The organism is Georgenia sp. G2120 (assembly GCF_055326485.1).
The window spans coordinates 1-115343 of the sequence record NZ_JBUZNL010000010.1 but is presented as its reverse complement, the minus strand read 5'-3'; the positions used below and the strand labels follow the sequence as shown (position 1 = coordinate 115343).

The 115343-nt window shown below is 73.1% G+C and carries 107 protein-coding genes and 2 tRNA genes (1 of these 109 running past the window's edge); 71 read left to right on the top strand and 38 right to left on the bottom strand.

What is annotated here, in order from left to right; genetic code table 11:
* The 7 genes from ACZLMO_RS12065 to ACZLMO_RS12035 all read right to left on the bottom strand — a co-directional run.
* Window positions 1–167: the 5' end (the start) of a DUF7507 domain-containing protein gene (locus tag ACZLMO_RS12065; RefSeq protein WP_425714218.1), read on the bottom strand. The gene continues 352 nt to the left of window position 1, outside the view; 167 of the gene's 519 nt are visible here — the first part of the coding sequence; it begins with the start codon at window positions 165–167; its stop codon lies off the left edge, out of view.
* A gap of 2 nt (window positions 168–169) precedes the next feature.
* On the bottom strand, window positions 170–1150 hold the full coding sequence (locus ACZLMO_RS12060; RefSeq protein ID WP_425714217.1) for a hypothetical protein: 981 nt from the start codon (window positions 1148–1150) through the stop codon (window positions 170–172).
* Window positions 1147–1935 (bottom strand): signal peptidase I, encoded by a 789-nt coding sequence (locus ACZLMO_RS12055; RefSeq protein ID WP_425714216.1) that lies wholly within the window; start codon window positions 1933–1935, stop codon window positions 1147–1149. The genes ACZLMO_RS12060 and ACZLMO_RS12055 overlap by 4 nt, the downstream gene beginning before the upstream one ends.
* The gene (locus ACZLMO_RS12050) at window positions 1932–2846 is read right to left on the bottom strand and encodes a hypothetical protein (RefSeq protein WP_425714215.1); all 915 of its coding nucleotides are present in this window, start codon (window positions 2844–2846) and stop codon (window positions 1932–1934) included. Before ACZLMO_RS12050 ends, ACZLMO_RS12055 begins: the two co-directional genes overlap by 4 nt.
* Window positions 2843–3454, bottom strand: a complete 612-nt coding sequence (locus ACZLMO_RS12045; protein WP_425714214.1) for a hypothetical protein — start codon at window positions 3452–3454, stop codon at window positions 2843–2845. Before ACZLMO_RS12045 ends, ACZLMO_RS12050 begins: the two co-directional genes overlap by 4 nt.
* A gap of 87 nt (window positions 3455–3541) precedes the next feature.
* Entirely contained in the window at window positions 3542–4216 is a 675-nt protein-coding gene (locus tag ACZLMO_RS12040; protein WP_463653888.1) for an alternate-type signal peptide domain-containing protein, read from the bottom strand.
* A 494-nt stretch (window positions 4217–4710) separates the two neighbouring features.
* Window positions 4711–5313: a nucleoside/nucleotide kinase family protein gene (locus tag ACZLMO_RS12035; protein WP_463653887.1), complete on the bottom strand. Its 603-nt coding sequence runs from the start codon at window positions 5311–5313 to the stop codon at window positions 4711–4713.
* Window positions 5314–5466: 153 nt separating this feature from the next.
* Here ACZLMO_RS12035 and hisF point away from each other — a divergent pair, with 153 nt between their 5' ends.
* The gene (hisF, locus tag ACZLMO_RS12030; RefSeq protein WP_463653886.1) at window positions 5467–6264 is read left to right on the top strand and encodes an imidazole glycerol phosphate synthase subunit HisF; all 798 of its coding nucleotides are present in this window, start codon (window positions 5467–5469) and stop codon (window positions 6262–6264) included.
* 16 nt (window positions 6265–6280) lie between these two features.
* Here hisF and ACZLMO_RS12025 read toward each other — a convergent pair whose 3' ends face one another.
* The 3 genes from ACZLMO_RS12025 to ACZLMO_RS12015 all read right to left on the bottom strand — a co-directional run bounded on the left by ACZLMO_RS12025 (window position 6281) and on the right by ACZLMO_RS12015 (window position 8854).
* Window positions 6281–7075, bottom strand: coding sequence for a ferritin-like domain-containing protein (locus ACZLMO_RS12025; RefSeq protein ID WP_463653885.1), 795 nt, complete (start codon window positions 7073–7075; stop codon window positions 6281–6283).
* 10 nt (window positions 7076–7085) lie between these two features.
* Window positions 7086–8057 carry a hypothetical protein gene (locus tag ACZLMO_RS12020; RefSeq protein ID WP_463653884.1) on the bottom strand — a complete coding sequence of 324 codons (972 nt, stop codon included), beginning with the start codon at window positions 8055–8057 and terminating at the stop codon, window positions 7086–7088.
* 89 nt (window positions 8058–8146) lie between these two features.
* Complete coding sequence (locus tag ACZLMO_RS12015) at window positions 8147–8854, bottom strand: TIGR03085 family metal-binding protein (RefSeq protein ID WP_425714208.1); 708 nt, start codon at window positions 8852–8854, stop codon at window positions 8147–8149.
* A 77-nt stretch (window positions 8855–8931) separates the two neighbouring features.
* On the opposite strand from ACZLMO_RS12015, the gene hisI reads away from it, so the two are divergent.
* The 13 genes from hisI to ACZLMO_RS11950 all read left to right on the top strand — a co-directional run bounded on the left by hisI (window position 8932) and on the right by ACZLMO_RS11950 (window position 25112).
* Window positions 8932–9363, top strand: coding sequence for a phosphoribosyl-AMP cyclohydrolase (hisI, locus tag ACZLMO_RS12010; protein ID WP_463653883.1), 432 nt, complete (start codon window positions 8932–8934; stop codon window positions 9361–9363).
* Window positions 9360–10964 carry an anthranilate synthase component I gene (locus ACZLMO_RS12005; protein WP_463653882.1) on the top strand — a complete coding sequence of 535 codons (1605 nt, stop codon included), beginning with the start codon at window positions 9360–9362 and terminating at the stop codon, window positions 10962–10964. The genes hisI and ACZLMO_RS12005 overlap by 4 nt, the downstream gene beginning before the upstream one ends.
* Window positions 10961–11776: a Trp biosynthesis-associated membrane protein gene (locus ACZLMO_RS12000; RefSeq protein ID WP_463653881.1), complete on the top strand. Its 816-nt coding sequence runs from the start codon at window positions 10961–10963 to the stop codon at window positions 11774–11776. Before ACZLMO_RS12005 ends, ACZLMO_RS12000 begins: the two co-directional genes overlap by 4 nt.
* Window positions 11777–11818: 42 nt before the next feature.
* On the top strand, window positions 11819–12181 hold the full coding sequence (locus tag ACZLMO_RS11995) for an HGxxPAAW family protein (RefSeq protein WP_425714204.1): 363 nt from the start codon (window positions 11819–11821) through the stop codon (window positions 12179–12181).
* Window positions 12178–12990: an indole-3-glycerol phosphate synthase TrpC gene (gene trpC, locus ACZLMO_RS11990; RefSeq protein ID WP_425714203.1), complete on the top strand. Its 813-nt coding sequence runs from the start codon at window positions 12178–12180 to the stop codon at window positions 12988–12990. The genes ACZLMO_RS11995 and trpC overlap by 4 nt, the downstream gene beginning before the upstream one ends.
* A gap of 107 nt (window positions 12991–13097) precedes the next feature.
* Complete coding sequence (gene trpB / locus ACZLMO_RS11985) at window positions 13098–14336, top strand: tryptophan synthase subunit beta (RefSeq protein ID WP_425714202.1); 1239 nt, start codon at window positions 13098–13100, stop codon at window positions 14334–14336.
* The gene (gene trpA / locus ACZLMO_RS11980; protein ID WP_425714201.1) at window positions 14333–15139 is read left to right on the top strand and encodes a tryptophan synthase subunit alpha; all 807 of its coding nucleotides are present in this window, start codon (window positions 14333–14335) and stop codon (window positions 15137–15139) included. Before trpB ends, trpA begins: the two co-directional genes overlap by 4 nt.
* Window positions 15136–16179: a prolipoprotein diacylglyceryl transferase gene (lgt, locus tag ACZLMO_RS11975; protein ID WP_425714200.1), complete on the top strand. Its 1044-nt coding sequence runs from the start codon at window positions 15136–15138 to the stop codon at window positions 16177–16179. The genes trpA and lgt overlap by 4 nt, the downstream gene beginning before the upstream one ends.
* 294 nt (window positions 16180–16473) lie before the next feature.
* Complete coding sequence (gene gltB / locus ACZLMO_RS11970) at window positions 16474–21012, top strand: glutamate synthase large subunit (RefSeq protein ID WP_463653880.1); 4539 nt, start codon at window positions 16474–16476, stop codon at window positions 21010–21012.
* Window positions 21005–22498 carry a glutamate synthase subunit beta gene (locus ACZLMO_RS11965; protein ID WP_463653879.1) on the top strand — a complete coding sequence of 498 codons (1494 nt, stop codon included), beginning with the start codon at window positions 21005–21007 and terminating at the stop codon, window positions 22496–22498. Before gltB ends, ACZLMO_RS11965 begins: the two co-directional genes overlap by 8 nt.
* Before the next feature lie 167 nt (window positions 22499–22665).
* Window positions 22666–24096: a pyruvate kinase gene (gene pyk / locus ACZLMO_RS11960; protein ID WP_463653878.1), complete on the top strand. Its 1431-nt coding sequence runs from the start codon at window positions 22666–22668 to the stop codon at window positions 24094–24096.
* Between the two features lie 94 nt (window positions 24097–24190).
* Window positions 24191–24272 (top strand) — tRNA-Leu (locus ACZLMO_RS11955).
* A gap of 210 nt (window positions 24273–24482) precedes the next feature.
* On the top strand, window positions 24483–25112 hold the full coding sequence (locus ACZLMO_RS11950; RefSeq protein WP_463653894.1) for an ANTAR domain-containing response regulator: 630 nt from the start codon (window positions 24483–24485) through the stop codon (window positions 25110–25112).
* A 78-nt stretch (window positions 25113–25190) separates the two neighbouring features.
* Here the strand turns inward: ACZLMO_RS11950 and ACZLMO_RS11945 are convergent, their stop codons facing one another.
* Complete coding sequence (locus ACZLMO_RS11945) at window positions 25191–25661, bottom strand: PaaI family thioesterase (protein ID WP_463653877.1); 471 nt, start codon at window positions 25659–25661, stop codon at window positions 25191–25193.
* Window positions 25658–27007: an MFS transporter gene (locus ACZLMO_RS11940; protein WP_463653876.1), complete on the bottom strand. Its 1350-nt coding sequence runs from the start codon at window positions 27005–27007 to the stop codon at window positions 25658–25660. Before ACZLMO_RS11940 ends, ACZLMO_RS11945 begins: the two co-directional genes overlap by 4 nt.
* Before the next feature lie 88 nt (window positions 27008–27095).
* On the opposite strand from ACZLMO_RS11940, the gene polA reads away from it, so the two are divergent.
* Window positions 27096–29804, top strand: coding sequence for a DNA polymerase I (gene polA / locus ACZLMO_RS11935; RefSeq protein ID WP_463653875.1), 2709 nt, complete (start codon window positions 27096–27098; stop codon window positions 29802–29804).
* A gap of 100 nt (window positions 29805–29904) precedes the next feature.
* Here polA and ACZLMO_RS11930 read toward each other — a convergent pair whose 3' ends face one another.
* Window positions 29905–30720, bottom strand: coding sequence for a class I SAM-dependent methyltransferase (locus ACZLMO_RS11930; protein WP_463653874.1), 816 nt, complete (start codon window positions 30718–30720; stop codon window positions 29905–29907).
* Window positions 30721–30842: 122 nt separating this feature from the next.
* On the opposite strand from ACZLMO_RS11930, the gene ACZLMO_RS11925 reads away from it, so the two are divergent.
* The 16 genes from ACZLMO_RS11925 to ACZLMO_RS11850 all read left to right on the top strand — a co-directional run bounded on the left by ACZLMO_RS11925 (window position 30843) and on the right by ACZLMO_RS11850 (window position 50058).
* Window positions 30843–31259, top strand: a complete 417-nt coding sequence (locus tag ACZLMO_RS11925) for a hypothetical protein (protein ID WP_463653873.1) — start codon at window positions 30843–30845, stop codon at window positions 31257–31259.
* Between the two features lie 7 nt (window positions 31260–31266).
* Window positions 31267–33003 carry a hypothetical protein gene (locus ACZLMO_RS11920; RefSeq protein ID WP_463653871.1) on the top strand — a complete coding sequence of 579 codons (1737 nt, stop codon included), beginning with the start codon at window positions 31267–31269 and terminating at the stop codon, window positions 33001–33003.
* Between the two features lie 231 nt (window positions 33004–33234).
* Complete coding sequence (gene rpsA / locus ACZLMO_RS11915) at window positions 33235–34719, top strand: 30S ribosomal protein S1 (protein WP_425714189.1); 1485 nt, start codon at window positions 33235–33237, stop codon at window positions 34717–34719.
* A 179-nt stretch (window positions 34720–34898) separates the two neighbouring features.
* A complete protein-coding gene (locus tag ACZLMO_RS11910; RefSeq protein ID WP_463653870.1) occupies window positions 34899–35522 on the top strand; it encodes a hypothetical protein in 624 nt (207 codons plus the stop codon).
* A gap of 74 nt (window positions 35523–35596) precedes the next feature.
* Complete coding sequence (locus ACZLMO_RS11905; protein WP_463653869.1) at window positions 35597–36196, top strand: pyroglutamyl-peptidase I; 600 nt, start codon at window positions 35597–35599, stop codon at window positions 36194–36196.
* A gap of 94 nt (window positions 36197–36290) precedes the next feature.
* On the top strand, window positions 36291–37562 hold the full coding sequence (coaE, locus tag ACZLMO_RS11900) for a dephospho-CoA kinase (protein ID WP_463653868.1): 1272 nt from the start codon (window positions 36291–36293) through the stop codon (window positions 37560–37562).
* Window positions 37563–37825: 263 nt separating this feature from the next.
* Window positions 37826–38719, top strand: coding sequence for a hypothetical protein (locus ACZLMO_RS11895; RefSeq protein WP_463653867.1), 894 nt, complete (start codon window positions 37826–37828; stop codon window positions 38717–38719).
* A 108-nt stretch (window positions 38720–38827) separates the two neighbouring features.
* Entirely contained in the window at window positions 38828–39565 is a 738-nt protein-coding gene (locus ACZLMO_RS11890) for a hypothetical protein (RefSeq protein WP_463653866.1), read from the top strand.
* A gap of 403 nt (window positions 39566–39968) precedes the next feature.
* Complete coding sequence (locus tag ACZLMO_RS11885; protein ID WP_463653865.1) at window positions 39969–40799, top strand: hypothetical protein; 831 nt, start codon at window positions 39969–39971, stop codon at window positions 40797–40799.
* Window positions 40800–40926: 127 nt separating this feature from the next.
* Complete coding sequence (uvrB, locus tag ACZLMO_RS11880) at window positions 40927–43026, top strand: excinuclease ABC subunit UvrB (RefSeq protein ID WP_463653864.1); 2100 nt, start codon at window positions 40927–40929, stop codon at window positions 43024–43026.
* A gap of 252 nt (window positions 43027–43278) precedes the next feature.
* A complete protein-coding gene (locus tag ACZLMO_RS11875; RefSeq protein ID WP_425714181.1) occupies window positions 43279–44295 on the top strand; it encodes a TerC family protein in 1017 nt (338 codons plus the stop codon).
* Between the two features lie 129 nt (window positions 44296–44424).
* Entirely contained in the window at window positions 44425–45129 is a 705-nt protein-coding gene (locus ACZLMO_RS11870; RefSeq protein ID WP_425714180.1) for a trimeric intracellular cation channel family protein, read from the top strand.
* Window positions 45130–45260: 131 nt separating this feature from the next.
* A complete protein-coding gene (gene uvrA / locus ACZLMO_RS11865; RefSeq protein ID WP_425714179.1) occupies window positions 45261–48119 on the top strand; it encodes an excinuclease ABC subunit UvrA in 2859 nt (952 codons plus the stop codon).
* A 198-nt stretch (window positions 48120–48317) separates the two neighbouring features.
* Window positions 48318–49274, top strand: a complete 957-nt coding sequence (locus ACZLMO_RS11860) for an immunity protein Imm33 domain-containing protein (protein ID WP_463653863.1) — start codon at window positions 48318–48320, stop codon at window positions 49272–49274.
* Window positions 49271–49738, top strand: a complete 468-nt coding sequence (locus tag ACZLMO_RS11855) for a hypothetical protein (RefSeq protein WP_463653862.1) — start codon at window positions 49271–49273, stop codon at window positions 49736–49738. Before ACZLMO_RS11860 ends, ACZLMO_RS11855 begins: the two co-directional genes overlap by 4 nt.
* Window positions 49735–50058, top strand: a complete 324-nt coding sequence (locus tag ACZLMO_RS11850; protein ID WP_425714176.1) for a type VII secretion target — start codon at window positions 49735–49737, stop codon at window positions 50056–50058. The genes ACZLMO_RS11855 and ACZLMO_RS11850 overlap by 4 nt, the downstream gene beginning before the upstream one ends.
* Window positions 50059–50451: 393 nt before the next feature.
* Here the strand turns inward: ACZLMO_RS11850 and ACZLMO_RS11845 are convergent, their stop codons facing one another.
* Window positions 50452–52116: a hypothetical protein gene (locus ACZLMO_RS11845; RefSeq protein ID WP_425714175.1), complete on the bottom strand. Its 1665-nt coding sequence runs from the start codon at window positions 52114–52116 to the stop codon at window positions 50452–50454.
* A gap of 334 nt (window positions 52117–52450) precedes the next feature.
* Here ACZLMO_RS11845 and ACZLMO_RS11840 point away from each other — a divergent pair, with 334 nt between their 5' ends.
* Genes ACZLMO_RS11840 through ACZLMO_RS11830 form a run of 3 tightly spaced genes read left to right on the top strand, consistent with a single transcriptional unit; the run spans window position 52451 to window position 54483 of the window.
* Complete coding sequence (locus tag ACZLMO_RS11840; protein ID WP_425714174.1) at window positions 52451–53455, top strand: polymorphic toxin type 15 domain-containing protein; 1005 nt, start codon at window positions 52451–52453, stop codon at window positions 53453–53455.
* Between the two features lie 58 nt (window positions 53456–53513).
* Complete coding sequence (locus tag ACZLMO_RS11835) at window positions 53514–53891, top strand: hypothetical protein (protein ID WP_425714173.1); 378 nt, start codon at window positions 53514–53516, stop codon at window positions 53889–53891.
* A gap of 58 nt (window positions 53892–53949) precedes the next feature.
* A complete protein-coding gene (locus ACZLMO_RS11830; RefSeq protein ID WP_425714172.1) occupies window positions 53950–54483 on the top strand; it encodes a hypothetical protein in 534 nt (177 codons plus the stop codon).
* A gap of 9 nt (window positions 54484–54492) precedes the next feature.
* Here the strand turns inward: ACZLMO_RS11830 and ACZLMO_RS11825 are convergent, their stop codons facing one another.
* Window positions 54493–55050, bottom strand: a complete 558-nt coding sequence (locus ACZLMO_RS11825; RefSeq protein WP_425714171.1) for a T6SS immunity protein Tdi1 domain-containing protein — start codon at window positions 55048–55050, stop codon at window positions 54493–54495.
* Between the two features lie 126 nt (window positions 55051–55176).
* Here ACZLMO_RS11825 and ACZLMO_RS11820 point away from each other — a divergent pair, with 126 nt between their 5' ends.
* From ACZLMO_RS11820 to ACZLMO_RS11775, 10 genes are all read left to right on the top strand, one after another.
* Window positions 55177–55662, top strand: a complete 486-nt coding sequence (locus ACZLMO_RS11820; RefSeq protein WP_425714170.1) for an OsmC family protein — start codon at window positions 55177–55179, stop codon at window positions 55660–55662.
* A gap of 51 nt (window positions 55663–55713) precedes the next feature.
* Complete coding sequence (gene uvrC, locus ACZLMO_RS11815; RefSeq protein ID WP_425714169.1) at window positions 55714–57891, top strand: excinuclease ABC subunit UvrC; 2178 nt, start codon at window positions 55714–55716, stop codon at window positions 57889–57891.
* Window positions 57892–57910: 19 nt separating this feature from the next.
* Window positions 57911–58852, top strand: a complete 942-nt coding sequence (gene rapZ / locus ACZLMO_RS11810; protein WP_425714168.1) for an RNase adapter RapZ — start codon at window positions 57911–57913, stop codon at window positions 58850–58852.
* Entirely contained in the window at window positions 58852–59895 is a 1044-nt protein-coding gene (locus ACZLMO_RS11805; protein ID WP_425714167.1) for a gluconeogenesis factor YvcK family protein, read from the top strand. Before rapZ ends, ACZLMO_RS11805 begins: the two co-directional genes overlap by 1 nt.
* Before the next feature lie 11 nt (window positions 59896–59906).
* On the top strand, window positions 59907–60887 hold the full coding sequence (whiA, locus tag ACZLMO_RS11800) for a DNA-binding protein WhiA (protein ID WP_425714166.1): 981 nt from the start codon (window positions 59907–59909) through the stop codon (window positions 60885–60887).
* 288 nt (window positions 60888–61175) lie between these two features.
* Window positions 61176–62183 carry a type I glyceraldehyde-3-phosphate dehydrogenase gene (gap, locus tag ACZLMO_RS11795; protein ID WP_425714165.1) on the top strand — a complete coding sequence of 336 codons (1008 nt, stop codon included), beginning with the start codon at window positions 61176–61178 and terminating at the stop codon, window positions 62181–62183.
* Window positions 62184–62297: 114 nt separating this feature from the next.
* Entirely contained in the window at window positions 62298–63494 is a 1197-nt protein-coding gene (locus ACZLMO_RS11790) for a phosphoglycerate kinase (protein WP_425714164.1), read from the top strand.
* The gene (gene tpiA / locus ACZLMO_RS11785; protein WP_425714163.1) at window positions 63491–64282 is read left to right on the top strand and encodes a triose-phosphate isomerase; all 792 of its coding nucleotides are present in this window, start codon (window positions 63491–63493) and stop codon (window positions 64280–64282) included. The genes ACZLMO_RS11790 and tpiA overlap by 4 nt, the downstream gene beginning before the upstream one ends.
* A gap of 266 nt (window positions 64283–64548) precedes the next feature.
* Window positions 64549–64794 (top strand): preprotein translocase subunit SecG, encoded by a 246-nt coding sequence (gene secG / locus ACZLMO_RS11780; RefSeq protein WP_463653860.1) that lies wholly within the window; start codon window positions 64549–64551, stop codon window positions 64792–64794.
* 1 nt (window position 64795) lies between these two features.
* Window positions 64796–65146, top strand: a complete 351-nt coding sequence (locus ACZLMO_RS11775; protein WP_463653859.1) for an RNA polymerase-binding protein RbpA — start codon at window positions 64796–64798, stop codon at window positions 65144–65146.
* Between the two features lie 190 nt (window positions 65147–65336).
* Here ACZLMO_RS11775 and tal read toward each other — a convergent pair whose 3' ends face one another.
* Together tal and tkt are read right to left on the bottom strand one after the other, a co-directional pair.
* Window positions 65337–66455, bottom strand: coding sequence for a transaldolase (tal, locus tag ACZLMO_RS11770; protein WP_463653858.1), 1119 nt, complete (start codon window positions 66453–66455; stop codon window positions 65337–65339).
* A gap of 82 nt (window positions 66456–66537) precedes the next feature.
* On the bottom strand, window positions 66538–68667 hold the full coding sequence (gene tkt / locus ACZLMO_RS11765; RefSeq protein ID WP_463653857.1) for a transketolase: 2130 nt from the start codon (window positions 68665–68667) through the stop codon (window positions 66538–66540).
* Between the two features lie 353 nt (window positions 68668–69020).
* Here tkt and ACZLMO_RS11760 point away from each other — a divergent pair, with 353 nt between their 5' ends.
* The 25 genes from ACZLMO_RS11760 (at window position 69021) to ACZLMO_RS11640 (ending at window position 94938) form a co-directional block, all read left to right on the top strand.
* Window positions 69021–69914, top strand: coding sequence for a heme o synthase (locus ACZLMO_RS11760; RefSeq protein ID WP_425714239.1), 894 nt, complete (start codon window positions 69021–69023; stop codon window positions 69912–69914).
* 97 nt (window positions 69915–70011) lie between these two features.
* Complete coding sequence (locus ACZLMO_RS11755) at window positions 70012–70956, top strand: site-specific tyrosine recombinase XerD (protein ID WP_463653856.1); 945 nt, start codon at window positions 70012–70014, stop codon at window positions 70954–70956.
* 150 nt (window positions 70957–71106) lie between these two features.
* Window positions 71107–72741, top strand: coding sequence for a glucose-6-phosphate isomerase (pgi, locus tag ACZLMO_RS11750; protein ID WP_463653855.1), 1635 nt, complete (start codon window positions 71107–71109; stop codon window positions 72739–72741).
* Between the two features lie 83 nt (window positions 72742–72824).
* Entirely contained in the window at window positions 72825–73706 is an 882-nt protein-coding gene (locus tag ACZLMO_RS11745; RefSeq protein WP_425714156.1) for a ParA family protein, read from the top strand.
* Complete coding sequence (locus ACZLMO_RS11740) at window positions 73696–74793, top strand: segregation and condensation protein A (RefSeq protein WP_463653854.1); 1098 nt, start codon at window positions 73696–73698, stop codon at window positions 74791–74793. The genes ACZLMO_RS11745 and ACZLMO_RS11740 overlap by 11 nt, the downstream gene beginning before the upstream one ends.
* A complete protein-coding gene (gene scpB / locus ACZLMO_RS11735) occupies window positions 74790–75461 on the top strand; it encodes an SMC-Scp complex subunit ScpB (protein WP_463653853.1) in 672 nt (223 codons plus the stop codon). Before ACZLMO_RS11740 ends, scpB begins: the two co-directional genes overlap by 4 nt.
* Window positions 75458–76201, top strand: a complete 744-nt coding sequence (locus tag ACZLMO_RS11730; protein WP_463653852.1) for a pseudouridine synthase — start codon at window positions 75458–75460, stop codon at window positions 76199–76201. The genes scpB and ACZLMO_RS11730 overlap by 4 nt, the downstream gene beginning before the upstream one ends.
* A 91-nt stretch (window positions 76202–76292) precedes the next feature.
* Window positions 76293–76946 carry a MarR family winged helix-turn-helix transcriptional regulator gene (locus ACZLMO_RS11725; protein ID WP_425714152.1) on the top strand — a complete coding sequence of 218 codons (654 nt, stop codon included), beginning with the start codon at window positions 76293–76295 and terminating at the stop codon, window positions 76944–76946.
* On the top strand, window positions 76943–78031 hold the full coding sequence (locus ACZLMO_RS11720; protein ID WP_463653851.1) for a polyprenyl synthetase family protein: 1089 nt from the start codon (window positions 76943–76945) through the stop codon (window positions 78029–78031). Before ACZLMO_RS11725 ends, ACZLMO_RS11720 begins: the two co-directional genes overlap by 4 nt.
* A complete protein-coding gene (locus tag ACZLMO_RS11715; protein WP_463653850.1) occupies window positions 78028–78903 on the top strand; it encodes a phytoene/squalene synthase family protein in 876 nt (291 codons plus the stop codon). Before ACZLMO_RS11720 ends, ACZLMO_RS11715 begins: the two co-directional genes overlap by 4 nt.
* Entirely contained in the window at window positions 78900–80603 is a 1704-nt protein-coding gene (gene crtI, locus ACZLMO_RS11710) for a phytoene desaturase family protein (RefSeq protein WP_463653849.1), read from the top strand. The genes ACZLMO_RS11715 and crtI overlap by 4 nt, the downstream gene beginning before the upstream one ends.
* The gene (locus tag ACZLMO_RS11705; protein ID WP_425714148.1) at window positions 80600–80953 is read left to right on the top strand and encodes a lycopene cyclase domain-containing protein; all 354 of its coding nucleotides are present in this window, start codon (window positions 80600–80602) and stop codon (window positions 80951–80953) included. The genes crtI and ACZLMO_RS11705 overlap by 4 nt, the downstream gene beginning before the upstream one ends.
* Window positions 80950–81294 (top strand): lycopene cyclase domain-containing protein, encoded by a 345-nt coding sequence (locus ACZLMO_RS11700; RefSeq protein WP_425714147.1) that lies wholly within the window; start codon window positions 80950–80952, stop codon window positions 81292–81294. Before ACZLMO_RS11705 ends, ACZLMO_RS11700 begins: the two co-directional genes overlap by 4 nt.
* Entirely contained in the window at window positions 81291–82226 is a 936-nt protein-coding gene (locus ACZLMO_RS11695) for a prenyltransferase (RefSeq protein WP_425714146.1), read from the top strand. The genes ACZLMO_RS11700 and ACZLMO_RS11695 overlap by 4 nt, the downstream gene beginning before the upstream one ends.
* A gap of 3 nt (window positions 82227–82229) precedes the next feature.
* Window positions 82230–83849 (top strand): SDR family oxidoreductase, encoded by a 1620-nt coding sequence (locus ACZLMO_RS11690; protein ID WP_463653848.1) that lies wholly within the window; start codon window positions 82230–82232, stop codon window positions 83847–83849.
* Complete coding sequence (locus ACZLMO_RS11685; protein ID WP_463653847.1) at window positions 83850–84338, top strand: pyrimidine dimer DNA glycosylase/endonuclease V; 489 nt, start codon at window positions 83850–83852, stop codon at window positions 84336–84338.
* Window positions 84313–85155 (top strand): TspO/MBR family protein, encoded by an 843-nt coding sequence (locus ACZLMO_RS11680; protein ID WP_463653846.1) that lies wholly within the window; start codon window positions 84313–84315, stop codon window positions 85153–85155. Before ACZLMO_RS11685 ends, ACZLMO_RS11680 begins: the two co-directional genes overlap by 26 nt.
* 41 nt (window positions 85156–85196) lie before the next feature.
* Window positions 85197–85883: an FMN-dependent NADH-azoreductase gene (locus ACZLMO_RS11675; protein WP_463653845.1), complete on the top strand. Its 687-nt coding sequence runs from the start codon at window positions 85197–85199 to the stop codon at window positions 85881–85883.
* Between the two features lie 77 nt (window positions 85884–85960).
* On the top strand, window positions 85961–87121 hold the full coding sequence (locus ACZLMO_RS11670) for a prephenate dehydrogenase (RefSeq protein WP_425714141.1): 1161 nt from the start codon (window positions 85961–85963) through the stop codon (window positions 87119–87121).
* Window positions 87118–87894: a (d)CMP kinase gene (gene cmk, locus ACZLMO_RS11665; RefSeq protein ID WP_425714140.1), complete on the top strand. Its 777-nt coding sequence runs from the start codon at window positions 87118–87120 to the stop codon at window positions 87892–87894. Before ACZLMO_RS11670 ends, cmk begins: the two co-directional genes overlap by 4 nt.
* Window positions 87891–88598, top strand: coding sequence for a lysophospholipid acyltransferase family protein (locus tag ACZLMO_RS11660; protein ID WP_425714139.1), 708 nt, complete (start codon window positions 87891–87893; stop codon window positions 88596–88598). The genes cmk and ACZLMO_RS11660 overlap by 4 nt, the downstream gene beginning before the upstream one ends.
* Window positions 88595–90151, top strand: coding sequence for a ribosome biogenesis GTPase Der (gene der / locus ACZLMO_RS11655; RefSeq protein ID WP_463653844.1), 1557 nt, complete (start codon window positions 88595–88597; stop codon window positions 90149–90151). Before ACZLMO_RS11660 ends, der begins: the two co-directional genes overlap by 4 nt.
* Window positions 90144–91667: an MFS transporter gene (locus tag ACZLMO_RS11650; RefSeq protein WP_463653843.1), complete on the top strand. Its 1524-nt coding sequence runs from the start codon at window positions 90144–90146 to the stop codon at window positions 91665–91667. Before der ends, ACZLMO_RS11650 begins: the two co-directional genes overlap by 8 nt.
* Window positions 91664–93766: a hypothetical protein gene (locus ACZLMO_RS11645; protein ID WP_463653841.1), complete on the top strand. Its 2103-nt coding sequence runs from the start codon at window positions 91664–91666 to the stop codon at window positions 93764–93766. The genes ACZLMO_RS11650 and ACZLMO_RS11645 overlap by 4 nt, the downstream gene beginning before the upstream one ends.
* On the top strand, window positions 93763–94938 hold the full coding sequence (locus ACZLMO_RS11640; RefSeq protein ID WP_463653840.1) for a glycoside hydrolase family 88 protein: 1176 nt from the start codon (window positions 93763–93765) through the stop codon (window positions 94936–94938). The genes ACZLMO_RS11645 and ACZLMO_RS11640 overlap by 4 nt, the downstream gene beginning before the upstream one ends.
* A gap of 91 nt (window positions 94939–95029) precedes the next feature.
* Here the strand turns inward: ACZLMO_RS11640 and ACZLMO_RS11635 are convergent, their stop codons facing one another.
* Together ACZLMO_RS11635 and ACZLMO_RS11630 are read right to left on the bottom strand one after the other, a co-directional pair.
* Window positions 95030–95446 carry a hypothetical protein gene (locus ACZLMO_RS11635; RefSeq protein WP_463653839.1) on the bottom strand — a complete coding sequence of 139 codons (417 nt, stop codon included), beginning with the start codon at window positions 95444–95446 and terminating at the stop codon, window positions 95030–95032.
* Window positions 95443–95829, bottom strand: coding sequence for a hypothetical protein (locus ACZLMO_RS11630; RefSeq protein ID WP_425714133.1), 387 nt, complete (start codon window positions 95827–95829; stop codon window positions 95443–95445). The genes ACZLMO_RS11635 and ACZLMO_RS11630 overlap by 4 nt, the downstream gene beginning before the upstream one ends.
* 577 nt (window positions 95830–96406) lie before the next feature.
* Here ACZLMO_RS11630 and ACZLMO_RS11625 point away from each other — a divergent pair.
* Window positions 96407–96480: transfer RNA gene (locus tag ACZLMO_RS11625), tRNA-Pro, on the top strand.
* A gap of 206 nt (window positions 96481–96686) precedes the next feature.
* On the opposite strand, the gene ACZLMO_RS11620 is transcribed toward ACZLMO_RS11625, so the two are convergent.
* From ACZLMO_RS11620 to ACZLMO_RS11600, 5 genes are all read right to left on the bottom strand, one after another.
* Window positions 96687–97838, bottom strand: a complete 1152-nt coding sequence (locus tag ACZLMO_RS11620) for a tyrosine-type recombinase/integrase (protein ID WP_463653838.1) — start codon at window positions 97836–97838, stop codon at window positions 96687–96689.
* A gap of 61 nt (window positions 97839–97899) precedes the next feature.
* A complete protein-coding gene (locus ACZLMO_RS11615) occupies window positions 97900–98115 on the bottom strand; it encodes a helix-turn-helix transcriptional regulator (protein ID WP_463653837.1) in 216 nt (71 codons plus the stop codon).
* A complete protein-coding gene (locus ACZLMO_RS11610) occupies window positions 98112–98696 on the bottom strand; it encodes a hypothetical protein (RefSeq protein WP_463653836.1) in 585 nt (194 codons plus the stop codon). Before ACZLMO_RS11610 ends, ACZLMO_RS11615 begins: the two co-directional genes overlap by 4 nt.
* An 84-nt stretch (window positions 98697–98780) precedes the next feature.
* Window positions 98781–100502 (bottom strand): type IV secretory system conjugative DNA transfer family protein, encoded by a 1722-nt coding sequence (locus ACZLMO_RS11605; protein WP_463653893.1) that lies wholly within the window; start codon window positions 100500–100502, stop codon window positions 98781–98783.
* Between the two features lie 53 nt (window positions 100503–100555).
* Window positions 100556–101068 (bottom strand): hypothetical protein, encoded by a 513-nt coding sequence (locus ACZLMO_RS11600; protein WP_463653835.1) that lies wholly within the window; start codon window positions 101066–101068, stop codon window positions 100556–100558.
* Window positions 101069–101191: 123 nt separating this feature from the next.
* On the opposite strand from ACZLMO_RS11600, the gene ACZLMO_RS11595 reads away from it, so the two are divergent.
* Complete coding sequence (locus ACZLMO_RS11595) at window positions 101192–101560, top strand: DUF4440 domain-containing protein (RefSeq protein ID WP_463653834.1); 369 nt, start codon at window positions 101192–101194, stop codon at window positions 101558–101560.
* Between the two features lie 131 nt (window positions 101561–101691).
* Here the strand turns inward: ACZLMO_RS11595 and ACZLMO_RS11590 are convergent, their stop codons facing one another.
* From ACZLMO_RS11590 to ACZLMO_RS11525, 14 genes are all read right to left on the bottom strand, one after another.
* Complete coding sequence (locus tag ACZLMO_RS11590) at window positions 101692–103176, bottom strand: ATP-binding protein (RefSeq protein ID WP_463653832.1); 1485 nt, start codon at window positions 103174–103176, stop codon at window positions 101692–101694.
* Window positions 103173–103964 carry a hypothetical protein gene (locus tag ACZLMO_RS11585; protein WP_463653831.1) on the bottom strand — a complete coding sequence of 264 codons (792 nt, stop codon included), beginning with the start codon at window positions 103962–103964 and terminating at the stop codon, window positions 103173–103175. Before ACZLMO_RS11585 ends, ACZLMO_RS11590 begins: the two co-directional genes overlap by 4 nt.
* A 54-nt stretch (window positions 103965–104018) precedes the next feature.
* Window positions 104019–105485: an SCO6880 family protein gene (locus tag ACZLMO_RS11580; protein ID WP_463653830.1), complete on the bottom strand. Its 1467-nt coding sequence runs from the start codon at window positions 105483–105485 to the stop codon at window positions 104019–104021.
* Window positions 105486–105488: 3 nt separating this feature from the next.
* Window positions 105489–106835, bottom strand: coding sequence for a conjugal transfer protein TrbL (locus tag ACZLMO_RS11575; RefSeq protein WP_463653829.1), 1347 nt, complete (start codon window positions 106833–106835; stop codon window positions 105489–105491).
* A 28-nt stretch (window positions 106836–106863) separates the two neighbouring features.
* A complete protein-coding gene (locus ACZLMO_RS11570; RefSeq protein WP_463653828.1) occupies window positions 106864–107133 on the bottom strand; it encodes a DUF6112 family protein in 270 nt (89 codons plus the stop codon).
* 86 nt (window positions 107134–107219) lie between these two features.
* Complete coding sequence (locus tag ACZLMO_RS11565) at window positions 107220–107486, bottom strand: DUF6112 family protein (protein ID WP_463653827.1); 267 nt, start codon at window positions 107484–107486, stop codon at window positions 107220–107222.
* Window positions 107486–109114: a M23 family metallopeptidase gene (locus ACZLMO_RS11560; RefSeq protein ID WP_463653826.1), complete on the bottom strand. Its 1629-nt coding sequence runs from the start codon at window positions 109112–109114 to the stop codon at window positions 107486–107488. Before ACZLMO_RS11560 ends, ACZLMO_RS11565 begins: the two co-directional genes overlap by 1 nt.
* Window positions 109115–109128: 14 nt before the next feature.
* Window positions 109129–109818, bottom strand: a complete 690-nt coding sequence (locus ACZLMO_RS11555; RefSeq protein ID WP_463653825.1) for a hypothetical protein — start codon at window positions 109816–109818, stop codon at window positions 109129–109131.
* 43 nt (window positions 109819–109861) lie between these two features.
* The gene (locus ACZLMO_RS11550; RefSeq protein WP_463653824.1) at window positions 109862–110872 is read right to left on the bottom strand and encodes a ParB N-terminal domain-containing protein; all 1011 of its coding nucleotides are present in this window, start codon (window positions 110870–110872) and stop codon (window positions 109862–109864) included.
* Window positions 110869–111771, bottom strand: a complete 903-nt coding sequence (locus ACZLMO_RS11545; protein ID WP_463653823.1) for a hypothetical protein — start codon at window positions 111769–111771, stop codon at window positions 110869–110871. The genes ACZLMO_RS11550 and ACZLMO_RS11545 overlap by 4 nt, the downstream gene beginning before the upstream one ends.
* Window positions 111772–111862: 91 nt before the next feature.
* Window positions 111863–112279, bottom strand: a complete 417-nt coding sequence (locus ACZLMO_RS11540; RefSeq protein WP_463653822.1) for a hypothetical protein — start codon at window positions 112277–112279, stop codon at window positions 111863–111865.
* Complete coding sequence (locus ACZLMO_RS11535) at window positions 112276–112974, bottom strand: DUF2637 domain-containing protein (RefSeq protein ID WP_463653821.1); 699 nt, start codon at window positions 112972–112974, stop codon at window positions 112276–112278. The genes ACZLMO_RS11540 and ACZLMO_RS11535 overlap by 4 nt, the downstream gene beginning before the upstream one ends.
* Window positions 112971–113903, bottom strand: coding sequence for a bifunctional DNA primase/polymerase (locus tag ACZLMO_RS11530; RefSeq protein ID WP_463653892.1), 933 nt, complete (start codon window positions 113901–113903; stop codon window positions 112971–112973). Before ACZLMO_RS11530 ends, ACZLMO_RS11535 begins: the two co-directional genes overlap by 4 nt.
* The gene (locus tag ACZLMO_RS11525; RefSeq protein WP_463653820.1) at window positions 113903–114970 is read right to left on the bottom strand and encodes an ImmA/IrrE family metallo-endopeptidase; all 1068 of its coding nucleotides are present in this window, start codon (window positions 114968–114970) and stop codon (window positions 113903–113905) included. Before ACZLMO_RS11525 ends, ACZLMO_RS11530 begins: the two co-directional genes overlap by 1 nt.
* Between the last annotated feature and the right edge of the window lie 373 nt (window positions 114971–115343).

Sequence of the window (115343 nt, the reverse complement as noted above, 5' to 3'; positions counted from 1 at the left end):
GCGCCGGAACCCCCGGGAACGGGCGCCGGCGCCGGATCGGGGGCGACGACCGAGCCGTCGCCGGGGGAGTCGCCGGTGTCGGCGACGGCGGGCGGGGCCACGCCCCACGCGAGCAGGGCGGCCGCGGCGAGGAACCCGCCGGCGGTCAGCGTGCGTGCGGAGCGCATGGTCACTCACCCGTCCCGTCGGTGTCGGCGTGAGCCGCGGTGGCCCGGCGATGGGCGGCGCGGGCGAGCGCGCCGGCGCCGACCAGTCCGGCAGCGAGGGCGATGGCGGTGCCGAGGTCGGGGCCGGTCTGAGGCAGTGCGACCGGTCCGGCGGCGCGGGGGCCCGCGACCGGCATGCGCGACTGTGTCGTGCCGCCGGTGACCCCGCCGGTCGGACGAGGTGCGGAGGTATCGGTCGGCGTCGGCACGGTTCCGTCCGGGCATGTCGTCCCGGCGGTGGTCGCCGCCTCGCCGGCGTCCGTGTCGGTCGCTGCACGGTCCTGGGTCTCCGCGCCGGTCGTCGTCGCGGCGGCGGTGGCCGCCTCGCCGGCGTTCGTGTCGGTCGCTGCACGTTCCTCGGTCTCCGCACCGGTCGTCGTCGCGGCCCGGTGCGCCGTCGGGACGGCGTCGGGACAGGTGGTGACCGTGCTGCCGGTGTCGCCCCGCATCGTCACGCGGACCGCCAGGTTCGCCGCGCGGCGGCCCACCTCGGAGTAGTTTCCCGACGTGGCCTCGACGGGGAAGTCGAGCTCGAGGGGGACCGTGACGATCTCGCCGCGGGCGATCTCCGTCTCCAGCAGCGAGGTGTCGGTGCCCGCGAGCACGGCGAGCGGCATCTCGTTGACGGTGACGTCGTCGAAGAACTGGTCGAGCTCACCGTCGAGGTTGACGTCGACGACGTCGATCGTCATCGTCGCGTCGGTCGGACCGTCGTTGCGGACCCGGAACGCGCGCTGGATCGCGTCACCCGGGACGATCACCTCGTCGAACATCCGCACGGTCACCTCGGGCGCGAACCCGGTGCCGACGTCGATGACGATCGGATCGGTCCCGGTGCTGGGCTCGTCGGCGCCGGCCGGTGTGCTCACGACCAGACCCACGGTGAGTGCCAGCGTGCCGAGCGCGGCGGCGCGGGTACGCAGCCCTGTGCGGAGGGCGCTCACGTCGTCACTGCCTCGGTGCGACGGCGGGACCGCCGCGAGGTCGACGGGAGGGGGGAGTTTCCTGCGGGGGTCGCGGTGCCGGTCAGGTCGTCCGAGGTGTCGGCGCCGGGCGCGGGGGCGTCGTCCGGCTCGTCGGACGCGTCGGCGGAGGGTGCGGGGGCGTCGTCCTCTCCTCGGTCGTCCGTGCCGGCGTCGTCCGCCGGTCCCGGTGCGGGCGTCCCGAGCTCGGCGTCGTCGTCGCCCTTCTTCCGGCCGCCGAGGACGGACGAGAGCACGATCCAGGCGAGGACGGCAATGGCCGCCCCGCCGAGCCACGGCCGGACCTCGGGCTGCGTGAGGTGGCCGACCCACGGCACCCCGTAGATCACGCGGCCTTGGATCTGCTCCATCGTCACCGGGTCGTCGACCGAGCCGTTGGCGTCGCCCTGGGTGGTCACGCCCATCGTCCCGTCCTGGCCGATGGTCACGCCGATGATGCGGTGGGTGACGAGGGTCGGGTCGCCGGACACTGGCTGGATGGTGACGACGTCGCCGACCACCGGGTCGGTGTAGTCCGGGTCGACGACCACGACGTCGCCCGGGGAGTAGGTGGGCTCCATCGAGCCGGAGAGGATCGTCAGCGGGACCCAGCCCATAAACCTCGGGACGATGAACGCGGCGGCCGCGACCGTGACGGCGAGGACGGCGACGACCGCGACGAACCCACGCACGATCCCGGACCACAGCTCTCGGTTGCTCGAGCGGGTGCCGACGGCGTCGCGGGTGCTGGGACGGGTGGTGTTCATGGCGTGACCTCGATGACGGGGGTGAGGACGACGTCGACGTCGTCGCGGGTGAGGGTCTCGTGGGCGGTGACGGTCCACGGCGTGCTGACGGCGAGGTCCCCGCCGTCCGAGGTGCCGGTCGCCGTCACGTCGCCCGTGTGATCGGTCGTGACGGTTTCGATCTCGAGGCAGAACAGCTCAGCGGTGCCGGGCAGCTCGATCGGGGTGCCGTCGTCGACCGGGAGGACGGCGTCGCTCTCGGCGCACCGCTCGGGCGCATCGACAGTGCGCGCCTGGACCCGGAGCACGAGCCCGGGAACGGCGGACTCGAGGGTGAGCTCGACCGCTGCGAGGTCGTGGGGTGAGAGGTCGTTGGCGACGACGGCCGCCCCGCGACCGTCGAACCTGATCTGGTCGACGAGCTCCTGGGGGAGCGGGACGACGACAGGGTCGATCTCGATCTCGGGCTCAGGGGGCGCGGCGGCATCGGGCTCGGGGGAGGCGTCCTCACCGGAGGTTCCGTGCTGTCCGGAACTCACAGGGCCGTCGGCGGACTCGCTCGGCACCGCGTCGCCCGCTGGGTGAGTGCTGTCGCTCGAGGACTCGGGGGGTGCGTCGCTCGGCGACTCGGCGGGCCCGTCGCTCGCGGACTCGGATGCGCCGGCACTGGGCGACTCGCCCGCGTCACTCCGGGACCCGGGGTCGTCGCCCGAGGTCCCGGCACCATCGGTGGGGGAATCGGCGCCGTCGCTCGCGGATTCCTCGGCCGTGATCGACAGGGTCGGGTCGTCGTCGTAGCGGAGGACGTCGATCGACCCCTCCCCGCTCGCGCTCGCCGTCCACAGGGCGAGCGTGCCGGCGGACGCCGCGGCGCCGAGGGCACCGGCCGTCGCGAGGGCCAGAAGTGCCCGGGTGCGTCGGGGGGCGGTCATGACGTCTGCTCCAGCGTGAGCTCGGCCCGCACCGTGAGGAGGTCGAGGTCGTCGGGGTCACCCGTCCGCAGGGGGTGCGGGTTCTCGACGAGGACGTAGACGAACCAGTCCGCGCTCCCGTCGAGACCGTCGGGCAGGTCGGACTGCGTGAGCGACGAGACCTTCCCGGTGGGTGCGTCCGACGGGCTGCGCACGAGTCCGGGGATGCTGCCAGCGGCGACGGCGGCATGGGGGTCGGCGATCGCGGGGTCGGTCGAGACGAACCACTGGTACGGGTAGTCGAGCTCGGCGTCCACCGTGACGTCGACGGTGGCGTCGGCGGTGAGGTTGTCGCCGTCGAGCGCGAGGTCGAAGGCCTGGACGGCCCACGCACGCTCGCCCGACCCGAGGACGTCGGGATCGGCGTTGTCGGGGTGCGGGGTCCAGGTGAGGGAGCCGAGGGCTACCGCGTCGAGGTCTCCGGACGCGATCGTGCCGGCGGTCCCCGCAGCGCCGGCGCTCCACAGCGCGTAGCTGCCCGCGCCGCCGAGCGCGGCCGCGACGAGGGCGGCTCCGGCCAGCAGGACGCCGGGGGCGCGTCGCGCGGCGGTGGGTGATTCGGGGGACATCGTTCCTCGGGTCTCGTGGAAGGGGAGTGCGAGGGGGTGAGACTCCCGGCCGGCCCGCGCGGGCCGGCCGGGAGTCTCAGGTGATCGTCAGATCGCCGGGTGCGGGTACATGCTCTGCTCGAGGGTGATCTCGAGCGAGCCGAGCTCGGTGATGTCGTTGACGCTCACGCGGTCGCCCGTGTCCTCGTCGAAGACGCCGAGGATGACGACGGTCAGCTCGGACTCGCGCGGCAGCACGGTCCAGAACGGGTCGTCGGAGCCGTCCTCCTGGCCGACGCCGTCGGCCTGGAAGCCGAACTCCCGGTCGTCGCCCAGCTCGAGGCCGGTCGCGATCCAGCTGTTCGTGCTGTTGTTGTAGACGCCGTACTCGACGGACAGGCCCTCGAACTCGGCGGTCGCGCCGTCGGCGGGGCCGACCGTAAGGTGGGCGCGGAGGTTGTCACCGTGCAGGTCGACGAGCACGTCCTGCGCACCGACGACGACGTCGCCGGGGACGACGCGGTAGTCGCCGTTCATGTTGGCGATCGTGTGGCCCCAGTCGTGCCGGGGGAAGGGGATGTCCCAGACGATGAACGGGACGCGGTTGAGCGTGGCGTCGTACCACTGGAAGTCGCCCTGGGCCTCGACCTCGAGGTTACCGGCCTGGATCGTGCCGGCATCGACGGACGTGTCGTCCGACCAGAGGGCGAACGTGCCGCCCGAGCCGAGGGCGACAGCTGCGGCAGCGGCGCCGGCGAGGGCGCCGACAGTCTTCTTGCGCACGATTGTTCTCCATTCATGGGTGGGGTGAAACGGGGGATGAGGGGGGGTGCCGACGCATTCATGTGCCGGCGGTCAGAAAGGTAGCAGCGCAATTCATTTGCGCAAGAGCTTCCCGATTCACCGAAAAAGCCGTGAGTTGCGCCGAGTCGTGGCCGTGATCTCCCGTGATCCCGCCGTTTCCCCGAGCTGCCGGTGGACGTGTCGAGCTGCGTCGAGGGCGTGAAACCGGCGTGGTTCCACCGTTTCTGGCCTGTTGTTCAGCGGCGTCTGGACGCCGTCTCGACGCTCGCTGGGCGCAGTCCTGGTATGTTCTCGCGGTTGCTCAGTACGGGCATCGGCGCATTCTGGCAATTATCTCGCGGGTCGGGGACGGTTGCTCGACGAGTATTCGGCGCGACCGGAACAGATGCTCGACAAATTCCCGATCAATGACGATCTGTGAACGACGAATGAATGACAGGAATCGCGAGTGATATGCCCGAGATGCGCGCCGGTCAGCGCGGCGCGGTGAGCCTCAGGTCCGCGAGCTCGGTCGGGTCCGACTGTGCGATCGCCGCGTCCTCCTGGCGGGCCCAGGTGTCCCACCAAGAGGAGACGTCGCCCTCGCGTGACTCGGCGCGGGCCCGCCGGAGGCCCGCCGGCTCATCGAGCCACACGAGTGCGTCGAGCTGCTCATGCAGAAGGGTCGTCCCGCACCCCTCGACCACGACGACGTCCGGGAGCTCGCGGCCCGGTTGAGGGATCGCCCGGTCGGCCCCGGGGGCGGAGCGCAGCCAGTCCCAGGTCGGCGCCGCGCCAGCCGAACCGCGCCGAAGGGCATCGAGCATCGGCCGCACGGCCTCGACCCCGGCGAGCAGGCCGGACCAGCCCGGGTAGTGGTCATCGAGGCGGAGAAGCTCGACCCGGCGCGCGGCTCCCGTGCCCTGGCCCCCGTCGCTCCGTCCCTCGAGCACCGCGACCACGTCGCTCGCGAGGGTCGACTTGCCGGCGCCGGAGCGCCCGTCGATCCCGACGACGACCACCCGCGGGGTCCCCTCGTCGTCGTGCTCGAGGTGGTCCCTGGCGAGCGCGGCGACGGCGTGGGCGGGCGAGGACATGGCGAGCCAACCTACCGGGCAGCCGCGTCCGTGGTGGTACGCCGCCGCCTCCCGTCCCGGCAGGCACCTGTGCACCGGACATGCAGGGTCTCCGGTCCCGCCGCTCGGTACCGTGGAGGGCGAGGCACCGCGGGTGCCACCGGGAGGAGCACCATGTCGTTGGCGGTTCGCGTCATCCCCTGCCTCGACGTCGCCGGGGGGCGGGTCGTCAAGGGCGTGCGGTTCGAGGGGCTGCGGGACGCCGGCGACCCGGTCGAGCTCGCCCGCCGGTACGACGCGGACGGGGCCGACGAACTCACCTTCCTCGACGTCTCGGCCTCGGTCGAGGAGCGGTCGACCACCTACGACGTCGTGGCGCGCACCGCCGAGGAGATCTTCGTGCCGCTGACGGTCGGCGGGGGAGTGCGCACAGTCGACGACGTCCACCGTCTCCTCACCCACGGCGCGGACAAGGTGAGTGTCAACACCGCCGCCGTCGCCCGCCCCGAGCTCATCTCCGACGTGGCCGACCGATTCGGCTCCCAGGTCCTCGTCCTGTCCGCCGACGTCCGCCGGGTGACCGGGGACGTGTCGACCGACTCGGGCTTCGAGGTGACCACGCACGGCGGACGCCGCGGGACCGGGACGGACGCGCTCGAGTGGTGCGTGCGCGCGGCCGAGCTCGGCGCCGGCGAGATCCTCCTCAACTCGATCGACGCCGACGGCACCGAGGCGGGTTTCGACCTGGAGATGCTCACCGCGTTCCGCCGCGAGGTCCGGGTGCCGCTCATCGCCTCCGGCGGAGCGGGGGCGGCCGAGCACTTCGCGCAGGCCGCCCACGCGGGGGCCGACGCCGTCCTCGCCGCCAGCGTCTTCCACTTCGGGACGCTGACGATCGGCGGCGTCAAGGACGCGATGCGCACCGCCGGCGTCGAGGTGCGCAGACCCGGTCCAGCTGCTCCGGCGCGTTGACCGCTCCGGTCCGGGCCTACGCGGGCACGCCCTCGGCGTCGAGGGCGTCGTCGAACACGGTGACGCCCTCCATCCCGGGCAGCCGCGCGATGTTCTGGTCGATGCGGCGCACCTCGGCGCGTCCGTCGGGCCCGCTGAACAGGTGGCCCATGACGTGGCGGACCTCGGTCTGCCCCATGATGCTCGTCCCGACCGGGCGCCAGAACCTCTCGAGGGTGAGCCGGGCGACCTTCCGGGCGGGCTCGCTCTCGGCGAGGCGGGCCCGGGCCTGGGTGGCGTAGAACGCCACGTGCCGCGTCTCCTGCTGCGCGATCCGGCGCAGGAGGACGGCGAGCACAGGGTGCCGCTCGAGGTCGGCCATCCGGCGGTACGCGGCGACGGCGGACCACTCGTTCGCCGCGCCCCACAGCATGTGGGTGGCCACGAAGTCCTGGCCCACGAGGTTGGCGAGCATCGACTGCTTGAGGGAGGACAGCGCCTCGCGCCAGCCGAGCTTGGTCCGTTTCGCCTTGAGCTCGTCGTAGTCGACCGTGACGTCGTGCTCCGCCAGCACGGCGGCCAGCGCCTCGCCGTGCCAGAACTCCTCGCGGTTCCACATCGTCATGAAGCCGGCCACCTCGCGCTCGCGGCTCGACGGCGTCACGAGCAGGTCCCGCAGGTAGCAGACCGTGTGGTACTCCACGTCGCACATGTAGCGCAGGCAGCGCAGCGAGTCCTCGGGGAGCGGGTCGTCGCGGAACGCGGACATGTCGAGGTCCTCGTACCGGACGGGCGTGCTGTCCGCGGCGTAGGTGTCGATGTCGAAGGCCATCGCGGGCTCCTCAGCTGATGCCGGCGCCGACGGGGGCGCGGTCGGTCGGTGTGCGTGGCATGGGGGCCCGGTCCCCGGAGGCAACGGGCGGGAGCGGAGGGACCAGCGGACGCTCCCGGCGCAGCGCGGTGGCGAGCGGGCCGTGCCCACCGAGACCGGGCAGCGCGAGCACGGGGCCGTCGGCGCGTGCGACCACCTCGTCCCGGCCGCCGCCCGCGAAGAGCGTCCGCAGGAACCGGTGGCTCGCCCGGGCGCGCAGCTCGCCCGGGCGCAGCGGGTGGAACCCGCGGGTGAGGAGTGCGCGGGTGAGCCGGACGGCGCGGTCGTCGCCGCCCAGCCGCATCGCGGCCTCCGCGCGGTAGAAGCTCACGTGCTCGAGCCGCCGCGACCGCAGCGGGGCGAGGAGCTCGTCGAGGGCGCCCCGCGCGAGGCCGGCGACCCGGTCGTGGGCGGCGAGCACCGCGCTCTCCTCGGACAGGCCGCGCACCGCGTGCAGGGCCGTCGTGGGCTCGCCCACGAGCGTCGTCCAGACCGGCTCGACGTGCTGGGCGAGCAGGTCCTGGACGTGGGCGAGGCGGTCGAACCGGGTCGACGGCGCGGCTGCGTCGTCGTCGGCCGTGGGCGGCGGGGAGCCGAGGGCGCGGTCGAGGCGCTCCGCGAACCAGTAGCGGTCGTGGGCCCAGGTGGTGAGGAAGGCGGTGTAGCGCGCCTCGCGGGAGGTCGAGGTCGCCAGGACGCGGCGCAGCGTGCTCGTCGCGGTGCGCTCGACGTCCCGCAGGTAGGTCAGGGCGAACCGGACCGACGGGTGGAGATCGGTCGGGCCGAGGGGTGGGGGGTCCGGCGGGCGGTGGTCCCCGAACGCCGTCCGGGTGAACGCCCGCACGTCGAACGACGTCGAACGGACGGGAGCGACCGTGCCGTCGGCGCTGTGCAGGAGGCCCGGCCGCGCGTTCGTCGGAGTCGTTCGCAGGTCGGTCAGCACACGTCGAGGCTAATCGCTGACCGGCAAGGAGGCGTTGGTCAGCCGGCCGAGGAGTGGCTGGTTCCGGCGGGTCGACCGGCACCTGGTCGCTACGCGGGCATGCCCGCGGCGTCGGTATCGGCGGGGTCACCCGTGAGACCGGCGAGGAACCGGTCGATCGTCCCGGGGCGGCCCTCGAGCGTGACGTGGGCGGCGCGGCGGCGACCGTTGGCGTGCAGGGCCAGCTCGACCGGGTCCCCGACCACGGCGACCGCGTCCGCGCCGCGGCGCACGGTCGCGCGCGGCCCACCGGGGACCACGAGGACGACCCCGGTGCCCGCCGTGCGGTACATGAGCCCCGCGGTCGACGAGACCCGCTGCCACAGCTCGCGCAGGAGGTCGGGGCCGATGTCGTCGCGCGGCTCGGCCGGGCCGGAGGAGCCGTCCGCCCCGCGCGGGCCCCGGCGCACGTCCTCGTGGTGGACGACGAGCTCGACGAGGTTGGTCGCCGACTCCGCCCAGCGCACCGGTGACCAGCGCGGACCGCCCGTGGCCACCCGCGCGGCGAGGGCGCGGTAGCCGATCGGGTCGAGAGCGTCGGCGACGATCCGCTGCAGGTGCGGCTCGCGGCCGGGCTCCGCGCGCGAGAGGACGTCGCGCACCATGAGGTCCGGCCGCCGCTCGCGCAGCACGAGGTGCGCCGCGAGGTCGACCACGCGCCAGCCGGCGCACAGCGTGGGGGCGTGAGGGTCGGCCTGGGCGAGGGTCGACGCGAGCGCGGCCCGCTCGACGGCCACCGGTCGTTCGTCGTCGGTCACATGAGGACGGTCCCACACGGGGACGCCGGCGCGCACCCTCCACCGGGCCGCGTCCCGCACCGTGGCACCATGACCGGGTGCCCGACCTTGACGACCCGACCACCGGCCCCGCACCCGCCGGCGGAGTCCTCGACCCGGCGATCGCCGAGCGCCTGACGCGCGACTCGCACGGCCTCGTGTGCGCCGTGGTGCAGGACGCCACGACCCGCGACGTGCTCATGGTGGCCTGGATGAACGACGACGCCCTGCACCGCACGCTCACCACCGGCCGCGCCTGGTACTGGTCGCGCTCGCGGGGCGAGCTGTGGCGCAAGGGCGACACCTCCGGGCACGTCCAGCACGTGCGGTCGGTGGCGCTCGACTGCGACGCCGACGCCCTGCTCGTCACCGTCGGCCAGGTCGGGCCGGCCTGCCACACCGGCACCACGAGCTGCTTCGAGGCGGGCGGCGAGCTGCCCGTCACCGGGACAGAGGCGGACGCCGTGACCGAGACCGGGAGCGCGCGATGAGCGCCGCCGAGCCGGCGACCACGGCCCACCCGTCCGACCCCGTCGACCCGGTCGAGCTCACCTGGGGCGAGACGTGGCCGAGCCTGCCCCGCTTCCGCGAGCTGGCCGCGCACCGCCGCGTCGTCCCCGTCGTCCGCCGGCTCCTCGCCGACGACGTCACGCCGATCGGCGCGTACCGCCGCCTCGCCGCCGGCCGCCCGGGCACCTTTCTCATGGAGTCCGCCGAGGCCGGCCGCTGGTCGCGGTGGAGCTTCGTCGGCGTCGGCTCGAGGGCCACCCTCACCTCGCGGGGCGGCCGGGCCGCCTGGCGCGGCGACGTCCCCGCCGGCATCCCCACCGAGGGGCCGGTGCTCGAGGTCCTCGAGGCCGCGCTCGAGGTGCTCGGCACGCCCGCGATCCCCGGCCTCCCGCCCCTGACCGGCGGGTTCGTCGGCTCGCTCGGCTGGGACGTCGTTCACTCCTGGGAACCCACGCTCCCGCGCCGGGCCCCGGCCGACGACGACCTGCCGGAGGTGGCCCTCTGCCTCGCGAGCGACCTCGTCGCTCTCGACCACGCCGACGGGACGCTGTGGCTCGTGGCTGACGCCGTCAACACCGACGGCTCCGACGAGCGGGTGGACGAGGCGCACGCCGACGCCGTCGCCCGGCTCGACGCGATGCAGGCCGACCTCCTCGCGCCCGCCCCGGCGCACGCGTCCGTGCTCGACCCCACCGCGGCGATGCCCGAGGTGACGGCCCGGTTCGCCGACGAGGAGTTCATGGAGGCGGTCCGCGTCGGCAAGCAGCGCATCGTCGACGGCGAGGTCTTCCAGGTCGTCCTCTCCCAGCGCCTCGACGTCACCACCGACGCCGACCCGCTCGACGTCTACCGGGTGCTGCGGACGGTCAACCCGAGCCCGTACATGTACCTCTTCGCCCTCGACGACGGCGCCGGCGGCGTCCTCCACGTCGTCGGGTCCTCGCCCGAGACGCTCGTGCGGGTCACCGGCGACGAGGTCGTCACGTTCCCCATCGCCGGGTCGCGTCCGCGCGGCGCGAAGCCCGCCGAGGACCGCGCCCTCGCCGAGGAACTGCTCGCCGACCCCAAGGAGCTCTCCGAGCACGTCATGCTCGTCGATCTCGCGCGCAACGACCTGTCCAAGGTGTGCCGGCCCGAGACCGTCGAGGTCACCGAGCTGATGGAGATCAAGCGGTTCAGCCACATCATGCACATCAGCTCGACCGTCACCGGCCGACGGCGCGACGGCGTGAGCGCGCTCGACTGCCTGCGCGCGACCTTCCCCGCGGGCACGCTGTCGGGCGCCCCGAAGGTCCGCGCCACCGAGATCATCGACGAGCTCGAGCCCTCCCGCCGCGGTGTCTACGGCGGCGTGGTCGGCTACCTCGACCTCGCCGGCGACGCCGACCTCGCGATCGCCATCCGCACCGCCGTCCTCCACGACGGGCGCGCCTCGGTCCAGGCCGGGGCCGGAGTGGTGGCCGATTCTGTCCCCGCCACCGAGCTCGAGGAGGCCACCAACAAGGCCGCCGCCGCCGTGCGCGCGGTCCGACTCGCCTCGCAGCTGCGCCCCGCGCCCCGCGGCGCGGGAGGGGGCCGGTGACGTCCGCCGACGGCCCGCGCACGGCGGCCGACGCTCCACCCACCGCGGCCGGCGGCCTCGGCCGTGGGCAGGCGGTGCTGCTCGTCCTCCTGCTCGTCGGGGCGACCCTCCTCGTCGCCCTGCCCACGTGGTCGACCGGCACGGTCCGCACGGCCACCGGTGAGGTCGATCTCGCCGCGACCGGCATGTCCGGGGCGCCCGCGGTGTGGGCGGGCGCGCTCGTGGCCGGAGCAGCCGCGCTGTTCGCCTCGCTCGCACGCCGGGTCGGGACGGTCGTCGCCGGGCTCGCCACCGTCGCCGGCGGCGTCGTCGTCGGCATCGGGGCGGTCGGGGCCGTGCGCGACCCGGGCTCCCTCCTGACCGCGGAGGCCCGCCTCCACACCGGTACCAGCGCGCCCGACGTGGGGTCGGTCGCCGCGCAGCCCTGGCCCTGGGGCGCGGTCGTCACCGGGGTCCTGCTCGTCGTCGTGGGCCTCCTGATCCTCACGCGGGCGCACCGCTGGACCGCGGCCGGCCGCCGGTTCGAGCGCGGCACCGCCGCGGGGTCCACGCGCGGGACGGGCACCACCCCGGGGACGACGACGAACGACGCGGTGCGCGAGGCGTCCGTCGACGACGCCGGCATCCCCTCCGACGACGACACCCCGGCCCCCAGCGCCGCCGGCACCGCCACCGGCCGCCCCTCGTCGCCTGCCGCCACCCGCGCGGACACGGGCTCGGCCTCCGCCGCGGCCGACGCCGAGCGGGACCGGTTCGTCGACGACTGGGACGCGCTCGGACGCGGCGAGGACCCGACCGCGGACCACCGGTAGGCTCGGGCCCGACGTCCCCGACCCGAACGTGAAGGAGCAGCCGTGAGCGGCACGAGCCTCGAGCAGCACCGGACCGGCTACCGCCTGCCCGTCGCCGCACCCCCGCACAACGAGGGCAAGACCGTGGCCGCCTGGTCGGTCATGCTCATCGTCACCCTCGGCGTCCTCGTGTCCTGCGTCGGGCTCATCCTCGACATCCCCGTGCTCACGTGGGTGGCAGGGCCGATCGTCGTCGTCGCGGCCCTCGTGGTCGGTCTCGTCCTGCGCCTGTCCGGCCAGGGTCAGCCCCGCCGCAGCGAGCCGGCGCGCGACTGGTACGAGGTCGAGGAGCAGCCCCGCGCGACCGACGCGGACGCCCGCGGCGCGCACGAGCGCGACTCCGTGGCCGACGGGGCCGCCCGATGAACGTCCTCGACGACATCGTCGCCGGCGTCCGCGAGGACCTCGCCCGCCGGGAGGCGGAGCTGCCGCTCGACGCCGTCAAGGAGATCGCGGCCCGCCGGCCCGCCGCGCTCGACGCCGTTACCGCCCTGCGCGGCGACGGCTCGGTGACGATCATCGCCGAGTGCAAGCGCCGCAGCCCCTCCAAGGGCTCGCTCGCGGACGTGCCGGACCCGGCCGTGCTCGCCGCCGCCTACGCCGAGGGCGGGGCCGCCGCCATCTCCGTCCTCACCGAGGAGCGCCGGTTCGGCGGCTCCCTCGCGGACCTCGACGCCGTGCGCGCCGCGGTCGACGTGCCCGTGCTGCGCAAGGACTTCGTCGTCACGCCCTACCAGGTGTGGGAGGCGCGCGCCCACGGGGCGGACATCGTCCTGCTCATGGTCGCCTCGCTCGAGCAGACCGTCCTCGAGTCGCTGGTCGAGCGGGTCCACTCGCTCGGGATGACCGCGCTCGTCGAGGCGCACGACCGCGAGGAGGCGCTGCGCGCCCGCGACGCCGGCGCCCGCGTCATCGGCATCAACGCGCGCAACCTCAAGACCCTCGAGGTCGACCGGGCCGTGTTCGCCCAGGTCGTCGACGTCGTCCCCGACGGCATCGTCACGGTCGCCGAGTCCGGCGTCCGCTCCGTCCGCGACGTCCTCGACTACGCCCGCCAGGGCGCCGACGCCGTGCTCGTCGGCGAGGCCCTCGTCACCCAGGCGGACCCCCGCCGCGCCGTGTCCGACTACGTGTCCGCCGGCGCGCACCCCTCCCTCAGCAACGGCACGAACTGACCGTCGGGGACAGGGGCCGCCCGCCGGACGGCCCACGCACCACCGGCCGGACCGCCGCGCCCGGCCGCGCACGATCGGGCGCCGCGCGCCCGGAAGGAGATCGACGCGTGCAGTACACCGACGACCCGGGCAAGCTGTCCGAGGCCCACGGCCCCTACTTCGGCCAGTTCGGCGGCAGGTTCGTCTCGGAGGCACTCATCGTGGCCCTCGACGACCTGACGGCCGCCTGGGAGGAGATGAAGGGCTCGCCCGAGTTCGCCCGGGAGATGGGGGAGCTCGCCGCCTCCTACATCGGTCGGCCGTCCCTGCTGACGGACGCGCCGCGGTTCGCCGAGCACGCCGGCGGGGCCCGGGTCCTGCTCAAGCGCGAGGACCTCAACCACACCGGTTCCCACAAGATCAACAACGTGCTGGGCCAGGGCCTCCTGACGAAGAAGGTCGGCAAGACCCGCGTCATCGCCGAGACCGGCGCCGGCCAGCACGGGGTGGCCACCGCCACGGCCGCCGCCCTCATGGGCCTCGAGTGCACGATCTACATGGGGGCGGAGGACGTGCGCCGCCAGGCGCTCAACGTGGCCCGCATGCAGCTCCTCGGCGCCGAGGTGGTCTCCGTGACCAACGGGTCGCAGACGCTCAAGGACGCGATCTCGGAGGCGTTCCGCGACTGGGTGACCAACGTCGAGACCACGAACTACGTCTTCGGCACCGCGGCAGGCCCGCACCCGTTCCCCGAGCTCGTCCGCGACCTGCAGAAGGTCATCGGCGAGGAGGCCCGCGAGCAGGTCCTCGCGCTCACCGGGCGCCTGCCGGACGTCGTGACCGCCTGCGTGGGCGGCGGCTCCAACGCGATCGGCATCTTCAACGCCTTCCTCGACGACGAGGGCGTGCGCCTGGTCGGGCTCGAGGCCGCGGGCGACGGCGTGGAGTCCGGCCGGCACGCCGCCGCGATCGGCGGCGGGCGACCCGGCGTCTTCCAGGGATCGCTGTCTTACCTCCTGCACGACGACGACGGGCAGACGATCGACTCCCACTCGATCTCCGCCGGCCTCGACTACCCCGGGGTGGGCCCCGAGCACGCCTGGCTCGCCGATCTCGGCCGCGCCGAGTACCAGCAGGTCACCGACGCCGAGGCGATGGACGCGTTCGCACTCCTCTCGCGCACCGAGGGGATCATCCCCGCGATCGAGTCCGCCCACGCGCTCGCCGGCGCCCTGCGCATCGGCCGCGAGTGGAAGGACGCCGGCGGCGAGGGCGAGCCGCCGGTCATCCTCGTCAGCCTCTCCGGGCGCGGGGACAAGGACATGGAGACGGCGATCGAGTACTTCGACCTCGGAGGCGAGAAGTGAGCAACGTGACCGCGGGGGAGCGGATCGACGCCGCCCTCGACCAGGGGCGCGCCGCGCTCGTCGCCTATCTGCCCGCCGGCTACCCGGACCTCGCCACGTCGGTCGAGGCCGCGCGCGTCGCCGTGGACAACGGCGCCGACGTCGTCGAGCTCGGCCTGCCCTACTCGGACCCGTCGATGGACGGTCCGCTCATCCAGCGCGCCACCGAGGACGCCCTGAGCAAGGGGACCCGGACGCGCGAGGTGCTCTCCGCCGTCGAGCAGGTCGCCGCCACCGGCGCGGCCGTCCTCGTCATGACGTACTACAACCCGGTCTTCGCCTACGGGGTCGAGCGGTTCGCCGCCGACCTCGCCTCCGCCGGCGGCGCCGGCCTCATCACGCCCGACCTCGTCCCCGAGGAGGCCGGCCGCTGGACGGCCGCGGCCGACGAGCACGGGCTCGACAAGGTCTTCCTCGTGGCCCCCGCCTCCTCCGACGCGCGCCTGGCGACCGTGTCCGCCGCCTCGCGCGGGTTCGTCTACGTGGCCAGCCGCATGGGGGTCACGGGCGTTCAGGACAGCCTCGCCGGCGGCGGCGCCGAGCTCGTCGCCCGCACCCGGGCCGCCGGCGCCGAGCGCGCCTGCGTCGGCATCGGCGTCTCGGACCGCGCGCAGGCCGCCGAGGTCGCCGCCTACGCCGACGGGGTGATCGTCGGCTCCGCCCTCATCAAGGCGCTCGGGTCCGGCGGGGCGGCGGAGGGACTGAGCGCGCTCGGCGCCCTCACCGCCGAGCTCGCCGAGGGCGTGCGGGAGGGCCGGGCGTGACCGGCGCGGCCGCGCTGCTCGCGGACGGCGCGGCGAGGGCCGCGACCTTCGCCGCCGAGCGGGGGATCCCGAGCCCGCCGGACAACGTCCTCAACCTCGGCCCGCTGCCGCTGCGGGCCTACGCGATGGCGATCATCGCGGGCGCGATCCTCGCCTGGTGGATCCTCGACCGCCGATACACGTTCAAGGGCGGCCCGGCCGAGACCGCGCTCGACATCGCGCTGTACTGGATGGTGCCCTTCGGCATCGTCGGCGCCCGGATCTACCACGTGGCCACCCACCCCTCGGACTTCTTCGGGCCGGACGGCAACCTCCTCGACGCCCTGAAGATCTGGGAGGGCGGCCTCGGCATCATGGGCGCCGTCGTGTTCGGTGCCCTCGGCGCGTACATCGGCCTCACCCGGCGCGGCCTGCGGATCGGCCCGTTCGCCGACGCGCTCGCCCCCGGCATGCTCGTGGCCCAGGGTGTGGGGCGGCTCGGCAACTACTTCAACCAGGAGCTGTACGGGACCGCGACCGACCTCCCGTGGGGCCTGCGCATCGACCGCGAGCTGCCCGAGCTCGTCCACCCCACGTTCCTCTACGAGGGGCTGTGGAACCTCACCGGCGCGATCGTCGTGGTTCTCGCCCAGCGGCGACTCCGGCTCGACGGCGGACGCGTCTTCTGGCTCTACGTCATCATCTACCTCACCGGCCGCACGCTCACCGAGTCGCTGCGCACCGACCCGTCGGTGCTCATCGGCGGCATGCGGATCCACCAGATCATCGCCATCGCCGGCTGGGTGATCGGCGTCGCCATGATCGTGTGGCTCACGCGCCGCGCGAGGGCGAAGCCGGACCGCGACGAGATCTGGCTGCCCGGCCGCGGGCCTCTGGCGGACGCGGCGGTCGCCGGGGACGCGGGCTCGTCGTCGTCGGGCACGTCCGTCGAGGTCGCCTCGGACGACGACGAGACCTCCGACGACGAACCCGACGCTGACTCACCCGACGGCGATGCACCGACCGACGAGCAGGCCTCGTCGGGGGACCGGTCCGTCTGATCCGTCGGGGCGAACGCCCGACCGTCGGCCCCGTGCTGAGCCGCACTCTCGACAGTTGCTCGGGCTTGACCGGCGCGTGACCTGACCGAGGGGCTAGGTCCCGAAACATGCTCGAAACATCGGTGAAACGCCCGCGTCGACCCGCGTGATTCTGCCGCGGAATTCCGCCGTTCCATGGTCCGTCCTTCGTATTGCCACGGAAGGGTCAAGTCCGCCTACAGTGCTTCCGCCCCACCCGGCGGACGTGCCGGGTCACGACCCCGGGCGCCGTGGCGCCCAGAGGGAGGACGGACGATGGACCAGCCCGGGACGCCCGCACCCACCGGCCTGTACGACCCGGCGAACGAGCACGACGCCTGCGGCGTGGCGATGGTGGCCACGACCCGCGGTCGGCCGGGCCGGGACATCGTCGACGCCGCGCTGACGGCGCTCGTCAACCTCGACCACCGCGGCGCCGTCGGCGCCGAGGAGGCCACCGGGGACGGCGCCGGCATCCTCCTCCAGGTGCCCGACGCGTTCCTGCGCGCGGTGGTTCCCTTCGACCTGCCCGCGGCGGGCGCCTACGCCGTCGGCATCGTCTTCCTCCCGCAGGTCGGCGCCCGCTCCGAGGCCGTCGCCCGCGTCGAGGAGATCGCGGCCGAGGAGGGCATCGAGGTCCTCGGGTGGCGCTCCGTCCCCGTCGACGACTCGATGATCGGCCCGACCGCCCGCGCGACGATGCCGACGATGCGGCAGCTGTTCGTCGCCGCCGACGGGCTGACGGGGATCGACCTCGAGCGCAAGGCGTTCCGCCTGCGGAAGCGGGCCGACAACGCCGGCATCTACCTCGCCTCGCTCTCCCCGCGCACGATCACCTACAAGGGGATGCTCACCACCGGCCAGCTGCGGCCGTTCTTCCCGGACCTGTCCGACGAGCGGCTCGTCTCCACGGTCGCACTCGTCCACTCCCGGTTCTCGACCAACACGTTCCCCAGCTGGCCGCTCGCGCACCCGTTCCGCTTCGTCGCCCACAACGGCGAGATCAACACCGTGCGCGGCAACCGCAACTGGATGGCCGCGCGCGAGGGCACCCTCGCCTCCGACCTCATCGGGGACGTCGCCCCCCTGCTGCCCATCAACACCCCGGGCGCATCGGACTCCGCCACCTTCGACGAGGTGCTCGAGCTGCTCTACCTCGGCGGCCGCTCGCTGCCGCACGCCGTCCTCACGATGGTCCCCGAGGCCTGGCAGAACGACGCGACGATGCCCGCCGACGTGCGCGCGTTCTACGAGTACACCGGCACGATCATGGAGCCGTGGGACGGCCCGGCCGCCATCTGCTTCACCGACGGCACCGTCGCCGGCGCCGTGATGGACCGCAACGGCCTGCGCCCGGGTCGCTGGTGGGAGACCGCCGACGGCCTCGTCGTGCTCGCCTCGGAGTCCGGGGTCCTCGACCTCGACCCGGCCGGCGTCGTGCGCAAGGGCCGCCTCGAGCCCGGCACGATGTTCCTCGTCGACACGGCCGAGGGACGCATCGTCCCCGACGAGGAGATCAAGAACGCCCTCGCGTCGGCCCACCCCTACCAGGAGTGGCTCGACGAGGGCCTCGTCCACCTCGACGCCCTGCCCGAGCGGGAGCACACCGGCCACTCCGCGCAGTCCGTGGTGCGCCGCCAGCAGATGTTCGGCTACACCGAGGAGGAGGTGCGCGTGCTCGTGCGGCCGATGGCCGCCACCGGGGCGGAGGCCATCGGGTCGATGGGCACCGACACCCCGATCGCCGTGCTCTCCGCGCGCCCGCGCCTGCTGTTCGACTACTTCTCCCAGACGTTCGCGCAGGTGACCAACCCGCCGCTGGACGCCATCCGCGAGGAGCTCGTCACCTCGCTCGTCGGCGCGATCGGTCCCGAGCCCAACCTGCTCGACGAGTCCCCGGAGCACGCCCGCAAGCTCGTGCTCCCGTTCCCCACGATGGACAACGACCAGCTCGCCAAGGTGAAGAACATCGGGCGGGCCAGGCGGACCGGCCGCGGCTTCACCGCCGTGACGATCTCGGGCCTCTACCCGGTCGCGGGCGGCGGGGAGGCCCTGCGCCGGCGGCTGGAGGAGATCTTCGAGGAGGTCGACGCGGCCGTCGAGGAGGGCGCGAGCTTCGTCGTCCTGTCCGACCGCGACGCGACCGCCGCGCTCGCCCCGATCCCGTCCCTGCTGCTCACCTCCGCGGTGCACCACCACACCCTGCGCCGGCGCACCCGCACGAAGATCTCCCTCCTGGTCGAGGCCGGCGACGTCCGCGAGGTGCACCACGTGGCGCTGCTCGTCGGCTACGGCGCGGCGGCCGTCAACCCGTACCTCGCGATGGAGACCGCCGAGCGGCTCGTCGCCGACGGCGACGTCGTCGGGGTGACCGGGCCTCAGGCGGTCCGGAACGTCATCACGGCGCTCGGCAAGGGCGTGCTCAAGGTGATGTCGAAGATGGGCGTCTCCACCGTCCCGTCGTACCGCGGCGCGCAGCTCTTCCAGGCCGTCGGCCTCTCGCAGGACCTCGTCGACACCTACTTCACCGCCACGCCCACCCCGGTCGGCGGCGTCGGGCTCGACGTCATCGCCGAGGAGGTCGCCGCGCGGCACGCCGTGGCCTACCCGCGATCGGGCATCTCCCCGGCGCACCGCGAGCTCGACACCGGCGGCGAGTACCAGTGGCGCCGTGACGGCGAGGAGCACCTCTTCGACCCGGAGACCGTCTTCCGGCTCCAGCACGCCACCCGCAACCGGCGCGTCGACGTCTTCCGGCAGTACACCGACCGCGTCGACGAGCAGGCCGAGCGCCTGATGACGATCCGCGGTCTGCTGCGGCTGCGCACCGGCGAGCTCGACCCGATCCCGGTCGAGGAGGTCGAGCCGGTCAGCGAGATCGTCAAGCGGTTCTCCACGGGCGCGATGAGCTACGGCTCGATCTCCGCCGAGGCCCACGAGACCCTGGCGATCGCCATGAACCGCCTCGGCGGCAAGTCGAACACCGGCGAGGGCGGCGAGGACGCCGAGCGGCTCTACGACCCGGAGCGGCGCTCGTCGATCAAGCAGGTCGCCTCCGGCCGGTTCGGCGTGACCTCGGAGTACCTCACCGAGGCCGACGACATCCAGATCAAGATGGCCCAGGGCGCCAAGCCCGGCGAGGGTGGGCAGCTGCCCGGCCCCAAGGTCTACCCGTGGGTGGCCTCGACCCGGCACTCGACGCCGGGCGTCGGCCTCATCTCGCCGCCGCCGCACCACGACATCTACTCGATCGAGGACCTCGCCCAGCTCATCCACGACCTGAAGAACGCCAACCCGTCGGCGCGCATCCACGTCAAGCTGGTCTCCGAGGTCGGCGTCGGTACGGTCGCGGCGGGCGTGTCCAAGGCGCACGCCGACGTCGTGCTCGTCTCCGGCCACGACGGCGGCACGGGCGCGAGCCCGCTGACCTCCCTCAAGCACGCCGGCGGCCCGTGGGAGCTCGGTCTCGCCGAGACCCAGCAGACGCTGGTCCTCAACGACCTGCGCGACCGGATCGTCGTCCAGACCGACGGCCAGCTGAAGACCGGCCGCGACGTCGTCGTGGCGGCGCTGCTGGGTGCGGAGGAGTTCGGCTTCGCGACCGCCCCTCTGGTCGTCTCGGGCTGCGTGATGATGCGGGTCTGCCACCTCGACACCTGCCCCGTGGGCGTCGCGACGCAGAACCCCGAGCTCCGCTCGCGGTTCTCGGGCAAGGCCGAGTACATCGTCACCTTCTTCGAGTTCCTCGCCGAGCAGGTGCGCGAGATCCTCGCCTCGCTCGGGCTTCGCTCGATCGAGGAGGCCGTCGGCCGGGTCGAGCTGCTCGACACCGACCGTGCCGTCAAGCACTGGAAGGCCGAGGGCCTCGACCTCGCCCCGCTCCTCGAGCGTGTCGAGCCGGTGCCCGGCTCCCGCCTGCACCAGGTGCGCGCGCAGGACCACGGGCTCGACGCCGCCCTGGACAACGAGCTCATCCGGCTCGCGGCCCCGGCCCTCGAGCGCGGCGAGCAGGTGCGGGCCGAGGTCGCCGTGCGCAACGTCAACCGCACCGTCGGCACGATGCTCGGCCACGAGGTCACGCGCCGGTACCGCGGCGAGGGGCTGCCCGACGGCACGATCGACCTCACGCTGCGGGGCTCCGCCGGCCAGTCGTTCGGCGCCGTGCTCCCGCGCGGCGTGAGCCTCACGCTGATCGGCGACGCCAACGACTACGTCGGCAAGTCCCTGTCCGGTGGCCGCATCGTCGTCCGCCCCGACGAGCGGGCCGGCTTCGCCGCGGAGGACAACGTCGTGGCCGGCAACGTCATCGGCTACGGCGCCACCTCGGGGGAGATCTTCCTGCGCGGGCGCGCCGGGGAGCGCTTCGGGGTACGGCTGTCCGGCGCGACGCTCGTCGTCGAGGGCGTGGGGGACCACGCGGCGGAGTACATGACCGGCGGCACGATGCTCGTCCTGGGCCCCACGGGCCGCAACCTCGGCGCGGGCATGTCCGGCGGCACCGCCTACGTCCTCGACCTCGACCGCACCCTGCTCAACCCTCAGGCGGCTGCCTCGGGCGACCTGCTCCTCGGCGAGCTCGACACCGACGACCTCGCCGTCGTCGTCGACCTGCTCGAGCGCCACCGCGACCTCACCGGGTCCACGGTCGCGGCCGCCCTGCTCACCGACCGTCCCGCGCTGCGCACCCGCCTCACGCGGATCCTCCCGCGGCGTTACGCCGCGGTCTCCGCGGCCCTGGCGCGCGCCGCCGAGGACGGTCTCGACCCTGCCGCACCGAGCGTGTGGACCGACATCATGGAGGCGACCCGTGGCTGACCCCAGAGGATTCCTCGACCACCGCGAGCGGGAGCTGCCCGCCCGGCGACCCGTGCCCGTGCGGATCCGCGACTACCGCGAGGTCTACGCCGAGCGCGGCGCCGACCCGTCCTTCGAGCCGACGCTGCGCCGGCAGGCGGGACGCTGCATGGACTGCGGCATCCCCTTCTGCCACAACGGCTGCCCGCTGGGCAACCTCATCCCCGAGTGGAACGACCTCGTGCGCCGCGGCGACTTTGCCCGGGCCATCGAGCGCCTGCACGCGACGAACAACTTCCCTGACTTCACCGGACGGCTGTGCCCCGCCCCCTGCGAGACGGCCTGCGTGCTGGGGATCAACCAGCCGGCCGTGACCATCAAGAACGTCGAGCAGTCGATCATCGACCGCGCCTTCGACGAGGGGTACGTCACCCCGCAGGTCCCGCAGCGGCTCACCGGGCGCACCGTCGCCGTCGTCGGCTCGGGTCCCGCGGGCCTGGCCGCCGCCCAGCAGCTGACCCGGGCCGGGCACACCGTCGCCGTCCTCGAGCGCGCCGACGCGATCGGTGGCCTCCTGCGGTACGGGATCCCCGAGTTCAAGATGGAGAAGGCCCACCTCGACCGGCGCCTGGAGCAGATGCGCGCCGAGGGGACGATCATGCGGCCGTCGACGGACGTGGGTGGCACGGGGGAGGGCGCGCTCTCGGGCGAGGACCTCCTCGAGCGCTACGACGCGGTCGTGCTCGCCCTCGGGTCGACCGTCCCGCGCGACCTGCCCGTCCCCGGTCGTGAGCTCGCCGGCGTCCACCAGGCGATGGAGTACCTGCCGCAGGCCACGCGGGTGGTACACGGCGAGACCGTGCCGGACCAGATCACCGCCACGGGCCGGGACGTCGTCATCATCGGCGGCGGCGACACCGGGGCCGACTGCCTCGGGACCGCGCTGCGCCAGGGCGCCACCTCGGTCACCCAGCTCGAGATCATGCCGCGCCCGGGCGAGGACCGGCCCGAGGGCCAGCCCTGGCCCACCTACCCCATGTTGTTCCGGGTCTCCTCGGCGCACGAGGAGGGCGGCGAGCGCGTGTACTCCAGCTCGACCGTGGAGCTGCTCTCGGACGGCTCGACCGGCGAGGGCGCCGTCTCCCACCTCCGGCTGTCCGAGGTGACGTTCGAGGACGGACGCCCCGTCCCGACGCCGGGCACCGAGCGGGTGATCCCGGCCGGGCTCGTGCTGCTGGCGATGGGGTTCGTCGGCGTCCCGACCGGCGGGATCGTCGAGCAGCTGGGCGTCGCGGTCGACCCGCGCGGCCGGATCGAGCGCGACGCCGACTTCGCCACCTCCGTCCCCGGCGTGTACGCGGCCGGCGACGCGGGGCGCGGGCAGTCGCTCATCGTGTGGGCGATCGCCGAGGGTCGCTCGGTCGCGGCGGCCGTCGACCGGCACCTGCGCGGCACCACGGACCTGCCGGCGCCCGTGCTGCCCACCACGGTCCAGGTCGCCGTCTGAGTCGGGGTCCGAGCCCCCGACCGGGCCGGCGCCACGGTCCCTGCCCGGCGGTCCCGGGTGCGCGCGTCCGTGCGCACCCGGGACCGACGGGCGAGACATCTCCCGACCGGTCCGCCTCACACGGCCCGCGGCGCACCCGGGGCCGGGAGGTCACTAGGCTGGGAGCCATGCGTAGAGCAAAGATCGTCTGCACCCTCGGCCCCGCCACCGACAGCCCCGAGAAGATCCAGGAGCTCGTCGACGCGGGCATGGACGTCGCCCGTATCAACCGCAGCCACGGGATCGCCGAGGAGCACGAGCAGGTGATCCACCGCGTCCGTGCCGCCGCCGACGCCGCGGGACGCCCGGTCGCCGTCCTCGTCGACCTGCAGGGCCCGAAGATCCGCCTCGGCAACTTCGTCGACCGAGAGGTCCAGCTCGCCGACGGCGCCACGTTCACCATCACCACCGAGGACGTCGAGGGCACCGCCGAGCTCGCGTCGACCACGTACAAGGGCCTGCCGGGCGACTGCCGCCCCGGCGACCGCATCCTCATCGACGACGGCAAGGTCGCGGTCCGCGTCGTCGAGGTCGACGGCCCGCGCGTCGTCACCCGTGTCGAGGTCGGCGGCCCGGTGTCCAACCACAAGGGCCTCAACCTGCCCGGCGTCGCCGTGTCGGTCCCCGCCATGTCGGACAAGGACACCGAGGACCTGCGCTGGGCGCTCGGCCTCCCGGTCGACTTCATCGCGCTGTCCTTCGTGCGCAACGCCGAGGACGTCCGCATGGTGCACGACATCATGGACGAGGAGGGCCGCCGGCTCCCCGTCGTCGCGAAGATCGAGAAGCCGCAGGCGGTCGACGCCCTCGAGGAGATCGTCGACGCGTTCGACGGCATCATGGTCGCCCGCGGCGACCTCGGCGTCGAGCTCCCGCTCGAGGACGTCCCGCTCGTGCAGAAGCGGGCCGTCGAGATCGCCCGCCGCCGCGCCAAGCCCGTCATCGTCGCCACCCAGGTCCTCGAGTCGATGATCGAGAACCCGCGGCCGACCCGCGCGGAGGCCTCCGACTGCGCGAACGCGGTGCTCGACGGCGCCGACGCGGTCATGCTCTCGGGCGAGACCTCGGTGGGCAAGTACGCGATCGAGGCCGTCCGCACGATGGCCCGGGTCATCGAGCACACCGAGGAGCACGGTGGCGAGCGCATCGCCCCGCTCGGCTCGACCCCCGCCACCCGCTCCGGCGTGCTCACCCGGGCCGCCGCGGAGATCGCCGCCACCCTCGACGTCAGCTACCTCGCGACCTTCACGCAGTCCGGTGACACCGCCCGCCGGATGTCCCGCCTGCGTTCGCCCATCCCGCTGCTGGCCTTCACGCCGTCCGCGGAGACCCGCAACCGGCTCGCGCTGTCCTGGGGCGTGCAGCCCTACCAGGTCGCGGGGGTCAAGCACACGGACGAGATGGTCGACCAGGTCGACACCTTCCTGCGGGACAACGGGCTCGCGAGCGACGGCGACCCCGTGGTCGTCGTCGCGGGCATGCCGCCGCAGAAGGTCGGCAGCACGAACTCGATCCGCGTCCACCGGATCGGGGAGCGGTACCGCGCCACCGACGCGTGACGTCCGGAACCGGCTCGGCCCCGCCCACGACGGGCCGGGCCCGGGTCGGGGCATGATGGCCGACGCCCCCGCGCCCCAGGGCGCGGGGGCGCACGCTCCCGTGGTGGAATCGGCAGACACACCGCACTCAAAATGCGGCGCTGAGAGGCGTGCGGGTTCGAGTCCCGCCGGGAGCACCGACGTACCAGGTCGGAGCACGTTGTTGACCTCCCCGTGACCCCCGCGTGTCGGGCGCACCCCTGTGCACGCCCGACGCGCGGCATGACTCACATGCGCGCGGATCGCGCCGTGATCCCGCCGTGTCCTAGGCTGTTGTCGTGACCACGACCGACAGCTCCGCGGGCGACGACGCCCGGACGGACAACCAGACCACCGAGCCGGACGACCTGGCGGACATCCTCACGTCCGCCCCCGAGGCGGTGGACGAGCCCGAGCGCGAGGGCCGCCGCGTCGTCGTCGCCGAGGACGAGACCCTCATCAGGCTCGACATCGTGGAGACGCTGCGCGACGCCGGCTTCGAGGTCGTCGGGGAGGCGGCCGACGGTGAGCAGGCCGTCCGCCTCGCCGCCGAGCTCGAGCCCGACGCGGTCGTCATGGACGTCAAGATGCCGGTGATGGACGGCATCACCGCTGCCGAGAAGATCATGGCCGACCGCACGTGCGCAGTCGTCATGCTCACCGCGTTCTCCCAGAAGGAGCTTGTCGAGCGCGCCCGCGAGGCCGGGGCGATGGCCTACGTCGTCAAGCCGTTCACGCCGGCGGACCTCGTCCCCGCCGTCGAGATCGCCGTGAGCCGGCACGAGGAGATCATCGCGCTCGAGTCCGAGGTCGCCTCCCTGGTCGACCAGTTCGAGACCCGCAAGCGCGTGGACCGTGCCAAGGGCCTCCTGCAGACGAAGATGGGCCTCTCGGAGCCTGAGGCCTTCCGCTGGATCCAGAAGACGTCGATGGACCGACGCCTGACCATGCGCGAGGTGGCCGACGCCGTCATCGAGCAGGTCGGTGGACGCGGCTGACGTCGAGACCACACACACCCCTCCGACGACGCCCGGCCCACGCGGCCGGGCGTTCGTCGTTCGCGGGACCGGCCCCGCTCAGGCGCGGGCAGCCACGAACTGGCAGGTGAGACGGGCCGAGCACAGCAGGCGTCCGGCCTGGTCGCGCACCTCGATCGCGTAGCTCGACGCCCGGCGGCCCTCGTGCAGGGCGCGGGCGGTCGCGGTCACGCTGCCCTCGCGCGCCGACCGGTGGTGCGTCGCGTTGAGGTCGACCCCGACGGGCAGGTGGCCCTCGGGCGCCGCGATCATGGCCGCCACGCTGCCCACCGTCTCGGCCAGCGCCGCGCTGGCTCCCCCGTGGAGCAGTCCCATCGGCTGGGTGTTGCCCTCGACCGGCATGGTCGCCTCGACGTGCCCGCGCTCGGCGCGGGTCACCTCGATGCCCATCCGGGCGGCGAGGCCGACCCGTGTGCGGTCGGCCACCTGGGCGAGGTCGACCGCGGCGGGCGCGTCGTCGTCGGACCCTGGTCCTGTGGGCTGCCGGTCGGCGCGGCTGTGCTCCGTCACCCCTGGATGGTCCCACGGGCCGGGTCGGCCCCCGGCCGCCCGTCCACCTCGTCGTCGACCCGGACGAAGCGGGCGGCGACCGCCGCGACGCCGACGAGCAACGCCGGGTAGAGGCAGGTGTAGACGCGGAACGCGAGCCCGGGGGAGTCGCCGGGGGAGTCCCCGCCGGAATAGCCGAACAGGGGGTCGAGCGAGGCGAGGGCGAGGCCGCCCAGCGCGCCGGTGAGCCGGGCGAAGACGCCGAACGTCCCGAGGAAGACGCCCTCGCGGTGGAGGCCGGTGCGGCGGGCGTCCCGGTCGAGCACGCGGGCGGTGACGAGGTCGGTCGTGGCGAGCACGCCGCCGTAGCCGACCCCGACGACGGCGGCCGCGGCCACCGCGCCCGGCACCGTGCCGACGAACCACAGCGGGAGGAAGGAGAGCGCGAGGAGGGTGAGGGCCCAGCGCCATGCGCGCGGCGCGCCGGTCCGGCGGACGAGCGACGCCCAGGCGGGCAGGACGGCGGCGGCGACGAGGATCGCGGCGGCGAGGACCGGCGTGGTCGAGGCGACCGGCTGCTCGAGCGTGTAGCGCATCCACAGCTGGATGCCGGAGAGCAGGAGCCCGAGCGCCGCCCCGTAGGCGGCGGTGGTCAGGCCGACGAGCCAGAGCTCGGGGGTGCGCAGGACGCCGCCGATCGCCGAGACGAACGGGGTGGGTGGCTCGGCCTGGACTGCGTCGTCCTCGCGGACCGTCAGCACCATCGCTCCCGTGACGAGCAGGGCGACGACGCCGAGCAGGACCGCGGTCCTCGTGAAGCCCTCGGGGCCGTGCTCGCTGCCGAGCCACCGGGTGGTCAGGGTGGGCGTGAGCGCCACGGAGATCACCATGGCGGCGAGCTGGAAGGCCTGGCGCATCGCGTTGACGACGGAGCGTTCGGACTCGGTGCGGAACAGCTCGGGCAGGAGGGCGGTGTAGTTCGCGTTGTAGAGGGAGTCCGCGGCCTCGGTGAGGATGACGAACACGGCGAACCAGGCGACCAGCGCCGCGCCGTCGAGGGTGGTCGGGGCCGAGAACAGGGCGACGAACACCGCGACGAGCGTCGGCACCGCGACGAGGAGCCAGGGCCGTCGGCGCCCGAGGCGCGTGCGCGTGCCGTCCGAGAGGTGGCCGAAGACGGGGTTGTCGATCGCGTCGACGATCGCGTAGACGACCATGACGATCGCGTACGCGCCCGCGTCCATGCCGAGGGTGTCGACGTAGTACAGGAGGATCGAGCCGCGCACGAGGTTGATCGGGAGCGAGGACCCGAACATGCCGGCCGCGTACGCGAGCCGGCGGGAACCGGGGACGCGGGGCTCGGGCACCCGCCCAGCCTGCCAGGAGGCGCGAGGTGCGGCGGCCAGGTCCACTCCGCGCAGGTCGACGTCGGCGGGGGGACCTAGGCTGGGCCGGGTGAGCGACACCACCGACCAGGCCGGCACGACCCACGAGTCGACGCAGGGGCGCCTCCTGCTCGTCGACGGGCACTCGATGGCGTTCCGCGCGTTCTTCGCGCTGCCCGCGGACAAGTTCGTCAACTCCGCCGGGCAGAGCACGAACGCGATCTACGGCTTCGTCGCGATGATGATCAACCTGCTGACGGACGAGCGGCCCACGCACGTGGCCGTCGCCTTCGACACGCACGCGCCGACCTTCCGGGACGAGGAGTACGCCGACTACAAGGGCGGCCGCGACGCCACCCCGGAGGCGTTCAAGGACCAGGTGCCGCTCATCGCCGAGGTCCTGCGCGCCGCGGGCATCGCCACCCTGGAGAAGGACGGGCTCGAGGCGGACGACATCCTCGCCACGCTCGCCCACGAGGGGTCGGCGGCCGGCATGACCGTGTCCGTCGTCTCCGGCGACCGTGACGCGTTCCAGCTGGTCGACGACCGCGTCACCGTGCTCTACCCGATCAAGGGCGTGAAGACGGTGGCCCGCATGACGCCCGCCGCCGTGGAGGAGAAGTACGGCGTCCCGCCGCACCGCTACCCCGAGATCGCCGCCCTGACCGGGGAGACGGCCGACAACCTCCCGGGCGTGCCCGGCGTGGGTCCCAAGACCGCCGCCAAGTGGATCAACCAGTTCGACGGGCTCGACAACATCGTCGCCCGGGTCGACGAGGTGCCGGGCAAGGCGGGCGCCTCGCTCCGCGAGCACCTCGCCGACGTGCTGCGGAACCGGAAGCTCAACCACCTCCTCACCGACGCCGACGTCGGCGCAGCGCTCGCCGACCTGCCGCCCGAGGACCCGGACCGTGTCGAGCTCACCCGCCTGTTCGACGTGCTCGAGTTCACCGAGCTGCGCACCCGGCTGTTCGCCGTCCTGCCGGACGACGGCACGGCGCCCGAGCCCGAGGGTCCCGTCCTCGTCGTCGACAGCCCCGAGGACGGCGGCCTCGGCGCATGGCTCGCCGACCGGGCGGGCGCCAGGCTCGGCCTGTACGTCGAGGGGTCGGGCCGGCCCGGCCGCGGCGAGGCGGTGTCCCTCGCGATCGCCGACGCCCAGGCGCACGCCGTGACCGTCGACCTCACCGAGGTCGCGGGGGACGACGAGGCCGCGCTGCGCGCCTGGCTCGCCGACGCCGACGCGCCCAAGTCCGTGCACGACGCCAAGGCGGCCTGGCACGCGCTGCGCGGCAGCGGCCTCGAGCTCGCCGGTGTCACCTATGACCCGGCGCTGGCCGGCTACATCGCCCGGCCGGACGCCCGGCACCTCGAGCTCGCCGACCTGGCGACGGAGCGCCTCGGCCTCGACCTCGACCCGGCGTCGGGCGCCGCCCAGGGTGAGCTCGACCTCTCCCTCGAGGAGGGGGCGGCCGAGGAGGCCCTCGCCCGGCGCGCCCACGCGAGCCTCGCCCTCGTGCCGTCACTGATGGGCGAGCTCGAGGAGGCCGGCGGCACCGGGCTGCTCACGGACCTCGAGCTCCCGGTGCAGCGCGTGCTGCAGGGCATGGAGGACCGGGGTATCGCGGTGGACACCGACTACCTCGACGGGCTCTCGGGGGAGTTCGGCGCCCAGGTCGAGGACGCCGCCGCGGCCGCCTACGGGGCGATCGACCGGGAAGTCAACCTCGGGAGTCCCAAGCAGCTCCAGGAGGTCCTGTTCGACCAGCTCGACATGCCGCGGACGAAGAAGACGAAGACCGGGTACACGACGAACGCGGACGCGCTCGAGTGGCTCCTCGCGCAGACGCAGCACCCGTTCCTCGTGGCCCTCCTGCGGCACCGCGAGCAGATCAAGCTGCGTCAGACCGTGGACGGGCTGCGCGCGGAGGTGCAGGACGACCGCCGGATCCGCACCACCTTCCAGCAGACCGTCGCCGCCACGGGCCGGCTCAGCTCGAAGGACCCCAACCTGCAGAACGTGCCCGTGCGAAGCGAGGACGGGATGCGCATCCGGCAGGCGTTCGTCGTCAGCGACGCGGGGGAGTCGCTGATGACCGCCGACTACTCGCAGATCGAGATGCGGATCATGGCGCACCTGTCCGGGGACGAGGCGCTCATCGAGGCGTTCCGCTCGGGCGAGGACCTGCACGCGTTCGTCGCCTCGCGCGTGTTCGGCGTCGAGGTCGACGCGGTGACGGCCGAGCAGCGCCGGCGCATCAAGGCGATGAGCTACGGGCTGGCCTACGGCCTCAGCGCCTTCGGGCTCTCCCAGCAGCTCGGCGTCGAGGTCGAGGAGGCTCGCTCCCTGATGGAGGGGTACTTCGAGCGGTTCGGCGGGGTCCGTGACTACCTGCGCGGGGTGCAGGACGAGGCGCGGACGCGCGGGTACACCGCGACGATCCTCGGCCGGCGTCGCTACCTGCCCGACCTCACGTCGGACAACCGGCAGCGCCGCGAGCTCGCCGAGCGCATCGCCCTCAACGCGCCCATCCAGGGCTCGGCGGCCGACATCATCAAGGTGGCGATGATCCGGCTCGACGCGGAGATCGCCCAGCGGGGCCTCGCCTCCGACGTGCTGCTCCAGGTCCATGACGAGCTCGTGCTCGAGGTGGCCCCCGGTGAGCGCGAGGAGGTCGAACAGGTCGTCCGCGACACCATGGGGCAGGCGGCGGAGCTGTCGGTCCCGCTCGACGTCTCGGTCGGCGTGGGCCGGAGCTGGCGCGACGCCGCCCACTGACGTCGAGAGCGCGGCTGAGGACCGCCGGTCGCGGGTCGTTCGTCGTCGTGGCTCGGTCGTTCCCGGTCGAGAGCGCGGCTGAGCGACGACGGGCGAGCAGCTACTCCGGACGTTCGGCGACGACGACGAGCGTGCCGGGCACCAGCGCGCCGCGCTCGGGGCCCCAGCCGCCCCACACGACGTCCCGGCCCGCGGGCCAGCCGGGCTCGACGAGGTCGACCACCCGCAGACCCGCCGCGACGACGTCGCGCACGTGGTCGCCGACCGTGCGGTGGAACTCCGCGTAGGTCACCGCCCCCGACTCGGTCTCGACGTACGGCCGCCGGTCCCAGTAGGAGCGGCTGACGGTCGTGCCCGCGAGCGTCGGGTCGTCGGGGAACATCCACCGCGCGGGATGGGTGACGGAGGCGACCCACCGGCCGCCCGGGCGCAGCACGCGGGCCGCCTCGGCGTGCACGCGGTGGGCGTCGGGGACGAACGGGATCGCGCCGAAGGCGGTGAACACGGCGTCCGCGCAGGCGTCGGGCAGCGGGAGGGCGCGGGCGTCCGCCAGGAGCGTCGGCGTGCGGATCCCGGTGGCCCGGTCGAGGTCGCCGGCAGCGGCGAGCATCCCCTCCGCGACGTCGGTGGCGAGCGCCCGCACCCCCTGTGCGGTGAGCCAGCGCGAGCACTGCGCAGCCCCGGCACCGACCTCGACCACGAGCCGCCCACGCAGCGCCTCGATGTCCCCGAGCAGGTGGGCGTCGGCCTCCCGCAGGCCCTCCGGGCACCACACGAGGTCCGCCGCGCCGAGGGTCGAGCCGTGCTCGGCGAGGTACTCGGTCGCGTCCGCGGACCAGGCCGCCGCGTTCGCCCGCGCCGCAGCCTCGCCGTCGACGTCGCGAAAACCCGACCAGGGCCCCTCGGATCCGCTCACCGGCCGATGCTCCCACGCTCCCTCGACGGCGGGGGAGCGCTCCACGTCCCGACGACGCACCACCCGTGCGGCGAGGCGCTACCGTCCTGGCAGGGCACCCGCCCGCGGAACCAGGGAGCGACATGAGCACCGGATACGGATGGAACGAGCAGGACCCGTATGCGCACGGGGACCCCCAGGCGCGCGGGGTGTATCCCGAGCACGGCCGCAGCGGGCAGTTCTCCGGCTCCGACCCCTCCTCCGCGGGCTCCCCGGGCGCGGCACAGCAGCCCTCCGGCGTGCAGAGCTACGGCAACCCGGGCTACACCGGCCAGAACTACGCCGGGCAGGGCTACGTCGGCCAGCAGCCCTACGGCGGCCAGAACCTCGGCGGCCCCGACCTCGGGCCGCGCAACGACTACGGCCGCGCGCCGGCCGACACCGACGCCGGTCGCGGTGGGGCGCACAAGGCATCGGTCGCGGCGATCGCCATCTACGTCGGGCTCTTCGTCGGGCTGCCCGTGCTGATCGCGCTCATCGGCGTCGCGGTCGCGCTCTAGGACCGGCGTGGGTGACGCGCGGTTCCGGCCGCCGCCCGGGGGCCGCGACCGGAGGCGTGAGCCCTCGGACCACTACCTGCGCGGCTACGGGATCGAACGTGAGGAGCCCGGGCCTGGAGGAGACCGGACGCCCGTGCCCGGTCGGCTCGACAGCTTCGAGCAGCTCACGCGTCGACACCGGCCCGACGCCGGGCCGACGAACCCCACCGGTCCCGCTCCGTCCGCCCGTCCCGCGGATCCGGCGACCACCTCCGGGCCGCAGCGCGCGACCCGGCCGTCGGGATTCCGCGCCGACGCCCCGCACGCCTCGCGCTACCCCGCGATGCGCGGCGTACGGATCGGCACCCGTACCTACGGGCCGGTCACGCTCGCGCTCGTCGTCGTCCTTCTGCTCGTCGGCCTCGTCCTCTCGTGGTCCGGCCTCATCGGCACGTCGACCGACCCCGACCCGCCGCCCGGCGGCGGCCCCGAGGACGATCCCGCCCCGGCGGCGACGGACTTCCCGGTCCTGTGGGAGGCGGAGGTCACGGCGCTGTCCGACCTCGCGGACGCGCGGCTGCGGGGCAACGTCGACGGATCCTTCGACGACGAGGGGGTGCTCGACTCCGACGGCAGGTGGGCGGTCGTCGCCCAGGACCCGGAGACCCTCGAGGCGGAGCTCGTCGGCGTGGACCCGGGCACGGGGGAGCCCACCTGGACCCGCGCGCTCAGCCACGTGCTGTGCGCGCGCAACCCCGCACCCGGCGGGAGCTACGCCTGCCTCGAGGCGACGGGCACCGACGACGACGGGCTCGGCACCGCGTGGACCGCGCACCTCATCGACCCGGTCACGGGGGAGTCGACCGGCACCGCCGAGATCGAGGGCTACCTGTCCTCCCTCTACGTCCTCGGCGACACTCTCGTCGTCCTCGACCAGCCGGGCGGCGGCACCGACGTGGTCCTCCACGGGTACGACGCCGACTCGCTCGAGCAGACGTGGTCGCTCGAGCTCGGCCCCGAGGTCTCCGACGCCATGCTCGCCGGGGACCAGCGGATCGTCGTCGGCGGCACCGGGGAGCGCGGTGACGCGCTGCTCGACCGGCCACGCTGGCGCCCCGTCTCCGAGACCGTGCTCGCGCTCGGGGCGGGGCAGCGCACGGCGATCGTCGACGTCGGTGCCGGTGAGCTCGTCACCGCCCGGCCGTGCACCCGCTTCTCGACCGACGGGTCGACGATGTGGTGCAACGAACCGGGCGCCGGGTCCGTCGCCATGGAGGTCGACGGCACCGAGCTGTGGCGGGACCCGCACAACCGGCTCGCGGCGACCACCGCTCTCGACCCGGACACCCGGGTCGTCCCGCTGGTCCTCGACGGCGATCGGCGGCTCCTTCGCCACGACCTCGAGGAGGGCCGCGCCGACTCCGTCCTCCTCGACCCCGGGGTGACCGACACGTTCGCCGGCGCCCTCGAACCGGGCGGCGAGGTCGCCGGCGAGCACGTCCTCGTTCGTGGGGAGCCCGACACCCACCTGCTGAGCGCGGACCGCTCGGACGTCGTCGGCGTCGTCGGGGAGGAGCTGTTCCCCGAGGGCGTGCTCGAGCGCGGGGACACGCTCGTGGTCGACGACGGCGACCTCGTGGCCGTCGACCCCGGGACGGCGGCGGTCGTCGACACGTGGGGTGCGCCGTCCGCCGGCTACCTCGAACCGGTCGGTGACGCCGTCGTGCTGCACGGGAGCGAGGAGCTCGTCCGGCTCGACTGGTGAGCCGGCGGCCCCACGGTGCGTCGTCCGTCGAGGAGGTACCGTCGAGCCGAGCCGCCGCTCGTGAGGCCCGTCACGAGGTGGCGCCGCCGCGCCGTCGTGCTTGTCCCGGTTTGCGAGCGCGGGTACCATTCAACGTCGGCGCCGTCTGTCCGCGCGCACGCGCGGCCCACGAGAACCGCCGTAGTCCCTGTCCGCTCGATCATCCCTGTCCGCATCGGAGTTTCCCTCTACATGACCACCACCACCCCCGCCCCGACCACCCCGCAGGTCGCGATCAACGACATCGGCTCCGAGGACGAGCTCCTCGCCGAGATCGACAAGACCATCAAGTACTTCAACGACGGGGACATCGTCGAGGGCACCATCGTCAAGGTGGACCGCGACGAGGTCCTGCTCGACATCGGTTACAAGACCGAGGGCGTCATCCTCTCCCGCGAGCTGTCCATCAAGCACGACGTGGACCCCGACGAGGTCGTGGCCGTGGGCGACCAGATCGAGGCGCTCGTCCTCCAGAAGGAGGACAAGGAGGGTCGCCTCCTGCTGTCGAAGAAGCGCGCCCAGTACGAGCGCGCGTGGTCGTCGATCGAGAAGATCAAGGACGAGGACGGCGTCGTCACGGGCAAGGTCATCGAGGTGGTCAAGGGTGGCCTGATCGTCGACATCGGCCTGCGCGGCTTCCTCCCGGCGTCGCTCGTCGAGATGCGTCGCGTCCGCGACCTCCAGCCCTACGTGGACAAGGAGATCGAGGCCAAGATCATCGAGCTGGACAAGAACCGCAACAACGTGGTCCTGTCCCGCCGTGCCTGGCTCGAGCAGACCCAGTCCGAGGTCCGCTCGCACTTCCTCAACACGCTGCAGAAGGGCCAGGTCCGCCCCGGCGTCGTGTCCTCGATCGTCAACTTCGGTGCGTTCGTCGACCTGGGCGGCGTGGACGGCCTCGTGCACGTCTCCGAGCTGTCCTGGAAGCACATCGACCACCCGTCCGAGGTCGTCGAGGTCGGCCAGGAGGTCACCGTCGAGGTGCTCGACGTCGACATGGACCGCGAGCGTGTCTCCCTGTCGCTCAAGGCGACCCAGGAGGACCCGTGGCAGACCTTCGCCCGCACGCACGCCATCGGCCAGGTCGTGCCCGGCAAGGTCACCAAGCTCGTCCCGTTCGGTGCGTTCGTCCGCGTCGAGGACGGCATCGAGGGCCTCGTGCACATCTCCGAGCTGGCCCAGCGCCACGTCGAGGTGCCGGAGCAGGTCGCGAAGGTCGGTGACGAGCTCTTCGTCAAGGTCATCGACATCGACCTCGAGCGTCGCCGCATCTCGCTCTCGCTCAAGCAGGCCAACGAGGGCGTCGAGCCGGACTCCGAGGACTTCGACCCCTCGCTGTACGGCATGGCGACCGACTACGACGAGCAGGGCAACTACAAGTACCCCGAGGGCTTCGACCCGGAGACCAACGAGTGGCTCGAGGGCTTCGAGGCGCAGCGCGAGGCCTGGGAGGCCGACTACGCGGCCGCCCACTCCCGCTGGGAGGCCCACAAGGCGCAGATCGCGGCGTCGCGCGAGGCCGAGGCGGCCGGCGACGACGTCGCGGACGAGGTCGTGGACGGTGGCGACGACCTCGCCGCGTCCTACTCCTCCGACGCGCCGGCCGACGAGGCCGCGGGCACGCTCGCGTCCGACGAGGCTCTCGCCGCCCTGCGGGAGAAGCTCACGGGCAACTGACCCGAGAACGCACCAGAGGTCCGACGGACCGTCACCGGACGCCCGGCTCCCTGACGAGGGGCCGGGCGTCCGGCATGTCCGGGACCGGCGCCTACCGGGCAGGGGTACCCCTCATCCGCGGTGCCCGGCGCCGCGGCCAGGCCCTACTCTCGCCGCAGCAGCCACCGAGAGGACCCCTCATGCGCACCCACGCCCCCACCTCCGTCCCGTCCGCCACGCGCTCGACCGCCGGCCGTGGAGGACGCGCGCGTGCCACCGTCGCCGGCGTCCTGCTCGCCGCCGGCCTCGCGGCGTGCGACGACCCGGTCGGCCCCACCGAGGACCCCACCGTGACCGACCCGACGGACGCCCCCGAGGTCGACGCGGCCTACCCGGTCGACCTCGAGATCGAGGTCGAGTCCCTGTCCGGCTCGGTCCCGCCGCCGCACGACTCGCTGGAGACGGTGACCGTGGGCCCGGAGGGGATCACGTACACGGCCGGCTCCCGCTACGAGGACGAGCCCCGGTTCACCGAGACCGTCGACACGCAGGAGGGCGACCTCGAGGAGGTGATGGCGGCCTGGGAGGCGCTCGACGTCCCCGTCGACACCGGGGACGACTACGACGACTCGCACTCGAGCCAGGGCGTCGGCGGTGCGTACGTCATCACGACCGTCACCGGCACCGGGTACGACTCGACCGCCACCGGCGACTCGCAACCGATGTGGGACCTCGTCGACGCGGCGCTGTCGCTCGTCCCGCAGGACGTCCGCGACGAGGGCCAGGCGGTCATCGACGAGTACAACGCGAGCGACGAGGGCTGACGGGAGACGTTCCCGGAGCACTAGCCTGTCCGGGTGACCGCCGCCCTCGCCCGTCCTTGCCGTGAGGCCGCCCGATGACCGCCGGCACCGTCGTCGTCACCGGTTTCGGCCCGTTCGGGACCCACACCGAGAACCCGAGCGCCGACGTCGTCCGCGCCCTGGAGGCCGACCCGGGACACGTCCCCGGGATCCGGCTCGTCACGGAGGTCCTGCCCACCTCCTTCGCCCGCGCCACCGCCCGCGTGCGCGAGCTCGTGGCCGAGCACGAGCCGGTCGTCCTGCTCGCCCTCGGGCTCGCCGAGGACCGCACCCTCCTCACCGTCGAGCGGGTCGGCGTCAACCTCGTCGACGCGCGGATCCCGGACGTCGACGACGAGAGGCCCGTGGACGTCCCCGTCCGCCCGGGCGGTCCGGACGCCCACCTGGCGACGATCGACGTGCGGTCGGCGATCGCCGCGGCCCGCGGGGCAGGCGTCGAGGCGACCACGTCCGCGAGCGCGGGCCTCTACGTCTGCAACGCGGTCCTGTACACCGCGCTCGACGCCTCCCGGGAATCGGGCGCCGACACGGTCGCCGGCTTCGTCCACCTCCCGCCGGCCGGCCACCTCCCGGTCGGCGACGCCACGCGGGCCGTGCGCGCGATCGTCTCCGCGCTGGCCCCGGGCGCGTCGTGAGCCTCGGACGTCCGCGCGGGACCACGAGGGGGAACGAGCGGCCCGGAGCCGGCCGGACGCCCGGCGGTCGGGCGACGCCAGGACGGACCGGGGCGTGCTGAGCGTCGGCCTCACCGGGGGGATCGCCGCCGGGAAGTCGACCGTGGCCGCCGAGCTCGTCAGGCTCGGCGCCGTCCTCGTCGACGCCGACGTCCTCGCCCGCCAGGTGGTCGAGCCGGGCACCCCCGGCCTCGCGGCGATCGCCCGGGAGTGGGGGAGCGGGATGCTCCGCGCGGACGGGAGCCTCGACCGGGAGGCCCTCGGCGCCGTCGTGTTCGCCGACCCGGCCGCCCTGCGCCGCCTCGGCGAGATCACCCACCCGCTCGTGCTCGCCGAGCACGAGCGGCTCGAGCGCGAGGCGGTCGACGCGGACCCGGCGGCGATCGTCGTGCACGACGTGCCGCTCATCGTCGAGAACGATGTGGCGCACCGGTACCACCTCGTCCTCGTGGTCCACGCGCCCGAGGGACTGCGGGTCCGTCGGATGGTCGAGCACCGGGGCATGACGGCCGAGCAGGCCCGTGCCCGCGTGGCCGCGCAGGCCACGGACGAGCAGCGGCGCGCCGTCGCCGACGTGTGGCTCGACAACACGGGGTCCGAGGACGAGCTCGTCGCGGCTGTGCGCCGGGCCTGGCACGGGCGGCTGCGCCCCTACGAGGAGAACGTCCGCACGGGGACGGTCGCCGAGCGCTCCGGCGGCCCGGTGCTGCGCGATCCCGCCGAGCTCGATGCAGGCGGCGGCACGACCGTCGGCCGGCTCTGGGCGTCGACGGGTGCGCGACTCGTCGCGCGACTCGGCGCGGCCCTCGAGCAGGCCGGGGTGGCGGCGGACGTCTCCCACATCGGGTCGACGGCCGTGCCCGGCCTCGCGGCGAAGGACGTGCTCGACCTCCAGGTCGGCGTCGACGACCTGGGGGACGACCGCGTGCCGGACGTGCTCGCCCGCGCCGGGTTCCCCACCCGCCAGGCGGACGGCTGGGACCACCCCCACCCGCCGGCCGGTGACCGACCGTGGCCCAAGCGGTTCCACCGGAACGCCGACCCCGGGCGGGCCGTCAACCTCCACGTGCGCGAGACCGGATCGCCCGGCTGGCGCTGGGCGCTGGCCTTCCGGGACGCCCTGCGCGACGATCCCGACGTCCGGTCGGACTACGCCACGATGAAGCGGGCGATGGCTCGGAGGCACGCGGACGACCCCCGCACGGGCGGGTACGCGGAGGCGAAGGAGCCATGGTTCGATCTCCACGGCTCCGCGATCGTCACCGAGCGGCTCGCCTCCCAGCCCGTCGAACCCGACCTCGACCTGCGGGACCCGGACGCTGCGTGACCCGCGAGCTGGGTGTGCGTCAGAGCGTCGTGCCTGGTCACAGGACCGGACCCGATGGGGTGGGGTGCCCTCCCCTCCGAAAGTGCCGCCCAGGGCGTCTGCTTCGCCCTACCTTTCAACCAGTGGCAGACGGACGGTTCGGCCCGCGAGGATTCGCGGGTGCGGACCACCGCCACACGGATCACGGACGGTGAGCCGCCCGGGAGCCGGACGCCCCTACCATCCACGCAGGCGCACCCGCCTCGAGACAGAGAGAGAAGCACATGAGCATCTCCATGAACCGCCGCCGTGCGGCGACCGCCGGAATCGTCCTCCTGGCCGCCTCCGGCATCGCCGCTTGCAGCGAGTCCGGCCCGATCGCCCCCACGGGGGAGCCGCCGGCCCCGCCGTCGACGGAGGCCCCGACCACCGACACCCCGCCCACCACCGAGGCGCCGCCGACCACGGAGGAGCCCCCGACCACGGAGGAGCCCCCGACCACGGAGGAGCCCCCGACGACCGAGGAGCCGACCTCGGAGGCGCCGCCCGCGAGCGGCGGCGGCGGCGAGGGAGTCAACGTCTCGGGCGAGCTCACCGGCCAGGTCCCCGCCGGCGGCTCCGCCACCCTCACCCTCGAGGTCACCGAGCGCGCGGCCGTCGCGGTCGGCGCCACCTCGACCGACGGCGGCGACCTGCAGATGGGCATCTCCGGCGGCGGCATCGACACGGGCATCGACGACACCTACGGGTACGCCGACATCTTCAGCTTCGACCAGGGCAGCCTCGACCCCGCGATCACGCAGGTCCTCGAGCCCGGCAGCTACACGATCGACATCTCCGAGTTCGGCGGCGACGCCGCGCAGTACCAGGTCGAGGTCCTCTCGGGCACCACGGTGATCCCGGCGGGCGGCACCGCCAACCTCGAGGTCTCGGGCTCCGCCGCGACCCTCGCCATCGGCGAGCTGGCCACCGGCAACGAGTCCATCGCGACCAACGGAGACATGGACTCGGTCCTGTGGGCGTTCATCCCGTCCACGCACACCGCCTACGAGGACGACGACGGCGGCGACAGCCTCAACTCGCTCATCACCCTCCCGGGCGAGAGCGTCGAGCCGATCGTCATCGCCGTCAACAGCTACGGCAGCTCCGGTGGCACCACGTCGGTCGGCCTGAGCTGACCCTCCTCACCGCACGCGGCGGCCGGCACCTCGGTGCCGGCCGCCTCGGCGCGCCCGGCGACCGTTGACCACGCCGACCCACGACCCCGAACACACGGAGGTAGCACCATGCGAACGACCCGAGCACGACGCGCACTGACGACGACGGCGGCGGTCGCCGCCCTCGGCCTCGTCCTGGCCGCCTGTGGCGGCGAGGAGGAGTCCGAGGAGCCCACCGAGCCCTCGAGCTCGGAGACCGACACGCAGGACAACGCGGAGTCCGGCTCCGACGACGCGGACCAGGCGCCGCAGAGCTCCGAGTCGGACTCCGCCGCGGCCGGCGACACCGAGACCGGTTCCGACGGCGCCGCGGGCGGCTCCGGGGAGACCGAGTCCGGGGGCATGCCCGAGATCGGGTCCGACGGTGACACGGGTGCCGACACCGGGGCCGAGGCGCCGCCGGTCGGCGAGCCCCTCACCGAGATCACGGCCGAGCACATGGTGATGACGGCGCACATGATCCCCGAGGGCGACGCGACCTACGCCGAGGTCGTCACCCTCCAGGGCGACTCGATCGCCTACCTCTACGGCGACACCGCGGAGCAGCAGGCAGAGGTCGAGGAGACCATCGAGCTCGACCCGGGCACGGGGGACGAGATCCGCGCGGAGCTCGTCGAGCTCGGCCTGCCCGCGGGCTCCGACCTCGACGGACCGCCCGACGAGACCGACGTCGAGATGTACTTCTGGCAGGTCGGGGACATGACGACCGGGACGACCATCGCCGGGAGCGCCGGCGATGTCGCGCTCGACGAGAGCGTCTACGACGTCCTCATCGCCCACGTCCCCGAGGACATGCGCGAGGTCTGACCGGGCGGGACATCACGCGCGTCGGGCCGGCACGGCCCGCGCCCACGGCGGCGGACGCTCCACCACAGAGCGGCCGCCACCCTCGTCGTGTACAGCCCGACAAAGAAGCGCAACCCCTCGGGGAGCGGTCCCCATGGCAGCTCGACCGCGCCGGGCCGGCCTCCGACGCACCCGGCGACGTCCGGCATCGGTGCAGGTCAGAGCGCTGCCGGGCGACGGGAGGCTGCCGAGCCCCGACGCCGCCGGGCCGCCGCGGCGCCGGGGAGGTGTGCCCTGCCCCACACCGACCCTGGACCGGCGTCGTCGTCCTCCCTAACTTGATGATCAGTCCCCGGATCACCGGTGACGGCCCGACGAGCAGCACCGCCCGCGGGTCGAGAGCCACACCCCCCTTGGAGCGATCATGAACACCACCGTCCTTCGCCGCATCGGTGCGGCCGCCGCTGTCCTCGTCGTCGGAGCGGGCATGTCTGCCTGCGCCGGTGACGACATCCCGCCCGTCGGCGGCCCCGGCGGCTCCGGCGCCGGCCCCGTCGACCCCGGCCCGGGCCCCGCCGCCCCCGAGAGCACCCTGTACGGCGACGGCGTCCACGAGACCGTCCGTGTCGAGGCCTTCGACGGCACCCTCGTGGGCGTCTCGGGCTCGGGGGAGATGCTCGAGGGTGACGAGTGGAACGGCCGCCTCGTCGTCGACGAGCGCTCGGCCATCGCGCTCGCGGCCCTCGCCGACGACGAGGACATGGTGATCGAGATCTCCGGCAACGGCGTCGACCAGCGCTTCGACGACAGCTCCGACCACCTCGACCTCCTCGGCGGGACGGACAACGTCTTCGACGCCGCCGCGGTCACGGTCCTCGACGCCGGTGTCTACGACCTCACCTTCTCCGAGTACTCCGGCGACGCGACCGCGATGGAGTTCGAGCTCATCAGCGGCACGGCGCAGATGGACCGCTTCGGCTCCACGAGCGTCGACCTGCCCGCCGACTCCTTCGCGCTCGCGATCGTCGACGTCGACTCGGGCCCGGCGCTCGTCTCCGCCGACAGCCCGGACGTGGACCCCGTCCTCCACGTCGTCGGCTCGGACGGCTCGAGCTGGAGCAACGACGACAACGAGATCGGCCTGTCCAACTGGCGGGCGGCCGCGATCGAGTCCGGCAACCTCGTCGGCCCGGCGGTCGCGATCGTCGAGTCCTACACCGGCGCGGGCGGCTTCGTCTCCCTCGTCGTCACCTGACCGACCGGGCGGGCCGGCCGCGGCCCGACAACACCATCGACGTCCGGCAGCGGCCGGGACGTGGAGCGGGTCACCGCACCGCGTCCCGGCCGCCGCCGTTGTGGGCGGCGGGTCGTAGGTTGGGACCATGCGCGAGGTCATCGACATCCAGCGGGACGACGCACCGTTCGAGGTCATCTCCGACTACACCCCGGCGGGCGACCAGCCCAAGGCGATCGCGGAGCTCACAGAGCGGCTCCGGGCCGGCGAGAAGGACATCGTGCTGCTCGGCGCCACCGGCACCGGCAAGTCGGCGACCACGGCCTGGCTCGTCGAGCAGGTCCAGCGCCCCACGCTCGTCATGGCGCCGAACAAGACCCTCGCCGCCCAGCTCGCCACCGAGTTCCGCGAGCTGCTCCCGAACAACGCGGTCGAGTACTTCGTCTCGTACTACGACTACTACCAGCCCGAGGCGTACGTGCCCCAGACGGACACGTACATCGAGAAGGACTCCTCGATCAACGACGAGGTCGAGCGCCTGCGCCACAGCGCGACCAACTCGCTGCTCACCCGGCGGGACACCGTCGTCGTCTCGTCGGTCTCGTGCATCTACGGCCTGGGCACGCCCACCGAGTACGTCGACCGGATGATGCACCTGACGCGGGGCGAGCAGATCGACCGCGACGCGCTCCTGCGCCGGTTCGTCGAGATGCAGTACACGCGCAACGACCTCGCCTTCACCCGCGGCACGTTCCGGGTCCGCGGCGACACGATCGAGATCATCCCGGTCTACGAGGAGCTCGCGATCCGGATCGAGATGTTCGGCGACGAGATCGACGCGCTCTCCTACCTTCACCCCCTGACCGGGGACGTCGTCAGCACGCCGGGCTCCGTCCACGTCTTCCCGGCCTCGCACTACGTGGCGGGCGCCGAGCGCATGGAGCGTGCGATCCGCTCGATCGAGGACGAGCTGCGGGAGCGCCTCGCCGAGATGGAGTCCGCCGGCAAGCTGCTCGAGGCCCAGCGCCTGCGGATGCGCACGACCTACGACCTCGAGATGATGCAGCAGATCGGGACCTGCTCGGGGATCGAGAACTACTCACGGCACATCGACGGCCGCGGGCCGGGCACCGCCCCGCACACCCTCCTCGACTACTTCCCGGAGGACTTCCTTCTCGTCATCGACGAGTCGCACGTGACCGTCCCGCAGATCGGGGCGATGTTCGAGGGCGACATGTCCCGCAAGCGCACCCTGGTCGAGCACGGGTTCCGCCTGCCCTCGGCGATGGACAACCGGCCGCTGCGCTGGACGGAGTTCCTCGAGCGCATCGGCCAGACCGTCTACCTCTCGGCCACGCCGGGGGACTACGAGCTCGGCCAGTCGGACGGGGTGGTCGAGCAGATCATCCGGCCCACCGGCCTCATCGACCCCGAGGTCGTCGTCAAGCCCACCGAGGGCCAGATCGACGACCTGCTCGGCGAGATCCGGGACCGGGTGGACAAGGACGAGCGCGTCCTCGTCACCACGTTGACGAAGAAGATGGCCGAGGACCTCACGGACTACTTCCTCGAGCGCGGCGTCAAGGTCCAGTACCTCCACTCCGACGTCGACACCCTCCGCCGGGTCGAGCTCCTCCGGGAGCTGCGCACCGGGTCGGCGGACGTGCTCGTCGGCATCAACCTCCTGCGCGAGGGCCTCGACCTCCCGGAGGTCTCGCTCGTGGCCATCCTCGACGCCGACAAGCAGGGCTTCCTGCGCTCGTCGAAGTCCCTCATCCAGACGATCGGCCGCGCCGCCCGCAACGTCTCCGGCCAGGTGCACATGTACGCCGACGCCGTGACGGAGTCGATGCAGTTCGCGATCGAGGAGACCGAGCGCCGCCGCGAGAAGCAGCTCGCCTACAACGCGGAGCACGGGATCGACCCGACCCCGCTGCGCAAGCGGATCGCCGACGTCACGGACATGCTCGCCCGCGAGCAGATCGACACCGCCGAGCTGCTCGAGGGCGGCTACCGCCAGGAGGGCGGCGGGAAGGCGTCCCGGCAGGCCGGGCGCGGTGCGGCCGGCGGTGCGGGGGAGGGCGCGGGCGCGAAGGCGGCGTCGGAGCTCGTCGAGCTCATCACGGAGCTCACCGGGCAGATGAACGCGGCCGCCGAGGAGCTGCAGTTCGAGCTGGCCGGCCGGCTGCGGGACGAGATCGCCGAGCTGAAGAAGGAGCTCCGTCAGATGAGGGCCGGCCAGGCCTGAGCCGACGGCGGCGGTCGGCCGCACGTGACGGTCCGGCGCCGGGGCTTCGTCGTCGTCGAGCGAGGTATCTCTCTCCCGCCTGGCCGGACGGGTGCCGAGGAGGTCGGGTAGCCTCGCACCGACGGAGGGGAGTATTCCCCCGCAGCGACAGTCGTCACCACGGCGGGACCCTCCCGCTCGGCGTCGCGGCCCACCACGGTGGGCGGAAGAGACCTCCGGTACCAGCTCACTCGACGTACCGGAGAGGTATGCATGGACGTTCACGCGATCGCCTGGATCGGACTGGCCGCGGTCATCCTCACGATGATCACCATCGACATCGTGGGGCACGTGCGCACGCCGCACGAACCCACCCTCAAGGAGGCCGCCTGGTGGTCGGTCGCCTACATCGCGATGGGCGTCGCCTTCGGGTTCGTCGTCTGGTACTTCTGGGGCAGCGGCTTCGCCGGTGAGTACTTCGCCGGGTACGTGACCGAGAAGTCGTTGTCGATCGACAACCTCTTCGTGTTCGTCATCATCATCGCCGGGTTCCGGGTGCCGCGGAAGTACCAGCAGGAGGCCCTGCTCGTCGGCATCATCATCGCGCTCGTCCTGCGGCTGGTCTTCATCCTCATCGGTGCCGCGCTCGTCGAGCGGTTCGTGTGGATCTTCTTCATCTTCGGCGCGTTCCTGCTCTACACCGCGATCTCCCAGGCCCGTCAGGGCGTCGAGAAGCCGGGCGACGACGAGGAGTACCAGGAGAACTGGTTCATCCGCTTCACCCGCCGGATCCTCCCCGTCACCGACGGCTTCGAGGGCGGCAAGCTGATCGCCCGCCACGGCGGGAAGACCTTCATCACCCCGCTCCTCCTGTGCATCATCGCCCTCGGCGCGGCGGACGTCATGTTCGCCGTCGACTCGATCCCGGCGATCTTCGGCATCACGCAGGAGGCCTACCTCGTCTTCGCGGCGAACGCCTTCTCGCTGCTCGGACTGCGTCAGCTCTACTTCCTCATCGACGGGCTGCTCGACCGCCTCGTCTACCTCCACTACGGCCTGGCCGCGATCCTCGGGTTCATCGCCATCAAGCTGCTCATCCACGCCTTCCACGGCTACGAGATGCTCGAGGCGATCCCGGAGCCGAGCATCGCGTTCTCGCTCAGCTTCATCGTCGTCGCGCTCGTCATCACCGTGGTGGCCTCGCTGGCGAAGAGCCGGAAGCTGCAGGCCGAGGGCCGCACGGCCGAGGACCCGCTGGCGAACGGCAGCCACCACTCCGACGAGTCCTGACCTCGTCGTCGGGTCCGCACCACGCTCGCTGCCCCGGCGCGCCACCCCCACGGGTGCCGCGCCGGCGGCACGTGAGCAGGTGACGGGCCCTCGTGCCGGCGTGGCGCGAGCTGCTGGCACGATGTCGTGGTGCTGACCGAGAGCGTGCTGGGCGCCGCCGCCGACGCGGGACGTTTCCAGGCCCTCTTCGACGCGGTCGACCTCCTCGGCGTCCTCGCCAACGGGGTGCTCGGCGCGGCCGTGGCGCGCGCCCTGCGGATGGACCTCGTCGCCTTCGTCACCCTCGGCATCATCTCGGGCCTCGGCGGCGGCCTCATCCGGGACACCCTCCTGCAGGTTCCGCCGGTCGCCCTCGCCGAACCGGCCTACCTCGGCACCGCGCTCGCCGGCGCGCTCATCGGCTACCTCGTGCCGTTCGACGGGCGGTGGAGCAACCGGGTCCTCGTCGTGGCCGACGCCCTCGCGCTCGGCTGCTGGTCCGCCATCGGGACTCTCAAGGCGGTGCACCTCGGCCTCGCCCCGATCCCCGCCGTCCTCATCGGCCTCATCACCGCGGTCGGCGGGGGCATGGTGCGCGACGTGCTCGTCGGCCGTGTGCCCGCCGTCTTCGGCGGCAACACCCTCTACGCGGTGCCCGCCGTCACCGGATCGATCGTCATGGTGGTCGGCGCGACGATCGAGCAGGAGGCGATCGCGTTCGCCGTGGCGATCCTCGTCACGGCCGGATTCGCCCTCCTCGCCCGGTCGCGTGGCTGGCAGCTGCCGGGGGAGGCGCCCCGGCTGGCGCTCCCGCGCGTGCCGAGGCGGCGGAACCGGCGCGACGACCAGGCCTGACGGGGCGTCCGGAGACCTGGCGAGGTGGTCGGGGAGCGGGTGCGGGCGGGCCCGCACGGGGTGCACGAGGTGACCGACCCGGCGCTCGAACAGCTGTGCGAATGTCGGTGGGGTGACCTATCGTTGCCCGAGTGACTGATCGCCTCATCGTCCAGGGCGCGCGCGAGCACAACCTGCGCAACGTCGACCTCGATCTTCCGCGCGACTCCCTTATCGTCTTCACCGGGATGTCGGGCTCCGGCAAGTCCTCCCTGGCGTTCGACACGATCTTCGCCGAGGGGCAGCGGCGGTACGTCGAGTCGCTCTCGTCGTACGCGCGGCTCTTCCTCGGGCAGATGGACAAGCCGGACGTCGACTTCATCGAGGGCCTGTCCCCGGCGGTCGCCATCGACCAGAAGTCGACGAGCCGGAACCCGCGCTCGACGGTCGGCACGATCACGGAGGTGTACGACTACCTCCGGCTCCTGTTCGCCCGCGCCGGCACCCAGCACTGCCCCGTGTGTCGCGAGGTCATCCGCTCGCAGACCCCGCAGAACATCGTCGACCAGCTGATGGCGATGCCCGAGGGGTCGCGCTTCCAGGTCCTCGCCCCGGTGGTGCGCGGCCGCAAGGGCGAGCACCTCGAGCTGTTCCGCGAGCTGACGGCCCAGGGGTACGCCCGCGTGCGCGTGGACGGGGAGGTGGTCGCGCTCACCGACGTGCCCGCGCTGGACAAGCGTCGCAAGCACGACGTCGACGTCGTCGTCGACCGCCTCGTCGTGCGGGACGGCGTCCAGCAGCGGGTGACCGACTCGGTCGAGACGGCCCTCCGGCTGGCGGACGGCCTCCTCGTCGTCGACATGGTCGACCTCGACGCGAAGGACCCCGAGCGCGAGCGGCGGTTCTCGGAGAAGCGCTCCTGCCCGAACGACCACCCGCTCACGCTCGAGGAGGTCGAGCCGCGCACCTTCTCGTTCAACGCCCCCTACGGCGCGTGCCCCGACTGCACGGGCATCGGCACGCGGCTCGAGGTCGACCCCGAGCTCATCGTCCCGGACCCCGAGCTCTCCCTCAACGAGGGCGCGATCCTGCCCTGGTCGGGCCAGGGGGACTACTACACGCGCCAGATCGCGGCCCTCGCCGAGGAGCTCGCGTTCTCCCTCGACGTGCCGTGGCGCGCGCTGCCGGAGCACGCGCGGGACGCGCTCCTGCACGGTCACGACCACGAGGTGACGGTCCGGTTCCGCAACCGCTTCGGCCGCATGCGCACCTACACCTCCGGGTTCGAGGGTGCGCTCGCCCAGGTCAAGCGCCGCCACGAGGAGACCGAGTCCGAGTGGTCGAAGGAGAAGTACGAGGGATACATGCGGCAGGTGCCGTGTCCCACGTGCGACGGGGCGCGGCTGCGGCCCGAGGTCCTCGCCGTCACCGTCGGCGGGAAGTCGATCGCCGAGCTGTGCGACCTGTCGATCGCGGACGCCAAGGAGTTCCTCACGGACCTCCCGCTCGACCGGCGGGAGGCGACCATCGCGGCCCAGGTCCTCAAGGAGATCCACGCGCGGCTCGGCTTCCTCGTCGACGTCGGGCTCACGTACCTCACGCTCTCGCGCCCCGCCGGCACGCTGTCCGGCGGCGAGGCCCAGCGCATCCGCCTCGCGACCCAGATCGGCTCCGGCCTCGTCGGGGTGCTCTACGTGCTCGACGAGCCGAGCATCGGCCTGCACCAGAGGGACAACCGCAAGCTCATCGGCACGCTGACCCGGCTGCGGGACCTCGGCAACACCCTCATCGTCGTCGAGCACGACGAGGACACGATGCGCACCGCGGACTGGGTCGTCGACATCGGCCCGGGAGCGGGTGAGACGGGCGGCGAGGTCGTCTACTCCGGGCCGTACGCCGGGCTCGCGGACGTCGAGCGCTCGATCACGGGCGACTACATCGCCGGCCGCCGCGAGATCCTCGTGCCCGCCGAACGGCGACCGGTGGACAAGGGGCGGATGCTCACCGTGCACGGCGCGACGGAGAACAACCTGCGCGACGTCACGGTCTCCGTCCCGCTCGGCATCCTCGTCTCCGTCACGGGAGTGTCCGGCTCGGGCAAGTCCTCGCTCGTCAACTCGGTCCTGTACACCGCGCTCGCCCGTGCCCTCAACCGGTCCAAGCAGATCCCCGGCCGGCACCGGCGGGTGACCGGCACCGAGCACCTCGACAAGGTCGTGCACGTCGACCAGTCGCCGATCGGGCGGACGCCGCGGTCGAACCCCGCCACGTACACGGGCCTGTGGGACATCATCCGCAAGCTGTTCGCGGAGACCACGGAGTCGAAGGTCCGCGGCTACGGCCCGGGCAGGTTCTCGTTCAACGTCAAGGGCGGGCGCTGCGAGGACTGCAAGGGCGACGGCACGCTCCGGATCGAGATGAACTTCCTGCCCGACGTGTACGTGCCCTGCGAGACGTGCGGGGGAGCGCGGTACAACCGCGAGACGCTCGAGGTGCGGTTCAAGGGCAAGAACGTCGCCGAGGTCCTCGACATGCCGATCGCGGAGGCGGTCGAGTTCTTCTCGGCGTCCACCCGCATCACGCGGTACCTCCAGACGCTCGTCGACGTCGGGCTCGGGTACGTCCGGCTCGGGCAGTCGGCGACCACCCTCTCGGGCGGCGAGGCGCAGCGCGTCAAGCTCGCCGCCGAGCTCCAGCGCCGCTCGACCGGTCGCACGATCTACGTCCTCGACGAGCCGACCACCGGACTCCACTTCGAGGACATCCGACGCCTCATGCTCGTGCTGCAGGGCCTTGTCGACAAGGGCAACTCCGTCGTCGTCATCGAGCACAACCTCGACGTCATCAAGTCCTCGGACTGGATCATCGACCTTGGCCCCGAGGGCGGTTCGGGCGGCGGGCTCGTCATCGCCGAGGGCACCCCCGAGGAGGTCGCCCGCGTCGACGGCTCGTACACGGGAGAGTTCCTCGCCGAGGTGCTCGACGGCGCCGCGGACCGCGTGCCGGCCTGACGGAGCGCGCCCGGGCCTGACCGGGCGGGGGAGCTGCGGCCCCGGCGGCCGACCCGGATGCGGGACCGAGGGGCGCAGAGCGACGTGCCACCGACCCGGGTGGGGAGTGCTCCCCACCCCACCGTCCAGGGGTGAAGTGACCGGATCGTTACCGTCGTCGCGGACCCGGGCACGCCGAGCGAGGAGATGGTGGACAGCATGAGCGAGGACCCCTCGACGGCGCGCGCCCGGACGGAGCGGCGCCTCGCGCTGTTCGAGGCGGCCGAGTGCGGCACCATCGACGAGCTCCTCGAGCACTACGACGACGGCGAGCAGGACGTCACCCGCCTCGGCCAGCCGCTCCTGCTCGCTGCGCTCGGCCACACCGATGAGGGCGCGCGCGTCCGGATCGCGGGCTTCCTGCTGGACCAGGGGGCGCGGCCCGTCGGCAACGCCAAGGGGTTCGGGCCGCTCCACATCGCCTTCGCCCGCAGCTGGGCCGACCCGGCGGCGCTCACGGCCATGGTGCGTCGGCTCCTCGAGGCCGGTGCCGACCCGAACGCGCGGACCTACGACGGCCGGACTCCCTCGCACCTGCTCGCTCTCCTGCGCCTTCCCGAGGACGGCCTCGGCGGCCTGTACGACCTGTGGTTCGCCGGTGACTCGGTCGACCTCACCACGCCGAACGCCTTCGGTGTCGACCCGGTCCAGCTCGTGCGGCGCCTCGGCACCCGGCCGTTCCTCCTGCGCCGCATGCAGGAGTACCGCGCGGCGCACGCCGAGCGCCAGGACGAGCTGCGGGCCGAGGCGGGAGAGGTCGCCGGTCCTCCGGTGGACTCCGGCATCACCCAGTCCTGCCTCGCCACCCACCACGTGGTCGAGGGCGCGGCGCCGATCGAGTGGATGATCCGCGAGGAGCCGGCGTGGGACGGCGACTCCGGCTGGCGGTTCTGGTCCGAGGAGGACGTGCCCCGCTACCGCGAGGACACCGGCCACGTCGTCGCCGTCCCGGTCGACGAGGTCGCCGGCGTCGACCCCTACGTGCTGGGAGCCTGGGGCATGCCCGTGGGCACCCGGCTGCTCGTCCGCCGCGGCCCGGACGGCCGACAGGTCCTCGACCCCGAGACACAGCGCCCGACGCCCGCCTACCCGTTCCAGCCCGAGGAGACCCGATGAGCCAGCTGCCCTACGGATCCGCCTTCGTCTCGCCCGACGTCGCCCGGCAGCGGGACGAGCAGAAGCAGCGGATCGAGGACCAGGTCCGCCAGGTCCAGGCGAAGTCCGAGGCGTACGAGGAGTTCGGCCGCCGGGTCGAGGACCTGCGGGCTGTCGGCGTGAGCAAGGACGGCGGTGCCGAGGTCACGCTCGACGTGCACGGCGCGATGGTGGACCTCGCGCTGACGGAGAAGGTGAGCGACGCGACGCTCGTGCAGATCCGGCAGGACGTCCTCGAGGCGAACGACGCGGCTCGGGTCGAGCTCGCCCGGCTCGTGCGCGAGCTGGCCGAGGACGTCGGCGGCGTGGACTCGGAGACGTCGACGTCGCTCGACGCCCTGTACCGCCCGCGGCTCGACGAGGACGACGACAGCGACGACGGCGACGGCACGAACCGCCGCCGGGACGGGGGAGTGCTGCGATGAACGACACCATCGACATCAACAGCGACGACATCCGGAGCCACGCCTCGAGCGTGGACGCCGACCACTCGGGCGTGCAGATGGCGGCCGACGCGGCCGGGAGCGTCAACCTCTTCGACGGCGCCTTCGGGCTCATGTGCACCCCGTTCCTGCCGCCGATCATCAGCCCGCTGACCACGTCGGTCTCCCAGGCCATCCAGTCGGTCGCCGACGAGATCGACGGCACCGTGATCCCGCTGCGGGACATGGCCACCGCGTTCGACACCACGGACGACGACGCGTCGGTCGAGTTCGAGGGCGTCGACACCACCGTGGAGGTCTGACGTGTCTGCACCCAACCCACTCGTCGCACCCGTCGAGGACTCGTCCACCGCGCTCCAGGGCACCTTCATGCTCGAGGGCCTCGAGGGCGTGGTCACAGGCATGCAGAACGAGGACTGGGTGGCCGCGTCCGTTTCCGGCCTCACCGCCGTCCTCGACTTCACCGCGTTCGTCGACCCGTTCGGCGCCATCATCTCGATGGGTGTCGGCTGGTTGCTCGAGCACTTCCAGCCTCTCAAGGGCTGGCTCGACGACCTCACCGGCGACGCCGACGCGGTGACCGCGTTCGCGAACACCTGGACGAACGTCCAGACCCAGCTCACCGAGTCGCAGACCGCGCTCCAGGGGCACCTCGACAACCAGATGGGCTGGATGTCGGCGGGCGCCATCACGACCTACCGGGGCGTGCAGCAGCGCAACATCGACGCCCTCGGCTCGTGCGCCGAGGGGGCGGGCTCCGCCGCGATGGCGCTCCAGGGCGCAGCGATGATCGTCCAGGCCGTGCACGACATCGTGCGGGACGCGATCGCCGAGATCGTGGGCGCCATCGTCAGTGCGGGGCTCAAGGCACTCGTCCCGCCGCTCATCCCCGAGGCGATCCGGGGGCTCATCGCGAAGGTCTCGAGTGCCGCGGCGCGGCTGACGGCCAAGATCGACGGAGTCATCGACTCCGTCACCGCACTGCGCGGCCTGCTCAACAAGCTCGACGAGATCATGGCCCGCCTTCCTCGCATCCTCACCAACCCGAGCGCGGTCATCCCGGCCAGGCCCGGCTGGCCCGAGGTGACGCCGGGAATGCCGCGTCCGCCCGGGGGGCCGTCCGACCCCGTGCCGGCGTCGAACAACATGCCGGGGGCGAACTCGCCCGGGTCGAACTCGCCCGGGTCGAATACGCCGGGGTCGAATACGCCGGGCTCGAACACTCCCGGCGACAGCTCGCCCGGGTCGAACACCCCGGGCTCGAACTCGCCCGGGGACAGCTCGCCCGGGTCGAACGGTCCTGGCTCCAACTCGCCCGGGTCGAACAATCCGGGGTCGAGCTCGCCCGGCTCGAACACCCCTGGTTCGAACTCGCCGGGGTCGAACTCGCCCGGGGACAGCACGCCGGGGTCGAACAGCCCGGGCTCGAACGCCCCCGGCTCCAACTCGCCGGGCTCGAACACGCCCGGTTCGAACTCGCCGGGGTCGAACTCGCCCGGGGACAGCACGCCGGGGCCGAACAGCCCGGGCTCGAACGCTCCGGGCTCGAACGCTCCGGGGGCGAACTCGCCGGGCTCGAACTCGCCCGGGTCCAACGCTCCGGGCTCGAACGCTCCGGGGGCGAACTCGCCGGGCTCGAACTCGCCCGGGTCCAACGCTCCGGGGTCGAACTCGCCCTCCACCAGCGCGCCGGACGCCGATGCCGCGCCGAACGCCCCGGCATCGAACGCGGACGGACCGGGCTCGAGCAGCTCGCCGTCCCCGTCCCAGCCGGCCCCGAGAACGTCGCCCGAGCCCGCGGCAGCCACGCCTGGAGCCGACGGACCCGGCCAGAGCACGCCCGCCGCGAACACAGCCGGCCCGAGCCAGGCGCCGTCGGGATCCTCGGACTCCGCTCCGTCGTCGTCGGGCGGAACGGGCTCGAGCACTCCGCCGCCCAGGCCGGCCACCCCCAGCGTCGACTCGACCGCGCCGACACTGCCGGACGCGCGACCGACCCCGACAGCGGCGGCCCCGGACGCACCGGGCTCATCGGCGCCCGCCCCGACGCCTCGTCCGGCACCGCAGGCGGACGGGCCGGTCGTCTCCAACAACCCCTCTGGCAGCTCGGGCGGCGGTTCCGGGCAGTCGGGCAGCTCGGGATCTGGCTCCGGCTCCGGTGGATCAGCGGCTCCCCGTGCCGGGACGCCGGGCTCCTCCGCAGCACCCAGCAGTCCCGGTTCGTCCACCACCCCGAGCTCGTCGAACACCCCGAGCTCGTCGAACACTCCCGGTACGTCTCGTCCGCCGGCCTCGGCGGCACCCAACGCTCCGTCGTCCCCGGGCTCGCCGTCGTCGAACGCGCCGGGTTCCTCGAACACTCCCGGTTCGTCCAACACTCCAGGTGGTCGTCCGGACACGCCATCGGCCGATGCCCCGACGCCGCGCCCGGACGGGGAGTCGCCCGAGACCCCGGGTGGTCGTCCCGATTCCGAGGCGCCGGATGCCGACGCTCCGACGCCGCGCCCGGACGGCGACTCCCCCGAGGGGGACTCGCCGACACCGCGGCCGGAGAGCGAGGCCCCGGACCCCGACGCGCCCGGGTCGAGCCCGGACCCGGACTCGCCCGACGCCGAGACCCCGAACGGTCGTCCCGATACCGACACGGACGGTCCGGACAACCAGTGGGACCCGGACTCGTCGCCGCGGAATACCGTGCCGCAGAGCGAGGCGCCCGGTCGCTACACCGATCAGGACGTGGCGGACGCGCTCGACAACGCGCCCCGCAACTCGGACGGACAGCCGGTCGACCACCGCAACGGCGATCCGCTGCGGCCGGACGGTCCGGACGGACGACGCAATACCCACATGAAGTGGGACCCGGACAACGAGTCGTGGGTGCTCGAGAACCCCGGCGGCGCGCCGCGTCCGGACACTCCCGACAGTTCGGCACCCGACGTCGACGAACCGCGCGCGCCCTCGAGCGAGCGCTGGGGCGACGACACCGCGGACCCGCGCCACCCCCACCACGACGCGAGGCCGAACGACGACGGATACGTCGGGACGGTGGATCCGGATGTCGAGTCACCGTCCGGACTGACCGACAGCGGCCGCCTGCAGGATCCCGATGTCGTGCCGCCCGAGCTGCAGCCTTTCATCGACGACGGATCGATCATCAACGACAACGGCGTGCTGCGCTTCAACGAGCAGGTCGACATCGAGTTCACCCACTCGAACACGGACCACAGTGGCGCGGAGTTCGATCGCCAGGCCGAGCTCCAGCAGCAGAGCCTCGCGCAGCAGAGCGCCAACGACTGGGAGGAGCACACGGCCGGGTACAGCGAGAGAGGTCGGACCGGAGAGGCCGACCAGGCTCAGTACCGCGACCAGCAGATTCAGCAGCGTGCCGATGCACTCGAGGAGCAGGGGCTGAGCCCCGAGCAGGCGCGCGCCCAGGCTGAGGACGAGATGTCCGACCAGGCGGTGCTCCACGGACCCGACCAGGTGGCCGGCGGCAACCCGAACAACTTCACCGGGATGGGCGACGCGGGCGTGAACTCCTCGTTCGGCTCCCAGTGGGGCGGCCAGGACGGCCTCGCGTCCGACCTTCGTGCGCAGATGGACGCCATCATCGAGCGGAGCGGGATCCCTGACGAGCTGCTGGGCGACGTCCGCATCAACCCGAACTTCACCGTCAACCACACGGTCGACGTACCGTGAGCGCGGTCTGCCGCCGGGCGGCCGCACACGGTGAATCTCTCGACGGTGAAGGAGCGGCATGACGCCGAAGTACGGACAGCACCACGACGACGTCCAGGCGTTCCTCGACGAGGTCGTGGCGACGCCCAGCGAGACCTGGGTCGGGCTCATGGCCGGCGACACCACCGTCCAGGAGCGCCCCGCGGCGGTCAAGGCGATCGTCGGCGGCCTGCCCGCCGCTGTTCGTGGGGCTGTGAGCAGCGCCGCCCTCGCCGCCATCTCCGAGGTCGGGCTGACGGACGAGCACCTCACCGGGCGCCGGCGACGCCAGCTGCACGACCGTGTCGAGACCGCGGCGGTCGCCATCGCCCGTGGTGACGACCTGGCCCCCGAGCACCGCGAGGTGCTCCTCCGGCCGTTCGTCACCTCGGGGTTCACATCGGTCACTGGTCGTTAGACCGGAGCTGACCGCCGGAACCGGCCGTCAGCGGCCGGATCGGTCGAGAGGTGGGGACGTGGTTCGAGATCTGGCACTGACCGCCAAGTACGGGATGGTCGAGGAGTTCTACGAGCGCCTGAAGGTCGAGCCGGTCGACACGGTCTCGGCGACCGGTCTGCCCGCGATCGTGGCGGCTGCAAGTAGCTCGAAGAGCTCGGCCGGACGCGCGATGATCTCGGCGCTCTTGGACGCCGGTGCGGACGCGTCGGCGACGACCGTGCCGGAAGGACGAAACGTCCTGCACGCGCTGTTCGACCGGCCGCCGGTGGACGGAACGCCCGTGGCCGCACTCGTCCCGAGGCTTGTCGCCGCCGGCGCCGACATCAATCTGCGCGACTCCTCGGGCTGGCGTCCGGTCGCTCGGCTGGTGCGGAGCAGTGCATCGGACGTCGAGCTCGAGCCGGTGCTCGACGCGGTCCTGGCCCTCGACGGACTCGTCCTCGACGAACCCGCCACGTCGTCGGACCAGACGCTGCTGGACTACGCGCGAGCGAAGGTGCACCGGGCCGGGTTCGCCCGCCGCCTCGAGGAGTACGCCGCGGCCCGGTGACGGCTGTGGTCAGTTCCGCGCGTTGCGCGGCTGCGGGAGGCCCGACATCTGCACGGTGAGCGAGAGGTTCTCCCACAGTCCGCCGCGGTGGAGGTTGCCCTCGACCTCGGAGCCGCCGATCGTCAGCAGCGGCGCGTAGAACAGGCACTCGTCGATGCCGGGGACGCCCAGGCGCTCGGCCGCGGCCGGGTAGGGCTGCCGCTCGAGCACGCCGTCGAGGAACTCCTCGTTCGTCAGGTCCGCGTAGAACTGGTCGGTCGCGAACGCGAGCTGGTCGATCGTGCCGCGTCGGAAGCGCGCGACGTGGAAGACGGGCGCGATGTAGAGGACGAGGTCGGCGAGGGCGGTCGTCAGGACCGGCACGGCGGCCGGCGGCATACCGAGCACGCCGTCGAGCATCTGCGCCGCGCGGTCGGGGTCGATCACGCGCAGGTACCCGTCGCCGACGAGCCCGCTGCCTTGCCGCTCCCACACCTCGACGAGTCCGGCCGGCGCCCGGTCGCGCCACCGGTCGATGGTCCCGGGCGCGATCGGCGCCGCGGCGTCGAACTGCTCGAACGTCGTCATCCTCAGGTCTCCCTCGTCGTCGGCCCCACCGCGAGCCCCTCGAGAACTCTTCCACATCGTGCGCTGCGGCGCGGTCGCCGGTCGGGCCTCCTCATGACCGGCGCCACGTCCGACTAGGCTCCCCGCATGGGAGCACTGCAGACCTTCGACGTCACCGTGGACTGGACGGGTGCCGACGAGAACGGCACCGCCGGGTACACCTCCTACTCGCGCGACCACGAGGTGCGGGTCGACGGCAAGCCGACACTGCTGGCGAGCTCCGACCTGCGCGTCCGCTCCGACGTCTCGCGCTACAAGGCCGAGGAGCTGTTCGTCGGCGCCGTCTCGCAGGCCCAGATGCTGTGGTTCCTGCGCACGGCGGCCAAGGACGGGGTGGTCGTCACCGGGTACGTCGACCAGGCCACGGCGACCCAGCGGATCGAGGGCGGCGGCTCCGGCCCGTTCACCGAGATCGTCCTGCGGCCGAAGGTCACCTACGCGGGGCACGTCGGCGAGGAGACCGCCGCGCGCCTGCACGCCGCCGCCCGGGACCACAACCACCTCGCGCGCTCGCTCGGCGTCCCGGTCCGGGTCGAGCCGGTCGAGGTGCGGGCGACACCGCCCAGCGCCTGAGGACGCCGACCACGGACCGAGGACGTCGGCGGCCGGACGTAGGCTCGGCCCATGGCCGACCCGTCCGTCTACCGCCCGGCCACGCGGGACATCCCCACCGACCCGGGCGTCTACCGCTTCCTCGACGACGACCACCGCGTCATCTACGTCGGCAAGGCGAAGTCGCTCCGTCAGCGCCTGACGAACTACTTCCAGGACCTCGCCGTCCTCCACCCGCGCACCCGCCAGATGGTGACGACGGCGTCCCGGGTCGAGTGGACGGTGGTGGGCACCGAGGTCGAGGCCCTCACGCTCGAGTACGCGTGGATCAAGGAGTTCGACCCGCGGTTCAACGTCAAGTACCGCGACGACAAGTCCTACCCCTACCTCGCGGTGACGATGGGGGAGGAGGTCCCCCGGGCGCAGGTGCTGCGCGGGACGAAGCGGAAGGGCACCCGCTACTTCGGTCCCTACACGCACGCCTGGGCGATCCGGGACACCCTCGACCAGCTGCTCCGCGTCTTCCCCGTGCGCACGTGCTCGCCGGGCGTCTACCGGCAGGCCGCGTCCTCGGGCCGCCCGTGCCTCCTCGGCTACATCGACAAGTGCTCCGCCCCGTGCGTCGGCCGCGTCACCCCCGACGAGCACCGCGAGATCGCCGAGGAGATGTGCGAGTTCCTCGCCGGGCGCACGGGCCCCTACCTGCGCCAGCTCGAGCGGGACATGAAGGACGCCGCCGCCGAGCACGACTTCGAGCGCGCCGCCCGCCTGCGGGACGACGTCGCCGCGCTGCGCCGGGTGGTCGAGCAGAACGCGGTGGTGCTGCCGGACGGGACCGACGCCGACGTCTTCGGCCTGGCGAGCGACGAGCTGCAGGCCGCCGTCCAGGTCTTCCACGTGCGCGGCGGACGCATCCGCGGCCAGCGCGGCTGGGTCGTCGACCGGGTCGAGGACATCGACGACGCCGGGCTGCTCACCCAGCTGCTCGGTCAGGTGTACGGGGACGGGCCCGCCGCGCCGGGCGGGCGGGCACCGCACGACCCGGCATCGGTCGGCACCGCGCGGCGGCGCCCCGCGGACGGGGGAGCCACGAGCCCCGACGACGTCGAGCACACACCCACCACCGCCGTCCCCACCGAGGTGCTCGTCCCGGTCGAACCGGCGGACGCGGACCAGATCTCCGACTGGCTGGCCGAGCGGCGCGGCGCCCGCGTGCGCGTCCGGGTCCCGCAGCGCGGTGACAAGGCCACCCTGCTCGCCACGGTGACGACCAACGCCGAGCAGGCGCTCACGCTGCACAAGAGCCGCCGGGCCGGCGACCTCACCACCCGCTCTCTCGCGCTCGCCGAGCTGACCGAGGCGCTCGACCTCGGGTCCACCCCGCTGCGCATCGAGTGCTACGACATCTCCCACACCCAGGGCACCGAGCAGGTCGGCTCGATGGTCGTCTTCGAGGACGGGATGCCGAAGAAGGCCGACTACCGCCACTTCGTCGTCCGCGGCGAGGACGGCAGCGGCGCGCGGGACGACACCGCCGCGATGGACGAGGTCCTGCGCCGCCGGTTCGCCCGCTACCTCGCCGAGCGGGAGCAGCGGGAGGCGGCGAGCACCGCCGTGGACGCCGTCGCGCAGGCGGCCGCCGGCGGCTCGGGCCCGGTCGAGCTCGACGACGACGGCATCCCTCTCGACGTCGGTCCGGTCGATCCCACCACCGGCCGTGCGCGCCGCTTCGCCTACCCGCCTCAGCTCGTCGTCGTCGACGGGGGCGAGCCCCAGGTCAACGCCGCGCACCGGGCGATGACCGATCTCGGCGTCGACGACGTCCCCGTGGTCGGGCTCGCAAAGCGCCTCGAGGAGGTGTGGCTGCCGGGCGAGCCATTCCCGGTCATCCTGCCGCGGACCTCGCCCGCCCTGTACCTGCTCCAGCACCTGCGCGACGAGTCCCACCGGTTCGCCATCACGCACCACCGATCCCGGCGGTCGAAGCGGCAGACCCGGTCGGTCCTCGACGACGTCCCCGGGCTCGGCCCGACCCGCCAGAAGGCGCTGCTCAAGGCGTTCGGCTCGGTCAAGCGCCTGCGTGCGGCGACAGTCGAGGAGGTCGCCGAGGTCCGCGGGATCGGGCCGGCGACCGCCCGGGCGGTGCTCGAGGCCCTCGCCCCGGAACCGACCGCACCGGTCGCGAAGGACGAGCCGGTTCCGCCCGAGGAGCTCGCGGAAGGCACGGGCGAGCGGTCCGACGGTGCGTGATCACTGGCACACTGTGCGCATGACTGACGGTGCCGACCCCCGCCCGCCGACGGTCCCCGACGGCATCCCGGAGCTCGACGAGTCCTCGCAGCTCCCCGAGGTGGAGCCCGCCGAGCTGCTCATCATCACGGGCATGTCGGGCGCCGGCCGCTCCCGCGCGGCGGCCGCCCTCGAGGACCTGTCGTGGTACGTCGTCGACAACCTGCCGCCGCGGCTGCTCGGCGCGCTCGCCGGGCTGCTCACGCCGGGCGCCGGGGTGCGCCGGCTGGCCGCGGTCGTCGACGTGCGCTCGGGCGCGTTCTTCTCCGAGCTCGTCGCCGTGCTCGCCGAGATGCGCGAGCGCGGCACCGACTACCGGATCATGTTCCTCGACGCGGACGACGCCGAGCTCGTGCGCCGGTACGAGTCCGTCCGGCGCCCGCACCCGCTCCAGGGGGACGGCCGGCTGCTCGACGGGATCACCGCGGAGCGCTCCCTGCTGCGGGACCTGCGCAGCCGGGCCGACGTCATCATCGAGACCACGGACCTGTCCGTGCACGACCTCGCGCGCCGGGTGCGCGAGGAGGCGGGCCAGAGCGTCGACCGCCAGGTGCGGCTGTCGATCATGTCCTTCGGGTTCAAGTACGGGCTCCCCCTCGACGCCGACCACGTGGTCGACGTCCGGTTCCTCACCAACCCGTACTGGGTCTCGGAGCTGCGCCACCTCACGGGCCAGGACGAGAAGGTCTCCGAGTACGTCCTCTCGCAGCCCGACGCCGGGCAGTTCGTCGAGAGCTACGTCGACACCATCGCGCCCGTGCTCGACCGGTACCTCGACGAGCTCAAGCCGTTCGTCACCATCGGCGTCGGCTGCACGGGCGGCAAGCACCGCTCGGTCGCCATCACCGAGCGGATGGCGCAGCTCTTCCGCGAGCGCGGCCAGATCGTCCGCACCCTGCACCGCGACGTGGGGCGCGAGTGATGGCGGTCCCGTCGCCGGGCAACCCCGGCTACTCGGGCGTGCCCGACGCGCTCGGCACCGGCGCCCGCGGGGCCAGGGTCGTCGCCCTCGGCGGCGGTCACGGGCTATCGGCCACCCTGTCCGCGGTCCGGCACCTCACGTCCGCGATCACGGCGATCGTCACGGTCGCCGACGACGGCGGCTCCTCGGGCCGCCTGCGGAGCGAGCTCGGCGTGCTGCCCCCCGGCGACCTGCGGATGGCGCTCTCGGCCCTGTGCGACGACGGCGAGTGGGGCCAGACCTGGCGCGACGTCCTCCAGCACCGCCTGCACTCCGAGGGCCCGCTCGACAACCACAGCGTGGGCAACATCCTCATCGTCGCCCTGTGGCGGATCCTCGGCGACGAGGTGCAGGGCCTCGAGTGGGTGGCGAGCCTGCTGGGCGTGCGGGGCCGCGTGGTTCCCATGTCCGCGGTCCCGCTCGACATCGAGGCCGACGTCGTCGTCCCGGGGACGGGGGAGGTGCGCGTGGTGCGCGGCCAGTCCCGGGTGGCCAAGGTCGACGGCCGGGTGCGGTCCGTGCGGCTGCTGCCCGCCGACCCGCCCGCTCGGCCGGAGGGCGTCGCGGCGGTGCGGGAGGCGGACTGGGTGATCCTCGGTCCCGGGTCCTGGTACACCTCGGTGGTGCCCCACCTGCTCGTGCCCGAGCTCGTCGACGCCCTGTGCACGACGACCGCCCACCGGGCGCTCATCCTCAACCTCTCGAACGACGACTCCGAGTCCGAGGGCATGACCGTCTCCGACCACCTGCGCTCGCTCCACGACCACGCACCGGACCTCCGGCTCGACGTCGTCGTCGCCGACCCGCTCGCCGTCGACGACCTCGACGAGCTCGAGCGGGCCGCCGCCGCCATCGGTGCGCGGACGCTGCTCAGGCAGGTGCGCGCGACCGGCGAGGTGGCCGTCCACGACCCGTTGCGGCTGGCCGCAGCCCTGCGCGACGCGATGGAGCGCATCGAGGGAGACGTCGACGCGACCGGACGCGCGGATGCGGCGGGGATGTGAAGATGGGCGTCATGTCTCTCACCGCGGCCGTCAAGGACGAGCTCGCCCGCGTCGACGTCCCCAAGGCCTCGGCCAAGCGCGCCGAGCTCTCGACGATCCTCCGCTTCGCCGGCGGGCTCCACATCGTCAGCGGACGCATCGTCCTCGAGGCCGAGCTCGACACCGCGATCGTCGCCCGCCGCCTGCGCACCGGGATCGACGAGCTGTTCGGCCTGCACGGCGACATCCTCGTGGTCTCACCCGGCGGCCTGCGGCGCACCACCCGGTACATCGTCCGGGTCGTCAAGGACGGCGAGGCCCTCGCCCGCCAGACCGGGCTCCTCGACAACCGCGGCCGGCCCGTCCGCGGGCTGCCGACCGCCGTCGTCGGCGCGGGCGTCGCCGAGGCGACCGCCGCCTGGCGCGGGGCGTTCCTCGTCCACGGCTCGCTGACGGAGCCGGGCCGCTCCTCGTCGCTCGAGATCACCTGCCCCGGTCCCGAGGCCGCCCTCGCCCTCGTGGGTTGCGCCCGCAGGCTCGGCGTGGCCGGGAAGAACCGGGAGGTCCGCGGCGTCGACCGGGTCGTCGTCCGTGACGGCGACGGCATCTCCGCGCTGCTCACCCGCATGGGTGCCCACGACGCCGTCCTCACGTGGGAGGAGCGCCGCACCCGGCGCGAGGTGCGCGGCACGGCGAACCGCCTGGCGAACTTCGACGACGCGAACCTGCGCCGGTCGGCCCGTGCCGCGGTCGCGGCCGGCGCCCGGGTCGAGCGCGCCTTCGCGATCCTCGGGGACGACGTGCCCGACCACCTCCTCGAGGCCGGCCGGCTGCGGATGGCGAACCGGCAGGCCTCCCTCGAGGAGCTCGGCGCCATGTCCGACCCGCCGATGACGAAGGACGCCGTGGCCGGCCGCATCCGTCGCCTCCTCGCGATGGCCGACCGCCGCGCGGAGGAGCTCGGCGTGCCGAGCACGCAGGCGGTCCTCCCGCCCGACGACGACGACGACTGACCGGTCCGCACCCGCTCCCGACCGCACCGGTGACGCCGCCCGGCCCCGTCGGGGGAGTGGTCGACGTCCGCCACTCCTCCCACCACCGGTGCCCGGCGGCGACCATCCGTGCAGGCACGTTCACCGCCGGCGGACGACGGACGATCGTCCCCCGTGCAGGTCCCCGCGACGCACTAGGATCGTTCGTGAGGGAGGACGGCGACGGCCCACGGGCCGAGGTGCCCGCCTCCCGACGGCCTGACCGACATGCGTGCGCCGGACCGGTGCACCGAGGAGGAGAGAACCACAGTGACCATCAAGGTTGGCATCAACGGCTTCGGCCGCATCGGACGGAACTTCACGCGCGCCCTGCTGCGGTCCGGCGCGGACGTCCAGATCGTCGGCATCAACGACCTCACCGACAACAAGACCCTGGCCCACCTGCTGAAGTACGACTCGATCTTCGGCGTCCTCGACGAGACGGTCACCTACGACGACGACTCGATCACGGTCGGCGACACGACGTTCCGCGCCTCCGCCGAGGCCGACCCGACCAAGCTCCCCTGGGGCGAGCTCGGCGCCGACATCGTCATCGAGTCGACCGGCCGCTTCACCGACGCGACCAAGGCGAAGGCCCACATCGAGGCCGGCGCCAAGAAGGTCATCATCTCCGCGCCCGGCAAGAACGAGGACGCCACCTTCGTCGTCGGTGTCAACCACACCGACTACGACCCGGCCGCCCACCACATCGTCTCCAACGCCTCGTGCACGACGAACTGCCTCGCGCCGATGGCCAAGGTTCTCGACGCCGAGTTCGGCATCGAGCGCGGCCTCATGACGACCATCCACGCGTACACCGCGGACCAGAACCTCCAGGACGGGCCGCACAAGGACCTGCGCCGCGCCCGCGCCGCCGCCCTGTCGATCATCCCGACCTCGACCGGTGCCGCGAAGGCCGTCTCCCTCGTGCTCCCGCAGCTCAAGGGCAAGCTCGACGGCTACGCGCTCCGCGTGCCGACCCCGACCGGCTCCGCCACGGACCTCACGTTCACGGCGACCAAGCCCGTCACGGTCGAGTCCGTCAACGCCGCCATGAAGAAGGCCGCGGAGAGCGAGGAGCTCAAGGGCATCCTCCAGTACACCGAGGACGAGATCGTCTCCTCGGACATCGTGGGCAACTCCCACACGTCGATCTTCGACGCCGGCCTCACCAAGGTCATCGACAACCAGGTCAAGGTCGTCTCCTGGTACGACAACGAGTTCGGCTACTCGTCCTCGCTCGTCACCCTCGCGAAGTACATCGGCGACCGTCTCTGACGCAGCCCCGTACCGGCCGACCGCGACGCCCGCACACAGCGCACTGCGCCGTGGGCGGGCGTCGCGGCCTGTCCGGCCGGCCCTGAGACCCTCTCGACGCAGAAGGAGTACCGCATGAAGACCATCGAGTCCCTCGGTGACCTCGCCGGTCGCCGCGTGCTCGTCCGCTCGGACTTCAACGTCCCGCTGGACGGCACCACGATCACCGACGACGGGCGCATCCGCGCCGCCCTGCCCACCCTCACGCGTCTGGCCGACGCCGGCGCGAAGGTCGTGGTCATGGCGCACCTCGGCCGCCCCAAGGGTGAGGTGCGGCCGGAGTTCAGCCTGGCCCCGGTCGCCGCCCGCCTCGGTGAGCTGCTCGGGCGCGAGGTCACCCTCGCCCCCGACGTCGTGGGCGACGGCGCGGCCGCCGCCGTCGAGGCCCTGGCCGACGGCCAGGTCCTCCTGCTCGAGAACGTCCGCTTCGACCCGCGCGAGAGCTCGAAGGACGACGCCGAGCGTCAGGCCATGGCCGCCGACCTCGCGCGGTTCGCCGACGCGTTCGTCTCCGACGGCTTCGGCGTGGTCCACCGCAAGCAGGCCTCGGTCTACGACATCGCCCAGGTCCTGCCCGCGGCCGCCGGGGAGCTCGTGCTCGCCGAGGTCGAGGCGCTGTCCCGCGCGACCACCGACCCGGAGCGCCCCTACGCGGTGGCCCTCGGCGGCTCGAAGGTCTCCGACAAGCTCGGCGTCATCGCCAACCTCATCGGCAAGGCCGACACGCTGCTCGTCGGTGGCGGCATGGCGTTCACGTTCCTGGGGGCCCAGGGCCACGAGGTCGGCACCTCGCTCCTCGAGGAGGACCAGCTCGACACGGTCCGCGGCTACCTCGACCAGGCCGCCGAGCGCGGCGTGCAGATCCTCCTGCCCTCCGACGTCGTCGTCGCGCCGGCGTTCGACGCCGAGGCACCGGCCACGACGGTCGCCGCCGATGCGATCCCCGCCGACCAGATGGGTCTCGACATCGGCCCGGAGACGTCCGCGGCGTACGCGGAGGCGATCGCCGGCGCGCGCACGGTCGTGTGGAACGGCCCCATGGGCGTCTTCGAGATGGCCCCGTTCGCCGCCGGCACGAAGGCGGTCGCCCAGGCGCTGTCCGACGCGGACGGCTACACCATCGTCGGCGGCGGCGACTCCGCCGCCGCCGTCCGGCTCCTCGGCTTCGACGAGTCGACCTTCTCCCACATCTCCACCGGCGGCGGTGCCTCCCTCGAGCTCCTCGAGGGCAAGGTGCTCCCCGGTCTCAGCGTCCTGGAGGACAACGCGTGACCACCCGCACCCCGCTGATGGCGGGCAACTGGAAGATGAACCTCGACCACCACGAGGCCACGCACCTCGTGCAGAAGCTCGCGTGGACCCTGGCCGACGCCAAGCACGACCACGAGCAGGTCGAGGTCGTCGTCGTCCCGCCGTACACGGACCTGCGGTCCGTGCAGACCCTGGTCGACGGCGACAAGCTGGAGATCCGCTACGGCGCGCAGGACGTCTCCGAGCACGCCTCGGGCGCCTACACCGGCGAGATCTCGGCGGCGATGCTCGCCAAGCTCGGCGTCACCCACGTCGTCGTCGGACACTCCGAGCGTCGCGAGTACCACGCCGAGGACGACGCGCTGGTGGGCCGCAAGGCTGCCGCCGCGCTCGGTGCGGGGATCACGCCGATCATCTGCGTCGGCGAGGGCCTCGACGTCCGCCAGGCCGGGCAGCACGTCGAGCACGTGACCGCCCAGGTCACCGGCGTGTTCGAGGCGCTGGACGCCGACCAGGCCGCCACGGTCGTCGTGGCGTACGAGCCCGTCTGGGCGATCGGCACCGGCGAGGTGGCCACGCCCGAGGACGCGCAGGAGGTATGCGCCGCCGTGCGCGCCCGCCTCGCCGAGCTCTACACCGCCGAGCTCGCGGACTCGGTCCGCGTCCTCTACGGCGGCTCGGTGAAGTCGGCGAACATCGCCGCCATCATGGCGGGCGAGGACGTCGACGGCGCGCTCGTCGGGGGCGCCAGCCTCAAGGCCGAGGAGTTCGCCGCGATCGTGCGCTACCAGCAGCACGTGGGCGGCTGACCCGAGCCACCAGGCACGACCCGCACGGCGGGGGAGGCGGTCGGATCGATCGCGTCCCCCGCCGTCGTCGTGCGTGGACGTACGGGCGTTCGCCCGACCGCCGTCCGGCTTCCGGGGTCCGGGGCCCGGGGTCCGACGGGAGCGTCCGGGCGAGGACGCCCCGTGCGCCGCGCCGCCTCGCGGGCCGCGTCCGGGCCCCCGCAGCATCGCTTATCATCGTCGGGGCGCCTCCTGGCGTCCCGCGTCGTTCCCGAGGAGTTGTGTCCGTGATCTGGCTCAAGGTCGTCCTGAGCGTGCTGCTCGTCCTGCTGAGCAGCGTGCTCGTCCTCTTCGTGCTCATGCACAAGGGACGCGGCGGCGGCCTGTCGGACATGTTCGGCGGCGGGCTCACCTCGTCCGTCGGCTCCTCCGGGGTCGCCGAGCGCAACCTCAACCGGCTGACCGTGGGCGTGTCCGTGGCGTGGGGCCTGTGCGTGGTCATGCTCGGCCTCATCATGAAGTTCGGAGACTGACATGGCCGGGGGGAACGCGATCCGGGGCTCGCGCGTAGGAGCGGGCCCGATGGGGGAGATGGAGCGCGGCGAGCTCGCCCCCCGCGTCAAGGTCACGTACTGGTGCGCGCAGGGCCACGAGTCGAGCCCGAGCTTCGCGGTCGACGCCGAGGTCGTGCCCCCCGAGACCTGGGACTGCCCCCGCTGCGGCCTGCCCGCCGGCCAGGACCGGGAGAACCCGCCGGACGCCCCGCGCAACGAGCCCTACAAGACCCACCTCGCGTACGTGAAGGAGCGCCGGTCGGACGACGACGGCGCGGCCCTCCTCGACGAGGCGCTCAGCGCCCTGCGCGCCCGCCGCGGCACGGCCTGACCCGACCGACCGGCGGTCGCCGGCTGCGCCCGCGCCGCCCTCCCACAGCTTCCCGCACGACGAACGACGACGGCCCGGTGGCCGGAGCCTGAGCTCCGCCACCGGGCCGTCGTCGTCGGGACGGGCGCGCCGCTCCGACCAGCGGGCCCGCACCCGCGGACGTCACGCCGTGGAGGTCACGCCGTGGAGGTCACGCCTTCGCCGCGTCCAGCGCCGAGCGCACCGTCTGCAGCAGCTCGTCCCAGGAGACCTCGAACTTGTGCACGCCCTCCTGCTCGAGCTTGTCGGTGACCTCGTCGATGTCGATCCCGACCGCCGCGAGCTCCTCGAGGACCCGCTGGGACTCCTCGGCGCGGCCGCTGACCGTGTCGCCGGTGACCTCCCCGTGGTCCGCTGTGGCGCGGAGCGTCTTCTCCGGCATCGTGTTGACGGTGTCGTCCGCGACGAGCTCCTCGACGTACATCGTGTCGCGGTACGCCTCGTCCTTCACGCCGGTCGAGGCCCACAGCGGACGCTGACGGTGGGCCCCGGCGGCGGCGAGCTCCGTGAAGCGGGGCGCGTCGAAGATCTCCTCGAACGCGGCGTAGGCGAGCCGGGCGTTGGCGATCGCGGTGCGCCCCCGCAGCGCCGTGGCCTCGGAGGTGCCGAGGGCGTCGAGCCGCTTGTCGATCTCGCCGTCCACGCGCGAGACGAAGAACGACGCGACGGAGCGGATGGTCGACAGGTCGATCCCCTTCTCCTGCGCGCGCTCGAGGCCGTCGAGGTAGGCGGCGGCGACGGCGCGGTAGCGGTCGAGGGAGAAGATGAGCGTGACGTTGACGCTGATGCCGTCGGCGATCGCGTCGGCGATGGCCGGCAGACCCTGCTCGGTGGCGGGGATCTTGATCATGGCGTTCGGGCGGTCGACGATCCGCCACAGCTCGCGCGCCTGGGCGATCGTGCCGGCGGTGTCGCGGGCCAGGCGCGGGTCGACCTCGATCGACACACGACCGTCCTGGCCGGCGGAGGCCTCGAACACCGGGGCCATCACGTCGCACGCGGCCCGCACGTCGTCGGTCGTGATCGTCGTGACGGCCTTCTCGAGGTCGGTGTCCGCGGCGGCGAGCTCGGCCACCTGGGCGTCGTAGGCGGACCCCTTCGACAGGGCACCGGCGAAGATCGTCGGGTTCGTCGTCACACCGACCACGTGGTCGGTGTCGATGAGCGCCTGCAGCGAGCCGTTCGTCAGCCGCTCGCGGGACAGGTCGTCGAGCCACACGGACACGCCGTGGGCGGAGAGCTGGGCCAGGGGGGTGGTTGCGTCGGTCATCTCGTCCTCCGGTGGGTGGGACGACGACGGGCCGCGGCCGATGCGTACCGGCCACGGCCCGTCGTCAGGGTGCACTGCGTGGTCAGGCCGAGGCGGCCTCGATCGATTCCTTCGCGGCGGCCACGACGGCGTCCGCCGTGATACCGAGCTTCTCCATGACGACGTCGCCGGCCGCCGAGGCGCCGTAGCCCTCGATCGACACGGACCTGCCGGCGTCGCCGACGATGCCGCGCCACGGCATGGCGAGGCCCGCCTCGACGCTCACGCGGGCGCGGACGCCGGCGGGCAGCACATCCTCGCGGTACGCCTCGTCCTGGTCGGCGAACCACTCGACGCTCGGCATCGACACGACGCGCGCCCCGACGCCCTCGGCCTGCAGCGTCTCGCGCGCGGCGAGGGCCAGCTGCACCTCGGAGCCCGTGGCGACGAGCAGGACGTCGACGGAGCCCGTGGGGCTGTCGGCGAGCACGTAGCCACCGCGGAGCACGCCCTCGGCGGACGTGAGGCCGGTGTCGCCGCCGCGCTCCGGGTTGGGCAGGTTCTGGCGGGACAGGACGAGGCCGACCGGGCGGTCGGTCCGCTCGAGGATGCCCCGCCACGCGGCGGCGGTCTCGGCGGCGTCGGCCGGTCGGACGACGTCCAGGTCGGGGATCGCGCGCAGGGCCGTCAGGTGCTCGATCGGCTGGTGGGTCGGGCCGTCCTCGCCGACGCCGACGGAGTCGTGCGTCCACACGTAGATCGACGGCGTGCCCATGATCGAGGCGACGCGCACCGCGGCACGCATGTAGTCGGAGAACACGAGGAACGTGCCGCCGTAGGGACGGGTGACGCTCGAGGCGGAGATGCCGTTGAGGATCGACCCCATCGCGTGCTCGCGGATGCCGAAGTGCAGCGTGCGGCCGTACTTGTCGCCGGGGAACTTCTTCGACGCGCGCTCCGCGGGCAGGAACGACGGCTCGCCCTCCATCGTCGTGTTGTTCGAGCCCGCGAGGTCGGCCGAGCCGCCCCACAGCTCGGGCAGGACGGGCGCGAGCGCGGTGAGGACCTGGCCCGACGCCTTGCGGGTCGAGACGGCCTTGCCGGCCTCGAACTCGGGCAGGGCGTCGGTCCACCCCTCGGGGAGCTCCTTGGCCACGAGGCGGTCGAGCAGGGCGGCGCGCTCGGGGGCTGCGGTCCGCCACGCGTCGTAGCTCTTCTCCCACGTGGCGCGCGCCGCGGACGCTCGCTCGGCGGCCTGCGTGCGCGTGCGCTCGATGACCTCGTCGGCCACCGCGAAGTGCTCCTCGGGGTCGAAGCCGAGGACCTTCTTGGTGCCCGCGACCTCCTCCTGGCCGAGCGCGGCGCCGTGCGCGGTGCCCGTGCCCTGGAGGGTCGGCGCCGGCCAGCCGATGACGGTCTTGAGCGCGATGAACGACGGGCGCTCGGTCTCCGCCTTCGCCGCCTCGATCGCGGCGTTCAGGGCGTCGACGTCCTCCTCGTACCCCGTGCCGCCCTTGGTGAAGTCGACGACCTGGACGTGCCAGCCGTAGGCCTCGTAGCGGGAGACGGTGTCCTCGGAGAACGCGATCGACGTGTCGTCCTCGATCGAGATCTCGTTGTCGTCCCAGAACACGACGAGGTTGCCGAGCTTCTGCGTGCCGGCGAGCGAGCTCGCCTCGGAGGTCACGCCCTCCTGCATGTCGCCGTCGGAGGCGATGACGTAGACGTGGTGGTCGAACGGCGAGGTGCCGGCGGCGGCGTCCGGGTCGAACAGGCCGCGCTCACGACGGCTCGCCATCGCCATGCCCACGGCGTTCGCCAGGCCCTGACCGAGCGGGCCCGTGGTCACCTCGACGCCGTCGGTGTGGTGGTACTCCGGGTGCCCGGGGGTCTTCGAGCCCCACGTGCGCAGCGACTGGATGTCCTCGAGCTCGAGGCCCCACCCGCCGAGGTAGAGCTGGACGTACTGGGTGAGCGAGGAGTGACCGGCGGAGAGCACGAACCGGTCGCGGCCGATCCAGCGGCTGTCCTTCGGGTCGTGCCGCATGACCTTCTGGTAGAGGAGGTAGGCGAGCGGGGCGAGGGACATCGCGGTCCCGGGGTGACCGTTGCCCGTCTTCTGGACGGCGTCGAGGGCGAGCAGCCGGGCGGTGTCCACCGCCTTGCGGTCGAGCTCGTCGAGCACCGGTGCGTGGTCGTTCACGTGTCCTCCAGTTCGTCGGGGTGCGCACATGGGCGCGGCGGATCTCCGTCCAGCCTAGTGCGCTGCCCGGGGAGTGGCACGTGCCTCCAGGGTGCCGCCGGGGCCGGGGGAGTGCGACCGGTAGACTGGCCGGACCCGTCCTCCACGCGCCGATCCTCTGCGCTCCTGGGGGGAGCGGGACAGGCAGAGAGGCGGTGCGCGTGCACGAGCGCGACCTGGTGAGCAGCCCGGAGGCCGCGACCGCGGCGGACGGCGCGGTCGAGCGTCCCGAGGGAGCGGACGCACGTCCCGACGACGCGCGGGCCACCGGAGCCGCCGACCGCACCGCCGCCGGCCGGGCCGGAGCCGCGGGCGCCCACGGCGCCGCGTCGCACCCCGGACCGCTGCACCCGGGCCGACGCCGGTCGCGGCTCGCCGCCTACGTCGCGCTGACGAAGCCCCGGATCATCGAGCTGCTGCTCGTCACCACGCTGCCCACGATGGTCCTCGCCGCCGACGGTTGGCCCGGGTGGTGGAAGGTCATCGTCGCGCTCGTGGGCGGGGCGATCGCCGCGGGCTCCGCCAACGCGTTCAACATGGTCCTCGACAGGGACATCGATGCGGTGATGAACCGGACCCGTGAGCGTCCGCTCGTCACCGGCGAGATCCGCCCGCGCGACGCGCTGGTCTTTGCGTCCGTCCTCGGCGTGGTCTCGGTCGCGTGGTTCGCGCTGCTGGCCAACCTCGTCGCGTCGGCGCTCACGCTGGCCGCGATCCTGCTCTACGTCGTCTTCTACACGATGATCCTCAAGCGCCGTACGAGCCAGAACATCGTGTGGGGCGGGGTGGCCGGCTGCATGCCGGTCGTCATCGGCTGGTCGGTCGTCACCGGCTCCCTCGACTGGCCGGCGCTCGTCCTCTTCCTCATCGTCTTCTTCTGGACGCCGCCGCACTACTGGCCGCTGTCGATGAAGTTCACCAAGGACTACCAGCGCGCCGGGGTGCCGATGCTCGGCGCCGTCAAGGGCGCCCCGACCGTCGCCACGCACGGGCTCGTCTACGCGGTACTCACCGTGGCCACCTCGCTCGCGCTGATCCCGGTCGCGTCGACCGGCTGGTTCTACGCCGTCGCCGCCGTGCTCTCGGGCGGCTGGTTCCTGCTCCAGTGCGCGCAGCTCGTCCGGCTGGCGGGCGACCCGCGCCGGGGGCGGAAGCAGGCCATGACCGTCTTCCACGGCTCGATCACCTACCTGTCGGTGCTCTTCCTCGCCGTCGCGATCGACCCGTTCGTCCCGTGACGACCGCGGGCCGGTCCCGGGCCGCAGGTCCGGTCCGGCCGGTCGTGGTCCCTGCGCTCCCGCCGGCCTCGCCGACCCCGTCCCCGGCTCCGCGCCCATGACCCGCGACGCGCTCGACGACGCGCTCGAGCAGTACCTCGCGCACGTCGCCGTCGAGCGGGGTCTGTCCGCGCACACCGTCGCCGCGTACCGGCGCGACCTCACCCGCTACACCGGCCACCTGCGCGCCCTCGGGCGCGCCCGCCTCGCCGACGTCACGGTCGACGACGTCGCGGCCTTCGCCGCGGTGCTCGCGGACGGCTCCGACGGCGGGCGACCGCTCGCCGCGTCCTCCGCCGCCCGGGCGGTCACCGCCGCCCGGGGCTGGCACCGGTTCGCCCTCGCGGAGGGTCTCGTCGCCGACGACGTCGCCGCCCGGGTCCGGCCGCCCGCCCAGGGCCGCCGCCTGCCGAAAGCCATCGGGGTGAGCGAGGTCGAGGCGATCATCGCCGCCGCCGGCGCCGCCGAGGAGCCCCTGGGCGTGCGGGACGCCGCGCTCGTCGAGGTCCTCTACGGCACGGGCGCCCGCATCTCGGAGGCGGTCGGGCTCGCGGTCGACGACGTGGACCTGGCCGACCACGCCGTGCGCCTGTTCGGCAAGGGCCGCAAGGAGCGGGTCGTGCCGCTCGGCGGCCCCGCGGCCGACGCCGTCGGCGCGTACCTCGTCCGCGGCCGGCCCGCGCTCGCCTCGAAGGGCCGGGGGACGGCGCACCTGTTCCTCAACACGCTCGGCCGCCCGCTCTCGCGCCAGAGCGCGTGGGCCGTGCTCCGTGCCGCGGGGGAGCGTGCGGGCCTGGCGGTCGACCACCTCTCGCCGCACACGCTGCGGCACTCGTTCGCCACGCACCTGCTCGCCGGGGGCGCCGACGTCCGCGTGGTGCAGGAGCTGCTCGGGCACGCGAGCGTGACGACCACCCAGATCTACACGCAGGTCACCGTCCAGGCCCTGCGGGAGGTCTACGCGACGAGCCACCCGCGCGCCCGTGCACCCCGCAGAGGCTGAGCCGCACGCGTCGGTGGGGTGGACCGGACGGGTGGGCGCCCACGTGCCCGCGCTGCTGCGGCCGCGTCCGCCCATGCCGCGGACCGGCTGGCACGTCGGCCGTGAAGTGGGCCACGATGGGGGCATCGTTGTCGACGCTCGGAGGAGACCATGACCGCGCACGTCCCGGACACGCCCGCCTGGCAGGCACTCGCCGCGCACCACGGCGAGATCGGGCAGACCCACCTGCGCGAGCTCTTCGCCCAGGCGCCGGACCGGGGCAGGACCCTGACGGCCGAGGTCGGCGACCTCTACGTGGACTACTCGAAGAACCGCGTCACCCCGCGCACGCTCGAGCTGCTCGGCGCGCTCGCGGAGGAGGTCGACCTCGCGGGGCGTACCGCCGCGATGTACGCCGGCGAGCACATCAACACCGCCGAGGACCGGGCCGTGCTCCACACGGCGCTGCGCCTGCCGCGGGACGCCGAGCTCGTGGTCGACGGACAGGACGTCGTGGCCGACGTCCACGAGGTGCTCGACCGCATGGCAGTCTTCGCGGAGAAGGTGCGCTCGGGCGAATGGACCGGGCACACGGGCAAGGCCATCACCACGGTGATCAACATCGGGATCGGCGGCTCGGACCTCGGGCCGGCGATGGCGCACCGCGCCCTCGCGGCCTACGCGGACCCGCGGATCGACGTCCGGTACGTCTCCAACGTCGACGGCGACGACCTGACCGCCGCCCTCACGGGTATCGACCCCGAGGAGACGCTCGTCGTCGTCGCGTCGAAGACCTTCGGCACGATCGAGACCCTGACCAACGCGCGGTCGGCCCGGACGTGGCTCGTCGACGTGCTCGGGGACGAGGCCGCCGTCGCCAAGCACTTCGTCGCGGTGTCGACCAACGCCGAGCGGGTCGCCGAGTTCGGCATCGACACGGACAACATGTTCGGCTTCTGGGACTGGGTCGGCGGACGGTACTCGTTCACGTCCGCCGTCGGGCTCTCCGTCATGATCGCCATCGGCCCCGAGGCGTACCGCGAGATGCTCGACGGGTTCCACACGGTCGACGAGCACTTCCGCACCGCCCCGTTCGCCGAGAACGTTCCCGCGCTGCTCGCGATGATCAAGGTGTGGAACCGGAACCTCCTCGGCGCCACGACCTCCGCCGTGCTGCCCTACGCGCAGGACCTCGGCCGGTTCGCGGCCTACCTCCAGCAGCTCGACATGGAGTCCAACGGCAAGCGCGTGACCCGCGAGGGGGAGCCGGTGGAGGTGGCGACCGGGCCGATCGTGTGGGGCGAGCCCGGGACCAACGGCCAGCACGCCTTCTACCAGCTCATCCACCAGGGCACCGAGCTCGTCCCCGCGGACATGATCGGGTTCGTGCGGCCCGCGCACGAGGAGGTCGCGCTCCACCACGATCTCCTGACGGCGAACCTGTTCGCGCAGTCCGAGGCCCTCGCGTTCGGCAAGACCGCCGACGAGGTGCGCGCCGACGGCGTGCCCGAGGAGCTCGTTGCGCACAAGACTTTCCCCGGCAACCGGCCGACGACGACGATCCTCGCGCCGCGCCTCACCCCGTCGGTCCTCGGCCAGCTCGTGGCCCTCTACGAGCACGAGGTGTTCGTCCAGGGCGTGGTGTGGGGGATCAACTCGTTCGACCAGTGGGGCGTGGAGCTCGGCAAGGTGCTCGCCACCCGGATCGGCGAGGAGCTCACCGCCGAGGAGGGCCCCGCCGCCGACGCGCACGACTCCTCCACCAGCGAGCTCATCCGTCGCTACCGGGAGGCGCGCCGCTCGTGACCGGACGGTCCGCAACCGGTCGGTGACGGGCGTCTGAACGGCGGGGACGCAGCGGGCCCGGGACCTCGACTAACCTTGAGCCGATGAGCAGCGAGCAGCCGACCCTCGACGCCGCCGGGACCGAACCGGCCGCGCCGATCTCCTGGGGCGACGAGGACTACCCGGTACCGGCCCCGTTGCCGAGCCACGGCCCGGCCCGGGTCATCGCCATGTGCAACCAGAAGGGCGGGGTCGGCAAGACGACGACGACGATCAACCTCGGCGCCGCCCTGGCCGAGTACGGCCGCAAGGTGCTCATCGTCGACTTCGACCCGCAGGGCGCCGCGTCCGCCGGGCTCGGCATCAACGCCAACGAGCTCGACCGCACCGTCTACCAGCTCATCATGGAGCGTCGGCCCGACGTCCGCTCGGCCATCCTCACGAGCCCCGTGGCGAACCTCGACGTCCTGCCCGCGAACATCGACCTCTCGGCGGCGGAGGTGCAGCTCGTCGGCGAGGTGGCCCGTGAGCAGGCCCTCGCCCGGGTGCTCGCCCCGGTGCTCGACGACTACGACGTCATCATCATCGACTGCCAGCCCTCCCTCGGCCTGCTCACGGTCAACGCGCTGACGGCCGCCCACGGCGTGCTCATCCCGCTCGAGGCGGAGTTCTTCGCGCTGCGCGGCGTGGCCCTGCTCGTCGAGACGATCGAGAAGGTGACCGACCGGCTCAACCCGCGGCTCCGCATCGACGGCATCCTCGCCACCATGGTCGACCTGCGCACCCTCCACTCGCGCGAGGTCCTCGACCGCGTGCGGGAGGCCTTCGGCGACCGCGTGTTCCGCACCGTCATCTCGCGCACCGTCAAGTTCCCCGACGCCTCCGTGGCCGCGGAGCCGATCACGAGCTACGCACCCACGCACCCGGGGGCGGACGCCTACCGGCGCCTCGCCCGCGAGCTCGTCGCCCGCGGCGATGCGGCCTGACACCGCGCCGACCGGCCCTGCAGCGGGCACCCGTCCCACCGCGGACGGGGCGCCGACGACGGGGGCCGACCCCGCGGAGCCCGCGCTGAGCTCCGAGGAGGCGGCGCAGGTACCCGCGCCGAGTCCTGAGGAGGCCGCGCAGGTGCCCGCGCTCAGCGCCGAGGAGGCGGCGCTGGCGGCCGAGGGCGGCTTCTCGATCGTCCTCGACAACTTCTCGGGCCCGTTCGACCTCCTGCTCTCACTGATCGCCAAGCACCGCCTCGACGTCACCGAGGTCGCGCTCGCGACGGTCACCGACGAGTTCATCTCCTACCTCGCGGCCGCCGACGTCTGGGACCTCGACGAGGCGAGCGAGTTCGTCGTCGTCGCGGCCACGCTGCTCGACCTCAAGGCGGCCCGGCTCCTGCCGCGCGGCGAGGTCGAGGATGCCGAGGACCTCGCGCTGCTCGAGGCCCGGGACCTGCTGTTCGCGCGGCTGCTGCAGTACCGCGCCTACAAGTCGGTCTCGGAGGACCTCGCCGAGGCGTGGGAGCGCGGGGCCCGTTCCTGGCCGCGGTCCGTCCCGCTCGAGCCGCACCTCGCCGCCCTGCTGCCCGAGCTCGTCTGGTCGGTGGGGCCGGACGACCTCGTCCGGCTCGCCGCCGCGGCCGAGGCAGGTCGGCCCGCGCCCCCCGGCGTCGGGGTCGACCACCTGCACGACCCGCTCGTGCCGGTCCCGGGCCAGGCCGCGATCCTCGTCGACCGGCTCCGGCGCGGGCGCACCGTCACCTTCCGGCAGCTCGTCGCCGACGCGCCCACGACCGGCCACGTCGTCTCCCGCTTCCTCGCCCTGCTCGAGCTGTTCCGGCAGGGTGCCGTCGGGTTCGAGCAGGCCGAGGCGCTGGCCGAGCTGTCCGTGCGATGGACGGGCCCGGAGCAGGGCGACGTCGTCGTCGGGGACCCCACCGAGGTGGGCGGGCCGGAGACCGGACCGGACGCGGCGGACGAGGAACCGGGGCCGGCCCCGGAGCCCGCGGTGGACCGGGGTGGCGACACGGCGCCGGACGGCGACGACGACGAACGAGACGACCCGAGGAGCGCATCGTGACCGCGGAACCCGACGAGGGCCGCCCCGGCGTGCCCGCCACCGACGAGCCGGGGAGCGGCGAGCCCACGCAGGACACCCTCGACGAGGTGCATGCGCGCCCCGGGACGGACGAGCTGCACGCCGCGATCGAAGGCGTCCTCATGATCGTCGACGACCCGGTGCCCGCGCTCGACCTCGCCGGTGTGCTCGGGGTGCCCACCGAGCTCGTCACCGAGGCCCTCGGCGAGCTGGCGGCCGAGTACCGCGGCGAGCGCGGCGGGCGGCGCCGGGGCTTCGAGCTCCGTGAGGTCGGCGGCGGGTGGCGGATCTACTCCTCGCCCGCGGTCGCCGACGTCGTCGGGCGGTTCGTCGTCGACGGCCAGACCGCGCGCCTCACCCAGGCCTCCCTCGAGACGCTCGCCGTCATCGCCTACCGCCAGCCGGTCACGCGTGGCCGCGTGGCGGCGGTGCGCGGCGTCAACGTCGACGGCGTCGTCCGCACCCTGCTCGCCCGCGGCCTCGTGGCCGAGGCCGGCCCCGCCGAGGAGGGCGGCGCCATGACGTTCCGCACCACGACCGCGTTCCTCGAGCGGATGGGGCTGAGCTCGCTCGACGAGCTGCCGCCGCTCGCGCCCTACCTGCCCGACCTCGGCGCCGACGGCGTCGACCCGACCGAGGGAGCGTCATGACCGACCCGCACACGCCCGAGGGCGTCCGACTCCAGAAGGTGCTCGCCGGGGCGGGCGTCGCCTCGCGGCGCGCCTCCGAGGAGCTCATCGTGGCCGGCCGGGTGAGCGTGGACGGCCAGGTCGTGCGGGAGCTCGGCACGCGCGTCGACCCGGCCACCGCCGTCATCCACGTCGACGGATCCCGCGTCCAGCTCGACGAGAGCGCCCTCACCCTCGCCCTCAACAAGCCGCGCGGCGTCGTCTCGACGATGGACGACCCGGACGGCCGCCCCTCGCTCGCCCAGTACGTCGAGGGCCGTTCCGAGCGGCTCTTCCACGTGGGCCGGCTCGACGCCGACTCCGAGGGGCTGCTCCTGCTGACGAACGACGGGGAGCTCGGCCACCGGCTCACGCACCCGTCCTACGAGGTGCCCAAGACCTACCTCGCGACCGTCGAGGGACGGATCTCCAAGGCCGTCTCCACCCAGCTGCGCGAGGGCCTCGAGCTCGAGGACGGGTTCGTCCGCCCGTCCGAGGTGACGATCAAGGACACGGCGCCCGACGCGACCCTCGTCGAGATCGCCCTGCACGAGGGCCGCAACCACATCGTGCGCCGCATGTTCGAGCAGGTCGGCCACCCGGTCACCCGCCTGCTGCGCACGCGCATCGGCTCGATCGTGCTCGGCGACCTGCGCCCCGGGCGCACCCGCGTCATCGCCGGCCCCGAGCTCGGCGCGCTCATGGCGTCGGTGGGCATGTAGCCGTCGACCCGGCGGGGTCCGCCGGTGCGCGACGCGCCACGAGCAGGAAGTCGCGTCTTGCGTAAGTAACTAACCTGGTTAGTATGTTCGTGTGTACTCCGACCCGGTGCAGCGCATCGTCACCTCCTTCCACGACCACGCGTCGATGGATCCCGACGGGGAGCTCCTCGATCGGGCCGGACTGAGCGACGACGACCTGGCGGAGATCGCCGACGTCATGCGCGCGCTCCAGGCGTGGAAGGCCGAGGAGGCGCGAGCTTCGAAGGCGTCGAGCGACTACATGGAGCTCTCCGAGCGGGACATGCAGGCGCTCCGACTCGTCATGGGCGGCGCCCGGATCGGCGCGGTCGTCACCCCGGCGATGGTGGCCGAGTACCTCGGGCTCACCAGCGCGGCGGTGACGAAGATGCTCGACCGGCTCCAGACCGGCGGCCACGTCGTCCGTTCCGCGCACCCCAGCGACCGCCGGGGTGTCGCACTCACCGTCACCCCGAGCACGCAGCAGAGCGCGCGGGGGCATGTCGGCGTCCAGCACGCCGGCAGGTTCGCGGCCGCCGCGCGCCTGAGCTCTGCCGAGCGACGCGTGGTCACGCGGTTCCTCGCCGACCTGGCACAGCGCTCCGCGGACGGGCCGGACGGTACCGGGCACGACGAGCCGACCGGGGGCCGACCCGACGAGTCCGACCACGGCCGACAGCACGAGCCGACCGGGGGCCGACCTGATGCGGACGGGATCGACCGATGACGCAGATCGCACAGCGTGTCCCCACGCTCTCCGCGCGTGCCACCGACGAGAGCGAGCTCGACGGACGTCTGCGGGAGGTGACCGACGAGCTGCGCACACGTGCCGCCCGGCACCACCACGCGTTCAGGGACCTCGTCGATCACCTCGCCGGACTCGTGCTCGGCGGCAAGCGGCTGCGCTCCCGCCTCCTGCTGGCCGTGTGGCGCAGCCTGTCCCGCGGGGACCGGCAGGCCGACGCCGCGCTCGACGTGGCCTGCGCGCTCGAGCTCCTGCACAACGCGCTCCTCGCCCACGACGACGTCATCGACAACGACACGGTCCGCCGGGGCGAACCGAACGTCTCCGGCCGCGCCGCTGCCCGAGCTGCACGCCTCGGCACCGCCCGGGGCGCCGCCGACGCCTTCGGCGCCGCCTCCGGCATCATCGCAGGGGACCTGCTGCTTGCCACCGCCCAGCGCCTCGTCGCCACCTGCGACGTCGACACCACCACGCGGCGCAGGCTGGTCGAGCTCCTCGACGAGGCGATCGTCGACGCGGCGGCCGGCGAGCACGCCGACGCGTGGTTCGGCCTCGGTTCCGAGGAGTCCGACGCCGGACGCGTGCTGCGCACGACCGAGCTGAAGACCGCCCGCTACTCCTTCCAGGCGCCGCTCGTGGCCGCCGCGGTCCTCGCCGGCACCGACCACCACACCGCCGCCGCGCTCGACCGGATCGGCCGGGGCCTGGGGGTCGTCTACCAGCTGCGGGACGACGTCCTGGGTGTGTACGGCGACCCCGAGCTCACCGGGAAGTCGGTCCATGGCGACCTGCGCGAGGGCAAGCAGACGCTGCTCGTCTCGGTCGCCCGGACCTCGCCGGGGTGGACGCAGGTCGCGCACCTGTTCGGGTCGCCCACCCTGACCGACGCCGGCGCCGAGGAGCTGCGCGCCGTCATCCGGGACTCCGGCGCGCTGGCCGAGGTCGAACGCACGGTGCGCGCCGAGTGCGACGCCGTGCGCCGACACATCGAGGAGGCCGGGTTCGACGCGGACCTCGAACGACTGCTCCTCGACGTGCTCGCCCGGTGCGCGGAGCGTGCGGCATGAGCGCGTCCGCCGCCCTCGACCGGTACGACCGCGCCTCGGCGAAGGTCTCCCGGGTCGTGCTGCACGAGTACTCGACCTCGTTCGGCCTGGCCAGCCTCCTGCTCGCCCGGGAGATGCGTCCCCACATCGCCAACGTCTACGGGATCGTGCGGGTCGCCGACGAGATCGTCGACGGACCCGCCCACGCCGCCGGTCTCGACGCCGCGGCCCGGGGCGAGGTGCTCGACCGGCTCGAGGACGACGTCCGGCGTGCCTGCGCCGTGGGCTACAGCGCCAACCCGGTCGTGCACAGCTTCGCCACCACCGCCGGCCGGTTCGGCATCGGGCAGGACCTCACGGGGCCGTTCTTCGCCTCCATGCGGGCCGACCTCACGCCCGTCGCCTTCACCCAGGAGATGATCGACGAGTACGTCTACGGCTCGGCGGAGGTCATCGGGCTCATGTGCCTGCGGATCTTCCTCGGCGGCGAGGACACCTCGCCGGACCGCCGAGCCCGCCTCGAGCACGGCGCACGCCGGCTCGGCGCGGCGTTCCAGCGGATCAACTTCCTGCGGGACCTGGCCGAGGACCAGCGCGAGCTCGGCCGCACCTACTTCCCGGACCTGCCCGGGGGCAGACTCGACGACGAGCGCAAGGCCGAGATCACCGCGGCCGTCCGGCTCGACCTGTCGGCGGCGCGGAGCACCCTGCCCGAGCTGCCCGCGGGCGCCCGGCCGGCCGTGACCGCCGCCCTGCGCCTGTTCGCCGAGCTCAACCGACGGATCGAGCGGACCCCGGCCGCGCTCGTCGTCGAGCGCCGGGTCCGGGTCCCGGGCCCGACGAAGGTGCGGATCCTCGTCGGGGCGATGCGCGCCACGGAGCGCACGGCGTGACGGCGGCCGACGCCGGTCGGGCGGCGAGCCCCGCACGCCCCCTGCGCGTGGCGGTGGTGGGCGGGGGAATCAGCGGCCTCGCGTCCGCCGCGCTACTCGCCCACGAGGGGCACGACGTCACCCTCCTCGAGCGGCACGACGTGCTCGGCGGGCGGGCCGGTCGGTGGGAGAGCGCCGGGTTCGTGTTCGACACCGGCCCGTCCTGGTACCTCATGCCCGAGGTGTTCGAGCACTTCTTCCGGCTGCTCGGCACGACGACGGCGGAGCAGTACGACCTCGTCCGGCTCGACCCGGCCTACCGCGTGCTCTTCGAGCCGCCGCCCGGGAAGCCCGTCGACGAGCTCGTCGTCCGTTCGGACCGGGAGGCGACGGCCGCGTCGTTCGAGCGGGTCGAGCCGGGCGCGGGCGCCCGCATCACCCGGTACCTCGAGTCGGCCGAGCAGACCTACGCCACCGCCGTCGACGCGTTCCTCTACAACCCGTTCCGGGACGTGCGCACGCTGCTGTCCCGGCCGGTCCTGCGACGCCTGCCCACCCTCGCGCGGCTGCTCACCACCTCGATGCACCGCCACGCGGGCCGCGCGGTGAGCGACTCCCGGCTGCACCGCGTCCTCGACTACCCGGCGGTGTTCCTCGGCGCGTCGCCGTTCACGGCACCGGCGATGTACCACCTCATGAGCCACATGGACCTTGCCGACGGGGTGTTCCATCCGCGCGGAGGGTTCTCCGCCGTCGTCGACTCGATCCAGCGGCTCGCCCGCGCGCACGGGGCGACCCTGATCACGGGCGCGGACGTCACGCGGATCGAGACCCGCGACGGCCGGGCGACGGGCGTGCGGTGGCGGGACGCCTCCGGTGACGGCGAGCACCGCCAGGGCGCGGACCTCGTCGTCTCCACCGCGGACCTGCACCACACCGAGACCGAGCTGCTCGTGCCGGGCAGCCGGGACCGCTCGCGGCGCCACTGGCGGCGGCTCGACCCGGGGCCGGGCGCCGTGCTCGTCATGCTCGGTGTCACGGGTGACCTGCCGCGGCTCGAGCACCACACCCTCCTGCTGGCCGAGGACTGGCGCGCGGGGTTCGAGCAGATCTTCGGCCCGGACGCCCAGGTGCCCGAGCCGCCGTCCCTCTACGTCTGCCGGCCGAGCGCCACCGACCCCTCCGCCGCCCCGGACGGGCACGAGAACCTCTTCGTGCTCGTCCCGGTGCCGGCGCGGACGGGCATCGGTTCGGGCGGGATCGACGGCTCCGGCGACGAGCGCGTCGAGCGGATCGCCGACGCGGCCATCGAACAGGTCGCGCGGTGGGCGGGCATCCCCGATCTCGCCGAGCGGGTGGTCGTCCGTCGCACCGTGGGGCCGCGCGACTTCGAACGGGACTTCTCGTCCTTCCGGGGAGGTGCGCTGGGCCCTGCCCACACGCTCCGGCAGAGCGCGTTCCTCCGTGGACGCACCGCCTCGAGACGCGTCGCCGGCCTCGTCACCGCCGGCGCCACGTCGGTGCCCGGGATCGGAGTCCCCATGTGCCTCATCAGCGCCGAGCTCGTGCTCAAGCACGTGCGCGGTGACCGGACGGCCGGCCCGCTGCCCGAGCCCGCCCGAGGTGCGCCGGTCATGCCTGGGGCCGGGGACAGTTCCGGTGCCCGCGAGCCGGTCACGGCATCCCCGGGCCCGGACGTCCACGCGGGAGGTCCACGATGAGCTGGGCCTACCTGACCGCGCTGCTGGTCTCGACGGCCGGCATGGCGACGATCGACGCGCGGCACCGCCTCTTCCTCTGGCACGCCCCGGGTCGTGCCGCAGTCGTCGTCCTCGTCGGCACCGCCTACCTCCTGGCCTGGGACGCCGCCGGCATCGCCACCGGACTGTTCCGGCACCTCGACTCGCGGTTCGCCACGGGTCTGCTCCTGGCCCCGCACATGCCGATCGAGGAGATCGTGTTCCTCGTCTTCCTCAGCTACCTGACGATGGTCCTGCTCATGGCAGCGGGCCGCGCGCTCGGACGGACGCGACGCCCCGCGCCGCGGTCGGGGGACGGGGGACCGTCGTGACCTACCTCGTCCTCTGCGCGATCTTCCTGCCGCTCTCGGCCCTCGTCCTCGCCGCGGGCCTGCTGCGCTCGGGGCGGGCACGGGCGCTCGTCCGCGCGTGGTGGCTGCCGGCCCTCGTCACCGCGGCGCTCCTCGCGGTCCTCACGGTCGTGTTCGACAACCTCATGGTCGCCGCCGGGCTGTTCGACTACGACTGGGACGGCCTGACCGGCGTGCGGCTGGGACGCATCCCGGTGGAGGACCTCGCCTACCCGCTCGGCGCCCTCGTCCTGCTGCCGGGGGTGTGGCTGCTGCTCGCGCCACGCCGCGACGCTCGCCGTGACGCCGAGGAGGACCGATGAGCCGGCCGCAGGCCCGCCCCGGGACCCCGTCGACCACCGGTGCCGGGCACGGTACGCGTGGGCGCCGCTCGCTCGGCCGGACGCTCCTCGTCACGTCCCGTCCGGTCAGCTGGATCAACACCGCCTACCCGTTCGCGGCCGCCTACCTCCTGAGCGGCGGCCGGGTCGACGCCGTCCTCGTCGTCGGGTCCCTGTTCTTCCTCGTGCCCTACAACCTCGCGATGTACGGCATCAACGACGTGTTCGACCACGCCTCCGACCTCCTCAACCCGCGCAAGGGCGGAGTCGAGGGCGCCCTGCTCGTGCCTGCCCGGCACCGCGCGGTCCTGGTCGCGGTGGCCGTCGCCGTCGTGCCGTTCGTCGTCGTCCTCGTCCTCCTCGGGGACCCGGTGTCGTGGCTCGTCCTCGGTCTCGTCCTCCTCGCCGTCGTCGCCTACTCGGCGCCCGGGCTGCGGTTCAAGGAGATCCCGTTCCTCGACTCGGCGACCTCCAGCGCCCACTTCACCGGGCCCGCCGTCTACGGCGCGGTCATGGCCGGGAACGGGTTCTCGCCGCCCCTGGTCCTCGTGCTCGTCGCGTTCTACCTCTGGGGAGCAGCTGCCCACGCCTTCGGGGCGGTGCAGGACGTCGTCCCCGACCGCGCCGGGGGCCTGTCGTCGATCGCCACCGTGCTCGGTGCCCGCTGGACCGTGCGGGTCTCGGTGGGCCTGTGGACCGCGGCCGGGCTGCTCATGCTCGCCGTCCCGTGGCCGGGCCCCCTGGGAGCGCTCGTCGCGGTGCCCTACATCGTCACCGCGCTCCCGTACGTCGGCGTCCCCGACTCCGGGTCCCCGCGGACGAACCGGGGCTGGCGGCGCTTCCTCGTCATCAACTACGTGTGCGGCTTCGCCGTCACGATGATCCTCATCCACGCCGCCACGAGAGGGGCATGACCGATGGACCCGACCACCCGCCGCACCGTGCGCAGGGCCGACCGACCGCGCACGGTCCTCGTCACCGGCGCCACCGGCTACGTCGGCGGGCGCCTCGTCCCCGAGCTGCTCGAGGCGGGCCACCGCGTCCGGGCCCTCGTCCGCACGCCGGACAAGCTGCGCGACGTCCCGTGGGCCGCGGACATCGACGTCCGGCAGGGCGACCTGCTGCACGGGCCGCCCCCGGACGAGGCGATGGACGGCGTGGAGGTCGCCTACTACCTCGTGCACGGCATGTCCGCCCGCGGCGACTTCCAGGGGGACGAGCTGCGCGCCGCACGGAGGTTCGCGCGGGCCGCCGAGGCCGCCGGGGTACGCCGCATCGTCTATCTCGGCGGGCTGCACCCCAGGGACGAACCCCTCTCGCCGCACCTGCGCTCACGCGTGGCGGTCGGGGAGGTGTTCCTGGCGAGCTCCGTGCCGTCCGTCGTCCTCCAGGCGGGGACGATCATCGGGTCCGGGTCGGCCTCGTTCGAGATGGTGCGGCACCTCGCCGACGTGCTGCCGCTCATGCCCGCGCCCAGGTGGGTGCGCAACTCGGTGCAGCCGATCGCCGTCCGGGACGTGCTGCACTACCTGGTCGAGCTCGCGTCGGTGCCGGGCGACATCGACCGCGCGTTCGACATCGGGGGACCGGACGCGCTGACGTACGCCGACATGCTCAACGGGTTCGCGCGCGAGCACGGGCTGCCGCGGCGGACGATCATCGCCCTGCCGGTGCTCACGCCCTGGCTGGCCTCGCAGTGGATCAACCTCGTCACGCCGATCCCGCGGGACCTGGCGGTGCCCGTCGTGGGCTCGCTGCGCCACTCGTGCGTCGTCACGGAGCGGGACATCGACGCGGTCGTGCCCCCGCCGGACGTGGGGCTGCTCCCGTACCGCACGGCGGTCCGGCTCGCTCTCGCCCGGACCACCGACCGGGACGTGCCGACGAGCTGGCGCGGCGCGACCCCCGCCGGCGCGCCGAGCGACCCGCTGCCGTCGGACCCGGACTGGGCCGGCGAGCGCGTGCTCACCGACGACCGCACGCGGACGACGACCGCCTCACCCCGGACGCTGTGGCCCTTCATCGAGGGGATCGGTGGCGAGAACGGCTGGTACTCCTTCCCGCTCGCCTGGGCCGTGCGGGGCGCGATCGACAAGCTCGCGGGCGGCGCGGGGCTGCGCCGCGGCCGGCGCGACGCCGCGCGACTGCACGTGGGCGACGCGCTCGACTTCTGGCGGGTCGAGGCGCTCGAGCCGGAGCGCCTGCTCCGGCTCCGGGCGGAGATGAGGATGCCCGGCAGGGCGTGGCTCGAGCTGGGCGTCGAGCCCGACGGGACCGGCTCGGTCTACCGGCAGCGGGCGATCTACCACCCGCGTGGACTCTCCGGCCGCCTGTACTGGCTCGTGCTCGTCCCGTTCCACGCCGTGATCTTCGGCGGGATGACGGAGCGGATCACCGCGGCCGCGGAGGCGGCCGAGGAGGACCCGCGCCGCGCCGGGGGAGCGGACGGCGGCGCCGGAGCGGAACGAGACTCCGACGCGGCGGCGAGCGAGGGTGCCGGCACCACCGCGGCCGTCCGCGGACGGGCGGGTGCGTAGGTGCGTCTCTGGTCCCTCCACCCTCAGTACCTCGACCGCCAGGGACTGACCGCGGCGTGGCGCGAGGCGCTGCTCGCCCAGTCGGTCCTGGTCAGGGGCGCGGGCGGCTACGCGAACCACCCCCAGGTCGACCGCTTCCGCGCCGAGGCCGACCCGCTCGCGTCCCTCGGCCGGTACCTCGACGGGATCGCCGACGAGGCGGACGCCCGCGGCTATCGGTTCGACCGGTCGAAGATCGTCGCGCAGGCGGACGCTCGAGCGACCGTGAGCACCATGACCGTCACGCACGGGCAGCTCACCCACGAGTGGGCCCACCTGCTCGCCAAGCTCGAGCTCCGCAGCCCCGACGTGCGTCGGCAGCTCGCCGACGTCAGCCGTCCCGACCCGCACCCGTCGTTCACCGAGGTCCCCGGGCCCGTGGCGGCCTGGGAACGGGGGGCCACCCGGCACGAGAGGACATCGCATGTCGCACAGCGCACCGGCACCTGACCCCGCGGCCCGGACGGCCCCGGCGCCGACGAGGGCCGACCGGCTCCGGCAGGTCGTCGTCTCCGTCAGCGCGCCGCTCGCGATCCTCGGCGCCATGGTCGGCTCCGGCGCTCTCGGCGGCGACCCGATGGCCGAGGCCGCCGGTGGGGCGTTCGCCGCGGACGCCACCCACGTGGCCCCCGCCTCCCCGGCCTTCTCGATCTGGTCGGTGATCTACCTCGGGCTGGTCGCCTACGCCGTGTGGCAGTGGTTCCCCGGGCAGGCGAGCGCGGAGCGGCACCGCCGCGTCGGCTACCTCGTGGCCGGGTCGATGCTGCTCAACGCCGCGTGGCTGCTCGTCGTCCAGGCCGGGTGGCTCGCCGTGAGCGTCGTCGTCATGGCGCTCCTGCTCGGGACCCTGCTGATCGTCGCCGCGATCCTCGGGCGCCGGGCACCCACGGGAGCCGTGGACGCGATCGTCACGGACGGCACCATGGGCCTCTACCTCGGCTGGATCGTCGTGGCCACCGTCGCGAACGTCGCGGCCGTGCTCGCGGAGGCCGGCCTGCGTGAGTCCGTGCGCACCCCCGACGTGTGGTCGGTCGGTGTGCTCGCCCTCGCCGGCCTCGTCGGCTGCGCCCTCGCCCTGTGGGACCGCGGACGCCTCGCGCCGGGCGTGGCGATCTGCTGGGGCCTGGCATGGGTCGGCGTCGCCCGGCTCACCGGTGACCTCGAGTCCGTCCCGGCCGCGACCGCCGCCCTCGCCGCCGCGGCGGTGGTCGCCCTCGTCATGGTGGTGGCCCGCGTCCGTCGGTCCGGGGCCACGCCTCGGCGGTGACACAGGGACACCCGCCCGCCGCGCCGGTAGCCTGCGGTGGCATGGCTCACCTCCTGCGACTGGACTCCTCCGCCCGCCCCGACGGCTCCGTCTCCCGCGCGATCACCGGGGCGTTCGCCGACGCCTGGTCGTCCGTCGCCGGGACGAGCGTCACGTGGCGCAACCTGCACAACGACTCGGTTCCGCACCTCCCGCACGCCGACCTGCACTGCGCGCCGCCGCTGCGCCCGACGGGGGCGACGATCAGCCACCGGGTCGAGGAGTTCCAGCTCGAGCTCGTCGGCGAGCTGATCGGGGCCGACGTCCTGCTCGTCGGCGCTCCGCTGTACAACTACACCCTGCCCTCGACCCTCAAGGCGTGGCTCGACCACGTGCACGTCCTCGGCATGACGGCTCCGTTCCTCGAGCTCGACACGCAGCCGCTCGCCGGCCGCCCCGCGATCGTCGTCTCCGCCCGCGGAGCGACGTACGACGACGACGCCGGTCCCGCCGACCACGCCCGCCCGGTCCTCGAGGCGGTGCTCGGCGGAGCCATGGGCATGGAGCTCACCTACATCGGCGCGGACGCCACGCTCGCCGACCTCGTGCCGGCGATGGCACCGCTCAAGGAGCGCGCCGAGTCCGAGCGGGCCGCCGCCCTGGCGACGGCGGCGGAGCTGGGGGAGCGGCTCGCGCGCGAGGCGGTGGCCGCCGAGGGGGCGGCCGCCCGGGGCGACGGCACCTCCTGACGCGGTGGGGCACGGCATCCGACCTCGGGACGGCGCGTGACCACGGGACGGCGCGCCGCCTGGGCTAGCCTTCCCCGGTGACCGCCGACCTTCCCCGACCCGCCTCGGCGACCGCCGGACCGGTCCGGATCGTCGGGACCGGCCTGCTCGGCGCGAGCCTCGGCCTCGCCCTGCGGGCACGCGGGGTCGACGTCCGGCTCGCCGACACGTCCCCGATCTCGCTGGCCCTCGCGCGCGACCTCGGAGCGGGCGACATCGACGAGGCGGTTCGTGCGTCCGCCACGGGCGACGGTGACGTATCCGGTCAGGGTTCCCCAGCGCTCGTCGTCGTCGCCACCCCGCCCGACGTCGCGGCGGAGGTCGCCCTGCGCGAGCTCGCCGACCACCCGGGCGCGGTCGTCACGGACGTGGCGTCCGTCAAGGACGTCGTCGCCCAGGAGATCCTCGCCTCGGCAGGCGCCGACGCGGAGCGCTACGTCGGCTCGCACCCGATGGCCGGTCGGGAGCGCTCGGGCGCGACCGGCGCCGACGCCGACCTGTTCGCCGGTCGCCCGTGGGTCGTCGTCCCCACCGGCCGCTCCTCGGCGGACGCGGTGCGGGTGGTGCGCACGCTCGCCCAGGACGTCGGGTCGTTCGTCGTCGACATGGCGGCGGACGAGCACGACCGCGCCGTCGCCGTCGTCTCCCACCTGCCCCAGGTCCTGTCCTCGCTGGTCGCCGGGCGGCTCACCCATGCCGACGAGGCCGCGCTCGGCCTCGCGGGCCAGGGCCTGCGCGACACCACGCGCATCGCCGCCGCCGACCCTCGGCTGTGGAGCGCCATCCTCACCGGCAACGCGGCCGCGCTCGCGCCCGAGCTGCGCGCGATCCGTGACACGCTCGACGACGTGGTCGCCGCGCTCGACGCGGGCGTCGCCGACCCGCTCGCCCCGGGGGCGGTGCGCCCGCTCGCCGACGCGATCCGGGTCGGCAACGAGGGCGCCGCCCGCATCCCGGGCAAGCACGGGGGAGCGCCACGCCGCTACGCGGAGGTCACCGTGCTCGTCCCGGACGCGCCCGGCCAGCTCGGGCGCCTGTTCACCGAGGTGGGGGACGCGGGCGTGAGCATCGAGGACCTCACCATCGAGCACTCGGCGGGCCAGAGCGTGGGCCTCGTCCGACTGTCGGTGGTGCCGTCCGCCGCCGCTGAGCTGGAGACCGAGCTCGACACGAGAGGCTGGAGGGTCGTCGCCTCATGACCACGCAGGACACACCGGGAGAGCCCGCGAGCCGCTGGCCCGACCTGCCCGGACGCGGGGACGGGCTGCTCGTCGCCATCGACGGACCCGCCGGCTCGGGCAAGTCGACCGTCGCCCGCCGGGTCGCGGGCGAGCTCGGTCTCGCCTACCTCGACACCGGCGCCATGTACCGGGCGGCCACCCACTGGTGCCTGTCCGGCGACGTCGACCTCGTCGACCCGGACCCCGCGGCCGTCACGGCGCGCGTCGCCACCATGCCGCTGACGATGGTCCTCGACCCCGACCGGCCGCGCACACTGCTCGACGCCGAGGACGTGTCCGAGGCGATCCGCACCCCGCAGCTCACGCGCCGGGTCGCCGCCGTGGCCTCGAACCTCGCCGTGCGTGCGGACCTTCTGCGGCGCCAGCGCTCGATCGTCGTCGACGAGACGACGACCGGGCAGGACTCCGTCTCGGGCGGCCGCGGGGTGGTGGCCGAGGGCCGCGACGTGACGACCGTCCTGGCCACCGACGCCGATGTCCGACTCCTGCTCACCGCCAGCGAGGAGGCGCGGCTCGCCCGCCGGGCACGCGAGGTGCGCGGCTCGAGCGACGCCGCCGCCGTCGACGCGACCCGCGCGGAGGTCCTCGGCCGCGATGCCGCGGACTCCGCGACCACGAGCTTCCTCACCGCCGCGGACGGGGTGACCACCCTCGACACGTCCGACCTCGACCTGCCCGAGGTGATCGCCGCCGTCCTCACGCTGGTGTCCTCGACGAAGGGAACCCGATGACCGAGAAGGACCCCCGCTCCCGCGGCCGGCGCACCTCCGCCGACGACATCTTCCGCTGGGGCCCGGTCTGGTCCCGGCGGGTCGGCCAGGTGCTGGCCCACGGCTGGTGGCGGACCCGGATCATCGGCGCGGAGAACATCCCGGCGTCCGGCCAGGTCATCGTCGCGTCCAACCACACCGGCATCGTCGACGGTCCGCTCCTGCACGGCGCGCTCCCGCGCGGCTCGCACATGATCATCAAGCAGGAGTTCTGGGACAGCCCCCTCGGCTTCCTCATGACCCTCGCCGGCCAGATCCCCGTGGACCGCAAGGCCGGCCGCAACGCGCTGCAGATCGCCAAGCAGTTCCTCGCCGAAGGGCGGGTCGTCGGGATCTTCCCCGAGGGCTCGCGCGGCCGCGGCGACGCGAGCCAGGTCCACGCCGGGGTCGCCTGGCTCGCCGTGCAGTCGGGCGCGCCGGTCGTCCCCGTGGCGATCCTCGGCACCCGACCCCCCGGCACGCCGCGCTCGTACGTCTCGCCGCCGCGTGCGAGGCTGACCGTGGTCATCGGTGAGCCGCTGACCATCGAGGTGCCCGCCGGCGCCTCGGGCCGCACCGCGATCACCGCGGCGATGGACCAGATCGGCCGCGCGCTCGCGGCGCACGTCGCCGACTCCGTGGCGCGCACCGGCATCCCGCTACCCGACGACGAGGACCCCCGATGACCGAGACACCCGGACCCGACGGTCCGACCGAGCCCACCGAGCCCGGCTACGTCGTCGGCGACTGGGACTCCGACGTCCCGCCGGAGCGCCCCGAGGTGCCCGAGTCCGACGACGCCGAGGAGTCACGCCGGGCCGAGGCGCTCCTCGCGGGCCTGCGCCAGTACGACCTGGGCGACGAGGACCTTGCGGTGCTCGGCGGTCAGGGCGAGCTCGAGCCGGACGAGGAGATCGAGTCCGGGCTGCCGGTCCTCGCCGTCGTCGGTCGTCCCAACGTGGGCAAGTCGACCCTCGTCAACCGGATCCTCGGCCGCCGGGAGGCGGTCGTCCAGGACACCCCCGGCGTCACGCGGGACCGGGTGAGCTACCCCGCCGAGTGGAGCGGGCGACGCTTCACGCTCGTCGACACCGGAGGCTGGGAGATCGACGCCCGCGGCCTCGACGCACAGGTCGCGCAGGCCGCGGAGACGGCCATCGACCTGGCCGACGCCGTCCTCCTCGTCGTCGACGCCACCGTGGGGCCGACCGACACCGACGAGCGCGTCGTCCAGCTCCTGCGCCGCTCGGGCAAGCCGGTCGTCCTCGTGGCCAACAAGGTCGACTCCGCCTACCAGGAGCCCGACGCCGCCATGCTGTGGTCGCTCGGCCTCGGCGAGCCCCACCCGGTCTCGGCGATGCACGGCCGGGGCAGCGGCGACGCGCTCGACGCGGCGATGGCGGTGCTGCCCGAGGTCTCGGCCGTGGCGGCCCCGATCCCGCCGGGTGGCCCGCGTCGCGTCGCCCTCGTCGGACGCCCCAACGTCGGCAAGTCGTCCCTGCTCAACTCGCTCGCCGGCACGGAGCGGGTCGTCGTCAGCGACGTCGCGGGCACCACGCGCGACCCGGTCGACGAGATCGTCCACCTCGGCGACGTGCCCTGGTGGTTCGTCGACACCGCCGGCATTCGGCGGCGCGTGCACCAGACCAGCGGGGCCGACTACTACGCCTCGATCCGGACCCAGGCGGCGATCGAGCGCGCCGAGGTCGGGGTCGTGCTCATGGACGCGTCCGAGCCGCTCGCCGAGCAGGACCTCCGCGTGGTCCAGCAGGTCGTCGACGCCGGTCGCGCGCTCGTCATCGTCATGAACAAGTGGGACCTCGTCGACGACGAGCGGCGCCACATGCTCGAGCGTGAGATCGAGCGGGACCTCGTCCAGGTCACCTGGGCGCCGCGGATCAACCTCGCGGCGATGACCGGCTGGCACACGAACCGCCTCGCCCGCGCGCTGGAGGCGTCGCTCGACTCGTGGTCGACCCGCATCCCGACCGGGCGCCTCAACGCCTTCATCGGCGAGCTCGCGGCCGCCCACCCGCACCCGGTGCGCGGCGGGAAGCAGCCGCGCGTCCTCTTCGCCACCCAGGTCTCCACCCGGCCGCCGCGGTTCGTCCTGTTCGCCTCGGGCTTCATCGAGGCGGGCTACCGGCGCTTCATCGAGAACCGCCTGCGCTCGGAGTTCGGGTTCGTCGGCACCCCCATCGAGATCTCGGTCCGGGTCCGCGAGCGGCGCCGTGCCTGATCCCGCGCGCGTCGCCCCACCCGGTCCGGACGACGGAGCCGTCGCGCGACGCGCGGGGCAGACCGACCGTCCGGCGGGGCAGACCGACCGGCCGCCGGGGCAGACCGACCGGCCGGCGGCCGGCGGTGCGTCCGGGAGCGATCAGCCCGGCCGGGGCGAGCGCCTGGGGTTCGCCGTCGGGGACGTCTTCATGGGCGGGGCGAGCTCGCTCATCTCGGTCCTCTACCTCATCTTCCTCACCGACGTGGTCGGCCTCAGGCCGGGCCTCGCCGGGTCGGTGGTGCTCGTGGCCAAGGTGTGGGACGCCGTCAACGACCCGCTCATGGGCGCCCTGTCCGACCGCACGCGCACTCGGTGGGGCCGGCGCCGGCCGTTCATGGTGGTGGGAGCGATCCTGCTCGTCCCCGCGATGGCGCTGCTGTGGCTGCCGCAGGTGCCGGCCACCGGGCAGCTGCCGATGTTCGTCTGGGCGGTCGCGTCCTACGTCCTGTACGCCACGGTGCAGACCGTCATGGCGGTCCCGTACTCGTCCCTGTCGACCGAGATCGCCACGGACTACGACGTCCGCAACCGGGCCAACACCCTGCGGCTGCTGCTCTCGACCGTCTCGTCCGCCGTCTGCTCGCTGCTCGCGACCGCCCTGTTCGAGGCCTACCGTTCGGGCGACCTGTCCGCCACCGGCCTCTACCTGGGCATCGTGCTCGGCGTCGGCGCCGTGTTCACCGCGTGCGTGCTGGTCTCGGCCCTCGTGTCCCGCGAGCGCACCCCGCTGCCGACGAGCGTCCAGTCCGTGTCCCTGCGCACCTTCACCGCCCCGCTGCGGCTGCGGACGTTCCGTCGGCTGCTGGGGATGTACCTCAGCCACTCCCTGGCCCTCGACATCATCACGACGACGCTCCTGTACTACACGCTCTACGTCGTCACCGGCGTGAGCACCCAGGTGGTCCTCGGGATCTTCATCGCCGTCAACGTCGGCGCCTACCCGATCGTCACGGCCCTCGTGGGCCGGGTGGCCAAGGTGACCGTCTACCGCACCCTCCTGCCGCTCGGGGTCGTCGCCGCCCTCGGGGTGGCCCTGTACCCGGCGTCGTGGCCGGCCTGGGGCGTCTACGCCGTCGCGCTCCTGCTCGCCACGGGCATGGCGGGGGCCCAGCTCATGCCGTGGGTGATGTTCGGCGACGTGGTCGACGACGCCGACCTCGCCACGGGGCGCCGGGACGCCGGGTCGTTCAGCGGGATGATGACGTTCGTCCGCGGCCTCGCGACGGCGGTCGTCGTCCAGGTCATCGGCCTCGTCCTCGAGCTCACCGGCTACGTCGCGCCCGCGGACAACGAGGTGGTCGAGCAGTCCGACGCCACGCAGTGGGGGATCCGGCTCGTGCTCGGGATCGGCGTGGCGGGCATGCTGCTCGCGGGCCGGCAGGTGGCGCGGGACTACTCGATCTCCCGCGAGCGCGCGCTCGCCACCGCGGACGAGCTCGCGTCCCGGCGCGCGGGTGGGGTGGAGGCGTCATGAGCCCGCGGCGACTCATCCGGTTCGCGCGCGGCGAGCAGATCCATCCGTCCTACGACCCCGGCATGGGGGAGAAGATGGGGCCCGCCGGGTTCGCCGCCCTGCCGGACCTCGTGGCCGGACGACCCGTCGACGTCTCCCCCCTGCTCGATCGCGCCCGCTTCGTCGACCTGCGGATCGACTGCGCCGACTTCCGTGCCCTCACGCTCGCGCGGGTCGTGCACGCCGACCTCGCGAACGCCCGGGGCGGGACGCACGACGACGACGCAGCCCCGGTGCCGGACGTGTCGCACGGCGCGGGCGCGAGGACGCGCGCCGGCGACTCGGGCCCGGGGACCGGCCCGAACGTCGACTCCGCGCCCTGGCGGCTCCCGATCGCGGTCCGCGAGCGGATACGAGAGAGCCTCACCGGCTTCCGGTACTCCCTCGACGTGCCCGGGGACGACTCGATGTGCCTGTGGTCGGAGAACCACCAGGTCGTGGCGGCGGTCGCGGAGCACGCCGCCGGCCTCGCGTACCCGGACGCCGAGTTCACGGCCTCGGGCCTCACCGGCGCGGAGCACGCCGGGCGGGCCGCGGGACGCCTGCGGACGTGGCTCGCGGACCGGTTCCGCATCGGCTTCGTCGAGTGGCTCTCACCCACGTACTACGAGGAGGACGCGGCCGCGCTCGCCGTCCTCGTCGACGTCGCGGCCGACGACGGCCTGCGGGAGCGCGCCCGCGGCGTCCTCGACCTCCTCGTGCTCGACCTCGCGCTGCACTCGGCCGGAGGGCTGCTGGTCGGGAGCGCGGGCCGGGCCTACGGGGAGCAGAAGCTCGAGCCGGAGACCCAGCAGGTCGCGCCGGTGCTGGCGGAGCTGCTCGGCCCGGCGGTGCCCGGACGTGGCCCCGGAACCGGCCCTGCGGCGGAGGACGGCCGGTCCGCCGCGGCGGACCGGCTCGGTGGGCTCGTGCGCGTGTCGTCCTACCGCGCGCCCGAGGTGGCGCGGGCGATCGTCGCCGAGACCGCCCCGCTGCTCGTCAGGGCGAGCTTCGGCCTCGAGGTCGAGGAGGTCGCCGGCTACGTCGATGACCCGCGCGACCTCGAGCGTACCGGCCTGCTGCTGTGGTCGATGGAGTCCTTCACCGACCCCGAGTCGGTGGTGACGACCATGGAGCTGATGGAGCGCTGGCAGCTGTGGAACAACCGGTTCCTCGCCCCGCTCGGCGGTTTCCGGCGGCTCCCGCGCCGATCGCTGCCGGCGCTCGTGCGCGGCGTCGACCCCGCCACCCGCGGCGTGTCGATCCGCCGGGCCGACGTGACGACCTGGCGCCGCGGGGGCCTGGCCCTGTCCTCCGCGCAGCATCACCACGCGGGCGCGTACGGCGACCAGCAGCACCTGTGGCAGGCCACGCTGCCCGGCGGTGTCGCGGTCCTGGCCACCCACCCGGGCCGGGCGATGTTCGACGACGTCGCCCGCAACTTCTCGCCCTCGGCCTGGACCGGGAACGGCCGCAACCCCGAGGTGGCGCAGGACGGGCAGGTCCTGCTCGCCCTCCACCGGCTCGGTGGTCGCCACGGTTACCTCGAGCGGGAGCGCCACCGGTGGTCGCACCTGCTGTGGCCGACCGAGCGGTTCGAGCGCGCGGAGCGGGGCGACGACTGGCTCGTGGCCCGCTCCGGCGACGGCCTCGTCGGTGTCCGCTCCCTGCGTCCGCTCCGGGTCGGCGACGGCGACGAGCTCGTCCAGGCCGGCCTGCTCACCGGTTGGGCCGTGGTCGTGGCCGACGCGGAGGAGGGGTTCGAGGCATTCCGGGACCGGGTGCGGGACGCGGGCCTCGAGACCCGGGACGGGGGGAGCACGCTCGTCCTGCGACTCGAGGGGGACGAGGGGGCGCGAGCAACCGAGGCGGACAGGCACACCGGCCAGGTCCCCGCCGGCGAGTGGCGGCTGCACTGGCGCGGCGCCCTCGAGCGCGACGGCGTCCCGCTCAGCCGCCCGCACCCGAGGCTCGCGTTCGGCGACACCGAGGTCGAGCGGTTCCCCGAACGCATCACGGTCCACCACGGCGGGCACATGCTCGAGCTCACCGAGCGCGGTCGGGTCGGGGCGACGCGGTGAGGCACGCACTGGCTCGCACGGTCGACCTGCTCGACGACGTCGTCGCGCGAGACGCCGGGCGCCCGGTGCGGCCGTGGATGTGGGGGCCGGCCCTCCTCGGGCACGCGCTCGCCGAGGTCGAGGCCGCCGCCGGGGACCGCGGCTACGGTGCCTGGCTCGCCCGCTTCGCCGACCACCACCTCGCCCGTGGCGTGCGTCCGGTCAGCGCCGACACGATCGCGCCGGCGCTCGTCACCGCCGAGCTCGCCCGCCGCACCGGAGAGGCGCGCTACGCCGAGGCGACCGACCGGGCTCTGTCGTTCGCACTCGCCGAGGAGGTCGTCGGCGGACCCGACGGCGGGGGAGCGGCGAACCACCTCGGCTCGTCCGGGTACGCGCGGTACTACCCGCGGTCCGTGTGGGTCGACTCGCTGATGATGGTCGGCGTGCTCGCGGCGCGCGAGGGGGCGGGGCGCTCCGACGCGCGCCTGACCTCGATGGCAGCCGCGATGCCCGGTGCCTTCGCCGACCTCCTCCAGGACCCGGCCACCGGGTTGTGGTCGCACGCGTGGTGGGCGCCGGGCAGGTTCGGCGGCGTGCACGGGCGGCGCTACCCGCGCGTCGCCTGGGCGCGCGGCAACGCCTGGGCGGTGGCGGCGCTCCCGCTCATCGCCGAGCCGCTGCTCGTGGAGCGGCCCCTCGCGGGGGAGCGGCCCCTCGCCCACCACGGTGCGGGAGCACCTTCAAAGGGTGCCGACGGAGCTGTGTCGCGTGTCGGACGACCGGCGACCGACGTCGGTCTCGGCCGGCTGCGCGAGGTCCTGGCGAGCACGAGCGCCGCCCTGCTCGCACGCGCGCGCCCCGACGGCACGTGGCCCACCCTGCTCGACGCCCCCGGCGGATACCGCGAGCTGTCCGCGACGGCACTGGTCGCCGGTGGATGGCTGCGGGCGGTCCGGCTCGGGCTGCTCGGGCCCGAGTACCTGGGCCCCGCACGCCGCGCGCTGGCCGCGGTGGTCGGCGCCGTCGACCGCACCGGTGGCCGGTGGTCGCTGCCGGAGATCTCGGGGCCGACGATCCCGCTGCCGGTCCTGCCGCGCGCGGGCTACCTCGCCGTCCGGCCGGGGCGGGACCACCCCTGGGGGCTCGCCGCCCTCGCGCTGGCCGCGCTCGAGGACGAGCGGCTCGGTTGAGCGTGGCGCGGTGGCGCGGTGGCGCGGTGGCGCGGTGGCGCGGTGGTGCCGGCCCCGGCTGAGCCGTGCCGGGCGTCCTCCCGTGCTCCCCTCAGAGCTCGAGCCGGTCACACTCCTCGCGGAACGAGTCGAGGTACTGGTTCGCCGGCTCGATCGAGAACATCTCGGCGTACGTCACCTGAGCCTCGCGGCCGTACCCGCCGAGCGCGGAGAAGCGCCCGTCGGCGATTCCCGCGGCCTCGGCGAGCGCGGCCATCGAGTAGAACCGGGAGTGGGGGACGTTGCCGTCGTCGCCGATGAACAGGTCGTCGCCCGCGTCGGCCGGGATCGAGCGGGCGAGGAGGCAGGCGTGGGCGGCGTCCCGGGTGGCGGCGTCGGCCTCCTCCTCGTCGCCGACGAGCAGCCCGGTCACGCCGAACGCCACGAGAGCACCGATGACGAGCGAGGCGAGCACGAGGAGGAGCGTGCCGGAGCGCCCGGGCGTGGCGGTCGCGCGTGCCGGGCTCATGCCGCTCCCTCGAGACCGAGGTCGGCGCACGCGGCGCGCACGTCGTCAAGAGCAGTACCGATCCCGTCGGTGTCGAACGTGTTGCGGGCCTGACTCACCCGCTCGGTCGGTTCGACCAGCACCTCGTACGCCGGATCCTCCGTGGCCGCGCCCCGGGCCAGGGTGGGCATCAGGCCGACGAGGTAGTGGACCGGATCCTCGTCGAGCCCGCCGGTCGCCATGAGGTCGATCCCGTCGGGGTACCGACCGGCGATGTCGCACACGTGCCTGGCGTCGCCCTCGGCGGTGGCGGCGGTCGGTTCCTCGTCGTCGCGGACGAGGACGAACCACCCGGCCCCGGCGCCCAGCCCGGCTCCGACGACGATCGCCACGATCGCGGCCACCCACCTGCCGCCGCCCCCGCGCTTCCCATCTGGTCGAGAGTGCGTGTCGGCGGGGCCGGGGGAGTACCCCGCGTGCGGGGAGGAGGGGCCGGGCCCGTAGGGGTACGCCCCCTGTGGTCGAGAGTGCGGGTCAGCAGGCGGGTACCCCGGCCACTGCCCGTCCGATCGAGAGTGCGTGTCAGCCGGCGGGTACCCCGGCCATCCGTACTGGTCCGGCGCACGGTGCCCGTCGGAGGGACCCGGGGAGGACGCTCGCCCCGGATCGTTCGGGGGGAACGACGTCATGCTCGAAGCCTGGCGGGAGCCGCGCGTGAGGTCAACCACCGCCCCGCCGCACACTGCGGCTGAGGCTCGCCGCGGCGGCGGGGCCACCGGACGCGCCGTTCGTCGTCGGACCTGGTGAGTGACGTGTGCGACGTCCGCAGGATTGGAGAACGGGCGGCCCGCCGGTGTAATCTCGTGCGGTCTCGCGGTGCTCCGCGGAGACGGGCTGTGGCGCAGCTTGGTAGCGCACTTGACTGGGGGTTAAGTGGTTTACCACTCTTCGGTCGGCCCGAACAACTGAAAAACAATGCCACGGGCTGTGGCGCAGCTTGGTAGCGCACCTGACTGGGGGTCAGGGGGTCGCAGGTTCAAATCCTGTCAGCCCGACGTAAAAGCCCAGGTGAGAGCAGGTTCTCACCTGGGTTTCGTCATGTCCGAGGGACGTTTTCTGTGGTCCCCCTCTGGTCCCCCTGGCGCGGTGCTGACAGGTCGGCTGTGGATGGCCGGACCGCCTCGACCCCCTCCTCTGTGGATAAGGGGACCAAAAGGGGACCAGAGCACCTCCGGCAGCATTCGCTCGACCTCGGAACGCATCACAGGCTCCTCGCCGCCGGGCCGATGCGCCGGGCGTGTTTGCGCTGTCCAGCGGCGGAGAGGAAGGCGTTGGCCTGCTCGGCGGCGGAGGCGAGGTGGCGGTCGTCGGGGTGGAGGTAGCCACGGGTGGTTTCCATCGAGGCGTGGCCGAGGATGTCTTGGAGGACGTGCAGCGGGATGCCGGCGTCGGCCATCCAGGTCGCTCCGGTGTGGCGAAGGCCATGTCGGGTGAGGTCGGGCAGGCCGAGCTTCGCGACGATGCCGTCCCAGTTGGTGGCGTCGCGGACGGTCGCGGTGGTGAGGTAGCCGCCTTTCGGTCCGACCAGCAAAGAGTCCTCGGGCTGCTTGCCTGTGGTGAGGCGTTCCAGTACCGGACGGAGCGGTTCGAGGATCGGCACCCGGCGCTCTTTGCGGCTCTTGGTCGGCTTGGTGACCAGGCCGCCTTTGCCGGGGAAGACCTGCCGCCGGATCACGACGAGGTTCTTATCGAACTCAACGTCACCGACCCGCAACCCGGACACCTCCGAGGACCGTGCCGCCAGCAGCGCGGCGAGCATCACGAAGTCGCTGTAGGACTGATGCACCTTGCCGCACACCCTGGCGAGCCGGTTGAGGGTCCTCATGTCCGGGATCGCATGCGCCCGCGGGGAGGACTGCTCGGCCGACTGTCCGCGGAAGGCGTTGCGGTTCAGGCTTCGCTTGGCGCGGTTCTTGGCGGGGTTGATCTGGATCAGTCCGTCCCGGACGGCTTCATCGAGCACCCGGACGAGCGGCGCGATGGTGTTCTTGATGGTCGACGCCCCGTGACGCTTCTCCCACTCGTCGATGGTGCGGTCGATGATCCCGGCCGTGATTTGGGTGACCGGCAGGTGCCCGAGAGCGGGCAGCACCCGCAGCTTCAGCCCGTAGCCGTACGTCTCGCCCGTGGAGGTCGGGTCCAGGCCCCGCGCCCACCTGTCGCCGATGGAGGTGACGAACTCCAGCAGCGTCATGGACACGTCCATGCCCTTGGTGGACGAGTTGCGGAGCTGGTCAAAGAACTCGTGTGCCGCCGCCTCGTCCCGCACGATCTCCGAGCGAATGACACGGCGCTTGGTGGTCGGGTCCGTCCACCGGGCACGGGCACGGATGCCGTAGGAGCGGCGCTCCATATCTGTGGAGACCTTCACCCCGATCGGCGGCACCGGCTTGGGCTCAGCGGTCGGCTGCGGCTCAGCCCTCCGAGGCATGGTCGCGTTCCAGCTCGCCCAGCCAGCGGTCCACTGCATCGAGCCGATATCGGGCAATCCCGCCGAGCCGCAGGAACGGTGGCCCGGTCCCGGCCGATCGCCACCGCGACAGCGTGGACTCTGACACCTTCAAGTACGTGGCAACCTCACGACTATCCAGCAGCGGCGACACGACCAGTGCCTCGGCCTTCTCGCTCATGAGACTTCTCCGGTGTCCGGGTCGAGGTCGCGGTAGAAGGCTTCCTCGGCTACGCGGCGGGCTTGGACGTCGGTCATGACGAACTCCACGAACTCGGCGTCGCGGTCGATGATCGGCACATCTTCGATGGGGTCGGCGGGTTCCTCGCCGGGCCAGACTGTCTGCCTGGTGGGCCGGTCGTGGTCAAGCTTCGTGCCCGAGGCAGCCACCCAGTCGCGGAGGCGTTGGCGGGCGTCGGCGAAGTCGCGGTGCCAGCCGAGCGGCGCGGAGCCGTCTTGCTCGGGGTCGTAGGCGCAGAGCCAGTGCAGGTGCAGCGCGGACAGTTCCCACAGCAGTTCGGGGTGGGTGTGCCAGGCCGGCGGGATGACGGAGGCGGGCAAGCCGTAGGTGTGCCTGAGCCAGTCCACCCACCGGTTGAGTTCCAGCCACTCGACCTCGGCGTCGTCGGCGTTCAGCAGGTTCCAGTTGATCGGGTGCGGCGGCTCGGCGACCAGCGGGTCCTCGAAGCCGTCGTCGGTGTCGCCCAGGTCCGGGTCGGGAACCTCGTCCGCGGCGGCGTCCTGGTGTGGGGTGTCGGACATGCTCTGCTCCTGTCTGCTCTCGCATCCCCGGGTCGTGCCGGGGCTCGCTGTGGCAGGCAGGTGGGCCAGGAGGCGTCTGGACGTTCAGTCCTCGGTGCGGCGCAGCAGGGCTTCGATCTCCGTACGGTCGGCGGTGAGCTGGGCGGCGTCGGGGCGTTTCGGCCAGGGGTGCAGGTCGGTGAAGATCGGGGGCGCGGAGCGCAGCAGGACGATGCCGGTGCCGAACGGGAGCCGGCGGATGCGGTCGGGCGGGAAGATCGGGATGCGGCGGATGGAGCGTTGGTTGGAGCGGGTGCCGTGATCGCCGAGGGTCACGGAGTCGGTGTATTCGTCGCGTTCCCCCACGAGCGCGCTCAGGTCTTGCAGATCGCGGCTGTTGGACGCGCCGCCGAGGATGACCTTGACGATCGAGGCGTCCCAGATCGCGCCGGCCTGGTGCTCGTTCCACTTGTCCCGCGCCTGCGCGAGCGACTGGAGCACCGGCATCGTCGTGATGCCCGAGCCGCCACCTTCGGCCATGAGGGTCGGCAGCGATGGCAGCGGCGACAGGTTGGCTATCTCGTCCAGCGCCAGCAGCATCGGCGGATCGAGCCGGGCACCGGGTGAGCGTGCAGCCAGCCGCCGGGCGGTCTCGATGAGGTCTTCCACCAGCGCGGCAACCAGCGCGGCGCTGGCCCCTGCGCCGGACCCGGTGGCCAGGAGGAACAGGGTGCCGCGGTTCTGGATGAAGTGCTCGGGGTCGAAGCCCTCGCCGGGACCGGGCGACACGGCATCGAGCACCCGCGGGTCGGCCAGCGATCCGAGAGCGAGGGACACGCCTTGCCAGATGGAGTCTCGGGTGCGGGGGTCGGAGTCGATCATCGCTTCCAGGGACTCGGCCCATCCCGTCGCTGCTTGGGTTGAGCCGGTCAGGATCGCCACCGCGTCGGCGGCTGCGGTGGGGTCGAGGGTCCAGCGGAACAGCTCAGCCGGTGGCCGGTGGTCGATCGCTGCGGCGTGCAGGAGTGATTGCAGCGCGGCTCTGGTCTTGCCTTCCCAGAACCCGCCGCCATCGACCCCACCGGAGGCGAGGCCGGTGCCGGCGGCGAGTCCGGTGGCGCGGATCATCGCGGTCTGCGGGGATTCGCAGCCCCGGATCGGCGACCACCGCATTCCCGCAGGCAGTCCTTCGGCGAGGTGCTGCGGGTCGAAAATAGCAACGGGGCCGACTCTCTGGCGGGCGCGCATGGTCGCGGTCAGGTTGTCCGGCCTCGTGCTGGTGCAGACCACGGCGCCGGGTGCGTCGAGGATCGCCGGGATCACCAGATGCAGTCCCTTGCCGGAGCGGGGCGGACCGATGACCATGATCGAGTCCTCGACCGACGCCCACACGCTCGCGCCCTTGGAGACGCCGAGCCGGTAGCCGACATCCCGTGCGCGAGGATCATCCAGGCCGGGGCGCAGGTTCCCGGCGCGGCGCAGCAGTGCCTTCTCGGACGCAGCGGCGGCGACCTCGTGCCGGGTGGCGATACCGGCCATCCGTCGCGGGTCCTGCTCGACCCGGTGCGTGTGCCGGCGCAGCCGCGACCACGCCCACAGTCCGCCCGCTGCCAGAGCGGACAGCAGCAGGCTCGTGACCGTCCAGTACGCCACCGGGTTCAGGCCCGGGGCGTCGAGCGCTGTGGCGGGGTCGCCGGGATTGAACAGCACGCCTATCCCGGAGGCGGCGTCGCCGGCGGGCTGGCCGGTGTCGGTGAGGAATGCCGCGACCGATCCGGCACCGCGGAGCACGAGAGCGACGCCGAACAAGACGACCAGCCCGATCATCGCGGCGTTGGTCAGCTCGTCTCCGAAAGAGCCGGTCTGCCGGCCCTGGCCGTTCACAGCTCGATCCGCCGGATGATCGTGGTGCCAGAGATGCGGCCGACCAGCAGCACCTCCACGACCCCGCCCGAAGTATCCGGCCCGAGATGGGCGGGATCGATTAAGGCGCGGGCGGTGCCGGTCCCGGCGGCGTCGGTGTGCCCGGTGACGACGGCGACTGCCACGTCCTCACCGGGAACGAATCCGTCGCCGGTGACGGTGTGGAACACCGGCAGCGCCGCCTGCTCCGGTGCGGGGTGTGGGAGGGAGGGTCGGCGGCGTCGGGGCGCGATGATGTCGGTGAAGGTCGTTCCGTCCGACTCGCGGACCTCGACCCGTGCCGGGATCGTCCGGTCGTTCGTGGCGTGGTCGATGATCTGCCCGAACGAGGAGCGCCGCCACGGCCCCGCGACCGGGTCCGGGTCCAGTGGCTTCCCGTCGACCGTGACAGTAACAGTCCCGTCCTCGTGCACATCGAGCACGATGAGCGGAATGGATACCGGGACAGATTCGGGCTCGGGTTTCCTCATGGCCGCGAGGTGAGCCAGAGTCCTCCTGCGTGAAGGCGGCGCGGCTCAGGTCAGGATTCGTGAACGTCCGGGGAATCAATCTCCTCGTAGGCTTGAAACCCCGGCCAACGAAGGAGACGTACCGTGCTCGACGAGCTGCTCGACCTCGAACACCAGGGATGGAGATCCCTCTGTAACAGCACAGGCGCGGACTTCTACGGGCAGATCATGACCAGCGACGGCGTCATGGTTCTCGCCCACGGTCAGGTTTTCGACCGGCAGGCGGTCATCGACTCCCTGGGCGAAGCACCGCCGTGGCGGACTTACGACATCGCCGACGAGCGACTCATCGCCCTCAGCGACGATCACGCGATCCTCGTTTACACCGGCCGCGCCTACCGCGACGAGGATGAGCCCGCGTTCACCGCGCTCATGTCCAGCGTCTACACCCGGCACGACGGCACGTGGCGACTTGCCCTCTACCAGCAGACACCCGTCCCCACCCAGGCGTAGAGCCAGACGCGTCGACATAATCCGACAGCCTGTCCGTTGTCGAACGCCGGGCTGTTCGCTCCCAACGGGCCCAGAGACGTCCTGGAGGACCTTGAAGCTCTCGCGAAAACCGTCAGGAATCTGGGGAACTTCTAGGAGTTCCCGGTCATGCGGGCGGTGGTGTCGAACGCGGCCAGCTCGGCGGGGTGGAGCTGGTGCTGCACTACGAACGACCTGTCCTTGATCCGCCAGAGCCCTTGCCCGGTGCCGAGCCCCGGCAGGAGACGTTGTTCGGTGCCGGTGAGTCCAAGCGCGGCCGCGGTCGGGCCGAGCTGGTCGGTCTCTTGCCGGTAGACGATCCGGGTCTCGGCGTTCGCGAGCAGGCTGTTCGCGAGCGCCCGGTTCGCTGAGCCGAGGTCGCCGACGTTTTCCAGGTCGGTGAGCTTGTGGAACACGAGCAGGTTCGCCAGTCCGTAGTGCCGCGCGAGCCGCCAGTGTGCGTCCATCCGTCGCAGTAGCGCCGGGTGGGACATGAGCCGCCAGGCTTCGTCGTAGATGACCCAACGGCGTCCGCCGTTCGGGTCGAGCAGCGCGGCTTCCATCCACGCTGACGAGCAGGTCATGAGCACGCTGATGAGGGTGCTGTTCTCGGTGACGCGGGACAGGTCCAGGCTGACCATCGGCAGCGATGGATCGAATCTCACGGTGCTGGGGCCGTCGAACAGCCCGCTGAGGTCACCGCGGACCAGACGGCGCAGGGCGTGTCCCACTTGCCGGCCGTCCTCGGTCAGCCGCCCGTCGGGGTCGTCGGCGGGGTCGGGGCGCAGCAGTCGGTCGACCACCATCGGCAGGATTGGCACGTCCGCGTCGCGCACCGCCCCGGCGAGTGCGGTGTCGATTGCGGTGTGTTCCAGAGGCGCGAGCGGGCGGTCGAGCACTGTCTCGGTGAGCGCGCCGAGCAGGTCACGGCGCCGTGCGGCGAGGGTGATGGCCCACTCCTGGTCGCTGAGGCCGCCGGGGCGGTAGCCCTCATCGAGCGGGTTGAGGCGGTTGCCCATCCCATGTCCGAGGATGATGGCTTTGCCTCCTACGGCTTCGGCGACGCCGGTGTGTTCGCCCTTGGGGTCGCCGGGTACGTAGACGCGGTAGCCGAAGGGCAGGCTGCGGGTGTAGAGGCTCTTGGCGAGCGACGACTTCCCGGAGCCGACGATGCCCGCCAGGATCAGGTTCGGGGCGGTGATGATGCCCCGCTGGTACAGCACCCACGGGTCGTACACGAACGACGACCCGCTGTAGAGGTCCTGGCCGATGAACATCCCTTGTGGCCCGAGCCCGGCCTCGGCGAGGAATGGGTAGTGGCCGGCGAGCACGGCGCTGGTGTCCTGATGTCGGGGAAGCCGGAACCGTCCCGGAGTGCGGAGCATCGCCGGACCGGGCTCACCTGCCGGCGGCAGATAGACCGTGGCGCGGCGTTCCGCGCGCTCAGCCTCCATCCGGGCTCGTGCCGTCGCTCTCTCGGCCTGGCGCTGCTCGGCGACGAGCCGGGCCGCCGCCTCCCTCCGTGCCTTGCGCAGCCGCCGCCGCTCAGAGGCGGGCGCGACGAGGACCGCGGTGTGCAGCTTCTCGTCCCGGCTCACAGCGACAGCCCGCGGTTCTGCTTGACCGCGGCCACGCCGGGATGGCTGAACCACGACTTGTCGCGACCGGCGCTGCGGCGCCCGGTGGCCGCGGAGCCGGCCGGTGGGCGCCGAGCTGGGACGGAGGATTCGGCGGGCGGGTCGATGGCGTCTTCGGGCCGGATCAGGTGCCGCCGGTAGAGAGCGACGTGTCCCGCCTGCGGGTTGTAGGTCATCGCGTAGTCGCCGGTCTCCGCCTGATGGTCGCCGGCGTAAGCGGGGGCGCGGTCGTGAACGTCGCCGTTCTGCAAGGCAGCGTCGGTGGTCTCATCGCCGTAGTCCCATCCGGACAGATTCTCGATCCCCGCCTCCGGCCCTTCTCGGTCGATGAGGTCGAGCACTCGGTCGGCTTCCTCGCCGTGGAGGAACACGATCCCGACCCACCGTTCCGCCAGCGGTCCGTGGGGGTTCCACACGATCCGGCCGGAGTGGGTCATCGCTGCGTTGAGCCGGTCGTGGGCCTGGTCGATGAGCGTGCCGGCGTGGTGCAGCTCGTCGGCTGCGGACAGCGCCTCGACCGCGCCGCCGGCCTGGTCGCGGGCCTCGTCGGTGACCTGGTGCTGATGGTTCAAGTGGGCGTTGGCGAGCTGATCCAGGACTTGTCGGAGCGACCGCATCCCGCCCAGCAGGTCACCGATCACGGCGTAGCTGTCGGACGGGTCCTCAACGGTGCGGGTGGCGTGCGCGAGCCCGCGCAACGCTTCGTAGGCCTCATTGGCGTCGTGGGCGGGATCGGTGAACGTGGGCATCACGGGCCTCCATCTGTGCTGGGTCTCTCGATGCCGGTCAGGTGAGCCCGCGGGTCACACCGTCCGGCACAGCGGTATCGCCGCGGCGGTGAACGCCGCCGCTTGCTGGCCGACGAGCCTGCGCGTCTCGCAGGAGGCTTGGATCGCGGACTGTTCGATCGCGGCGACGGCTGCTTCCAGCTCGTCGAGGGTGGGCGCGGAGACGCTGATGAGGCCGGAGACGCGAAGTACCCCGTGTCCGGCGGTGAGGTCGGCCTCCTGTTGGAGCACGTCTTGGTACTCAGCGGTCTGACTGGCGTCCTCGATTTGTCCCATTCGTGCGCGCTGTGCGGCGTCTGAGATGTGTTCGACCTTCTTCTTGCGGATGTCGCGGGCTGCTTGGTCTGAGCGCATCGGGGTGTAGATCAGCGACACCGACCGTTGGATGCCGGTGGACAGCAGCACCGGGGCGAGGAACCCCGGATAGACCATCGACCGCGGCCATTCCGCGACCCACAGGACGGCGTGCCAGGCCGAATCGGTGCGCAGGGTGCCCCATGTCTCGGTGACCGCGACCGGCCCGGCCGTGGCGAGCTCCTGGCCGAGTCGTCCGTGACGTTCCAGCGTCGCGGCGACGGCAGGGTCGTAGGCCGAGCGCAGGATCACGGCGACTTGTCCGGGACCGAGCCAGCCGACAGGGGCCAGGTCCGCTGAACGGAGCGCGGCCGTGAGCGTCGCCATCTCCTGGCGGAGCACCGCGGCACCGCCGCGGATGCCGCCTCCGGCGGTCCTGATCTGCCGAGCCGCGGTCTTCATGTCCAGGGAGAGGCTGATCGTGGTGGCGTGTCGTTCGCCGGCGGGACCGGCCCGCTCGATCAGCTCGGCGTAAGTCTGAGCGGCCCAGGAGTCATCGGCGGTGCCGTGCTCGGCCCACCATTCGGCCAGCCCGGCCCCGGAGTCCGGCAGGGTGCGTTCGAGCACTTGCAGGGTCGCGATCCGCCCCGACCGGCATACCGTGGCCAGCACCCGCCCCCAGGAGGTGACCCGGCGTTCTTGCTCGCCGGGATCGAGCAGCACGAATGCGGGGTGGGTGACCTCGCAGACCACGGTGAGCGTGGCCTGGCGGGGATCGTGGATCATGCACGCCCCGGTCTCGGGGTCCAGATGCTCCCGCAACCGGGCCATGTCGCCGGGCAACGCGAGATTCCCTGCCGGACGCGGTTTGACGATCCGCCGCCGGTAGAGCAGCTGCCCGCCGGTGGTACGCCATAGCCACCAGCAGGTGACCGGGAGCCATTCGACCATCGGCCGCCCGGCGATGGGCACCCAGGTCAGCACCGCGGCGAGCACCCAGATCGGGGCGGTGTAGGCCAGCAGCATTCCGGCGCCGGCGTAGAGCGCGGCCAGCATGGTCAGCCCGCCGATGCCGGCGGCGACGAGCTGGGAGACCGACAGGCCCAGCAGCACACCCCGCCGGGTGAGGCGGGAGAACTTCACCGGGGTCAGCTCGCTCCCGGGCGCCTTCCGTTCCGTCGCGGACATGCGTCACTCCTTCCCGGTCTGCGGCGGCACAGGCTTGGACGGTGCGGGCGTACGCGGCTGCGGCGCGGAGGGCGGCGGGGGCGCCTTCGACGGCGCGGCCCCACCACCGGCCTGCCCCTCAGCGCCGCTCGCGGCGGCCTCCGCCTGACCCGCAACCGCCTTGCCTGCCTTCGGCCCGGCTTCAGCGGCTCCCTTGGCGACCTGCGCCCCGACGACGACCGCAGCCGCGGGACCAGCCGCAGTAGCGCCCGCCCCGGCACCCGCACCGGCTCCGGCGTCCGCTCCTGTCCCGGTCGCGCCCGCGGTGGGCGCCGGGTTGCGCGGCGGGGAGCCGCCCGGTCCTGTGCCCGACCCGCCCTGCGGGGCGCCACCCTGGGGGTCATCGAGAACCTTCTTCGGCTCGCTGCCGCCCTGGGGCTTGGACGGCAGCGGCAGGGGACGGTTGAGGGCGTTCTTGGCCTCTTGCTCGGTGCCCATCTGCTGGTAGAGGTCGAATCCGATGAACGACACGAACCGGTAGACCATGTACGGGGCGAAGGCTGCGATACCCATGAGAACGGTGCCGGTGATCGGCTCAGTAACGGCGGTGATGTCTGCCTCGATCGGGGTGGCGATCTGGGTGATAGCGAGCAGGAAGATCACGACGAGTACGAGCTTGGAGATGATGAGCGCGATCACGAATGCAGCCCATTTGCCGATCCACCCTTTGGTGGCGTCCCAGGACGCTCCGGCGAACGCGATCGGCGCTAGCACCACGGCCACCAGTAGCAGCGCCTTACGGATGAGCAGGCTGAACCAAACGATGAAGACGGCGGCGATCATCAGCCCGGCCAGGAAGATCGTGACGATCGCGCCGACGCCGGGTGCGGCGATGTTGATGCCGGTGAGCCCGGCGGCGAGCAGGATGATCTTGTCGCCCATCGTCCCGGTGGTCTCCCCGGAGGCCTGGATGATGCCGATGCAGAGCTGGTCCACGATCTCCAGCGCGAGCGCGGTCAGCGTGATCACGACGAACGCGCCGAGCACCGATTTCGCTGCTCCGAGTGCGGCCCTGGACAGGGCGGTGGGGTCGCGGCGGATCAGCCCGGTGATCAGTTGCAGGCAGAAGAAGATCAGCACCAGGAACACGCCGATGCCGAAGATCAGGTTGTAGACGCTGGTGAACCCGTCCGTCTGAACATCGACCAGTGTGGTGGTGTCGAACACCGTCCACATTGCCTCGATCAGCCAGCCGGCTGCACCTCCCATCGCCTGGGCGAGCCAGTCGAACGGGGCCGCCACGACCGTCGCGGCCGCTTCGCCGGCCACATCGCAGACGGACGAGATGATCGGAACATCGCAGACACTCATCGCGAATCTCCTGTTGTGCGGGCCGGCATCAGACGGCCTGGCCGACGTCCCAGAAGAAGTTCACGAGCGTCACCGCCGCGCCACAGATCACCGCCGCGCCGCAGGAAATCAGGACGCCGAGCTTCCCTCGCCCGGACAGGTGCGGGTTGGAGCTGTTGGCGCCGTAGGCCCAGACGATCGCGGACGCGATCAGCGCCAGGACACTGAGGATGAGGCCGACGGTCATCACGGCGCCGACGATGGTGCGGAGCTGTTCGATGCCGGGCAGGCCGGAGCTGTTGGGGTCGATGTCGATCACGGCGGTTACTCCCTTGCTGAGCAGATGGCTGGTTCAGCGGCGAGGTGAGCCAGCCACACCCTGAGCGCGCACTGTTTGGCGCAGGGTCAGAGCTGGCGGCCGAGGACGATGAGCCAGTTCACCCACGCGACACCGGCACCGGCGAGGACGGCCGCGCCGACGCCGACGAGCACCCCGATCCGGCCCTTGGAGGCCAGGGAGTGGTTGCCGTGGGAGGTGCCCAGCGCCCAGCAGATCGCCGAGACGACGATCATCAGCACCGCGACGATGAGCACGATTGTGAGCAGGGCACCGATGACCTGTTCCAGATCACCGATCCCGGTAAGACCGTCGAAGTCGGGGAACACGTCCATCACGCACCGGCCTTGACGGTGACGTGTAGGTGGTCGATGTGCCTTGTCGTGATATCCGTCCCGCGGGTGTAGTCGCGCCATCCTTCGGCGTCGCGGGCCAGGGACCAGATCTTGTCCTGCCAGATCAGATACTCCACCCCGAGGGTCTGGGCGTGGTCCTTCATCCAGTTCGTCACCGCCCACCCACCCTCGAGTTGTGCCGGGGTCGGCTGTTGGCCGATGGTGTTGCCGAATGTGATGTCGCAGGCACGCCCCAAGGGGTGTTCGGAGACGGTGCCGGGGCGCGGTGAGTAGCAGGCCCATCTCGTGTCGGGGAACGCGCTGGTGCCTTGTTCGTACAGGTGCAGCAGCCGCGCGGTGATCTGCCCGCTACTGGTGGGGTCATCGACCATCTGGTCGGGGTCGCCGTCCAGCGGGACCGGCTCGCTCGTCGTGCCGCCGGGGGCGCATCCGGCGGGGCTTCCGACTGTGGCTTCGGGCAGGTCGGCGGCGTTGTGGGCGTTGAGCCACGCCGCCGCGTCGACGGCCTCGCCGTTGGTGCCGCCCGGCCTGACCTCGAAATGTAGATGCGGCCCCGTGGAGTTGCCGGAGCTGCCGACATCGCCGATGTGCTGCCCGGCGACCACCCGGTCACCGGCCTGGACGTGGATGCCGTGCTGCCACATGTGGGCGTAGGCGGTCGCCACCATCTGACCGTCGATGTGGTGCTCGATAACGATCAGTCCGCCGTAGCCGCCGGAGAACTCCGCGACGGTCACGGTGCCGTCCGCAGCGGCGAGGATCGGGGTGCCATCCGGGGCAGCGAAGTCGGTGCCGGTGTGGAACGATGACGCTCCGGTGATCGGGTGGATGCGGGGCCCGAACTCGCTGGTGAGCACCCACGTCCCCTCCGGGAGCGGGACCACCACGCGCGCGGACTGCGCCACCGGACCCGCCGCGACCACGGACACTGCCGGGCCGGCCGAACCGCTTCCAGAACCGGACGCACCGGTCAGGGCATCGACGATGGCTTCGGCGACCGGCTCATAGTTGCGGTAGCGGTCCGGGTAAGCGCTGACCTCGACGGCTTGGGCAGCCTCGCCGGGGTCCATCTGCTGCCAGCCTGGAATGTCCAGCAGACCTCGCGGGCTCGGGTAGTTCGGGCCGGTCGGCCCGCCGAAGAACGCCTTGGCCTGGTAGGTCGGGTCCATCAGATCCGCGACGGTGCCCCAGCCCGATTGCGGGCGCATCTGAAACAGCCCCAAGCTGTCGTGGTCCGACCCGTTGCCGTCGTTGGGGTAGTCGCCGCTCTCGGGGTAGGTGCCGGTGTTCGCCAACTGCCGCAGCGTGCTCTCGGTCAGCGCGGCCATCAGCGCGATCGTGATCCCGGGACGACCCACGCCCTCGATGCCGCCTCCGATCGTGATGATCGTGGCCGCGTGCGTGAGCTGGGTCTTGTTCACCGTGAACGTGGTGCCCTCGGCGGTGGTGACCGTCAGCGACTCCGGGACACTTCCCACGGTGACGGAGCCGCCAGGGACCACGCAGTTCGCGGCGGCAGGATTCATCAGCACGCCGACCCCGACCAGGGCCAGCGTGGGACCCAGGAGGACCAGCGCGAGAACGGCGGCGGCGACCTTCTTCAGCACGGCACGACCTCCGGCTATCGGAGTGGGTTGTCGAGCTGGGACAGGCGCAACACATGACACAGGCCGGTGCGGAACTGCGGCGCCGGCGGCGGGCAGGCCAGGAACACGGTGAACGACACCGACTGCTCGGCGGTGACGGGTTCGTCGTTCCAGACGCCTTCACGGTGGCGGGTGCCCTCGATCGTGATCGCGGTGGCACCGGGAGGGAGTTGCCCGGGCTGAGCCTGCTCGACCGCCTGATCCCAGGCCTCGGGAACGAACGAGCGGTCGATGACCAGGTGCTGGGTGGTGGCATACTTGCGCAGCTCGATCCATGCCTCCCGCGAGGGCAGATAGGCGGCGATGTCCGAGGCGAGCCCGGCCTGCTCGGTGCCGGAGGGGTCGCCGACCTCCAAGAGTCCGGCGGTGTAGTCCAGCGGCATCAGCCCCGACCCGGTGTCCCAGCCGAACAGCGCCTCCGCGACGTTGCGGGCGAACTCGTCCGGATCGTGCGAGGGCACGACCCGCGGCAGGCCCGGCGCCACGGGGTCGGTCTCACCGGGCGCGGTGGCCGTGGGCGCAGGGTCGGGGGCGCGATCGTCGGGCGGTCGCGGGCCGGTGATGAGCCCGTAGACGCCGACGCCGACCAGGAGCAGCAGCACGAGCCCGGCGGCGATCACGGCGATCAGCCGGCCACGGGACCAGGAGGCGAGATTCGTCTTCATACCCGTCAGGTGAACCCGCCCGCGACTGACGCGACGAGGTGGTTCAGAGGGCGCGCAGCAGCGGCCGGTCCTGCTGTGCGCCGGCGCGGGCGGTGCGGAGCCGGTCGGCGAACGCGACCGTGCCCTCGACGGCGGCGACGAACGCCGCGATCTGCTCGTCGGTGAGTTCGGCGGCCAACTCGTCCACGTCGTAGTGCGTCCACCACGCTTCCATCTCGCCCCAGGTCAGCACGAACGCACGCACCGAGAACCGCACCGGCTCCTCGTCCGCGTCGACCGGGCGACGAGACGGTGCGGCCGGCTTCGTGGCCTTGCCGCGCTTGGCGGCATGGACGCGGGCAAGTGCTTCGTCGGCCAGCTCGTGCAGCCGCCGATCCCGGTCGGTGCCGGCTTCGGCGTGCGCATCGCGGAGGTGCTGGAAGATCGGGTTGACCGGCGCGCCGGCCTCGATCTGCGCCAACCCGTCGCGGGCCTGAGCGCGCAGCACCTCCGGGGTGGTGGGGTCGTCGGCCAGGCGTTGCAGGAAACCGATCTGCTCCAGCCGCGTGTAGGAAGACGAGCCGGTCACCATGCGCGCCGCCTGCGCGCGAGCATCCCCGAGCTGGCCGGGTGCGGGTGGTCCCGCCGAATCGGCGGGACCATGTTCTCCGGGCTTGTGACCGGCCTGGAACTGGGTGGCCGCCTTCCTTCGGGCGGCGTCCTCGGCCATGAGTTCCTTGATCTCCCGATACAAGCCGGCGGCCTCGATCGGGCTGAGGGCCTTGTGGAGCTGGTTGTCGTCTTGTTCGGCCAGCAGATGCCCGAGCCGGTCCGAGATGCCCGAGCGCACCCACACGCTGACCCGCCGGTGCCCGAGCTGCTTGATCGCCGCGAGCCGCCGCGCCCCGCACACCAGCGTCCCGTCCGGGGTGATCGTCGGCGGCTGCAACAGACCGTGCCGGTCGATCGACGCCGCCAGGGCGTCGAGGTCGCCCAGGTCGGTGCGGTGTCGGCGGCCCACGGTGATGGAGTCCACCGTCCTCTCCAGCTCGATGCGACCGGCTGGTGCGCTCATCGCGCACCCCGCGACGCGTCGGTGCCGCGCGTGTTCGTGCCGGGTGCGGCCAGAGACAGGGTGAGCACGAGGTCGTCGTCGCGCAGCAGCACCGGGAGCGTCTCGCCGATCAGTAGCCGCAGCAGCATGCCGCGTCCCGCGCCGGTTGCCGCGAGCGCCGGGTCCGGGCTGCCCAGCAGAGCGCGCAGCAGCACCGCCCAGGTCCGGCCCGGTAGGTCGAGTAAGGCGCGGGCGTGCTTGTCGCGCCGCAGCGTCTCGTAGGCGGTGTGCCGATTCCCGACCCGGGTCAGCGCCCCGCAGACGTGCTCCACCGCCGTCCGCGCGGTGTCGGCCGGCCAGCCCAGCAGCACCAGCAGCGTGATCGCATCCTCCACCGCCGCGGTCGCGGACGTCGGCTCCGAACCGTCCCGCTCAGCCTCGTCACCGTGACCGTCGCCGTCGTGCGGGTCAGTGACCTGGAACGCCGGGTGGTAGTCGTCCAGCGGGTTCTCCCGGTCGGAGAGCCGTTCGGGGTCGTGGAACACCGAGTAGCGGGGCCGGCGCGCCTGGTGGGTCGAGCACAGCAGTCCTTGGCCGCGTTCCTCGGCGATGCAGGTGATCCGCACCGCGTGCGTGACGACCGCCCACGGGTCCTCCGCGGTGCGGGCGGCCTTGGACCGCATCACGTCGAACGCCGCTGACGCGGCCTCCCACGGATCGAGCCGATGCTTGTGCGCCAGGGCCGCGTACTTCTCGGCCGCGAACGCCATCAGCTCCGCAGCCACGGGGTCCTGCTCCCACGCGCCACGCCCCGCAGCGTGGATCCGGCACAGCAGGGCACGCAGCCCTTCGCTGCTGCGGTAGTCCTCACCGGGCGTGCTGGTGTTCGCCGTGCCGGTAGTTCTGGTGTTGTCGGTCATGGTCGGGGCACCTCCTGGCGGGCAGGTGCACCCGCAGACTCCTGCGGGTCTCACCTCTGCCAACCGGGCGTCCACGACTCACCACCACCTGCTACCGCATCCCGACCCCGGACCGGGCCTGGCCCCGATCGGTGCCACCATGAAGCCCGAACGCCGACAGCGGTGGCAGGCGGCGCGCCCGCTCTGCGGCCCACCGGGCACCCTTGTCGATCGGGGCTCGCAAACGGTGGCTCCCCGCGGCGGTGACGTCGATGCCGCGTCGGGACAAGGCCCCGCCGCCGTGGGCGAACAGGTCGGTCGGGCGCACCCAGTCCACGCCCCGTCCCCGCACCAGCGCCAGCTTCTCCTTCGCGGCCCTGCGGGACGTGGCCTCCTTGATCGCGTCCGACGTGCCCGCGGCCTCCGCGTCCTCGGCAGGGTTCGGAGTCGTCCGTGCCTGTTGTGACTGCGCGACCTGGGGCGGGCCGTGGTGCTGCTCTGCCGGGTTCGTCTGGTCCTGGTCGCTCATGGCGTGGCTCCTTCCCTCACGGGCTCAGGCCCAGACGGGCCGGCCTCATTACTCCGGTGCGCGTCGGGATGCTCGGGGCGTGGCAGCCACCGGCCGACCGTCGAGGGATGCACCCCCAGGTGCCGGGCGATGGCCTTGTTCGACCACTCCCGCTCGCGCAGCTCCGCCGCCAGCATCCGACGATCCGGCCCACCGTCCTCGTCCGCCTCAGTGATGCCGGACTCGGCTGGCGACGGCACGGCGGGTGCGGTCTCGATCTGTGCCGCGGTCTCTGGCGCATCGGCAGGACGCGCGGCGGATCGGGTCAAGACGACGGTCAGATGGGTGATCGCCAGCAGCACGACCGGCGGTACCGCGGCAACCGCGGCCGCCAGTGGGCCGGGCACGTCGGCGTCCGCGGCGACGACCGCGTGCAGAGAGTTCGCCGTCACCGACACCGCCGCGCCGCCGATCAGCAACGTCCACGGATACCAGGCCGCTTTCTCACCGGCGAGCGCGACCACCGCGACCGTGGACACCACGATCACGCCATCGACGATCAGCGGCCACGCCCACGCCTGCCCTGCCCCGATCCCGGAGCGGTGGGCGAGGTCGGCCAACGCGGTGAACGACAGCCAGAACGCGCCAGCCGCGATGAACACCGTCCCGGCAACCGACGTGACCACCGCCCAGCGCCGCCCCCGTACCCTGTTCATCCCAGCCCCCTCGCCGCGCCCGCCCGGAGCCCTGGGTCACGCGGAGCCCACCCGCCCGCTGGCGGGCTCGCAGAGGAGGCGGAGCGTTCCCGGCGGGCGCCGGCGCCGACCCTGCGATAGGCGCTGTAGACGGTGCGAGTGATCTCCCGCTCCCCGAAGTCGGGCTGCTCAGCACGCACCAGCGCATCCAGGGCATCAGAGACCGGCACGTTCGCCTCGGCCAGACGGCACGCGGCCCAGAACAGCTTGTAGTTCCGGTCGCCTTTGACCTGCCGGGACAGCCACGCCGCCAGCCGGTCCGCGTCCTCCCGCCCCGCCACCGGTCTGCCCGCCTGCACCGGCCGCTGCGGCGGTGGGGGATCGAGGAAGTCGCGCAGGCGCACCGCATCCACCGGCTCGACCGCACCGGCGATGACCTGCTCGACCCGGTACGAGACGTGTGCGCCGTCCAGCATGAGCACCGAGGGCGGGGCGATGACGTAGCCGCCGTTCCCGCGGAAGTCGACCCCGGCCTTGCCGACCGCCCATGACCGCTGCATTCGAGCGGGGACGGCTGGGAAGTAGGCGTGCTGACCGCCGGTGGGCGTCGTGACCGTCGCCAACGGCGCCGGGATCAGACCCGCGCGTGCCGCCCGCGCGTATGAGGCGTACCCGTCGACGCCGTGCACATCCACGTCGATCACGACCAGACCCGAGGCAGCGCCTGTCGGGATGCCGATGTTCGCGCCCGGCCTCCACTGCCACCACCCCGCCACCCGGCGCGGATCGGTCGTCGCGCGCTGGAAGCCGCGTCGCACGATCGGGGTCTTCTCGCCGGGCACGCACGGGAACACCGGCACCCCGGCCCTCGCCAGCTCGCGTGCCGCTTCCGGCAACGGCAGACCGTCGAGCCGGTCGAACACGGCGGCGAGGGCTCCGGGGGAGACCATCACAGCCCCCGCCCCGGCACCGCCTGCACCCTCTGCGGCTCTCGCTCGGGCAGCGGCTCCACCTGCGGCGCTTGCTCGGGTCCAGAGTGTTCGGGGCCGTCGAGCCGTAGCGAGACCGGGTTGCCGTTGCCGAGCTGGATCGTGTCGAGCTGGCCCAGGACCTCGGTCGCGGTGCGCCGGACCTTCTCGCCGGTGTCCCGGATGACCTGCACCGGGTCCTTGCCGTCCACGCTCGCTGCCCACCCGGCGACGTAGGGGATCGTGTAGTCGCTGGTGTCCATGCCATGCGCAGCGGCGATCATCAGCGCGACCGACTCGGCCTCGACCTCACCGATCCCGCGATGCTGGCGCGCGTCCTGCTGGTTCGGGCCGTGCAAACGCACATGGCCCAGCTCGTGCGCGAGAGTCTTCACTTGCGCGGCCGGGTCCATGTCGGTACGCACGAGCACCTGGCGGCTCTCAAAGTCGGTCATGCCGTTCGCGCCGTGCATCGCGTCGCCGTCTGGCATGTGCAGCACCTCGTACCCCAGCGACTCGACCTGGGCGGCCAGGCCCTTCCAGAGACCGGCAGGTGCTTCGCCTTCCAGCAGCTTTGGGCTCGGCAGCTCCGGAAGCTCCGCACCGTGAGTCCGGGACACATCCCAGACATGGGCCGGGACGACGCTGACGATCCGGCGCTGCACGACCTCGCCAGGGCGCGGCTTCTCGCCCTTCGTCAGGCGTCGCCACGAGGCCGGGTCCTTCGGAGTCGCTGTCGCGAACCGCACCCTGACCGGCGCGCGAATCTCATAGCCGCCGCCGGCCTCTGCCCAGCGGCCCATCTTCTTCCAGTCCTGGAACCCGGCCACCCACGTCGGCGTCGGGGTCGGCACCCGGCCCTGCTCGTAGGCGTCCAGGTGCTGCGCCCAGATCAGCAGGGTGTTGTTGAACGAGCGCGACCGGAACCGGGCGGCGAACTCGATCGCCCGCCGCCAGTCCTCACCCGACACCAGTTCCTCAACCGAGCGCACAATGCGTTCTTCGAGAGCTTCGAGCTTCGCTTCACGTGTCTTATTCCTCATAGCCATGCCTGACCTCCCTCCGCCGGGCCACGCCGAGAGGCAGCAGCCGTGCGACCACGAGGTACGCCGGGCGGATCAGGAAGACGAGACGGACGACGGAACGAGACTGGCGACCGTCAGGCTCCGCGATGAACCCGACGAGTCCTTACCGGAGTACCGGAGCGCTCGGGAGCTGTGGGGCGGAGGCGGCTGATCCTGCGGATATGACCCGGCTCGATGCGCGTTTCACCCGGCCCCGGTAGCGGCACGCGCGCGGGCGATGGCTCGGTAGCGGCTCGGCGTCACGCCGACGCTACGACGGAACTGACGGGCCGCGAAATCAGGATCGTTCCACCCCACCTCACGGGCAAGCACTGCGATCGGCGTGTCTGTGGTGCGC

Bases quoted from the DNA above. Each gene is read 5' to 3' on its own strand.
- pyk (WP_463653878.1), top strand. From the start codon at position 22,666: ATGCGTAGAGCAAAGATCGTCTGCACCCTCGGCCCCGCCACCGACAGC.
- ACZLMO_RS11610 (WP_463653836.1), bottom strand. From the start codon at position 98,696: ATGTCCGACACCCCACACCAGGACGCCGCCGCGGACGAGGTTCCCGAC.
- ACZLMO_RS11855 (WP_463653862.1), top strand. From the start codon at position 49,271: ATGAGCCAGCTGCCCTACGGATCCGCCTTCGTCTCGCCCGACGTCGCC.
- ACZLMO_RS11555 (WP_463653825.1), bottom strand. From the start codon at position 109,818: ATGAAGACGAATCTCGCCTCCTGGTCCCGTGGCCGGCTGATCGCCGTG.
- ACZLMO_RS11895 (WP_463653867.1), top strand. From the start codon at position 37,826: ATGAGCATCTCCATGAACCGCCGCCGTGCGGCGACCGCCGGAATCGTC.
- uvrC (WP_425714169.1), top strand. From the start codon at position 55,714: ATGGCCGACCCGTCCGTCTACCGCCCGGCCACGCGGGACATCCCCACC.
- ACZLMO_RS11835 (WP_425714173.1), top strand. From the start codon at position 53,514: ATGACGCCGAAGTACGGACAGCACCACGACGACGTCCAGGCGTTCCTC.
- ACZLMO_RS11535 (WP_463653821.1), bottom strand. From the start codon at position 112,974: ATGAACAGGGTACGGGGGCGGCGCTGGGCGGTGGTCACGTCGGTTGCC.
- ACZLMO_RS12035 (WP_463653887.1), bottom strand. From the start codon at position 5,313: ATGTCCTCGCCCGCCCACGCCGTCGCCGCGCTCGCCAGGGACCACCTC.
- ACZLMO_RS11825 (WP_425714171.1), bottom strand. From the start codon at position 55,050: ATGACGACGTTCGAGCAGTTCGACGCCGCGGCGCCGATCGCGCCCGGG.
- ACZLMO_RS11635 (WP_463653839.1), bottom strand. From the start codon at position 95,446: ATGAGCCCGGCACGCGCGACCGCCACGCCCGGGCGCTCCGGCACGCTC.
- ACZLMO_RS11575 (WP_463653829.1), bottom strand. From the start codon at position 106,835: ATGAGTGTCTGCGATGTTCCGATCATCTCGTCCGTCTGCGATGTGGCC.
- ACZLMO_RS11550 (WP_463653824.1), bottom strand. From the start codon at position 110,872: ATGAGCGCACCAGCCGGTCGCATCGAGCTGGAGAGGACGGTGGACTCC.
- ACZLMO_RS11745 (WP_425714156.1), top strand. From the start codon at position 72,825: ATGAGCAGCGAGCAGCCGACCCTCGACGCCGCCGGGACCGAACCGGCC.
- ACZLMO_RS11660 (WP_425714139.1), top strand. From the start codon at position 87,891: ATGACCGAGAAGGACCCCCGCTCCCGCGGCCGGCGCACCTCCGCCGAC.
- ACZLMO_RS11890 (WP_463653866.1), top strand. From the start codon at position 38,828: ATGCGAACGACCCGAGCACGACGCGCACTGACGACGACGGCGGCGGTC.
- whiA (WP_425714166.1), top strand. From the start codon at position 59,907: ATGTCTCTCACCGCGGCCGTCAAGGACGAGCTCGCCCGCGTCGACGTC.
- ACZLMO_RS12025 (WP_463653885.1), bottom strand. From the start codon at position 7,075: ATGGCCTTCGACATCGACACCTACGCCGCGGACAGCACGCCCGTCCGG.
- ACZLMO_RS11820 (WP_425714170.1), top strand. From the start codon at position 55,177: ATGGGAGCACTGCAGACCTTCGACGTCACCGTGGACTGGACGGGTGCC.
- ACZLMO_RS11525 (WP_463653820.1), bottom strand. From the start codon at position 114,970: ATGGCTATGAGGAATAAGACACGTGAAGCGAAGCTCGAAGCTCTCGAA.
- ACZLMO_RS11790 (WP_425714164.1), top strand. From the start codon at position 62,298: ATGAAGACCATCGAGTCCCTCGGTGACCTCGCCGGTCGCCGCGTGCTC.
- ACZLMO_RS12055 (WP_425714216.1), bottom strand. From the start codon at position 1,935: ATGAACACCACCCGTCCCAGCACCCGCGACGCCGTCGGCACCCGCTCG.
- ACZLMO_RS11885 (WP_463653865.1), top strand. From the start codon at position 39,969: ATGAACACCACCGTCCTTCGCCGCATCGGTGCGGCCGCCGCTGTCCTC.
- ACZLMO_RS11675 (WP_463653845.1), top strand. From the start codon at position 85,197: ATGGCTCACCTCCTGCGACTGGACTCCTCCGCCCGCCCCGACGGCTCC.
- ACZLMO_RS11580 (WP_463653830.1), bottom strand. From the start codon at position 105,485: ATGTCCGCGACGGAACGGAAGGCGCCCGGGAGCGAGCTGACCCCGGTG.
- ACZLMO_RS11605 (WP_463653893.1), bottom strand. From the start codon at position 100,502: ATGATCGGGCTGGTCGTCTTGTTCGGCGTCGCTCTCGTGCTCCGCGGT.
- ACZLMO_RS11875 (WP_425714181.1), top strand. From the start codon at position 43,279: ATGGACGTTCACGCGATCGCCTGGATCGGACTGGCCGCGGTCATCCTC.
- der (WP_463653844.1), top strand. From the start codon at position 88,595: ATGACCGAGACACCCGGACCCGACGGTCCGACCGAGCCCACCGAGCCC.
- ACZLMO_RS11740 (WP_463653854.1), top strand. From the start codon at position 73,696: ATGCGGCCTGACACCGCGCCGACCGGCCCTGCAGCGGGCACCCGTCCC.
- ACZLMO_RS11705 (WP_425714148.1), top strand. From the start codon at position 80,600: ATGAGCTGGGCCTACCTGACCGCGCTGCTGGTCTCGACGGCCGGCATG.
- ACZLMO_RS11545 (WP_463653823.1), bottom strand. From the start codon at position 111,771: ATGACCGACAACACCAGAACTACCGGCACGGCGAACACCAGCACGCCC.
- ACZLMO_RS11755 (WP_463653856.1), top strand. From the start codon at position 70,012: ATGACCCGCGACGCGCTCGACGACGCGCTCGAGCAGTACCTCGCGCAC.
- ACZLMO_RS11925 (WP_463653873.1), top strand. From the start codon at position 30,843: ATGAGCACCGGATACGGATGGAACGAGCAGGACCCGTATGCGCACGGG.
- ACZLMO_RS11905 (WP_463653869.1), top strand. From the start codon at position 35,597: ATGACCGCCGGCACCGTCGTCGTCACCGGTTTCGGCCCGTTCGGGACC.
- ACZLMO_RS11615 (WP_463653837.1), bottom strand. From the start codon at position 98,115: ATGAGCGAGAAGGCCGAGGCACTGGTCGTGTCGCCGCTGCTGGATAGT.
- ACZLMO_RS11910 (WP_463653870.1), top strand. From the start codon at position 34,899: ATGCGCACCCACGCCCCCACCTCCGTCCCGTCCGCCACGCGCTCGACC.
- ACZLMO_RS11715 (WP_463653850.1), top strand. From the start codon at position 78,028: ATGAGCGCGTCCGCCGCCCTCGACCGGTACGACCGCGCCTCGGCGAAG.
- ACZLMO_RS11720 (WP_463653851.1), top strand. From the start codon at position 76,943: ATGACGCAGATCGCACAGCGTGTCCCCACGCTCTCCGCGCGTGCCACC.
- ACZLMO_RS11850 (WP_425714176.1), top strand. From the start codon at position 49,735: ATGAACGACACCATCGACATCAACAGCGACGACATCCGGAGCCACGCC.
- ACZLMO_RS12005 (WP_463653882.1), top strand. From the start codon at position 9,360: ATGAGCGCCGCCGAGCCGGCGACCACGGCCCACCCGTCCGACCCCGTC.
- ACZLMO_RS11695 (WP_425714146.1), top strand. From the start codon at position 81,291: ATGAGCCGGCCGCAGGCCCGCCCCGGGACCCCGTCGACCACCGGTGCC.
- gltB (WP_463653880.1), top strand. From the start codon at position 16,474: ATGGACCAGCCCGGGACGCCCGCACCCACCGGCCTGTACGACCCGGCG.
- ACZLMO_RS11645 (WP_463653841.1), top strand. From the start codon at position 91,664: ATGAGCCCGCGGCGACTCATCCGGTTCGCGCGCGGCGAGCAGATCCAT.
- ACZLMO_RS11680 (WP_463653846.1), top strand. From the start codon at position 84,313: ATGTCGCACAGCGCACCGGCACCTGACCCCGCGGCCCGGACGGCCCCG.
- hisF (WP_463653886.1), top strand. From the start codon at position 5,467: ATGTCGTTGGCGGTTCGCGTCATCCCCTGCCTCGACGTCGCCGGGGGG.
- pgi (WP_463653855.1), top strand. From the start codon at position 71,107: ATGACCGCGCACGTCCCGGACACGCCCGCCTGGCAGGCACTCGCCGCG.
- ACZLMO_RS11565 (WP_463653827.1), bottom strand. From the start codon at position 107,486: ATGGACGTGTTCCCCGACTTCGACGGTCTTACCGGGATCGGTGATCTG.
- ACZLMO_RS11585 (WP_463653831.1), bottom strand. From the start codon at position 103,964: ATGCCCACGTTCACCGATCCCGCCCACGACGCCAATGAGGCCTACGAA.
- tkt (WP_463653857.1), bottom strand. From the start codon at position 68,667: ATGTGCGCACCCCGACGAACTGGAGGACACGTGAACGACCACGCACCG.
- trpC (WP_425714203.1), top strand. From the start codon at position 12,178: ATGAACGTCCTCGACGACATCGTCGCCGGCGTCCGCGAGGACCTCGCC.
- rapZ (WP_425714168.1), top strand. From the start codon at position 57,911: ATGACTGACGGTGCCGACCCCCGCCCGCCGACGGTCCCCGACGGCATC.
- ACZLMO_RS11620 (WP_463653838.1), bottom strand. From the start codon at position 97,838: ATGGAGCGCCGCTCCTACGGCATCCGTGCCCGTGCCCGGTGGACGGAC.
- ACZLMO_RS11690 (WP_463653848.1), top strand. From the start codon at position 82,230: ATGGACCCGACCACCCGCCGCACCGTGCGCAGGGCCGACCGACCGCGC.
- uvrB (WP_463653864.1), top strand. From the start codon at position 40,927: ATGCGCGAGGTCATCGACATCCAGCGGGACGACGCACCGTTCGAGGTC.
- ACZLMO_RS11730 (WP_463653852.1), top strand. From the start codon at position 75,458: ATGACCGACCCGCACACGCCCGAGGGCGTCCGACTCCAGAAGGTGCTC.
- ACZLMO_RS12050 (WP_425714215.1), bottom strand. From the start codon at position 2,846: ATGACCGCCCCCCGACGCACCCGGGCACTTCTGGCCCTCGCGACGGCC.
- ACZLMO_RS12045 (WP_425714214.1), bottom strand. From the start codon at position 3,454: ATGTCCCCCGAATCACCCACCGCCGCGCGACGCGCCCCCGGCGTCCTG.
- rpsA (WP_425714189.1), top strand. From the start codon at position 33,235: ATGACCACCACCACCCCCGCCCCGACCACCCCGCAGGTCGCGATCAAC.
- ACZLMO_RS11540 (WP_463653822.1), bottom strand. From the start codon at position 112,279: ATGAGCGACCAGGACCAGACGAACCCGGCAGAGCAGCACCACGGCCCG.
- ACZLMO_RS11530 (WP_463653892.1), bottom strand. From the start codon at position 113,903: ATGGTCTCCCCCGGAGCCCTCGCCGCCGTGTTCGACCGGCTCGACGGT.
- cmk (WP_425714140.1), top strand. From the start codon at position 87,118: ATGACCACGCAGGACACACCGGGAGAGCCCGCGAGCCGCTGGCCCGAC.
- ACZLMO_RS11805 (WP_425714167.1), top strand. From the start codon at position 58,852: ATGGCGGTCCCGTCGCCGGGCAACCCCGGCTACTCGGGCGTGCCCGAC.
- tal (WP_463653858.1), bottom strand. From the start codon at position 66,455: ATGACCGACGCAACCACCCCCCTGGCCCAGCTCTCCGCCCACGGCGTG.
- ACZLMO_RS11775 (WP_463653859.1), top strand. From the start codon at position 64,796: ATGGCCGGGGGGAACGCGATCCGGGGCTCGCGCGTAGGAGCGGGCCCG.
- ACZLMO_RS11600 (WP_463653835.1), bottom strand. From the start codon at position 101,068: ATGAGGAAACCCGAGCCCGAATCTGTCCCGGTATCCATTCCGCTCATC.
- ACZLMO_RS11860 (WP_463653863.1), top strand. From the start codon at position 48,318: ATGAGCGAGGACCCCTCGACGGCGCGCGCCCGGACGGAGCGGCGCCTC.